The organism is Prosthecobacter sp. SYSU 5D2, from assembly GCF_039655865.1.
GTDB lineage: Bacteria > Verrucomicrobiota > Verrucomicrobiia > Verrucomicrobiales > Verrucomicrobiaceae > Prosthecobacter.
Window position 1 is genome coordinate 1 of record NZ_JBBYXL010000015.1, and the last position, 115,343, is coordinate 115,343.

91 protein-coding genes and 1 pseudogene (1 of these 92 running past the window's edge) are annotated in these 115,343 nt (G+C 60.2%); 39 read left to right on the forward strand and 53 right to left on the reverse strand.

From position 1 onward, the window contains the following. The 3 genes from WJU23_RS21675 to rnr form a co-directional block, all read right to left on the reverse strand. Window positions 1-5,595 (reverse strand): filamentous hemagglutinin N-terminal domain-containing protein (locus WJU23_RS21675; protein WP_346334725.1); only part of this gene is annotated, 5,595 nt, incomplete at its 3' end. A gap of 553 nt (window positions 5,596-6,148) precedes the next feature. Further along, the gene (locus WJU23_RS21680; RefSeq protein WP_346334726.1) at window positions 6,149-6,724 is read right to left on the reverse strand and encodes a transcription termination/antitermination NusG family protein; all 576 of its coding nucleotides are present in this window, start codon (window positions 6,722-6,724) and stop codon (window positions 6,149-6,151) included. 57 nt (window positions 6,725-6,781) lie between these two features. Then, window positions 6,782-9,358 carry a ribonuclease R gene (rnr, locus tag WJU23_RS21685; protein ID WP_346334727.1) on the reverse strand — a complete coding sequence of 859 codons (2,577 nt, stop codon included), beginning with the start codon at window positions 9,356-9,358 and terminating at the stop codon, window positions 6,782-6,784. 115 nt (window positions 9,359-9,473) lie between these two features. Here rnr and WJU23_RS21690 point away from each other — a divergent pair, with 115 nt between their 5' ends. Further along, complete coding sequence (locus tag WJU23_RS21690; protein WP_346334728.1) at window positions 9,474-9,776, forward strand: hypothetical protein; 303 nt, start codon at window positions 9,474-9,476, stop codon at window positions 9,774-9,776. A gap of 36 nt (window positions 9,777-9,812) precedes the next feature. Here WJU23_RS21690 and WJU23_RS21695 read toward each other — a convergent pair whose 3' ends face one another. The 12 genes from WJU23_RS21695 to dnaK form a co-directional block, all read right to left on the reverse strand. After that, window positions 9,813-10,454, reverse strand: coding sequence for a DedA family protein (locus tag WJU23_RS21695; protein ID WP_346334729.1), 642 nt, complete (start codon window positions 10,452-10,454; stop codon window positions 9,813-9,815). Between the two features lie 124 nt (window positions 10,455-10,578). After that, window positions 10,579-11,121, reverse strand: coding sequence for a GNAT family N-acetyltransferase (locus tag WJU23_RS21700; RefSeq protein ID WP_346334730.1), 543 nt, complete (start codon window positions 11,119-11,121; stop codon window positions 10,579-10,581). A 59-nt stretch (window positions 11,122-11,180) separates the two neighbouring features. Continuing rightward, on the reverse strand, window positions 11,181-11,516 hold the full coding sequence (locus tag WJU23_RS21705) for a hypothetical protein (RefSeq protein WP_346334731.1): 336 nt from the start codon (window positions 11,514-11,516) through the stop codon (window positions 11,181-11,183). Window positions 11,517-11,536: 20 nt separating this feature from the next. Further along, window positions 11,537-12,118 carry a hypothetical protein gene (locus WJU23_RS21710; RefSeq protein ID WP_346334732.1) on the reverse strand — a complete coding sequence of 194 codons (582 nt, stop codon included), beginning with the start codon at window positions 12,116-12,118 and terminating at the stop codon, window positions 11,537-11,539. Window positions 12,119-12,303: 185 nt separating this feature from the next. Then, complete coding sequence (locus tag WJU23_RS21715) at window positions 12,304-13,902, reverse strand: FAD-dependent oxidoreductase (protein ID WP_346334733.1); 1,599 nt, start codon at window positions 13,900-13,902, stop codon at window positions 12,304-12,306. 76 nt (window positions 13,903-13,978) lie between these two features. Then, on the reverse strand, window positions 13,979-15,250 hold the full coding sequence (locus tag WJU23_RS21720; RefSeq protein WP_346334734.1) for a hypothetical protein: 1,272 nt from the start codon (window positions 15,248-15,250) through the stop codon (window positions 13,979-13,981). Window positions 15,251-15,302: 52 nt separating this feature from the next. Then, the gene (locus tag WJU23_RS21725; protein ID WP_346334735.1) at window positions 15,303-15,983 is read right to left on the reverse strand and encodes a family 16 glycoside hydrolase; all 681 of its coding nucleotides are present in this window, start codon (window positions 15,981-15,983) and stop codon (window positions 15,303-15,305) included. Window positions 15,984-16,027: 44 nt separating this feature from the next. Continuing rightward, window positions 16,028-18,337: an exo-alpha-sialidase gene (locus WJU23_RS21730; RefSeq protein ID WP_346334736.1), complete on the reverse strand. Its 2,310-nt coding sequence runs from the start codon at window positions 18,335-18,337 to the stop codon at window positions 16,028-16,030. A gap of 351 nt (window positions 18,338-18,688) precedes the next feature. After that, window positions 18,689-20,311 carry a chaperonin GroEL gene (gene groL, locus WJU23_RS21735; protein WP_346334737.1) on the reverse strand — a complete coding sequence of 541 codons (1,623 nt, stop codon included), beginning with the start codon at window positions 20,309-20,311 and terminating at the stop codon, window positions 18,689-18,691. A 100-nt stretch (window positions 20,312-20,411) separates the two neighbouring features. Then, entirely contained in the window at window positions 20,412-20,708 is a 297-nt protein-coding gene (locus WJU23_RS21740; RefSeq protein ID WP_133795214.1) for a co-chaperone GroES, read from the reverse strand. Window positions 20,709-20,864: 156 nt separating this feature from the next. Further along, window positions 20,865-21,536, reverse strand: a complete 672-nt coding sequence (locus WJU23_RS21745; RefSeq protein ID WP_346334738.1) for a hypothetical protein — start codon at window positions 21,534-21,536, stop codon at window positions 20,865-20,867. Window positions 21,537-21,568: 32 nt separating this feature from the next. Beyond that, a complete protein-coding gene (gene dnaK / locus WJU23_RS21750) occupies window positions 21,569-23,521 on the reverse strand; it encodes a molecular chaperone DnaK (RefSeq protein WP_346334739.1) in 1,953 nt (650 codons plus the stop codon). Between the two features lie 275 nt (window positions 23,522-23,796). Here dnaK and WJU23_RS21755 point away from each other — a divergent pair, with 275 nt between their 5' ends. Then, entirely contained in the window at window positions 23,797-24,183 is a 387-nt protein-coding gene (locus WJU23_RS21755; RefSeq protein WP_346334740.1) for a hypothetical protein, read from the forward strand. Window positions 24,184-24,199: 16 nt separating this feature from the next. Here the strand turns inward: WJU23_RS21755 and WJU23_RS21760 are convergent, their stop codons facing one another. From WJU23_RS21760 to xylB, 4 genes are all read right to left on the reverse strand, one after another. After that, window positions 24,200-26,905: a hypothetical protein gene (locus tag WJU23_RS21760; protein WP_346334741.1), complete on the reverse strand. Its 2,706-nt coding sequence runs from the start codon at window positions 26,903-26,905 to the stop codon at window positions 24,200-24,202. A 16-nt stretch (window positions 26,906-26,921) separates the two neighbouring features. Continuing rightward, a complete protein-coding gene (locus tag WJU23_RS21765) occupies window positions 26,922-27,488 on the reverse strand; it encodes a hypothetical protein (protein WP_346334742.1) in 567 nt (188 codons plus the stop codon). A 167-nt stretch (window positions 27,489-27,655) separates the two neighbouring features. Continuing rightward, window positions 27,656-28,660, reverse strand: coding sequence for a hypothetical protein (locus tag WJU23_RS21770; protein WP_346334743.1), 1,005 nt, complete (start codon window positions 28,658-28,660; stop codon window positions 27,656-27,658). Window positions 28,661-28,715: 55 nt separating this feature from the next. Continuing rightward, window positions 28,716-30,215 (reverse strand): xylulokinase, encoded by a 1,500-nt coding sequence (xylB, locus tag WJU23_RS21775; RefSeq protein WP_346334744.1) that lies wholly within the window; start codon window positions 30,213-30,215, stop codon window positions 28,716-28,718. A 179-nt stretch (window positions 30,216-30,394) separates the two neighbouring features. Between xylB and WJU23_RS21780 the strand changes: the two genes are divergently transcribed. Genes WJU23_RS21780 through WJU23_RS21795 form a run of 4 tightly spaced genes read left to right on the forward strand, consistent with a single transcriptional unit; the run spans window position 30,395 to window position 31,920 of the window. Then, complete coding sequence (locus WJU23_RS21780) at window positions 30,395-30,772, forward strand: VOC family protein (RefSeq protein ID WP_346334745.1); 378 nt, start codon at window positions 30,395-30,397, stop codon at window positions 30,770-30,772. 52 nt (window positions 30,773-30,824) lie between these two features. Beyond that, window positions 30,825-31,103 (forward strand): BrnT family toxin, encoded by a 279-nt coding sequence (locus tag WJU23_RS21785; protein ID WP_346334746.1) that lies wholly within the window; start codon window positions 30,825-30,827, stop codon window positions 31,101-31,103. Between the two features lie 2 nt (window positions 31,104-31,105). Next, entirely contained in the window at window positions 31,106-31,432 is a 327-nt protein-coding gene (locus WJU23_RS21790) for a CopG family antitoxin (RefSeq protein ID WP_346334747.1), read from the forward strand. A gap of 53 nt (window positions 31,433-31,485) precedes the next feature. Next, window positions 31,486-31,920 (forward strand): VanZ family protein, encoded by a 435-nt coding sequence (locus WJU23_RS21795; RefSeq protein ID WP_346334748.1) that lies wholly within the window; start codon window positions 31,486-31,488, stop codon window positions 31,918-31,920. Here the strand turns inward: WJU23_RS21795 and WJU23_RS21800 are convergent. Continuing rightward, window positions 31,889-33,259, reverse strand: coding sequence for an O-antigen ligase family protein (locus tag WJU23_RS21800; protein WP_346334749.1), 1,371 nt, complete (start codon window positions 33,257-33,259; stop codon window positions 31,889-31,891). The two genes, WJU23_RS21795 and WJU23_RS21800, sit on opposite strands and share 32 nt — an antisense overlap. Window positions 33,260-33,443: 184 nt before the next feature. Between WJU23_RS21800 and recA the strand changes: the two genes are divergently transcribed. Further along, a complete protein-coding gene (gene recA, locus WJU23_RS21805; protein WP_346334750.1) occupies window positions 33,444-34,535 on the forward strand; it encodes a recombinase RecA in 1,092 nt (363 codons plus the stop codon). Window positions 34,536-34,549: 14 nt separating this feature from the next. Here the strand turns inward: recA and WJU23_RS21810 are convergent, their stop codons facing one another. Genes WJU23_RS21810 through WJU23_RS21820 form a run of 3 tightly spaced genes read right to left on the reverse strand, consistent with a single transcriptional unit; the run spans window position 34,550 to window position 42,036 of the window. Further along, complete coding sequence (locus WJU23_RS21810; protein ID WP_346334751.1) at window positions 34,550-35,188, reverse strand: thermonuclease family protein; 639 nt, start codon at window positions 35,186-35,188, stop codon at window positions 34,550-34,552. Window positions 35,189-35,230: 42 nt separating this feature from the next. Further along, window positions 35,231-35,821, reverse strand: coding sequence for a hypothetical protein (locus WJU23_RS21815; protein WP_346334752.1), 591 nt, complete (start codon window positions 35,819-35,821; stop codon window positions 35,231-35,233). Then, a complete protein-coding gene (locus tag WJU23_RS21820) occupies window positions 35,818-42,036 on the reverse strand; it encodes a hypothetical protein (protein WP_346334753.1) in 6,219 nt (2,072 codons plus the stop codon). The genes WJU23_RS21815 and WJU23_RS21820 overlap by 4 nt, the downstream gene beginning before the upstream one ends. Window positions 42,037-42,319: 283 nt before the next feature. Between WJU23_RS21820 and WJU23_RS21825 the strand changes: the two genes are divergently transcribed. The 6 genes from WJU23_RS21825 to WJU23_RS21850 all read left to right on the forward strand — a co-directional run bounded on the left by WJU23_RS21825 (window position 42,320) and on the right by WJU23_RS21850 (window position 47,169). After that, entirely contained in the window at window positions 42,320-42,748 is a 429-nt protein-coding gene (locus tag WJU23_RS21825; protein ID WP_346334754.1) for a type II secretion system protein, read from the forward strand. Between the two features lie 66 nt (window positions 42,749-42,814). Beyond that, window positions 42,815-44,101, forward strand: coding sequence for an ABC transporter permease (locus WJU23_RS21830; protein ID WP_346334755.1), 1,287 nt, complete (start codon window positions 42,815-42,817; stop codon window positions 44,099-44,101). 55 nt (window positions 44,102-44,156) lie between these two features. Continuing rightward, on the forward strand, window positions 44,157-44,432 hold the full coding sequence (locus tag WJU23_RS21835; protein ID WP_346334756.1) for a hypothetical protein: 276 nt from the start codon (window positions 44,157-44,159) through the stop codon (window positions 44,430-44,432). After that, the gene (locus WJU23_RS21840) at window positions 44,429-44,863 is read left to right on the forward strand and encodes a PIN domain-containing protein (RefSeq protein WP_346334757.1); all 435 of its coding nucleotides are present in this window, start codon (window positions 44,429-44,431) and stop codon (window positions 44,861-44,863) included. Before WJU23_RS21835 ends, WJU23_RS21840 begins: the two co-directional genes overlap by 4 nt. Then, window positions 44,860-46,188, forward strand: a complete 1,329-nt coding sequence (locus WJU23_RS21845; RefSeq protein WP_346334758.1) for an ABC transporter permease — start codon at window positions 44,860-44,862, stop codon at window positions 46,186-46,188. Before WJU23_RS21840 ends, WJU23_RS21845 begins: the two co-directional genes overlap by 4 nt. A gap of 54 nt (window positions 46,189-46,242) precedes the next feature. Continuing rightward, entirely contained in the window at window positions 46,243-47,169 is a 927-nt protein-coding gene (locus tag WJU23_RS21850; protein ID WP_346334759.1) for a hypothetical protein, read from the forward strand. A 379-nt stretch (window positions 47,170-47,548) separates the two neighbouring features. Here WJU23_RS21850 and secD read toward each other — a convergent pair whose 3' ends face one another. The 4 genes from secD to WJU23_RS21870 form a co-directional block, all read right to left on the reverse strand. After that, window positions 47,549-49,951: a protein translocase subunit SecD gene (secD, locus tag WJU23_RS21855; protein WP_346334760.1), complete on the reverse strand. Its 2,403-nt coding sequence runs from the start codon at window positions 49,949-49,951 to the stop codon at window positions 47,549-47,551. 63 nt (window positions 49,952-50,014) lie between these two features. After that, a complete protein-coding gene (yajC, locus tag WJU23_RS21860; protein ID WP_346334761.1) occupies window positions 50,015-50,368 on the reverse strand; it encodes a preprotein translocase subunit YajC in 354 nt (117 codons plus the stop codon). Beyond that, window positions 50,365-51,504 (reverse strand): tRNA guanosine(34) transglycosylase Tgt, encoded by a 1,140-nt coding sequence (gene tgt / locus WJU23_RS21865; RefSeq protein ID WP_346334762.1) that lies wholly within the window; start codon window positions 51,502-51,504, stop codon window positions 50,365-50,367. The genes yajC and tgt overlap by 4 nt, the downstream gene beginning before the upstream one ends. Window positions 51,505-51,738: 234 nt before the next feature. Beyond that, window positions 51,739-52,848, reverse strand: a complete 1,110-nt coding sequence (locus WJU23_RS21870; protein WP_346334763.1) for a hypothetical protein — start codon at window positions 52,846-52,848, stop codon at window positions 51,739-51,741. A gap of 204 nt (window positions 52,849-53,052) precedes the next feature. On the opposite strand from WJU23_RS21870, the gene WJU23_RS21875 reads away from it, so the two are divergent. The 4 genes from WJU23_RS21875 (at window position 53,053) to WJU23_RS21890 (ending at window position 60,025) form a co-directional block, all read left to right on the forward strand. Continuing rightward, window positions 53,053-53,913, forward strand: a complete 861-nt coding sequence (locus WJU23_RS21875) for an alpha/beta hydrolase (RefSeq protein WP_346334764.1) — start codon at window positions 53,053-53,055, stop codon at window positions 53,911-53,913. Window positions 53,914-54,076: 163 nt separating this feature from the next. Further along, window positions 54,077-54,754, forward strand: coding sequence for a hypothetical protein (locus WJU23_RS21880; RefSeq protein WP_346334765.1), 678 nt, complete (start codon window positions 54,077-54,079; stop codon window positions 54,752-54,754). Between the two features lie 153 nt (window positions 54,755-54,907). Further along, window positions 54,908-57,826, forward strand: a complete 2,919-nt coding sequence (locus WJU23_RS21885) for an alanine--tRNA ligase (protein WP_346334766.1) — start codon at window positions 54,908-54,910, stop codon at window positions 57,824-57,826. 78 nt (window positions 57,827-57,904) lie between these two features. Further along, window positions 57,905-60,025 (forward strand): beta-galactosidase, encoded by a 2,121-nt coding sequence (locus WJU23_RS21890; protein ID WP_346334767.1) that lies wholly within the window; start codon window positions 57,905-57,907, stop codon window positions 60,023-60,025. A 10-nt stretch (window positions 60,026-60,035) separates the two neighbouring features. Here WJU23_RS21890 and WJU23_RS21895 read toward each other — a convergent pair whose 3' ends face one another. From WJU23_RS21895 to WJU23_RS21905, 3 genes are read right to left on the reverse strand one after another with little or no spacing between them, the layout of a single operon-like run. Beyond that, on the reverse strand, window positions 60,036-61,640 hold the full coding sequence (locus tag WJU23_RS21895; protein ID WP_346334768.1) for a PrsW family glutamic-type intramembrane protease: 1,605 nt from the start codon (window positions 61,638-61,640) through the stop codon (window positions 60,036-60,038). Then, the gene (gene mtnA, locus WJU23_RS21900) at window positions 61,637-62,749 is read right to left on the reverse strand and encodes an S-methyl-5-thioribose-1-phosphate isomerase (RefSeq protein WP_346334769.1); all 1,113 of its coding nucleotides are present in this window, start codon (window positions 62,747-62,749) and stop codon (window positions 61,637-61,639) included. Before mtnA ends, WJU23_RS21895 begins: the two co-directional genes overlap by 4 nt. A 59-nt stretch (window positions 62,750-62,808) precedes the next feature. Continuing rightward, window positions 62,809-66,501 (reverse strand): c-type cytochrome domain-containing protein, encoded by a 3,693-nt coding sequence (locus tag WJU23_RS21905; RefSeq protein ID WP_346334770.1) that lies wholly within the window; start codon window positions 66,499-66,501, stop codon window positions 62,809-62,811. Between WJU23_RS21905 and WJU23_RS21910 the strand changes: the two genes are divergently transcribed. After that, window positions 66,500-66,718, forward strand: a complete 219-nt coding sequence (locus tag WJU23_RS21910; RefSeq protein ID WP_346334771.1) for an addiction module protein — start codon at window positions 66,500-66,502, stop codon at window positions 66,716-66,718. The genes WJU23_RS21905 and WJU23_RS21910 overlap by 2 nt on opposite strands. A gap of 39 nt (window positions 66,719-66,757) precedes the next feature. Here the strand turns inward: WJU23_RS21910 and WJU23_RS21915 are convergent, their stop codons facing one another. Together WJU23_RS21915 and WJU23_RS21920 are read right to left on the reverse strand one after the other, a co-directional pair. Then, complete coding sequence (locus WJU23_RS21915) at window positions 66,758-68,956, reverse strand: DUF1553 domain-containing protein (RefSeq protein WP_346334772.1); 2,199 nt, start codon at window positions 68,954-68,956, stop codon at window positions 66,758-66,760. 124 nt (window positions 68,957-69,080) lie between these two features. After that, window positions 69,081-70,460, reverse strand: coding sequence for a DUF1501 domain-containing protein (locus WJU23_RS21920; RefSeq protein ID WP_346334773.1), 1,380 nt, complete (start codon window positions 70,458-70,460; stop codon window positions 69,081-69,083). Between the two features lie 213 nt (window positions 70,461-70,673). Between WJU23_RS21920 and WJU23_RS21925 the strand changes: the two genes are divergently transcribed. After that, window positions 70,674-71,189, forward strand: a complete 516-nt coding sequence (locus WJU23_RS21925) for a hypothetical protein (protein WP_346334774.1) — start codon at window positions 70,674-70,676, stop codon at window positions 71,187-71,189. A gap of 17 nt (window positions 71,190-71,206) precedes the next feature. Here the strand turns inward: WJU23_RS21925 and WJU23_RS21930 are convergent, their stop codons facing one another. Further along, window positions 71,207-71,743 (reverse strand): NAD(P)H-dependent oxidoreductase, encoded by a 537-nt coding sequence (locus tag WJU23_RS21930; protein ID WP_346334775.1) that lies wholly within the window; start codon window positions 71,741-71,743, stop codon window positions 71,207-71,209. Window positions 71,744-71,885: 142 nt separating this feature from the next. Here WJU23_RS21930 and WJU23_RS21935 point away from each other — a divergent pair, with 142 nt between their 5' ends. Continuing rightward, window positions 71,886-72,332: a hypothetical protein gene (locus tag WJU23_RS21935; RefSeq protein ID WP_346334776.1), complete on the forward strand. Its 447-nt coding sequence runs from the start codon at window positions 71,886-71,888 to the stop codon at window positions 72,330-72,332. A 206-nt stretch (window positions 72,333-72,538) separates the two neighbouring features. Here the strand turns inward: WJU23_RS21935 and WJU23_RS21940 are convergent, their stop codons facing one another. Continuing rightward, window positions 72,539-73,432, reverse strand: a complete 894-nt coding sequence (locus WJU23_RS21940; RefSeq protein ID WP_346334777.1) for a tyrosine recombinase — start codon at window positions 73,430-73,432, stop codon at window positions 72,539-72,541. 80 nt (window positions 73,433-73,512) lie between these two features. Here WJU23_RS21940 and WJU23_RS21945 point away from each other — a divergent pair, with 80 nt between their 5' ends. From WJU23_RS21945 to WJU23_RS21970, 6 genes are all read left to right on the forward strand, one after another. Continuing rightward, entirely contained in the window at window positions 73,513-74,070 is a 558-nt protein-coding gene (locus WJU23_RS21945; RefSeq protein ID WP_346334778.1) for a c-type cytochrome domain-containing protein, read from the forward strand. A gap of 86 nt (window positions 74,071-74,156) precedes the next feature. Beyond that, window positions 74,157-75,596 (forward strand): PLP-dependent aminotransferase family protein, encoded by a 1,440-nt coding sequence (locus WJU23_RS21950; protein ID WP_346334779.1) that lies wholly within the window; start codon window positions 74,157-74,159, stop codon window positions 75,594-75,596. Window positions 75,597-75,673: 77 nt separating this feature from the next. Then, entirely contained in the window at window positions 75,674-75,928 is a 255-nt protein-coding gene (locus WJU23_RS21955; protein WP_346334780.1) for a hypothetical protein, read from the forward strand. Window positions 75,929-76,142: 214 nt separating this feature from the next. Next, window positions 76,143-76,955: an amino acid racemase gene (locus tag WJU23_RS21960; protein WP_346334781.1), complete on the forward strand. Its 813-nt coding sequence runs from the start codon at window positions 76,143-76,145 to the stop codon at window positions 76,953-76,955. Window positions 76,956-76,975: 20 nt separating this feature from the next. Continuing rightward, window positions 76,976-78,514 carry a M81 family metallopeptidase gene (locus WJU23_RS21965; protein WP_346334782.1) on the forward strand — a complete coding sequence of 513 codons (1,539 nt, stop codon included), beginning with the start codon at window positions 76,976-76,978 and terminating at the stop codon, window positions 78,512-78,514. A 35-nt stretch (window positions 78,515-78,549) separates the two neighbouring features. Continuing rightward, on the forward strand, window positions 78,550-78,927 hold the full coding sequence (locus WJU23_RS21970; protein ID WP_346334783.1) for a hypothetical protein: 378 nt from the start codon (window positions 78,550-78,552) through the stop codon (window positions 78,925-78,927). Between the two features lie 30 nt (window positions 78,928-78,957). On the opposite strand, the gene WJU23_RS21975 is transcribed toward WJU23_RS21970, so the two are convergent. Further along, a complete protein-coding gene (locus WJU23_RS21975; RefSeq protein ID WP_346334784.1) occupies window positions 78,958-79,599 on the reverse strand; it encodes a glutamine cyclotransferase in 642 nt (213 codons plus the stop codon). Between the two features lie 10 nt (window positions 79,600-79,609). Beyond that, a complete protein-coding gene (locus WJU23_RS21980) occupies window positions 79,610-80,830 on the reverse strand; it encodes an HTH domain-containing protein (RefSeq protein WP_346334785.1) in 1,221 nt (406 codons plus the stop codon). Between the two features lie 123 nt (window positions 80,831-80,953). On the opposite strand from WJU23_RS21980, the gene WJU23_RS21985 reads away from it, so the two are divergent. Beyond that, entirely contained in the window at window positions 80,954-81,778 is an 825-nt protein-coding gene (locus tag WJU23_RS21985) for a DUF899 domain-containing protein (RefSeq protein WP_346334786.1), read from the forward strand. 292 nt (window positions 81,779-82,070) lie between these two features. Here WJU23_RS21985 and WJU23_RS21990 read toward each other — a convergent pair whose 3' ends face one another. The 4 genes from WJU23_RS21990 to WJU23_RS22005 form a co-directional block, all read right to left on the reverse strand. Continuing rightward, on the reverse strand, window positions 82,071-82,640 hold the full coding sequence (locus WJU23_RS21990; protein ID WP_346334787.1) for an NADH-quinone oxidoreductase subunit C: 570 nt from the start codon (window positions 82,638-82,640) through the stop codon (window positions 82,071-82,073). 53 nt (window positions 82,641-82,693) lie between these two features. Next, a complete protein-coding gene (gene nuoB / locus WJU23_RS21995; protein WP_346334788.1) occupies window positions 82,694-83,224 on the reverse strand; it encodes an NADH-quinone oxidoreductase subunit NuoB in 531 nt (176 codons plus the stop codon). 108 nt (window positions 83,225-83,332) lie between these two features. Continuing rightward, the gene (locus WJU23_RS22000) at window positions 83,333-83,902 is read right to left on the reverse strand and encodes a septal ring lytic transglycosylase RlpA family protein (protein ID WP_346334789.1); all 570 of its coding nucleotides are present in this window, start codon (window positions 83,900-83,902) and stop codon (window positions 83,333-83,335) included. A gap of 102 nt (window positions 83,903-84,004) precedes the next feature. Next, window positions 84,005-84,709 carry an alpha/beta hydrolase gene (locus WJU23_RS22005; protein WP_346334790.1) on the reverse strand — a complete coding sequence of 235 codons (705 nt, stop codon included), beginning with the start codon at window positions 84,707-84,709 and terminating at the stop codon, window positions 84,005-84,007. Window positions 84,710-84,856: 147 nt separating this feature from the next. Here WJU23_RS22005 and WJU23_RS22010 point away from each other — a divergent pair, with 147 nt between their 5' ends. Together WJU23_RS22010 and WJU23_RS22015 are read left to right on the forward strand one after the other, a co-directional pair. Continuing rightward, entirely contained in the window at window positions 84,857-86,461 is a 1,605-nt protein-coding gene (locus WJU23_RS22010) for a fucose isomerase (protein WP_346334791.1), read from the forward strand. Between the two features lie 135 nt (window positions 86,462-86,596). Continuing rightward, on the forward strand, window positions 86,597-87,937 hold the full coding sequence (locus WJU23_RS22015; protein ID WP_346334792.1) for a sulfatase-like hydrolase/transferase: 1,341 nt from the start codon (window positions 86,597-86,599) through the stop codon (window positions 87,935-87,937). Window positions 87,938-88,067: 130 nt separating this feature from the next. Here WJU23_RS22015 and WJU23_RS22020 read toward each other — a convergent pair whose 3' ends face one another. Beyond that, window positions 88,068-89,114: an agmatine deiminase family protein gene (locus WJU23_RS22020; RefSeq protein WP_346334793.1), complete on the reverse strand. Its 1,047-nt coding sequence runs from the start codon at window positions 89,112-89,114 to the stop codon at window positions 88,068-88,070. Then, window positions 89,107-89,973, reverse strand: a complete 867-nt coding sequence (locus WJU23_RS22025; RefSeq protein ID WP_346334794.1) for a carbon-nitrogen hydrolase — start codon at window positions 89,971-89,973, stop codon at window positions 89,107-89,109. The genes WJU23_RS22020 and WJU23_RS22025 overlap by 8 nt, the downstream gene beginning before the upstream one ends. Window positions 89,974-90,166: 193 nt before the next feature. Here WJU23_RS22025 and WJU23_RS22030 point away from each other — a divergent pair, with 193 nt between their 5' ends. From WJU23_RS22030 to WJU23_RS22045, 4 genes and pseudogenes are all read left to right on the forward strand, one after another. Further along, window positions 90,167-90,598: a helix-hairpin-helix domain-containing protein gene (locus WJU23_RS22030; RefSeq protein ID WP_346334795.1), complete on the forward strand. Its 432-nt coding sequence runs from the start codon at window positions 90,167-90,169 to the stop codon at window positions 90,596-90,598. Between the two features lie 100 nt (window positions 90,599-90,698). Then, window positions 90,699-90,830: pseudogene (locus tag WJU23_RS22035) on the forward strand (DUF4339 domain-containing protein); the annotation flags it as partial. Window positions 90,831-90,926: 96 nt separating this feature from the next. Continuing rightward, window positions 90,927-91,721 (forward strand): TIGR00266 family protein, encoded by a 795-nt coding sequence (locus WJU23_RS22040; protein WP_346334816.1) that lies wholly within the window; start codon window positions 90,927-90,929, stop codon window positions 91,719-91,721. A gap of 136 nt (window positions 91,722-91,857) precedes the next feature. Next, window positions 91,858-92,706: a LamG domain-containing protein gene (locus tag WJU23_RS22045; RefSeq protein WP_346334796.1), complete on the forward strand. Its 849-nt coding sequence runs from the start codon at window positions 91,858-91,860 to the stop codon at window positions 92,704-92,706. A 13-nt stretch (window positions 92,707-92,719) separates the two neighbouring features. Here the strand turns inward: WJU23_RS22045 and WJU23_RS22050 are convergent, their stop codons facing one another. The 3 genes from WJU23_RS22050 to WJU23_RS22060 all read right to left on the reverse strand — a co-directional run bounded on the left by WJU23_RS22050 (window position 92,720) and on the right by WJU23_RS22060 (window position 96,306). Then, the gene (locus WJU23_RS22050) at window positions 92,720-93,412 is read right to left on the reverse strand and encodes a DUF2238 domain-containing protein (protein ID WP_346334797.1); all 693 of its coding nucleotides are present in this window, start codon (window positions 93,410-93,412) and stop codon (window positions 92,720-92,722) included. A gap of 77 nt (window positions 93,413-93,489) precedes the next feature. Further along, on the reverse strand, window positions 93,490-95,235 hold the full coding sequence (locus WJU23_RS22055; RefSeq protein WP_346334798.1) for a sialate O-acetylesterase: 1,746 nt from the start codon (window positions 95,233-95,235) through the stop codon (window positions 93,490-93,492). Between the two features lie 72 nt (window positions 95,236-95,307). Beyond that, window positions 95,308-96,306 carry a membrane dipeptidase gene (locus WJU23_RS22060; protein ID WP_346334799.1) on the reverse strand — a complete coding sequence of 333 codons (999 nt, stop codon included), beginning with the start codon at window positions 96,304-96,306 and terminating at the stop codon, window positions 95,308-95,310. 295 nt (window positions 96,307-96,601) lie between these two features. Here WJU23_RS22060 and WJU23_RS22065 point away from each other — a divergent pair, with 295 nt between their 5' ends. Continuing rightward, window positions 96,602-98,731: a PEP-CTERM sorting domain-containing protein gene (locus WJU23_RS22065; RefSeq protein ID WP_346334800.1), complete on the forward strand. Its 2,130-nt coding sequence runs from the start codon at window positions 96,602-96,604 to the stop codon at window positions 98,729-98,731. Window positions 98,732-98,835: 104 nt separating this feature from the next. On the opposite strand, the gene WJU23_RS22070 is transcribed toward WJU23_RS22065, so the two are convergent. From WJU23_RS22070 to WJU23_RS22100, 7 genes are all read right to left on the reverse strand, one after another. Next, window positions 98,836-100,293 (reverse strand): PhoPQ-activated protein PqaA family protein, encoded by a 1,458-nt coding sequence (locus WJU23_RS22070; protein ID WP_346334801.1) that lies wholly within the window; start codon window positions 100,291-100,293, stop codon window positions 98,836-98,838. An 82-nt stretch (window positions 100,294-100,375) separates the two neighbouring features. Beyond that, complete coding sequence (locus WJU23_RS22075; RefSeq protein WP_346334802.1) at window positions 100,376-101,359, reverse strand: c-type cytochrome; 984 nt, start codon at window positions 101,357-101,359, stop codon at window positions 100,376-100,378. Window positions 101,360-101,445: 86 nt separating this feature from the next. Continuing rightward, window positions 101,446-102,318 (reverse strand): aminoglycoside phosphotransferase family protein, encoded by an 873-nt coding sequence (locus tag WJU23_RS22080; protein WP_346334803.1) that lies wholly within the window; start codon window positions 102,316-102,318, stop codon window positions 101,446-101,448. Between the two features lie 28 nt (window positions 102,319-102,346). Further along, window positions 102,347-103,459 (reverse strand): SGNH/GDSL hydrolase family protein, encoded by a 1,113-nt coding sequence (locus WJU23_RS22085; protein ID WP_346334804.1) that lies wholly within the window; start codon window positions 103,457-103,459, stop codon window positions 102,347-102,349. Between the two features lie 60 nt (window positions 103,460-103,519). After that, window positions 103,520-104,509 carry an alpha/beta hydrolase-fold protein gene (locus tag WJU23_RS22090; RefSeq protein ID WP_346334817.1) on the reverse strand — a complete coding sequence of 330 codons (990 nt, stop codon included), beginning with the start codon at window positions 104,507-104,509 and terminating at the stop codon, window positions 103,520-103,522. Between the two features lie 101 nt (window positions 104,510-104,610). Then, window positions 104,611-105,705, reverse strand: coding sequence for a dihydroorotase (locus tag WJU23_RS22095; RefSeq protein WP_346334805.1), 1,095 nt, complete (start codon window positions 105,703-105,705; stop codon window positions 104,611-104,613). A 56-nt stretch (window positions 105,706-105,761) separates the two neighbouring features. After that, window positions 105,762-106,670 (reverse strand): LysR family transcriptional regulator, encoded by a 909-nt coding sequence (locus tag WJU23_RS22100; RefSeq protein ID WP_346334806.1) that lies wholly within the window; start codon window positions 106,668-106,670, stop codon window positions 105,762-105,764. A 193-nt stretch (window positions 106,671-106,863) separates the two neighbouring features. Between WJU23_RS22100 and katG the strand changes: the two genes are divergently transcribed. The 3 genes from katG (at window position 106,864) to WJU23_RS22115 (ending at window position 112,128) form a co-directional block, all read left to right on the forward strand. Then, window positions 106,864-109,122 (forward strand): catalase/peroxidase HPI, encoded by a 2,259-nt coding sequence (gene katG / locus WJU23_RS22105; RefSeq protein WP_346334818.1) that lies wholly within the window; start codon window positions 106,864-106,866, stop codon window positions 109,120-109,122. A 190-nt stretch (window positions 109,123-109,312) separates the two neighbouring features. Continuing rightward, on the forward strand, window positions 109,313-110,866 hold the full coding sequence (locus tag WJU23_RS22110) for a sialate O-acetylesterase (protein WP_346334807.1): 1,554 nt from the start codon (window positions 109,313-109,315) through the stop codon (window positions 110,864-110,866). Between the two features lie 71 nt (window positions 110,867-110,937). Further along, window positions 110,938-112,128, forward strand: coding sequence for a sialidase family protein (locus tag WJU23_RS22115; protein WP_346334808.1), 1,191 nt, complete (start codon window positions 110,938-110,940; stop codon window positions 112,126-112,128). A gap of 8 nt (window positions 112,129-112,136) precedes the next feature. Here WJU23_RS22115 and WJU23_RS22120 read toward each other — a convergent pair whose 3' ends face one another. Next, entirely contained in the window at window positions 112,137-113,837 is a 1,701-nt protein-coding gene (locus WJU23_RS22120) for an amidohydrolase (protein ID WP_346334809.1), read from the reverse strand. Between the two features lie 88 nt (window positions 113,838-113,925). Between WJU23_RS22120 and WJU23_RS22125 the strand changes: the two genes are divergently transcribed. Then, the gene (locus WJU23_RS22125; protein WP_346334810.1) at window positions 113,926-114,900 is read left to right on the forward strand and encodes an SMP-30/gluconolactonase/LRE family protein; all 975 of its coding nucleotides are present in this window, start codon (window positions 113,926-113,928) and stop codon (window positions 114,898-114,900) included. 148 nt (window positions 114,901-115,048) lie between these two features. Further along, window positions 115,049-115,343, forward strand: the 5' end (the start) of a protein-coding gene (locus tag WJU23_RS22130; RefSeq protein ID WP_346334811.1) for a PSD1 and planctomycete cytochrome C domain-containing protein. It continues 2,300 nt past the right edge of the window; the window shows 295 of its 2,595 coding nt (coding positions 1-295); it begins with the start codon at window positions 115,049-115,051; its stop codon lies off the right edge, out of view.

The following is a 115,343-nucleotide window of genomic DNA, read 5'->3' on the forward strand; positions in this document are numbered from 1 at the left end:
TGTCTGGGCTCCAGCAGTTGTCACTGAGGTCCCGCCCAGGATGTTGAACACCGTGCTGCCTGCGGCATCGGTGGTCAGGCTGGCCAGCGCGCGGTTGCCTCCCACATTGTCAGCTCCACCATTGCCAAACTGGGTCGCTCCACCCGTGTTCACCGTCAATGAGCGCACTGCTGCAGCCAGCGCATCCGTGTCCACCGTCGAATTGAAGCTGATGTTCCCCGCTGTGCTGCTCGACAGCACCGTGTCCATCATCAGGGTCACCGCGTCGTTGTATGTCTGGGTCGTGCTGGTGGTCACTGAAGTGCCGCCCAGGATGTTGAACACCGTGCTGCCTCCGGCATCGGTGGTCAGGCTCAGCAGAGCGCGGGTTGCGCCCACGTTATCAGCTCCGCCATTGCCAAACTGGGTCGCTCCTCCGGTGTTCACTGTCAGCGAACGGAATGCCAGGGCTGCTGCATCCGTGTCCACTGTCGAGTTAAAGCTGATGTTCCCAGCCGTGGTGCTCGCCAGCGCCGTGTCCAGCATCAGTGCCACCGAATCATTGTAAGTCTGTGCACCACTCGTTGTGATAGAAGTGCCGCCCAGGATGTTGAATACCGTGCTGCCGGCTGCATCCGTGGTCAGGCTCAGCAGAGCGCGGGTTGCGCCCACGTTGTCTGCTCCGCCATTGCCAAATCCGGTTATTCCGCCGGTGTTCACTGTCAGCGAGCGGAATGCCAGGGCCGCTGCATCCGTGTCCACTGTCGAGTTGAAGCTGATGTTCCCAGACGTGGTGCTGGCCAGCACCGTGTCGAGCATCAGTGTCACAGCGTCATTGTAAGTCTGGGTGGTGCTGGTTGTCACTGAAGTGCCGCCCAGGATGTTAAACACCGTGCTGCCGGCTGCATCCGTGGTCAGGCTTGCCAGAGCGCGGGTTGCACCCACGTTGTCTGCGCCGCCATTGCCAAACTGTGTGGTCCCGCCGGTGTTTACTGTCAGCGCGCGGAATGCCAGGGCCGCTGCATCGGTATCCACTGTCGAGTTGAAGCTGACGTTTCCAGACGTGGTGCTGGCCAGCACCGTGTCGAGCATCAGTGTCACAGCGTCATTGTAAGTCTGGGTGGTGCTGGTCGTCACTGAAGTGCCACCCAGGATGTTGAACACCGTGCTGCCGGCTGCATCCGTGGTCAGGCTTGCCAGAGCGCGGGTTGCTCCCACGTTGTCGGCTCCGCCATTACCGAACTGGGTCGCTCCGCCGGTGTTCACCGTCAGCGAGCGAAGCGCCAAGGCCGCTGCGTTAGTATCCACCGTTGAGTTGAAACTGATGTTACCGGCTGTGGTGCTGGTCAGCACTGCATCCAGCATCAATGTCACCGCACCACCATAAGTCTGGGTGGAAGCGGATGTGATGGCACTTGTGTTGATCAGGGTGGTTCCGGTGACCTGTAACGTGCCCAGGCCGGTGACGGTGTCCGCTGCCTCATTGCCAAAAACGGCATTGCCGGTGACCAGGAGGTTGTTGTTTCCACCAACAACCGTACCTTCGGTGGTGATGGTGCTGCCCGCCAGTTCAGAATTGCCAGCCAGCGTCAGAGTGCCTTTATAAAGCTGCGTGCCAGCGGTGGTGAAAAGACCGTTCACATTGATGGCTTTTTCGGAAGTGAAGTTATCCACGCCGGTGATGCCGCCTGCCAGGGTGAAGGCGGTGCTGAAGTCGAGGGTCAGGTCGTTGGTGCCGCCTGTCAGGCCGGAGGCAAGGGTGAGGGTGGTGCCGGTGAGGGTGGAATCGCCCGTCAGAGTAACGGCCGCATTGTAGGTCTGGGAGCCGGTGGTGGTGAAGGAACCGTTGATGTTGATGGCCTTCTGGGAGATGAAGTTCTGCACGCCAGTGATGCTGCCGGGAAGCGTGAATGCGGTGCTGAAATCCAACGTCAGATTGTTGCCGCCGCCTGTCAGGCCGGAGGCCAGAGTCAGAGAGGTGCCAGTGAGGGTGGAGTTGCCCGTCAGCGTGGCTGCGGCGTTGTAGGTTTGGGAGCCGGTAGTTGTAAAAGCGCCATTGATGTTGATGGCCTTCTGGGAGATGAAATTCTGCACTCCAGTGATGTTGCCGGGCAGGGTAAAGGCGGTGCTGAAATCCAACGTCAGATTGTTGCCGCCGCCTGTCAGGCCGGAGGCCAGAGTCAGAGAGGTGCCAGTCAGGGTGGAGTTGCCCGTCAGGGTGGCTGCGGCGTTGTAGGTCTGGGAGCCGGTGGTGGTAAAAGCGCCATTGATGTTGATGGCCTTCTGGGAGATGAAATTCTGCACGCCGGTGATGTTGCCGGGAAGCGTGAAAGCAGTGCTGAAATCCAAAGTCAGGTTGTTGCCGCCGCCCACCAGGCCGGAAGCCAGGGTCAGGGAGGTGCCCGTCAGGGTGGAATTGCCCGTCAGGGTGGCTGCGGCGTTGTAGGTCTGGGAGCCGGTGGTGGTGAAGGCGCCGTTGATGTTGATGGCTTTTTCGGAAGTGAAGTTATCCACACCAGTGATGCCGCCGGCCAGGGTGAAGGCGGTACTGAAATCGAGGGTCAGGTCGTTGGAGCCGCCGGCCAGGCCGGAGGCCAGGGTGAGGGTGGTGCCGGTGAGGACCGTATCGCCAGCCAAGGTGACTGCTGAATTGTAGGTTTGGGTGCCGGTCGTGGTCACGGAACCTGCATTGAGGGAGATGCCGCTGCCGCCCGTGGCATTGAGGGAGGCGAGGTTGAGGGCACCGCCGAGAGTGAGGTTGGTGCCAGCGTTAAGAGTGAGCGCAGACCCTGCCACTTTGGCAACGGTGGACAGGATGATGGAGGCATCATCGGACTGAAGCGTGTAGGTGGCCGGGACCGTGCCGCCAAACTGGGCCGCTGCGGCGATATTGGCATCGGCAATGGCTGCATCCTGGCGGTGGGTAAAGGAGACGGGTGCTGCCGCACCGGCGGTATTCCGGAAAGCGGGATTGTTGGTCACTAGATTGGCGACTGCTGCGGTACCGCCGCCTGCGCCGTTGCCAGCCCGATAGCTCTGAGTATTCGCCTGCACAGTCACGCCAGCTCCAAAGGAGAGGTCGCCTGTGCCATCGGTGCCGGAATGAACAGAGAGGGAGGAAGCAGTCAGGTTGTTGTTGATGCCGATATTACCGGTGGCGGCCAGGGACATGCTGCCCAGGGTGGTCAAATCAGCGGTGGTGGCCAGAGAACCTCCGCCATTGGTGATGCTGATGCCGCCATTGGCCGTCATGGCACCCACTGAGAGAGCTGCAACATTGTCCACCAGAGTGAAACTACCAGCGCCCAGGTTGATGGTTCCGAGGCCGGCGATGTTGTTGTTGACACTGTTTAGGGTGACCGATCCGTTATCGGTCGTCACATTCAAAGTGAGAGTTTCAATGCGGCCATTGGCACCTGCGCTTTGGGAGATGGTTGCTGCGGCGTTTAAAACGGTCAGCGTCGTGCTTCCGATGCCTGTCAGGATGCCCTGGGTGGCATTCACCAGCCCGACGGTGAAGCCGGAGGAATTGGTGAATGAAAGGCTGTCATTGGCAAAGCCAGCAAAAGTGGCGATGGTGTTGACGTCAGCAACCGCAAGGCCAGTGGGGTTGAGGAAGACACTTCCTGAACTGGACTGGCCACGCAAAGAATCAGCGGTGATGCCAGCTCCGGTATTGGCCTGGGTGACGCCCAGTGAACCAATCAAAGCTACCTGCGCCCCGCCTGCATTGATCTGGTTATTTACCTGAACCGTGCCAGAGGAATTCAGCGTAATATTTGAATTAGTAGCCGTGATGCCGCCTGTGACCGTGACATTGCCACCGAAGTTATTGATCGCCACATTGCCCGCAGAAATGATCGGGCCTACATTCATTCCACCGGGGCGTGTCTGCCCAAAACCCAACCCGCCGCTGCCCACCCCTGCACCGCCCGTCTGAAGGGCCCCGATGTTGTGGGCTACTGTTTGAATGCTGACACCGCCTGTGGCCCCGGTTGCAACCGTGAGGGAGTCGGTGGTAATGGCACCTCCCGTGGCGGTAATGCCGCCATTGCCGGACGTCAGGGAAATATTGTTATATGTTACAGGGGCATTAATCGTCACCGCTCCCCCGGCATTGACGATAAGCCCACCGGTCAAGGTGTTGGTGATGGCAGCGTCAGCGATGAAGTCTCCGGCCGCATTGAAGGTCAGGGAGTTGGCCGAGTTCAAATCCGGGCTGGCATCGGTGACGGTGATGTTGCCTGGATCTGCCCCCAGTGCAGAAGTAGTGACAACCAAAACCCCAAGTCCCAACTGAGTTTGAATGTGGGCCCAGCTCACGTTGTTGACTCCATCATGAGCGGCATTGCTGATGGTCATGTTCGTGGGATCCAGCAGGAGCGTGCCAGCCTGCCCGGCTGGGGCGCGCAGGTCCGCCAAGCCGCGATAAAGCAGGTTGCTTTTCCCGGAGACTTCAGCAAAGCCGCCATTGCCGCCAGCCACGCCGCCGCGTGCAGAGATGTCGCCGTGGTAAACGGTATCCTGGTCTGCCCAGACGATGACTTTGCCGCCGTTGCCTTTTTCAGTGGCATCGGCCTTGATGGAGGCTCCGGCTTCAACGGTTGTGGTGTCTGCTGTGGGGACGGTGCCCTGACCCTGGTAATCCCCGCCAACGAGGACGGTGCCGCCGCCGAGAGCGCCGCTGGCGTCCAGCTTGGAGCCGGAGGCGATTTTGACGTCTTTGCCAGTGACCTGGATGTCCCCGCCCTTGGTGCCTTTGCTGGCGGTGAGGCTACCGCTGTTGGTCACCTTGCCGCCGCCGGCGCTGAGGAAGATCTTGCCGCCTTTCATGACAGCGCCTGTGGCCTTGACGGTGCCGGAGTTGTTCACGGCGAGGGCGTAGATATTGCCACCATTGGCCTTCAGCTCGGCCTGGACGGCTTCGATGTTGCCGGAGTTATCCACGCCAGTGCCGCCGACATTGCCTGCGCTGGCGGGCTTGACCTGGATGCGCTCTTCACCGGTGCGGACGAGGGTGATCTCCTGCCCGGCAGCCAGGCCGACGTCACCATTGGGAGCGATGATCTCGCCCTTATTGTCCACATGCCGTGCAAACAGCATGACGTCACCTTCGGAGGCATTCACCTTACCGAGGTTCTGGACGGCAGCTCCGGAATTACCGGAGAAGTTGACGCTTTCGGAAAGGCCGTTGGCGTAGTTCAGGAACTCACCGTTGGAGACATCCAGCGTGGAGGCGAGGAAGCTGCCGGTCTGAATGATGCCGGTGTTGCCGATCAGGGTGCCATTGGGGTTGATGAGCCAGATGGTGCCATTGGCTTTCAGGGTGCCCTCGATCATTGAGGGAGTGATGCCGGTGACCCGGTTCAGGGCGGCCCCGCCGGCCGGCTGATTGAAAATGGTGCTTTCCCCCAGGGCGATGGAGAAGGACGACCAGTTGATGATGGCCGCCTTGCTGGCCTGGTTAATGATCATCTGGTTCCCGTTAATAATAGGGGGCGCGACCACACCTGCCTGCAAATTGAAACCCGTCGGATTGGCAAACGCGTAGGGACCCGGGATAAGGCTGATGGCAGCCGTGAAGAGCATGAGGGTGTCGCGGAAAAGACGATTCATAGCAGCTTTCTGGAGTTAAATTAATCCTTTAACCTTAGCGGGCTGAGCGTGGCGAGCCGTGCATGGTTTGTCTAGGCCAAAATGTTCAAAAAAAGTCAGCTGTTTTTTAATGCTTTCATCCTCAACGAAAAACTATATGTCAGAAAGTTGATTCAGTGGATGAAATGGTGTTTTTCTATAATTATGATATCTGCCGGGTTCTTTTTCTGAAGAACGTAGTCCTGCAAGAAGTCATGTCTTTTCATTTTCCACGAAAATATCAGGGCTACCGACGTATTTATTTAACTCATATTTATCGTTTATTCATAAGAAGAAAATTCCCAAGCGCAGTGCGGAGAGAGGGGGGGGAAGACACACGCGCGGCTGGATTTAGTGCGGTATCCGAGCAGAAGGAGCTCATGGAGGTGCATGGCCTTTCCATGCACCGCATCAACCGGAATCGGCGATGGATCTCACCACCGGCGGCAAATCCGGTCTCATTCAGCCAGATGACAGCAGGTCCAGCCTTCATCCATGTGCGGATTCCGGGCTTTAATGGAGAAGACAGAGGAATTCAGGCTTTTTTGCGCCGGATCCCGGCATCTTCTTTTGAAGAACCTGCTAGCACATCGCGGGGTGTGTGCTCAGCGAGGAGATTGGACGTGCTGACTTCGACCAGGCTTTCCCTTCCCAGAAAATCCATCAGGATTTTCACACGCTCCTGGCCGTCCTGGATGCTGTTGACGATGCCTTTGAGCCCGCGCATAGGCCCGTCGGTCAGTTCCACCGTATCGCCTACGTTCACGCCCACGTGGACAACTTTGACATCCTGGCCTTCCATCTCCTCGCGCAGCAGGCGGATGATGTCATCGGAAACGGAGACCATTTGCTCCCCGAAATCCACAATGCGGATAACGTTTTGAGAGTGGCGGACCGCACGGACCGAAAGGGCGGGGACAAAGCGCGCAAACATGTATCCCGGGAAGAGCGCCTCCATGAACCAGACCTTGCCGCGCCGGGTGTTCTTTTGGAAACGGATGCGCGGGCAGTAGGTCTCCACCTCCGGCAGGGTCTGCATCACGGCGGCGGCCAGGTGCTCACACTTGGGCCTGGTGTGGATGACATACCAGGCGGGTTGATCGGAGAACATGTTCACGTTCACGCAAGGTGCAGGGTGCGGGCCAGAATGAAAGCGCCTGCCTGATGGTCATGACTTTTTCTTTTTGGCTGCGGGTGCAGGGGCGGCGGCCTTCTTTTTGCCAAAGCCGAGGCGGTGGTACCATTTTTTGGCGGCCTCGGGAGGGGCCTCGACAGGTTCCTCCTTGCGGCTGGCACCCCGGGCACGGCGCGGGCGCTCTTCCCGAGGTTCGTCATTCTTGGAGGGACGGGGTTTTCCCTGGCGGGAGCGTGGATTTTCCTGGCCACGGTCCTGGTCGGCGACTTTGGCGGCTTTTTTTGGGGTGGATCTGCCACGGCGGGGTTCTTCCTGGCGATGCTCGGGCATGGGTTCAGGCTGGCGATCTGTATCCCGGCGGCTGCGGCCACGGTCTGATGAGCTTCTAGAGGAGGTGCGGCCACGGCCGGGCTCGGCCGGGCGGGAGCGGTCGCCGCTACGGGGGCGGTCGGAGCGGCTTTCCTCACTGCGTGAGCGCTCGGGACGGGCGGTGGCGGTGCCATCGGTGACGAGCTGGAAGTCCACCATCTTTTTAAAGCGGTCCAGCTTGTAGATCTGCACGGTGACTTTGTCGCCAAGCTTGATGACGCGGCGGCTGTGGCGGCCGATGAGGTGGTTGCGGGTGGGTTCGAGGATGAAAAAATCATCCTTGATGGAGGACAGCGGCACGACGCCGCTCATGCCCAGGTCGGGCACGTCCACAAAGAAGCCGAAGTTACGCGTATCGGTGACGAGTGCGGGGTAGGGCGTCGGTTCACCGGAGGTGAGCTGCGCTTCCAGGTAGGCATACAGCTTCACTTCCTTGCTGTCGCGCTCGGCATCGGCGGAGTTCTTTTCAGTCTCCGTGATGTGCTCGGCGATCTGTTTCATCACCGGGATGGGGGCCTCCACTTTGTCAAACAACACGCGATGCACGACGAGGTCGGCGTAACGGCGGATGGGGGAGGTGAAGTGGGTGTATTTGGTTTTGGCCAGGCCGTAATGGCCCAGCGGCTCCACGGCATAACGGGCGCGCATGAGCGAGCGGAGGAAGCCGATTTTCAGCGCCTGGCCGATGGGCAGGGTGCCGAGCTTGGCGAGGAGCTTTTGGACTTCTGGGCGGTGGGTGAGGTCGCCACACTGGATGCGGTGGCTGAGGACGTCCTCGCGGTAGTCCTGGAGCTTTTTGTCCTTCGGCGCTTCGTGGATGCGGTAAACCGCCGGGCGGTTGCGCTTCATGAGGTCGGCAGCCACGGCTTCGTTGGCCAGCAGCATGTATTCTTCGATGAGCTGGTGTGATTCGTCGTTCTCGATGCGCTCTATGCGAAGGACTTTCCCCTGGGCATCTAGGCGGATTTTGTTTTCCGGGAAGTCGAGGTCGAGCGAGCCGTTGTCGAACCGGGCCTTGCGGATGCGCTGGGCCATGTCGTGGGCATCGTGCAGCATGGATTCGATGTCGCCCACGGGCCGGCGCTGGATGACGGCATACGCTTCTTTATAGGTGAAGCGCTTTTTGGAGCGGATCACGGCGGAGTAAAACTTCGTGGAGATGACCTCGCCGGTTTTCGACAGGAGAAACTCAGCACATTTGGTTAGACGGTCCACGTCCGGCTTCAGGGAGCACAGCTCATTGCTGAGCGCCTCAGGCAGCATGGGGATGACGCGGTCCACCAGGTAGGTGGAGTTGCCACGCTTTTTTGCCTCGACATCCAGGGGGCTGCCAGGGCGGACATAATGGGAAACATCCGCGATGTGAACCCACACCTTCCATTTGTCCCCTGGGACGGACTGAATGCAGATGGCATCATCAAAGTCGCGTGCATCATCCGGGTCAATGGTGATGACGTTGTGGCTGCGGCAGTCCACACGCCCTTCGCATTCCTCTTCCGCGGGCTGGTTGTCCGGCCGGGATTTGGCGATGGTGTTGGCCTCAGCCAGCACTTCTTTGGGAAAGTGCAGCGGCAGGGCGTAGTGACGCAGCACGGAGAGCATGTCCACGCCTTCGGCATCGGGTGCGCCGAGGACTTCCACCACTTCGCCTTCGGGCGGAGTATGGCGGTTTTCCCAGGCGGTGATTTCCACCACCACTTTGTCGCCGGGATTCGCCGGGCGGCCGACATCCTTCGGCTCCGGCACATAAATGTTGTGCGGGATGCGCGGATCATCCGGGATGACGTAGAGGAGTTTTTTGCTCGTCTGCAGCGTGCCGACGAACTGCTTGCGCTTGCGCTCCAAAACGCGCACGACGGAGCCCGCATTGGTCTCCGGCACGCCTTTGCGCAGGCCGGTGGGTTTGACCTCCCGGCGCACCAAGACACGGTCGCCATGCAGGGCGGTGGAGGTGGCGCTTTCGGCGATGCTGAGCTCGCCGATGCCGGACTCGTCCGGCTGTACGAAACCGCGGCCGCCGCGGGTGATCTGGATGACGCCGGGGATGAGATCGGCCTCGCGGGACTGGATGTAGCGGTTGCCCTTGGTGCGTACGATGACGCCTTTTTGTACCAGATCTGCCAGGACCTCTTGCAGCTCCTGCTGCTGGCCGCGTTTGAGCCGCAGGTGGCTGATGAGCTCAGGAACATTCGAAGGCGTGTAGTCCGCCTGCCCGAGCAGTTTGAGAATTTTCGATTCCATAGAAAGAAAGCTGCACAGAATCCGCCCGAAATGTCACCCTTGTTTTTGTGGATGACGCACGTCCAGAGCGGAAAACTCTGCGTTATTAATAATGTGTGTTACGTTTGATGATCGCATGAATCGCCGAGGTTTCCATTTCCAGCTTCAGGGTGTGCGCGGCTTCCGGGCCGTGCTGACCGTGGTCTTGATGGGGGCTGTCGCCCTCGGGGTCCTTGCATTGTTTTTGTTTGTCGGCCTTGCCGTAGCAATGGTTGGCCTGGGTCTGTCTGCCTGCGCGGCGCTTTATTTTGCCGTACGTCGCAAGCTCACAGGCAGCACCTATCGCTCATCTCCCCTGCAAGATCAAGCCCATCGTGAAAATCCCCCCGCTGACGTCAAGGTCATTGAGGTGGATGCGGTGAAGGTGGAGAGGGAGTGAGGAGGCCTCACAAGGCTGGAAAACTCGCCAGGTTCATCACTCTCCACTCTGCTTCAGTGCAGCCAGCTTGTGTTTGATCACCTCAATCACGATGGGCAGCACGGAGACAAAGATGATGAGCACGAAAACCAGCTTCAGGTTGTTTTTGATGAAGGGAATGCTGCCGAGGAAATAGCCAGCCAGGGTGAAGCTGATGACCCAGATGAAACCGCCACCGAGGCTGTAGCCCAGGAACCGCGTGTAATGCATCTGCCCGAATCCTGCGGTGAAGGGGGCAAAGGTGCGCACGATGGGGACGAAGCGGGCGAGGATGATGGCCTTGCCGCCGTGCTTCACAAAGAACGACTCGGTCTTGGACAGATAGTCCCGTTTGAACCACCTCTGCGTCACCATCCATGACCCAGCCTTGCGGCCGATCCAGTAGTTCAGATTGTCCCCGATAATGGCTGCAACGATCAGCAACGGGATAATGTACTCCAGCCGCACAAAGCCCTGGACGGAAAGCGCCCCCACCGCGAACAGCAGCGAATCTCCGGGCAAAAAGGGCGTCACCACCAGACCCGTCTCACAAAACACGATGGCAAACAGCAGCACGTAAATGAGCGTGCCGTAGTTTTGCGCAAACGTGAGCAGATGCTTGTCCACATGCAGGATGAGATCGAGAAAGTCGCCAATCATGAGGCGCAGACTTTCCAGCCCTCAGCGCCATGGGGCAAACGAAATGTCAGGCAGATACGATGGCGGGGTAGGATGGCCGTACTGCCGAGCCTGCCGCTGGGCCTTCACAGATTTCCCAGGCCGGTCAGATCTTCGAATTGGGATTCAGCAAAACGAGCAGATCTTCGGAAATCCACCGGCCATGCTTTTGAAAGCCCTGGGGAATGTGCTCAATGAACTGAAATCCGGCTTTTTCGAGCACCCGGCGGCTGCCCAGGTTCCAGTCGGCGTGGAGTGCCCGGATCCGGGTGGCCCCGAGGCGGTCAAAGGCGAAACGGGTCAGGGCAATGACGGCCTCCGTCATGTATCCATGGCGCTGATGGTCCGGGTGCATCCAGAAGCCCAGGTTCCATGTGCCCGCCTCCACCCATCGCAGGCTGATGCGCCCCAGGCGGATGGAGCCGTCGCGGGTTTCAATGGTGAAGGCACATCCCGTGCCTGCCTCCCATTCAGCCTGGTTTTTTGCCTGGACGGCCCGCAAGACATCTTCCGTCTCCGGCGCATCCCACGGCATGCCATCGCAGAAACCGGGATGATGCGTGGAGGAGAAGGCAAAAGGAATGTCCGCCTCGGTGATCCTGCGCAGGCGGCAGCGCGGTGTTTCGATGACAGTGGCGGAGGGGAGCATTTGGGGGAGGTGCTACCGATATCGGGATGAGCAGGCGTCTGTAAAAGCGGCAAACGACATCATCTTGAATAGTTGCTCGAAAGGTAGTCCAGATGCGCCAGCAGTTGGACCGCCAAAAGGAAGCCATTGGCGGCCAGAAGGATAAAACTGCCAAGAGGGTTGGCATGACCGCTCACCAAGCCGCGATAGCCGATGAGACCCAGAAGGGTAACAACGCCTGCCATCAAACACTGGGTCACAGGGTGGGTGTAGGTGCTTGATGAAACGTCAATTAACCACCAGCCCATGACCACCCACTGCAACAGTGCCAGAAATTTCGCGCACCTGGCGAACACCGAGTTCCAGGGATCATGCCGGGAGGGCCAAAGCCAGCGGTGTCTGGGAAGGGGTGGCATGGGTTATCGCACTGCGCGAATCAACGTCTGTATGCCGCTGAAAATGCCTCAGAGGAAAATTCTTTGACGGCTTCCTGCTTGGCTTCATCAATGGATTGCCTCATGACTTTGGTGAACTCTTCATTGAGGCCTAGCCAGAGTACATTGGTCTCAGTACCGTTGACTTTCCTCTGCCAGGCAACCGCTCCCGAAGGCTTGCGAAGGGTGAGCTCGACACCGACGTTATGCCAGGTCGTGGTGAACAGATCCATCCAGAATTCATACACATCTCCCTCCAGCACAGGCATGCCTGCACTGGCAGTCCCCTGGCCTTCGATTATGGGCTGGTAACCGGATGCCCGAAGAGCATCGGCCACGGCCTCGGTCATGAAACCTGAGACGCCTTCACTGTTTCTGATTGCCAAAGTCCCCAGCACCATGCCAAAGCCATTGCGCTTGTTGCCGATCGTCACCTTGCTGTCCACTTTGCGGGAGTCTGTGAACTGTTTCACATAGATGGTGCCGCGCTGCTGAGCGGAGCCTTGAAGCGGGGTATGAACAGCTTTGATTTTGGTGGTCCCAAGAGCGCACTGGGAAAGGGAAATTGTGGTGGTGGCCAGCAAGAGGAGACGGATTATTTTAAGCATGGGCAGGAAGATTCTACAGAACAGCAAGAGTGGCAATATTAATTCACATTCTTCAGTGAAGGCTGTGTTTTGACACTCCTATCCCATGGATTTGAGTGCATCCATACCGGCTGAATCCGGGACTGTCTAACGCTATAGGGTCATGCCGTTTGATGCCTCTGCTACCTGCCCACATGCCTGATCACCTGACCCTGCCTAACCAGAAGTTCTTGCATCTCTGGGACGGGCACTTTTCTGGGTGGGACCTTGTGCTGGATGGCGAGGTGGGCGGCGATGCCGGCGGCCTGGCCGAGGGCCATCCAGGTGGGCTCCATGCGGATGGAGGAGAAGGCGACGTGGGTGGTGCTGGCGGCGACGGGGACGATGAGGCCGTCCACGGTCTCGGGGATCATGATGCGGTAGGGGATCTCATAGGGCCGGGTGATGTAATCCAGCATGCCGAGGTAACCTTCCAGGACGATGGTATCCCCGGGCTGGCGCTTGCTGGCGGGGAAGCTATCAATGGGGAACTCGCCGACGGCGATGCTGTCGGCGTGGTGCTTGGGCTGCTGGCCTTTGCCGGTGATGTCGTGCTGGGTGAGGGTGTATTCGCCGATGAGGCGGCGGCCTTCGCGGACGTAGAGCTGCCAGGGGAAGCCGTCGTTGTCGGTGAACTCGTCCTTAGGCAGGTGCAGTTCATTGGCGATCTTGCGATGGGCCTCGGGGACTTCGGGGTCGTTTTGCAGGAACCAAAGGAGGCCGAGGGTGAGGCTGCGGTGCTTTGCCGCGATGCGCTGGCGGGTGGCGTCGTCGCCTTCAATGTAGCCTTTGTTTTCCTCCGGGAAGGGAAAACCGAGAGGGCGGGGGTTGATGTTGACGTCGGTCTTTTGATTCGGGATGTCGGTGACGGAAAGGGCGCGGACGAGGGTATCGAAGTGGGCGGGATTGTAGCCACGACCGGGCTTAAAGACCTTGGGCCCGGCAAGGCGGCCGGCCTTGAGGTCATCGAAGTAACCCAGGTAGGCGCTGCGGTCATAACCGGGCGGCGGGGCGGTCATGGGATGGGCGTTGGCGGTATCCTTGGTTAGGCAGAGGCGGTAGGTGTAGGCAGGCAGGCGGTCATCGGCGGCACCGGTGCTGCCGGGGAGGAACTCATGGGTCTGGTAGTCAAAATAGATGACGCCGGCGTGGGGTTCATCGAACTCCTGGCGGGACTCGCGACCCAGGCGGAAACGGGCCCCGGCGGCGGCGTAGAGGTCGCCCTCATAGGTGGCATCCACAAAGACGGGGGCGGCGAGGGTGCGGACGGCGGCATCCTGACGATTTAGTATATCAATACTGGTTAGGCGGCGATCTTTGACCTCGGTGGATTTTAAGCGCCAGCCTTTGAGGACGGTAATGCCGGGCTCTTTGGCAAGCATGGCCTCAAATACTTTTTCGGCGACGGAGGGCTCGGCATAATAACCTTCGTTGCAGAGCTTGGTGGATTCGTGGCCCGGGCCGTAGGTGGTGAGATAGTGATCGTAAACGCCGGTGATGAACTCTTTGAAAATGCCGCCGATCATGGCGCGGTTTTCAATGTCGCTCTTGCCGAGGCCGCTGGTGGTCATGCCGCCGATGTGGCGATGATATTCCACCAGGGCGACGCGGCGGCCCTGGCGGGCGGCACTGATGGCGGTGGCGATGCCCCCGGGAGTGCCGCCATAGATGACGACATCCGCAGCCGGAGCGGTGAAGGCGGCGGTGAGGAAGAGCAGCAGGGCGGCAGCCGGCGATTTCATGGTTTTGGCAGGACCTCGTATGGCAGGGGGACGGGTTGGGAAGTGGCGGTGATCAGCATGCTCTTCAAGCCATGCGTTAAGGTGCAGCGGAGAGCACTCCGTGACGGCGGGCCTTCCAGTGAGCGGCGAGATGATAGATGATGCCGCAGCTGGAATTGTGCAGGTAGTCAAAGCTGCCTAGCATTTCGCGGAGAGAACTGCGCACTGATTCGCCGCACGTCGTGGGATCTGCCATGAGCAGAACGAGGGCGGATTCACCCGCCTCGCGGGTGAGGTGCCAGATTTCACGATAGGGTCCCCACTGAGGATTGGGGTAGCCTTTTTGGTCCTTCCATACGGCGACATGGCGCCAGTCAGGACCCAGCATCTGCATTTGCTCAGGCGTCTTTTTGGCGAGGCTTCCCAGCACACTGGTGAAGCGCCGGGCGGCGAGGTCGCGGACGTGCAGCATCCTGGTGTGAATGGTGGCTTTTAACGCCGGGTCGGGTTCCAGATGATGGAGAAGCTCCAGTGAGCACTGCATCTGCAGGAGGGCATAGGCGGGCTTGTGCTCACCGGGATGGGCGGATTGTGCGATGGCTTCCGTCACATACTTTCGCCATTGCGCATGAAAGCGGTCTTCACGCGTGACGTCCCAGGCGGCGGCATAGATCATGGGGAGGCGGGCGGCCTCGTGGGCCTGGACATTCCACATGCGGCAGATGCCCAGCGGACAGCGGGCGCCATCGGCACGGCAGAAGTCATAGTCGTTTTCAGGCGTGACAAAAGCGATCATCCGCCCGGCGACATCGGCGAGTATTTTGCGGATCTGCATGCGCTTTGATTCATCGGCCAAAGGGCTGTGGTAATACTGCCAGAGACCGTGGACAAAATGAGTGACCTGATCCCGAGATGAATTGATGTACACACTTTTGCCATCCTCCGGGCAGACATTCCGGGCGACGAAACCCGGCACTCCGTGCACGGTGGCGCAAAGGCGCAGGCCGGTGAAAACCTGGGCGGCCTGAGCACGCAGCGCCTCCTCCCCGGTGACGGCAAACCGGTCACATAAGACACTGAGCATGGCCCCGCCGAGAATGGCCCCATCCTCCATGCCGGTGCTGTAGCCGCAGGGATTCGGATACTGCCGCCTCACCTCGTCTGCGGTGGGCAGGTGGGCCTGCTCCTTGCCCTTTTCGTAACTGCTCAGGTAGTCCGCAAAGGTATGCACCTGGGGCAGATAAAAGCGGGTCCAGGTGACGTCCCAGGCCTGGTCCATTTGCCTGGACAATGCTGGCTCTGCCGGTGCGGCCAGCGCGAATGAAGGAGCCATCAGGAGAAAGGCTGGCAGAGGGGAAAACTTGGGCATGGAGATAGGGATGCGGTCTCTCTTATTACTCGTCAACGCGTCCGCCTGGGACTCAGGATTTGGGTTTGGCGCTCCAGAGAGCCAGGTTGCGAAACTGGGCTCCTTCACCTCTGGCCACCATGCCGATGCGGCCTTTGCGGTCTTTAAAGCGCTCATGATGCCCCTCAATGGTCTGGTCATCGATCCGCGCAAACCAGTGGTCGCCAATGACCTCGATGGTGACTTTATGCCAGGTGTTGGGGTCGATCTTGATCTCGATCCTCTTCAGCTCCTCACGCCGGGTTTCCTTGGCAATGCCGCTCATCTTTTGCAGCCAGATGGCCTCCGGGGTGATGAGGATGCGGCCTTGGTGCAGGTTGGGCTTGTTGATGTCGCGACAGACAAAACCGACCTGGGGTGAAGTGCCCATTTTGAATTCGGCCTGAAAAACATAGTCGCCCAAGTCCACGATGTGTTCGCACACGGCTTCGTGACCATTGGGCCGGTTTTTGCTCGGGCCTTCCTGGATGGCATAGGCAGCGCCGTCCTGGATGCTCCACTTGCCAATGCCACCGCGCCAGCCGCCGGTGCCGGGTTGCTTGGGGTTTGTGAAGGATTCAGGGCGATCAAACTTGTCTGCTGCGACGAGTTCAACGACTTCGGAAATCTGCGTTTTAGGAGGTACCGGAGTCTCGGCGGCGAGGGCCTGGTGAGAGACCAGCAGGGCAAGGAGCAAGAGGCAGGCGGGTTTCATAAAAGGGAGTGTGGTCGCAGTGAAATCGAAACGCAGATGACGGATCATTTTTGAGGGGTGTTTGTGATCTTGTCCAGGTCTGCCAGCTCCACCTTCAGTACTTCGCAGGATTGTTTCACTGTATTAAAGGCTATGTAGAGGGAGCCGTCATGCTCGATGACATGCGGATAGTCAATGTGGCGACCACCGACAAGCAGACCGAGGGTGTGGAAGACGAGGCCGTCATCGCTGATGGCGAGGGTGAGGGGATCGCGCTTTTTGGGCTTGGGATTGGAGACGAGGACGTAACGGCCGTCCTGAAGGCGGAGGGCGCTGAACTTGGACTTGGCATCCGGGAAGTTGGTGCGCACGGGTTTGCTCCAGGTACGGCCTTCATCGGTGGAAAAGGCGCGGAAGAGGTAGCCGGAGTTGAGGTTATCGCGGAAGAGGGCGCAAAGGTTTCCATCGGGCAGCACCCACCAGTCAGGCTCCTCGGCGGCCATGCCGGCCTCCTTATATTTCACCATCGGGGTGGACTGCCAGTCGTTAAAGGCTTTTACCCCGCCGCGCAGGAAATGCACGGCCTTATTGCCATCGCGACGGTTCATCATCCACTCGCCGCCTGGCATCAAAATGGGGGCGAAGTTGTTGAGGGCATCATCAAAGACGAGGCCGAGATGGCTCCAGCTGGCGGACTCGGCGGACTCCAGTTCAAAGGCATGCAGAGAGAGTCCAGGTCCGGAATAACCGGTATCTTTGTACCGACTGGCCAGGGCGAGCAGCTTTCCCTCCCGCTCCCAGAAGCCGCGTGCGATCCAACCGTAACCTTCATCCGGCATGCCGGTGAGGTTACCGGGTGGGCTCCAGGTGAGGCCATCCTCACTGGTGGCGAAGCCGACGTGCTGGCCGGGCTGGTCATGACCGGGCACTTTGTTTGGCCCTTTGGAGATGCCAGGGCCATCGCTCCACATGGCCCAGAAACGGCCTGCATGGCGAACGAGGTAGTTGTGCTGGTTAACCCGATGACCATTCAAAGGGCGGGCATCATGGACGATGGCATGCTGCGAGGGGATCTTGGGCAGGTGGTCAAAGTCAATCTGATGCGTGTCCTTTGGCACCCAGTCAGCGGCCAGCATCACGGGGGAGGAAGGATTGGTGACGGGATGCGGCGGGGCGGGCGGCTCAATGGCAGCGGAAGCGGTGCTTTGACGGAGGCGTTCAATTTCATCCAGGGAGATCTTCACGACTTCGATGGTCTGCTTACGCCGGGAGTAGGCGATGAGCAGGTGGCCGTCCTGCTCGATGAAATGAGGGTATTGATAGGTCTCGGCAGGCCCGATGCGCAGAGGCGCGGTGATGCCGGGATCTGCCGGGAGATGCTGCGGGATGGGCAGGGCGGCCATGCGGGTGAAGGTGACGCCATCCTCCGAAGTGGAGAGGCATAGGGGATCCCGCCCTTTGGGATTGGCGTTGGAGACAAGGACGTAATAGCCCCGGCTGGTGCGAAGGCCGAAGAACTTGCTGGTGGCATCGGGAAAGTTCGTCTTTTCCGGGGCGGTCCAGGTGCGGCCATTGTCGGAAGAGACCGCCCGGTAAAAACGGAAAGAGCCGCTGTTGTCGCGGAAGAGGCCCAAGAGGCGGCCGTCCGGCAGGGTCCACCAGTCCGGCTCCTCGGGGCGGAAGCCGTCATCAGCCTGATAGGCGACGAGCGGCACGGCCTTCCAGTCCAACGGGGAGGTCACGCCGCCGAACATCATGGACACCTTGCGCTCGTGATCCCGTCGCAGCATGCCATACTCTCCGTTAGGCATCTTTTGCGGGGGAAAGTTATTGATGGCATCGTCCATCATGACGCCGAGCTTTTTCCATGTCTGGCTTTCCGGCTGCCATTCCCAGGCAAGGAGTTGCAGGCTTTTGCCGAAAAAATGGACCCGGCCCTTTTCATTAAAAGCCTCGTCATGACTGGCGATGGCGAGCAGCTTTCCATCCCGCACCCACAGGCCACGGGCGATGTAGCGGAAGCCTTTTTTAGGGGAGGGCGGCATCAGTTCCTTATCCTCACTCCAGGTTAGGCCGTCCGGGCTGGTGGCATAACGGACATGCTGGGTGGGATTGTCCTCAATGACCGGGCCGTGGCTCCAGATGCACCAGTATTTGCCCTCATGGTAGGCCAGGTAATTGTGCAGGCGGAATTTCCACTGGGGATCGCCATGGGTGACGAGGGCGTGCTGGCCCTTCAGTACCTGCATGTTGGCGAAGTTTATTTTTGTAGCGTCCTGGCCGGTGCCGGGCAGGTCCAGCATGGGAGGGAGGTCTGTAGCAGGGCAGGACAGGGCTACAAAACAGCCCAGCAGGGTGAGAAGACGGGATTTCATGGCAGGTTGGGACCAGAGTGAACGGTCTAAATGCCAAGGAGAAGACAAAAGAGCGCCCGGTTTCCGATGCCTATTTGAGACATGTGGTGAGCATTCTTGACCAGGAATTCTGCGAAATAAGGGAGTGCACCAACTCACAGAAACAGAAACCCCACAAAAACGGACCGGAAGTTGCCTTCCGGTCCGTCGTTGGGGGTTTGGGTTTTTTTATCGTAAGGTCTGCCGGCGCAAGCTCCCGGTATGCGAAGACAAACGTCTCAAGACAAAAAAGTTTTGAAGAGCAAACCTGCCCTACATGAAGTAAGACAGGCTGCTCCGTTATGAGTTCAAAAAGAACTCATTTATTCCAAATTACATCATGCCGCCGTGGTCATGAGCGTGGCCGGCGTCGGCCTTCTCTTCCTTCGGGATGTCAGCAATGAGGCACTCGGTGGTCAGAAGCAGACCGGAGATGGAGGCGGCGTTCTGGAGAGCGCTGCGGGTCACCTTGGCCGGGTCAACGACGCCAGCCTTGATGAGGTCTTCATACTTGCCAGTGGCGACGTTGTAACCTTCGTTGCCTTTGCCTTTCTTGACTTCAGCGACGACGAGCGCGCCTTCGACGCCGGCATTGGCTGCGAGCTGACGGAGAGGAGCTTCGATGGCGCGGGCCACGATTTCAGCACCTGTTTTTTCGTCACCCGTCAGACCCAGGTCTCCGAGGAGGCCCTGAGCGCGGATGAGGGCGACGCCGCCGCCAGGAACGATACCTTCTTCCACCGCTGCGCGGGTGGCGTGAAGGGCGTCTTCCACACGAGCTTTCTTTTCCTTCATCTCCGTTTCGGTGGCAGCACCGACGTTGATGACGGCCACACCGCCGGCGAGCTTGGCAAGGCGCTCCTGGAGCTTCTCGCGGTCATAATCGCTGGTGGTTTCTTCGATCTGGCGCTTGATCTGGCTGACGCGGCCGGAGATGGCATCGCTGCCGCCTTCGCCTTCGACGATGACGGTGGACTCTTTGCCGATGGTGATGCGCTTGGCCTGGCCGAGGTCGGAAAGCTCGATGTTCTCAAGCTTGATGCCGAGGTCTTCGGTGATGCAGCGGCCACCGGTGAGGATGGCGATGTCTTCCAGCATGGCCTTGCGGCGGTCGCCGAAACCAGGGGCCTTGACAGCCACGATGTTGAGCGTGCCACGGAGCTTGTTCACGACCAGGGTCGCCAGGGCTTCGCCTTCCACGTCTTCAGCGATGATGAGGAGAGGCTTGCCAGAGCGGGCCACTTTCTCAAGCAGAGGCAGCATGTCTTTCAGGCTGCTGATCTTCTTCTCGTGGATGAGGATGTAAGCGGACTCAAGGTTCGCTTCCATGGACTCAGCGTCGGTGACGAAGTAGGGGGAGAGGTAGCCTTTGTCGAACTGCATGCCTTCGACGACGTCGAGGGTGGTTTCGATGGACTTGGCTTCTTCAACCGTGATCGTGCCTTCCTTGCCCACTTTGTCCATGGCTTCGGCGATGATGTTACCGATAGCGGTGTCCCAGTTGGCGGAGACGGTTGCGACCTGGGCCACTTCCTTGCTGTCCTTCACCGGGGTGGAGATCTCCTTCAGCTTGGCGACGATGGCCTCAGTGGCCTTCAGGATGCCGCGCTGCAGAGAAGTCGGGTTGGCACCGGCGGTCACGTTGCGGAGACCTTCGGAATAGATGGCTTCAGCCAGGACGGTAGCTGTCGTGGTGCCGTCACCGGCGATGTCGGAGGTCTTGGAGGAGACTTCCTTGATGAGCTGGGCACCCATGTTTTCATAGGGATCCGGAAGCTCGATTTCCTTGGCCACGGTGACACCGTCTTTGGTGATCGTAGGGGAGCCGAATTTCTTCTCGAGGATGACGTTGCGGCCAGCAGGGCCAAGGGTGGCTTTGACGGCTTTCGCCAGTTTGGTGACGCCGCGCAGGAGGGCCTGACGTGCGGATTCGTCGAAGTGGAGTTGTTTTGCCATAGTGTGTTAGCTTGTAGGTGTGGGTTGTGAATTGGGATTGGGGCCGCCCGGGTTTCAGTCTTCCGGCTTGTGGCCGGGAGGGGAGGGCGGCCTGTCCGGATCAGGCGATGATGCCGAGGATGTCAGTTTCGTTGACGATGAGGAGGTCCTCGCCGTTGACCTTGACTTCCGTGCCGCCGTATTTGGAGATGAGGACTTTGTCGCCAGCCTTCACAGTGAAAAGGGTGCTGACGTCTTTGCCTTCGTCGTCTTTGCCAGTGCCCAGGGCGAGCACTTCAGCTTCCTGTGGCTTTTCTTTGGCGGTGTCGGGGAGGAAGATCCCACCGGCGGTTTTTTCTTCGCTGATGGAGCGCTTGAGGAGGACGCGGCGTCCAAGCGGGGTGATTGCGGTAGCCATAGTTGGTCTATTTTCTGCTAGCGTTTAGTTGTTCTGTTTGGTTTGGTTCATCTGCCCGGCTCGCAGTCACCCATGGGATGTGTGGCGGCCAGCCGGGCGGAAATTTTTTTGGGGAAATTAAAAGAAAAGGAAAAGGAAGCCGGACAGGAGGCGGTGTTATTTCGCCGGAGGTTTGTTTTCCTTGATAGCGACGCCGTTGCTGGCGCGGTCCAGGCCGCCGAGGCTCAGCTCAGGGGTAGCTTCGCCGATTTCACCGACGACGAAATCAACCAGCCGCTTGGGGTCTTCGGACAGGACCGCCTGAAGCAGGCGCGACTTTTGCTCGCGGTTGTAGTTCTTGGTGTCGAGATCCAGGCCGACTGAGCCGGGGGTGCCTTCCAGGCCTTTCATCTGGGCGGCCAGCTCCACGGAGGAGTTGATTTTCTTTTGGAGGCTTTTGTCCTCCACCAGTCCGGCGATGGCAATTTTCAGGCTGGGATTAACCTCGGGGACATTGAGCAGGTCAGTGACGTTTTTATTCGGATACTGGTCCAGGATGTCTTCGGCTTCGTCAGCGAGGGCGTCGCGATCAGAGCCAGTGCCGGTGTCTGCCATTCTGGGCGCAGGCTCTTCCGCAAAAGCGCGGTTAAGCTCGGCCTCGATCTGGGCTTCAGAGACAGCGGCGGACTTTGGAGAAACCTCAGGCGTTGGGGCCTGAGCGGTCTCTTTTTGGCCGCAAGAGACGAGAAGCGTGATGACGAGCGCGGCAGCGACGCCTGGGATGAACCGATTTTTCGTCGGTCCTCCAAAGGTCTCGCGGCTGTGGCAACCTTCCGGTTGCGATGTCATCACGCTTCGCATGTTCAGGTCAGCGGGGGGTGTTACTTATCCTTGTCCACGACTTCGAAATCGGCGTCCACGACCTTGCCTTTGTCCTGGGACTTGGTCTCGGTGTTGCCTGCAGGCGGCTCGGGTATGTCGCCCATGCCACCCATGTCGGGCATGCCGCCGGGGGCTCCGGCTGCGCCGGCCTGGGCAGCGGCCTGATAGGCGGCGGCGAAGAGTTTTTCCAGTTCTTCAGTCTGGGACTTCATCTTGTCGGTATCACCGGCTTCGATGGCGGACTTCAGGCTGGCGAGCTTGTCGGTGATCGGGGAGAGCTGTTCGGCAGGGACCTTGCCTTCCCATTCCTTGACATTCTTCTCGATTTCAAAGGACAGGCCTTCAGCCTTGTTCTTCACTTCCACGGCTTCTTTGCGCTTGAGGTCTTCCTCGGCGTGCTCTTCAGCATCGCGCTTGGCTTTTTCGATTTCTTCCTGGCTGAGGCCGGAGCTGCCCTGGATGGAGATGCGCTGTTCCTTGCCGGTGGTTTTTTCCTTGGCGGAGACGTGAAGGATGCCGTTGGCGTCAATGTCGAAGGTCACTTCGATCTGGGGCTGGCCGCGTGGCAGCGGCGGGATGCCATCCAGCTTGAAGGTGCCCAGCGTCTTGTTGTCGCGGGACATGGGGCGCTCACCCTGAAGAATGACGATTTCCACACCGGGCTGATTGTCCGCATAGGTGGAGAAGATCTGGCTGTGCTTCTTGGGGATGGTCGTGTTACGCGGGATCATCGGGGTGGCGACGCCACCGGCGGTCTCGATGGAGAGCGTCAGCGGGGTCACGTCCAGGAGGAGCACGTCCTTCACATCGCCTTTGAGCACACCGCCCTGAATGGCCGCGCCGATGGCGACAACTTCATCCGGGTTCACGCCCTGGTGCGGGTCTTTGCCGGCCAGTTTCTTGGCGGTTTCCACCACCTTGGGCATGCGGGTCATGCCGCCGACGAGAACGAGTTCGTCAATCTTGCTGGCATCCAGCTTGGCGGCGGCCAGGCAGTCCTTCACAGGCTTGATGGTGCGCTCAAACAGGCTGTCCGTGAGCTGCTCCATCTTGGCGCGGGTGAGGGTCTTCATGATGTGCTTCGGCCCGGTGGCGTCAGCAGTGATGAAGGGCAGGTTCAGGTCGTAGCTCTGGCTGGAGCTGAGGGCGATCTTGGCTTTCTCCGCCTCCTCCTTGATGCGCTGAATCGCATCCGGCTGGCTGCTGAGGTCAATGCCGCTGTCGGTTTTGAATTCGTTGACGATCCAGGTGATGAGGGTGTTGTCCCAGTCGTCACCGCCCAGATGGGTGTCGCCATCGGTGGCCAAAACTTCGAAGACGCCGTCGCCGATTTCCAGGACGGAGATGTCAAAGGTACCGCCGCCAAGGTCATACACCGCCACTTTTTCGTCAGACTTGCTGTCCAGGCCGTAGGCCAGGGCGGCTGCGGTTGGCTCGTTGATAATGCGGCGGACGTTCAGACCGGCGATCTCTCCAGCGGCCTTGGTGGCGTTACGCTGGCTGTCATTGAAGTAAGCAGGCACTGTGATGACGGCTTCCGTGATCGTTTCGCCCAGCTTGGCTTCGGCGTCGGCTTTCAGCTTGGCCAGGATCATGGCGCTGACTTCCTGGGGGGAATAGGTTTTGGTTTCACCGCCGACGTCCACCTGGACATGAGCATCACCATTGGCGGCGGCGACGATCTTGTATGGCAGGCGCTTGTCGGCCTCAGTCAGTTCAGCGAACTTGCGGCCCATGAGGCGCTTCACGGAGAAAACGGTGTTGCGCGGGTTGGTCACGGCCTGGCGCTTGGCAGCCTGACCGACGACGCGTTCGCCGCTTTTGGTGAAAGCGACGACGGAAGGCGTGGTGCGTGCGCCTTCAGAGTTTTCGAGCACCGTGGCCTTGCCGCCTTCAAGGACGGCCATGCAGGAGTTGGTGGTGCCGAGGTCAATGCCGAGGATTTTGCTCATGATGTATGGTTAAGGGGAAAGTTGGAAAAAGGTTGGGTTTTGGTGCTTCTACTTTGGCAGATCACGTGCCAGGGCGGGCAATTAGGATGTAAAGCGTTGAAAGTGAACTATTTAGGATTTAGGATTTATGATTTATGATTTGCTAAGAGGTGGGCAAATGGGACCTTTTGGCACATTTGGCGTGTCACTTGGCACTCTAAACACGATGATTGGCACTTTGGCCTGTTCACGATCTGCCGGAGGAAGTAGATGCGTACTCAGGCTATAAAAACTCCATGAGTGGCTCTGCACAACCTCCTTCCCTTCTTTGGCGGGCGATGACACTGCTGGGGCTATGGGTGGTCCTCTTTGGGATCGTGACAGTCTTGACGCCATGGCACCTGGAAGGAGGCCTGGACGTTGTTCAGGAGAAAGGGAAGGCCATCCTTTGGGCTCCTGTCCTCGGCGGCTTAGGGCTGGCGGCACTCTTTGACTGGCCCCGGCCAACCGTTTTTTCAAGCATCCTTTCATTTGGGATCCTTCTGCTGTTTTCAGCCTGGATCCTGTTTCGTTGCCGCACCCGCCGGGCTTACTGGATGCTGACGGCCTGCCACTTCGTCATCATCCTGACCGCCAGTATAGGATTCAGCCGAATGATCCGCTACTGGAGCGACAATCCCTGAGCCTCATTCTGTCACCTCACTCCTTCGTAAACTCCCGGTCAAGCGCGTCCAGATATTTGGAGATGGGGTCGGTGCGGGCGGGCAGCTCGTTTTCGATGGTCTCAGGGAGCTTCAGATAGTCGTCGAAAAGGCCGGACATGGCGGGGGAATCGTTGGCTTCATGGACGTCCAACAGATCGCGGACGGCATCGCTCTGGGCGCGGGCCTGCTGGGTGCGGGCGCGCAGCTCGCGCAGACGGGTGTCCAGGCCTTTGGTACGGCCCTGCTGGATGTCCTCCATGGCTTTCATGTAATCGGTGGCAATGGGGCGGAAGAGCACGGCACCGCGATTTTGCAGGGCGGAGAGAATGTTAATGTTCCGCTCCAGAATCTTGGCGAGGTCTTTTCGCTTCAGGATGGCGGCATAATCTTCAATGGGGATGGCAGCAGCCACGGCGGTTTCGTCTTTGGCAGGCTCCTGCTTTTTGGCGGCAGGTTTTGGCTGTGGGCGGGGGGCGGTGCGTGCAGGGGCGGGGGAGGGAGATGGCACAGAGGCAGTCTCAGCAGGCATGGACTCTGGCTCAGGAGCGTCAGGTTCGGGTGGGGCATCGTCCTTTTTGTCGCCAAAGAGGCGCAGCCGCAGGGGCTGGCGGGTGGTTTTTTCCTTTTCAGCTTCAGGTTCGGCTGGAGCTTCCTCCACAGCCGGAGCAGGAGCCGGGGTCTCAGGCTTGGAAGCAGGCGGGGAACTCTTTTTGGGCTCGCTCGCGGGCTTTTGGGGGGCTTCCGGTTCAGCGGGGTCAGCCTCGGGTTTCTTTTTCCCGAAAAGACCGAAAAAACGTTTCTTTTCACCGCCGTCTTCTTCAACGGCCACTTCCTGCATCACCAGCGCAGTGATGGGTCTGCCGGTGAGGATGTGGGCGACGAGCGGATCTGCCGTAGGTGCCAGGTAGGCCTTTTCATCCTTGGCATTCTTTTTGGGAGCCTGCGTTTCCTCTGGCGACGGCGCGTCTTGGTCTTTTTTGCCGCCCTTGAACCAGTTCAGCGGATTGAGGCCGGAGGGCTTGTCCTCCGCTGGGGCAGCAGGCGCTTCGGCAGGAAGGGCTTCCACTGGTCGTTTGGGTGCCGGAGGTTTTGCGACAGGTGGTTTTTCCGCTTTTTTGTCTTCGTCAAAGAAACGGTTCAGAAGCGGCGTGCGTCCTGATGCGGTGGTTGTCGCCGCCGCAGGAGCCGCTGCGGGTTCCGGTGTGACCCTTTCCGCAGGCGGCAGGTCCGGGGCATTTTCGGCTTCGGCGCGGGCCGCTTCTTCCATGGCAGCGGCGATTTCATCATCAGTGGTTTTCCGCCGGGAAAAGGGATTTAGTCGGCTCATGAAGCCCGGTTTATCCGCTTCTTCGCCCCCGGCTTCGGGTTCCGTGCCGGCAGTTTCCACGGCTGGCGGCGTGGAGGAGGAGATGGCAGGACGGGAAGTGCGGACAGGGCTAGCGGGGCTGGGCTTGACCGGGGCCGTGACGAGGCGGGAGGAACGCGGGATCTCGCTTGGCTTCGCCTCAAAGCGGAGGGTCAGGGCGTCTTCAAGCGCGGAGATGGTATCCAGCGGACTCAGCGGTTCCCCCATGCCGGGGCTGGCCAGGGTGGCGAGCTGCAGCGCCCACCATTTGTTGAGGCTGGCCTCACTGGAGGCAAAATTAGGGAACCATTGGTTGAGCAGCTCACGTTCGCTGCGGGGATCGCTGGCCAGGGAGGTGAGGAACCTGCCCATGCGCAGGCCGCTGTCCGGCTGGTCCAGCAGGGCCAGGACCAGGGCACAGCAGGAGGTCTGGTAAATGGTCCGGGAAAGCGAGTCGTCAATGTCGGAGGCGGAAGCCTCGATGATCTCTTCAATGCCAAAGATTTTGCCACTTTTGAAGATGGCGGCAAAGAGGGCGCTGGGACGGGCGCGCTGGCGGTAGTCCGTGGCCTCCAAGATGCCCAGGTAGAGCCAGTCTGGCAGCAGCAGCTTGCGCTGGGTGGTGATTTGCTTCTGGTTACGCAGGATGCGCTCCGCCAGCAGGGCGCGGATGAGTTCCTTACGCACATCCCCGGGGCGCAGGTCCGGGCGCATGTTCACATTCACCTGGAGGTGAAATCCGCCATGGGTAAGCTGGGAGATGACGGTGGTGGCCGCTTTGTCCGCCTTGCGGGCCGCCTCCCCTGAATTGAGCAGGACGACGATGGGCACCGACCAGCTGTCTTTGTCATGCAGCAGGGTGCGCAGCTCCTTGGAAATGTCTTCGCACTTGGCGGAGAGGGTGTTGCGCAGCGTCATGTCATCCCCATGCACAATGAACTGGCCGCTGGCGCTGGTGGAGGCACCCACTTTGGGCCGGCCAGGACCGGTGGGGGGGCCGGCCAGGGACATGGGGGGAGGCGTGCCGAGGCCGGGAGGCAGCGCTGCTGGTGCGGGGCCAGAAAGGGGAGGCAGGCCGGACAAAGGATCCGGTGCAGGAACGGGCGCAGGGCCGGGGAGCGGAGACAAAGCGGCCGGAGCGGGGGCCTGGATCGGAATCGGCGAGGCAGGTGGCGACAGAGCCGGGGGGGGCACGGGCACTGCCTCCAACTGCCCCGGCAGCGGCGGTGCCACCGGGATGACCTCCGCAGTGCCTCCTGGCACGGGGGGCGGGGGCATGCCCAAAGAAGGAACAGGCTCCTGACCGCAGAGGCTGGAGACGGCAAAGGTAAAGACGAGGGCGGCTGCGCGTGACATCGGCGAACGAAAAAAGTTACGGAAAGCGCGGATCCAGAACGAGCTTGTCCTGGGCGAGCTGGATCTGGTTCATCTGAAACAGGGCCTGGATTTCATCCTTCAAAACGGCCGCCAGTTTTTCCAAAGCCGGGGCCAGGGGGCGCAGCATTCCGTGGGGAACCTCCAGGTGCCCGTAGCTGCCGCCCACCACCTCCACACGAAAAGTCTTCTCCAGGCGCAGCACACGGAAATCCACCGTCGCCGTGCTGCGGTGCTCATGCAGCTTCCACACCAGGGTGGCACGGGCCAGATCCGGCTCCAGCTCCACGGCCAGGCGCTCAAACTGCACCCAATCACCCACCGGCGCAGGCAGGCTGGCGGTCAGCACACGGGCCAGATGGCGGTTCAGCTCCGCCTCAGACACCTCAAACAGGGCGGAGCGCTTGATGGCGGCCTGCTTCAAATCATCCACCAGTTCCCGCTGCCGCGCGCCCGGCTTCGGGGCCTCCACAGGGGCCACCGGCACCGGCCGGTGCGCCACCCAGGCAGCGCCCGCCAGCGCACTCAAAGCGGTGAGCAGCAGAAGATGGAAAAGAAATTTCACAGTCAGCCCGATGATGCATCAGGAACCCGGCATCCGGCAAGCTCCAAACGCGGTGCATTGCGCTGGCCGTGGATTCCCGTTTGGAAAAGGTGTCCAGTACCAGATTGGGAGGCGTGGAGTGCAGTTCCCCTATTCACCTGCCTGAGAAAGAATCACCATGCCAGTCTTTATGGCAGCGGTTGCGTCAGCATATACAGCCACACTCCCCGAAAGACATCTGCGCTTGTATTGGCAATCACGGAGGTATGCGCCGGGCTGGATTCCAGCTTGCCACCGGGGTAGTTGGTGGAGAGGATGCGGGTATTATTGAATGGCGTTTTGGATTCTTCCACACGGACACGGGGACCGAAGGCTTCCAGACCGAACGCCCGCAGGATGGCCCACTGCTCATCGGGGGTCGCACCCTGGTGATCCTGCTCATGGTTAAACGTGAAAAACCGGTCCTTGGGTGTGGCGGATTCGGCGAGCAACCAGGGGGCGGGACCGGGGATTTTGGGTGCCCAGTCCTTAGGCGCACCCGTGGCGATGACCCGCGCCACTTTGTGCTTCATGGCCATCAGGAAGGCATGGCCGCCACCCTGGGACTGGCCGGCGAGGACCATCTTTTCCCACTTGAGGCTGCCGTCATCGTTTAAAAACTGGCTCCATTGCTCACGGGCACGGCTTTTGGAGAGAATCTGCAAAAGCTTGATCACGCGGTTCTCGATGCTGTCCGCGCGGGTGACGGTGATGTGCTTGTGGTTGCCGCCCTGGATGATGCTGAGGCGGAAGTCCTCGAAGGAACGGGCGTCCGCATCCCGCTTGCAGATGGTGGCGGGAATGTCCGTGGGGTAGGTGAGGTTGATCACATGGTATCCCTGGCTGACGGCGAGATTGCAAAACTCCCTCGCGCCCCGGCTGCGGCCACCGGTGCCGGTCATCCAGAGCAGCAGTTCGTTTCGTGCGGTCGGCTTTTCCTTTGCCTGCCGGACCACGATGTCGCGGTCCACAAAGACGTGGTGCGGAAAATCAAAGGTCTTGATCTCCGCATCGGTCTTGCTGGGCAGAATGGCGATGCCTGCCAGTGCCCGCGCCTGCTCCGGGTCGGCGGCCTGCTGGGCACTGCAGAATCCGGTCAGCCAGAAAAGGGCCGCCAGCACAGCGGACTGGGAAAGAGATAATGCGTAAGCCATGAATCTGTAAACTTTCACGACTGCCCGATGTTTCATCCAACACGCCCCCAGGTCATCACAGCCAGCCCGTCTGGTTCAGCCTGCCGGTCAACTCCATCTGGCGCTCAAGCTGCCTGACATAAAGCGCGGCATTTTCGGCATTGGGTTTGCAGCGGGTGGATTCATCCAGGGTGACGAGTTTTGCGCACAGGTCATCGTAGCTCACCGTCTCCCCATGCTCATTGGCCTGGGCATAGGCGGCCTGGATGGCGGCCCCCAGGGCGGCGCCTTCGCTGGTATCCAGGGTGACGACTTCGGCATTAAAACAGTCCGCTGCAATCTGCCGCCAGGTGCTGCTTTTGCTGCCGCCACCGGTAAGGCGGATTTCTGTGGGGTTCATGCCGAGGTCACGGAAGCGTTTCAGGCCGTAGGCCAGGCCCAGGGTCGCGCCTTCCACTGCTGCCCGGGCGATGTTTTGCGGCTTCATATTGCTTGGGCGGAGACCGTGGATGACGCCGCTGCCCGCAGGCAGGTTGGGCGTCCGCTCGCCGTTCAGATAGGGCAGGAAAAGGATGCCTTCCGCTCCGGCAGGTGCGGCCTGCACCGCCTCCTCCAGCTGCTGAAGGGTCCAGCCATACATCTCGCGCACTTCTTCGGTCACGACGGTGACGTTCATCGTGCAGACGAGGGGCAGCCACTGGTCGGTGCTGTCGCAAAAAGCCGCCACTTCTCCCTGGCCGTCCACCACTGGGCTGCCTGCCACGCCATAGAGTGTGCCACTGGTACCGAAGCTGGCCGTGATGACTCCGGGGCGGATATTCCCCGTGCCGATGGCCCCCATCATGTTATCTCCGCCACCCGCGCTGATGATGACGTTTTCCCCCAGGCCCCAGCCCTGGGCCAGCTCCGGGCGAAGGCGGCCATGAACACTGCGGCTGGATCCCAGCGGCGGCAGCATGGAGCGCACACGCGGGTCAATATAATCGCACAGCTCATCGCACCACTCGCGGGTGTTCACATTCAGGATGCCCATGCCGGAGGCATCCCCGTATTCCATGCGCTTCACGCCGCTGAGCCAAAAATTGATATAATCATGCGGCAGCAGGATGGAGGTGGTTTTGGCAAAGTTCTCCGGCTCGTTCTGCTTCATCCACAGCAGCTTCGGGATGGTATATCCCGGCAGCATGGCATTGCCCGCCAGGGCGATGATGCCCGGCTGCCCGCCGAATTCATGGGCCAGCTCCGCACATTGTTCCTGGGTGGAGGTATCGCACCACAGCTTGGCCGGCCGCACCGGCAGGTCATCGGCCCCCAGGGCCACCAGGCCGTGCTGCTGACCGCTCACACCGATGCCGGCAATTTTAGCCCGGTCCGCCCCCAGCTTTTCCACGCACTGCTTCACACAATCATCCACCGCCTTCAACCAGTCCTGCGGATGCTGCTCCAGATGCCCCGGCGGCAGGCCGCTAATGAGCTCATAACTGCTGTGGCCCGAGGCCAGGATCTTTCCTGTCTCAAGGTCCAGCACGATCGCCTTCGTGCTCTGGGTGCCGCTGTCAATGCCGAGAAAATACATGGTGCTAGGGTGGTGAGGATTCGCCGCCATCATTGGCGGTAGCCCATCAAGGGGCAATCTCCAAAATGCAGCACCAGTGGTTTTTGAAAACCAGGATCCAATGCCAGTGCACAGAAAGCAAAGTCAGCCATGTGCACGTCAGCCTTGCCTCCCCCCCCGTCCTGTGGCAATGCTGGTACATGGTCACCAAACTCCTTCACACACGCTACCGCGTGAACGATCTGGACAAGACCGTTGCGTTTTACAAAGACGTTCTCGGTCTGGAAGAAATCAAACGGCACAAGTCTCCGCGCGGCTCGGAGCTGGTCTTCCTGAAAACCCCGAACAGCGATGAGCTGATCGAAATCTGCTCTTTTCCGGCCAGCGGCCCGGTCACGCTGGGGCCGGATGTCACGCACCTGGCCTTTGAGGTGGAGGACCTGGAGGCCTTCGCCAAACATGCTGAGGCGAAAGGCTACCCTTTTTCTGACGGGCCGACGGAAAGCTCCAGCGGCACCTTTGCCTTCATTGATGCGCCGGAAGGATATGAGATTGAATTGATCCAATATCGAAAGTAGGACACAAAACCGGGTGACCGGCGGCGTTGATACCCAATAGAGAGAACTTATTATGGACTTCGACTGGATAGGCGTTGCCTTCGATCTGACGAAACTGCCTCCCAAGGATATTGAGGAGTCATTCGAAGATCCATTCTCCCTGAAGCTGCTGCCGGATGAAAATGGCGACGGCACCAATGCCCGCTATTACAACCTGGGCAAGGCCCTCAGCGGGCGTGCCGTTTTCAGCGCTTTTTGGACTGATGGCAAACGTTACCGGATCATCTACGCCCGGGACATGACGCATACCGAGGCAGATTTTTTTGAGCGCAAAAAAGCGGAGGAAATGTAACCATGGAACCCCATCATCGCAAACCCGAGACCACGCAGATCCCCAGGTTCAGTGATGAGCTGCCTGCCATCCAATCCTGGAAGGAGGTGCCCTCCTTCGATACTGGGGAAGAAGAGGCCCGCTTCTGGGAGGCCCACCAGGTGGACCCCCGCCTGATGCAGATGTCCATCCACCGGTCGGACGTCCGTGAATCCACCACCATCACCCTGCGTTTTGACCCGCGCATGCTCAGCCGCATCAAGCGCATCGCCCGCCGCCGCTACCTGAATTATCAAAGCATGATCAAGCAGTGGCTCAGTGAGCGCATGGAGCAGGAAATGCGGGATTGAGCACCGTTGACCCTTAGCAGTTGAGTGTGGGAGGAGATGGACTAAATGCCACCATGACCTCCTCGCTTCGCGCACTTGTCTCCTGGTTCATCACCCGGCGCTGGCTGTGCTGGCTGGGGGTCGTCATTTGGGGCGCAGTGCTCTTCAGCCTCTCCTCCCAGAGCACGCTGCCACCCGGCCCCAAAATTCCTCACCAGGACAAGGTCGTACATTTTCTTTATTTCAGCAGCGGTGCTTTTTGCTTCACCCTCGCCCTCTACGCCAGGCAGACACCCTTGAGCGCCGGCTGGCTGTGGACCGTCACCGGCATGGCCTTTGGACTCATCATCGGGGCACTGGATGAATATCACCAGACTTTCACCCCGGGCCGCAGCGGCAACGATCCAGGCGATTTGCTGGCAGACCTCACCGGTGCGGGCATGGGCGGATGGGCTGCATGGATGATTCTCGCCTGGATCAGGCGGAAGCACGGGCCGAAAGCTGCGTGAACCGGGCCGAGGCGATCACCAGCGGCGTCCAGAAGAGCAGCGGTTCAAAACGGGCCACCGTGATGAGCGCCCACACGCTGTCCCCGTCAAAAAGCAGGCCTGAAAACCCAAAGCCAGCCAGCATGATCCAGACGGGTTCACCATTCTGGGCCAGGAACCAGGCGCGTTTCATCCCCCATAAAACCAGCCCCAACAGCCCCAGCACCCCTGGCAGGCCGCTGTGCACAAACGTATCCCAAAACACTCCGTGCAGATGCTCCGGATACCAGTGCAGCGAGCAGGACCAGCAGTCATCATCCGCCCACATCCCCTTCCCCACCAGCCAGTCCTGCCATGTTGTCATGCTGCCCACGGCGGCATGGTAAATCAAAAACCGTCCGTTGTCTGACCGCGTCAGCGCCGTCTGCATCGGATTGGATGAAACCACCGCGTCGCCGAATTTCTCCACCGCCACGGACGCGTTCGGAATGCCCAGCCGCTTGGAGGCATCCTTCGCCGCCAGATGCGAGATCAGCGGCGCAGACACCTGAAACAAAAGCAGGCAGCCAAACATCAGTGACACCGGTTTCCAGGACCGCCTCCAGCCCACTGCCACCAGCAGCGTGAGATGTCCGCAGACCAGGGCCAGCAGCGCCCCGCGGCTCAGCGTCAAAAGCGTGGCGATATACAATGGGAACAATGCCAGCATCCACCGTCGGCGGTTGGACTTGCCAGCCGCTGCATTCCAGCCTGCTGCCGCCCAGCACGCCGCGAAGCCAAAGGTCAGGCCCGAATTCACCGAATTCCATCCCCCATAGACAAACCAGTTGCGCAGCCGGGCACCAAAGACCCCCTCCGGATGAACCGTGTAAAACACCATCAGGCTCACACACGCGGCCACCGTCGCCATCGCCACCAGCGGTTTTCCCACAGATGAGACCACCTGGGGCCGCAACGCCGCCTGCCAGAGCGTGAGCAGAAAACCCATCAGCAGCAGACTGTTGCCCCAGCCCTGCCACAGGCCAGAAAGAGTCGCCCCTGGTGAATCCATGATGGAACTGCGCACCAGCATCAGCGCCCACAGCCCCGCCACCGCCTGCATCCATCGGTCACTTTTCAGCGCCCCTGCCAGGTCTGCATGCCCCCCGGCAATCATCCATAGAACCGCCAGCACCAGGCCCCAGCCCAGTTGCAGCCATTGATTGTGCAGCACATAATAACCGCCCAAAAATCCCGCCATATTGGCCAGCAACAAGGACTGCTTCAGCGGAAAGGCCCCTTCATCCACGAGTGCGGAAGGCGAATCAGTCAACCGCCAGGTCGTAGCACCGACGGCGGAGGATGGCGGACGTTGAGGCATCAAAAAATCGAGCACCACCCTACCCCTGTTTTTGTATTCGCCAAGGCCTTCCTGCAATCCCGTCTCTGCAGACTTGCTACATTCTCACCCTGCTGCTTTAAATTCATCCAGTCAGGAAAAGTGCTTTACCAAAAGGCTTTTATGCTCAAACTGTTCGCCAGAACATCTAATTTACCTCCTTATCATGGCCAAATCTCCTGCAAAAGAATCCTCCGCCGAACCGACCAACAAGGTTGCCGAAGCACGCGCCCGCAATCTCGACATCGCCCTCCAGCAAATCCACAAGGACTTTGGTGAAGGCTCCATCCTGCGCATGGCTGGCAATGAAAAAGTGGATGTCGCCGTCATCCCCACCGGCAACATCCTCATTGACCAGGCACTCGGCGTCGGCGGCTTCGCCCGCGGCCGTGTCGTGGAGGTCTATGGCCCGGAATCCTCCGGTAAAACCACCCTGACCCTCACCGTCATCGCCCAGGCCCAAAAGGCAGGCGGCATCGCCGCTTTCATTGATGTGGAGCACGCCTTGGACCCTAACTACGCACGCCGTCTAGGCGTCAAGATGGATGAGCTGCTCGTCTCCCAGCCCAGTTCCGGTGAGGAAGCTCTGCGCATTTGTGAAACCCTCGTCCGCTCCAACGCGCTCGATGTCATCGTCATTGACTCCGTCGCCGCCCTCGTCACCCGCCAGGAGCTGGAAGGTGACATTGGAGACTCCACCGTCGGTGCACAGGCCCGCCTCATGAGCGCCGCCCTGCGCAAGCTCACCGCCATCATCTCCAAGGCCCGCACCTGCTGCATCTTCACCAACCAGATCCGTGAAAAGATCGGCGTGATGTTTGGCAACCCGGAGACCACCCCTGGCGGAAAGGCCCTGAAATTCTACGCCAGCGTCCGTGTGGACATCCGCCGCATCGGGGCCATCAAAAGCAGCGACGGTACCGTCACCGGCAACCGGACCAAGTGCAAGATCGTCAAAAACAAGCTCGCCCCTCCTTACACCGAAGCTGAGTTCGACATCATGTACAACGAGGGCATCTCCAACGTCGGGTCCATGCTGGACCTGGCCATGGAGCATGACATCCTGCAGAAACGCGGCTCCTGGATCAGCTACAAAGGCAGCCAGCTCGCCCAGGGCCGCGATGCCGCCAAAGAAGCCCTCAAGGCGGACACCAAGCTCTACGAAGAGATCGAGCTCGCTGTGAAGACCAAGCTCGCCGAGAAAAATGGCACCGCCGCTCCGGTGCCTTCCGCTTCCCCTGCCCTGGCGGACGAATAACCCTTGCTCCCCTGCTACGGGGCCCAGCCGCCTCTTCGGGCGGTGCGGGCCTCCTCCTCCAGCAGCCGTAATTCTCCCTCATACCGGTCAGCAGACCGGCCGTCCGGCAGCGTCGTCCCGGTGGTGTGGATGCGCGCCAATCCTTCCCGCACCAGTTTGGCGGAGAGATCCTCACCGTCAGGAAAGACGATAAAGGCATAGTGCCGTCCGCTGTCGAAAACGCCCTGCCACTTCGTGTAAACCGTGAAGGGGCGCTGGGTCAGCCACTGGTGGGCAAAAGCATGCGCCTGCTGCCCCACGGCCAGTGTTCGGGGCTCACTGAGACCGCCAAAATACCGGCCCTGCTCCTTCAGACGTTCCTCATTGTAGGCATTCCGCTGCTTCTCAGGGCAGTCGGCAAAGTACAGCCTCAGCACATGCACCTTGCCTTGATGCTCCACCCGGAAGCTGTCGCCATCATTGTTGTGGTCATCCACCACCCGGGCACCATACATCACCTCAAAGACCTTCGTTGCCTTGCCCGTACGCGGCTCGGGCAGCGGCAGATTTTTTTGCACCTCCCGCAAGCCCTGCACGCCTGCGGCCACCAGCAGGAAAAAAGCCAGCCAGGACCAGGCCTTGAAACGTGGACGGCGGCGGCGGCGACGGCTCATGCGGCGGCGGTTGGACGGGACCCGTTGAATACACAGCGCCTCTTATTTACGGCCTAACAGACGGCGCACCTGGTCCTCCGTATAAGCAGGCGTCCGCTCATTATCCTCCAGCCGGATGAACTGCGGCCGGTCGTTCTTGATCTGGCTGCGCAGGGCATCCCGTTGAGCCCCCGTTTTGAAAACTGTATCCGCGCCGTCATAACTCTGGCTGCCTTCGCTGGCTGTCTGACTGCCAAAGCCGCTGGCTTTAGTCTCAAAGGTTCCTGTCATCCCGTCGGGGGATTTTTCCGCCTCACCAAAGCTCTGGCCGGCCAGGCTGCTCTTGTTGCCGGCACCGGTGAAAGTGCTGGTCTGAAAATCCTTCCTGGTCGCAAAGCTTTTGGTCCCTGCATACTCATTGGACTTGTAACTCTTCTTTCCCAACCAGCCGGAGGTGGTCTTGCCCTTGTCAAAGCTGGATCTCATCCCTTTGTCGAAAACGCTCCGGTCATTCATATCGCCCATCCGTTTGCGGGAAGCCGCGATCCGGTCCGACATTTTCTGAGACATCACGGGAGGCGCCTTCGACTGCTCCTTGGAGGAACAGGCTCCCAGCAGAAGCGGCAGAAGCAAAAGAATACGGGGTGAAATCATGGACGGCTGGCGGGGGGTGGAAGACCCTGCGCACGACGGCTGAGAAAGAGCGTCTCCTTCAGCACCCCGGCGGGCAGGTGAAACTTGGGCAGTTCCGCCTCCATAGATGCCAGCTTACCCCAGGCCTGGTAAAGCTCAAAAATCAAACTGGCCGAATCATTCACCAGCGCCCAGCTGTTTTGCATCAGATAGATCTCCGCTTTCTCATAGTCCTGATGGCGTATGAGAAAGCGTATCCAGCCCGCGCACAGGTCCGGCTGCAGGCTTTGGGTGGATTCCAGCTTCTCCAGCGCCTGCTGGTAAAGCTCCCGTGCCAGACCGGGTTCTCCTACGTCTTCAAAAGCCTGCGCCCACTCCATCGGCTGCACGCCGCCGGGCACACTGCGGCGGATGACCTCCGCGAAATACTCCTGCACAATGACGCGCTCCCCCAGGGCATGGGCCACGCGCACCATCATCGGCAGTTTGCGACCATCCAGCCGCAGTGTTGGCAGCTCTTGCAGCATCAGGCAGGCATCCCAGGCCCAACGGGCACGTCCGGCCCGCAGCAGCATCTCAGCCCCCAGCTCCAGACAAATCCGGTCCCCTTCCCTGGCAGCGGCCCAGCCCAGGGCGATGTCATCTCCAGCCTTTTCCGGCAGCCCCTTCGCCAATGCACAGAGGGCCAGGGCGGCCAGCGGCCTGTCCAGCCCGGCCCGCGTCTCCGCACGTAAAAAGGCAGCCCAGGCGGCATGATTCGCCCTCCCTGCCTGCTCCGTCATCCATTCCACAAACGGCTTTAGCACGTCCCGGTCGCGATTGCGTACGCGAAAAAGTGAAGCCAGCTGGGACCGCCCCCTCTCTGGGGTCCAGGACGGCTCCTGCACCATCAGTTTCAACAGTTCCAGCCTCAGAGAAAAGCGGTCCGCATCTGTCTGCACGCTGCGCTCTCCCTGCGTCAGCAGGTTCAGTGCATCGGTAGCCCGGTCATGCTTGCGCAGCAGCCCGGCCAGGTGGGCCATGGCATCCAGTGACTTTCTTTCCACGGCCACGGCCATCAGCTCACGGAATTCCTCCCACCCGCCTGCAGCCGCGACGATCTCCGCCCGCAATTTCAGAACTTCCCGGCCAGCCGCGCCGGAGGCCTCCGTCAATGCCACTGCCCGCAGGGATTGCAGGGCCTCTTCATTGCGGCCCATCTCCTGCAGAAGCCTGCCCCGGTGCAGGCAGGTCTCCGCATCTGGCAGGATGCCTGTTTCCGCATGGCTGGTATAGGCCAGATAAAGACGGTCCCAGGTCTCCAGCGCTTCCTTCTTCCGGTCCATCCGCTCATACAGCAGTGCCAGCTCCCGTAGATACGGCACGACGGGCGGGATCCGCCCCTGCAGGGCACGCCAGGAGGCGGGCAGGGCGGCCCCCCTTCGCGTCAGCTCCGCCAGGTCATAATCCTGCGCCAGGAAATAAGCATGTTTTTCATGCAGCACCTCATCTCCCGGCAGCGGCGGTTTCATCGGTGGCTCGGCCAGCAGCAGTTGCAGGGTGAATTTCAACCCCATCTGGGTTTCCCGGGCGGTCTCGCTGGCCCGGATCAGCCACTGCGCATACTCCGGATTTGCTGGTGCGCGCTCAGGCAGCAGGCGGTACACATCAATCGCCTCCCGCGCCATCCCCTGGGATTCCAGCCGCCCCCCCAGCTCGCTGAGCGTCTCCACGGAGACCTCCAGGCTCATGTCCACACTGGCCAGGTAATCCCGGATCAGGCGCAGGCGTGTGGGATAGTTCACCTGCCGCAACTGGCGGGTCAGATGGCCCAGACGCCATTCTGTAAATTCCTGGCCGCTGCGGGAGCTCAGCCCCACGGCCCCCCACTTGGCGGTCAGCCCCTCGTTGGCCTGGTGCACCACCCCGGACAGCCCCTGCTGCACAAAGCTGGCCTGGATCTCCCGTGTCTCCTCCCACAGCCCGCGCAGGTGCAGAGCCTCCTCGTGCCGGGTGGATCCCTGGGGCATCAGCAGGCCCGGCGGTTCTCCCATGCGCCGTGCGCCGAGGAAGTCTCCGGCGATGAATGAGCGTAACTCCTCAGCAGCGGTATCCTGGGCACCGGCCAGCCCGGCCACGGCCGATTTTCTCAGCCGCGTCAGTGCGGAATCCGGGGTGCTTTGCAGCCGCTTCCACGCTGCCCGCAAGGTTTCCTCCCGCTCCTGCTCCGATGTGGCCAGCCGGTTGGCCGTGCTCAGGCTGTAGAGATAAGGATCATAGGTGCCCCGGTAAGCCCCCGGCCTGACCGGACCCCGCACCACCTGGCCCAGATACTGCCGCGCCAGATCCCAGCGCTCCGCCGATTCTGCGATCCGGGAAAGGAAAAAGGCATAGTCATCTGCCATCCCAGGCGAATTCCGCCGCAGGCTTTCACCCAGCTCCAGCGCCTCAGGATACCGCTGCTGATCCTGCAAATCACGGGTGATTCCCAAAATCGCCGTGTTCGGAAGCAGCCGGGACTCGCCAAGCTGCGTCAGCTCTCCTTTGGCGAAGCGGAAGGTGTCCAAATCCGCCAGCATGGCCACCACTGCCTGCAGGATCTGTTTGCGCTCCTCTAAAATTCCGTTCTCCAGCCCCGCCTGCCGGGTCCAGGCCATGGCTTCAGACAGGCCGTGGGAGCGCACCATCAGCCAAAGGAGTGAAAAGCGTGTCTCCAGCGTCGGCGTCTCCTTGAGTGTCTGCCTCAACAGCCGGCGGAACTCCGCCCCCGCCCCGGCATAATAAAGCGCCCACAGCCGCTCCACCGCCGGCTTCTCCGCGCCGCTCCAGTCTGCCAGCCACTGCTGCTGCGCAGCCTCATCCTGCTGCACCACCAGCCGGGCCAGCTCCTCGATCACGCGCAGCCGTACCAGTTCCACCGGTTCTGGCAATTCGGTAAATTCCGGCCGCTGCAGATTCAAAAAGGCTCTCAAGCGGCTCGTCGCCGCATTGTCCAGCCCGGGGACCGTATCCAGCAGACCGGTAATCTCCGTCACCGGCCCAGGAGAGCCCGTTTTGCGCAGATCCGTGAGTGGCAGCGGCAGCCGTTCCGTGCCTTTGGCAGGCACCTCATAGGCCTGGTCCTCCGTGCGTTCCAGGATCTCCCGCAAATGAGCTTCTGCCGCCTCATCGTCCGCCAGGCGCAGGCTTTTTAGCGCGATGCGCAATTGTGACCGCGCATCCCAGGGGCGGACACGGGCCACCTGCTCATAGACCCTCCGCTCCGCCTCGTCCTGGCCCGTCGTCCGGTAATGTTCCGCCAGGTTTTCCAGCGCCGCCACATCCTGGGAAAACCGGCTCTCCAGCCGCCGGCGCACCCTGTCCGCCTCAGCGATCTGGAAAGTCTGCTCCAGCAACTCCACCAAGCGCCGGGATTCTGCCGCCAGCTCTGCGGGCGGGGCCGTGGCGGTGATCTGCTTCTGAAAATAAATGGCCGCCTTCAGGTCCGCCACTTTCAGGGCAGCCTCGCGGAGCTGGCCTAACGAAAAGGGTGTTTCCGGCGACGTGTAATATGCCTGCTTCATGGACTGGAAAGCCCGCGCATTGTCCCCGCCTTTCTCAAAGACCAGCGCCAGCGCCTCATGATAAAAACCGTCAAAGGGATGTCGTCGTGTCTGTTCCGTCAGCGCTTTCTCGATCAGCTTCAACCGCTCCTGGGTGATCTCCTCCGGCAGCTCGCCCCCTTCAGCAGACCACAGCAGCCGGTCCGCAAAACGGCGGAAGGCTTCACGGCGGCGCTTCACATCCGCCTCCCGTTCCACAATGTCCATCTGCACCTGCACGTACTCCTCCAGCTTTTTCATCCTCAGTAGCAGGTCCGCATAACGCTCCAGCAGAGGTACCGCCGCACTGCCCGTGACTTTTTTCACTGCCTCCTTCCAGAGCCTGAGCGCATCCTCCGTCCGGCGCTGAAGCGTGTAAGCCTGGGTAAGGGCTGACAGAAGCTGGTCAGATTCCGGCATCTGCCGGTAAGCCTGTTCCAACAATCGCGTGGCCTCCACCACTGGCAGCGGGGAGGGAGCCTCACGCATCCAGCGCGGATTTTGTACTGAGCTCACTGCCGACTGCTCGGATTCCATCATCAGTTCGCTCAGGCGCAGGGTATAGCGGATCCGGTTGCCCGGGTCCCGCTGCATCAGCCTGCGCAGCACCCGCATGGCCAGGCCCTGGTTTTTATCCGTCATGGCCAGGTCCAGCAGCAGCTTTTCCGCCTCCAGCGGCAGCTCGCGCATCTGGCCCGTAGCCGGGTCCGTCTGCAGATGATTTAACAGCTCATACGCCTCCGGCAGCAGCTCTGTGCGCAGTGCCCACCAGGCTGCCCGCTGGATCGCGTTCACATTGCCCGCCAGTTCCGGTTTCAATTGGAGCCGGCCGATTTTCTCCATTGCCTTCCTGCCCATGCCGGGTGCTGGGGCGTCCTGACTTTCGGGATTCGACAACGGCAGTCCGAAAAAGGATTTCGCCTGTTTGATCACCGCCTCCGGCAGTGGACTGGCGTCCTTATCAACAGTCTGCCCGCTGGCAAACCCCTTTCCGGTGAAAGCATCCGGCAGCTTAAAATCACCCGCCGTGCCGCTGCTGGTCCGCACCTCCGACCTCTGCTCGCCCATGAGGACGGAGAACAGCCGTTCATCCGCATCCAGCCGGTCTTCATCCGTGGTGCTGGCCTGCCAGGCTTTCTCGAGCAGCGTGGCGGCTTCTTCCGTGTCCCCATGCTCGGCCAGCAGATCCGCCAGCCGCATCCATTCCTCTCTCCCGGCAGCGGGTTTCCCTGCGGCCTCACGGGCCAGTACGATGGCACTGTCCAGATCACTGCCGCTGGCCAGGAACGCCGCTGCATCATTGAGACGCCGCTGCTTTTCCCCCTCTGTGGCCGCCTGCGCGGTGAACTGCTGCAGCAGTTTCTCTGCCCGGGGCGCAGCACTTCGCGCCCGGTAGAATCCCGCCAGCTCAAAAACGGCCTCTGTTTTGCCGGGCTCCCGTTCCACGCGCCGGGTCAGAATCATTTCAATCACCGCATCCAGCGCCCGCGTCTGGGCAAAGTTCAGCGCCTGTTTTTCTACCTCCAGGCTCTGGCCCTGGGCTGTCAGGAGCTTTTTCAGGCGCGCGGCCGCCTCCTCCGGACGGCCCTGCCGCAGATCCGCCTCGCATCGCAAAAACACTATCGCCGGCAGGTCACTTCCATCCCCCTTCATGCGCTCGTCCAGCAGTTTGGCCGCCTCTTCCGCCCCGTCATGATCCAGCAGCGCCCTGACCAGCTCCCAGCGGTAGTCATCCGTTTGCGGCACTTCTTGCACCAGCCTGCGCAGGGCGCTCAAATGCTCATCCAGATCCACCGTGATCTCATTGAAGCGGCCCCAGTCCCGCCAGGCTTGCTCATTGAACGGCCCGTCAACCGCCGCACTCAGTTGCTCCCGCAACTCATCCAGATTTCCGAACCTCTCATTCAGCCTTACCCGGCGGAGAAAGAAATCTGCATAGCGGCCATCCCGGAAGTCGAGCAGCGCCAGACCCTTCAATAACGCATTTTCCGCTTTGGCAAATTCATCCGCATGCTCCTGGATGCGCGCCAGATCATACAACGCGTCCAAACGTTTTTGCGGATCGCTCTGCTCAGCCAGCGCACTGTAAAAAGCGGCCGCGCGAGCCGGAAAACCGGCGCGCAGCAGCAGGTCGGCCACCTGCCGGGACATCTCCATGTCACCCGGCCGCAGACGGGCCGCAGCCTCCCAGGCCGCCACCGCTGCCTCTCCATTGTCCGTAGCATGAGCCAGTGTGCCCAGCTCTATACAGGCCTGCGGTTTGGCGGGGTCCGCATCTTGCAGGCCATCCACCCAGCGCCTGATCAGCGTGTAGGCCAGGGCGGGATCTGCCAGTTCACGTGCCACATCGGCACGGCTGCGTAAGGCAAGGGTATTTTTCGGCTCCGTTTTCAGCACCTCATCATATAAATCTGCCGCCTTTGCCAGATCCCCGGCACGGCGGTAAAGATGCCCCTGCACCAGCAGCACGGTGGGATGCCGGGTGGCTGCGGCCTGGGCGGAGATGTTTTCCAGCAGCAGCGGGGTGGACCCATGCTTCTCATATAAACCCCACAGCAGGTCCACCACCCGGCCATAGTCCGGCTGGCTGACCAGCAAGGAAAGGTATTCATTGGCCAGGCGGGTTTCCCTTTCTGTCCAGGACTTCGGCGGCTCCTGGGCTGTCAGAGAAGCCATCAGGCATGCCGTGAGTACCACCGCCAACGAAAGGCGCTGCTTGGGAGCGAAAGATCTCAACGGGTGGTGCATTAGCGTATGGAGATACGAGCATACCACGCTCCAAGTTCGGGCAGAAGGTAAAAGCAGAATGCTCGGGCTGGCTACCTCTTCCATCAATCTTAATTCCTCTGCAAATTCTCATTATCGAGAATTGAAAACACTAGTGAATCTCATTTTTATGAAAAAGCCGTTGCGTTAAAGTTTGGTTTTCCATAAATTCATCTTATCACCCCGGCACCTCATGAAATCTGCGTCCTTCACCCAAGCTCCTTCGGCTGGCTTTAGCTTGATCGAAATGGTCATGACCATCGCGATCCTTGGCGTCATGATCAGCATTGCCCTGCCATGGTATGGGAAGAGCGGAGACGAGGCGCGCCAAGCCCGGGATCAGCGGAACGCTCAAAACATCTGCTCCCTGTGCCAGGCGGTGGAAGCTGCCGGACTGGAGCTGGTGGCTGACCATACCTCCACGCTGGACATTGCCCGCCAGATCGCAGAAGGCATCACCATTGAAAAAGGGGTGTTTAAAGGCCGCACCTTCCGCATCCCCAACCTAGGCCAGGAAGAGCTCGAAGGGGCCGCACGCTTCCTCAACATCCATGACGGCCAAGTGCGCTACGACATGGACGCAGCCCAACATGGACTGACCCCGCAGAGCAGCCAGAGCTAAAGCCGGTGCGCCGGGTGAACGAGACCCTTTGACCTTTCTGCTCGCGCCTCCAATGTAGCGGTGCCCATGGTGAACCGCGCCTCCCTCTTCCTAGCCCTGCGCTACCTGCGCCCGAAACGCTCCTTCGTTTCGGTCATCACCACTATTTCCATTCTCGGAGTCGCCGTCGGGGTGCTGATGATGGTCGTGGTGCGGGCGGTCATGCTGGGGTTTGAAGTGGATTTTCGCGATACCCTCATGGGGGCCGAGCCACATGTCCTGGTGGCCAAGGACACCGCCGCCCAGAATGCCCCGCCCTGGCAGGAGGCCCTCAAGCTGGCCCGGGCACAACCGGGCGTTGTCTCCGCTGCACCCTATGCAGGCGGCATCCTTTACCTGGCCCGAGAGGACTATCAGACCGCCGCGCCTGCTCTGGGCCTGTCCCAGACCGAAGGGGCATCCAACCTGGCCAAGCTGACACCTCACATCCTGGATGGCAGCCTGGACCTGCCGGAGGGCACCGTCGTCATCAGCGATCACCATGCCCACCAGCTCGGCGTGCGGGTGGGGGATGAAATCACCGTTTATGCCTCGCAGAACGTCAACTTGGCCGTCCGGCAGTTCAATGCGGTCAATGAAGAAGACTCCGAAGAGAAAAAGAAAGCCCTGCGCGCACAGATCAAACTGCATCCCCAAGCCCTGCGCATCTCCGGGGTGCTGCGCGGCGAGACCGCCGGTCCTACGGCTTACGTCTCCTTGCAGACCGGCCAGCAGCTCTTCCAGTTAGGCCTGGAGGTGAGCGGCATCGCCATTGAAATTCATGAGCCGCAGCAGGCCAAAGACTTTGCCAGCGGCCTCGGGTCCCGGCTTCCAGGCTACAAGTTCACCCTCTGGACCGATGCAGGGGAATCCCGCCTCGCGGCCATGCAAAACGAACAGACGATGATGCAGTTCGTCCTGTCCATCATCGCTCTGGTGGCAGCCTTTTCTGTGATGAACACCACCATCACTGTCACCACACAGAAGCGCCGGGAGATCGGAGTCCTGGCTGCACTGGGCAGCCAGCCACGGCAGATCGTCAGCGTCTTTCTGTTGCAGGCCGTTGTCGTCGGCGTTGTCGGCACCGGCATCGGTCTGGCAGGCAGCCTGCTGGTGCTCTGGCTGCGCAACGACATTCGCGAGATCATGACTCTGCTCACTGGCGGCCAGGTACATGCGGTGGAAGGTGTCTTCCTTTCCACCATTCCCGCCTACATTCAGCCCTGGGATGTCGCCCTCACCTGCCTCATCTCCATCGCCCTGTGCATCCTCGCTGGCCTCATCCCCGCCTGGTTCGCCGCCCGCATGGACCCCGCTGAAGCCTTGAGAGACTGAACCTTGTCGAAGCTGTAAATTTGACGGGAATATGGATTTATGGGAATATGGACCTATGAAAACGACGCTAGAAATTGACGATGTTCTTTATCGAGAGGCAAAAGCGGTTGCTGCCTTGACAGGGCGCAAGATGAAGGATCTGGTTGCTGATGGATTGCGGCGAGTGATCCGGCCTACAGCCACAACAAATGCGCCAGCTCTCCAAGCAGATGCTGCCGCCAGGCTGGTGGAATGTTTTGCCCTCGCTGACAAGGTCATGAAAAAGGCACCCCGGAACATCAGCGGGCGCGACCTTCTGGCTGAAGATCGCAACCGTCATCTGTCCGAATGAACCCTGTGACCATTGACGCCAGTGTCTGGATCGCTGCCCAGGATACTGCTGATGTTTTCTGTCAGCAGAGCAGGGAGTTTCTGACTGCCTGCCTGACGCAAGGGCTTTCCCTTCACGTCCCTGCCTATGCCAGGGTGGAAGTGGCCTGTGCTCTCGCCAGAAAACTTCGCGACCCGGACCAGGGGCAGGAGCTCACCCGATCTGTCTTTTTAGCCGCCGGAGTTCAGGAGTGGGAGATGAATGCGTGGCTGCTGACGGCATCCTTGACCTTGGGCACCTCCCAGTTTCTGCGAGGGGCCGATGCGCTGTATGCCGGAACCGCTTCGTTATCTGGCAGCACCCTGGTATCTTGGGACAAAGAACACCTGCTCCGTGCCGGGGGCATTTCCCCTGCTGACTGGATGACTGCCAACCGCCAACCCGCCCCATGATTTCCAACGCTCCTTTTTTCCTTGCCCTGCGCTACCTGCGGCCCAAGCGGTCTCTGGTCTCCATCATCTCGCTCATCTCAGTGCTGGGGGTCATGCTGGGGGTGGGGGTGCTGGTGGTGGTGATGTCGGTCTTCAAGGGCTGGCAGGTGGAGTTCAAGGAACTGCTGCTGGGATTTGAACCGCATGTGGTGCTGGTCCAGGATGCGCGCTATACGGGGGAGTTGCCGGAAGGTGTGCCGGAACCGGAGCGCAGCAACTGGCGTGAAGTTCTCAAACAGATGAAGGCGATGCCGGGCGTGCTTTCCGCCACCCCGATGGCGGAGAATACGATCGCCGCCCGCACAGCCGACTCCGATCCAGAAGGGGTGGAGCTCTTCGGCCTTCAGGACAGCCCGGACAATGGTCTCATGCAAAAGCTCTCCAAACACATTGTGGAAGGGAGCTTCGATCTGAAGCAGGACAACATCATCATCACCGATAAACTGGCGAAAAAGCTCGGTGTGAAACTCGGGGATCCTTTGTCCATCCTGGCTTCTGACACCATCCGCCAGATGATCAAGGACCTGCGGACTGCGGAGGAATCCGCCGATCCCCAGGCAGCCCAGGCCGCGAAGGATGAAATCGTGGTGCTGCCGCGTGACCTGACCATCGTGGGCATCCTGCGGGCCGACACGGCCGGGGAGCGGTGTTATGCGCCCTTGTTTGTGGCGCAGGAACTTTTCAATTTGGATGACGACGTCAGTGGTATCGAAGTGGAACTGGCAGATCCCTCGCAGGCGGACGCCTTTGCGGAAGCCCTATACGATGGGGATACGCTGCCCTTGGACTGGAATGTGCGAACCTGGACGATGGAGCATGGTTCCCGCCTGCAGTCGGTGGAGAACCAGCAGTCCCTGATGTACTTCCTGCTGTTCTTCATCATGCTGGTGGCCGCCATCTGTGTGATGAACACGACGATCACGGTGACGGTGCAAAAGCGGCGGGAGATTGGCATCCTCACGGCCCTGGGCAGCCGGGCGCAGCAGATTGTGGCCATCTTCCTGGCCCAGGCCGGCATTGTGGCGCTGGTGGGCATCGTGCTCGGCCTGGCGGGTGGCATGACGGTGCTGCATTTCCGCAATGATTTGCGTGACTTCATCTCCGAGGCGACGGGGCGCGACTTCTTCCCGCAGGACATCTATTTCCTCAGCGAGATCCCCTCCCAGGTGCAGATGGTGGACCTGAGTTTTATCTGCGGACTCGCCATTGTGCTCTGCCTCCTGGCCGCACTCATCCCGGCTTTCTTTGCCGCCCGGGTGGACCCGGCGGTGGCGCTGCGGGATTAGCAAAGTGCGCAACCTGCTGAAATCCTGCCCCATCTCCACCGTTCCCCTTTGTACATGATCCGTCTCCCGCTTTCCGCCTGCACTGCCGCCCTGCTTCTGACCTCCTGTGGAGAAGAACCCAAAGCCACCACGACCACCTCAGCCACAGCTCCCGCCACTGTCGCAAAAGAAGTCCCGGCACCCACACCCACGCCTGCCGCGCCCGCAACAGCTCCGGCACCCGCTGCTGAAACGACTTATTGGACAGCGGAGAAGCTGCACACCGAGATCAAGTATCACAACCACGAATACGCCGGCAATGGCGAGTTCAGCATTGAGGACGGCAAGCCCATCGCCCTGAATCTGCGAGAGGCCAAAGTGACGAACCTGGTGTTCCTGGAGAAGCTCAAGCCCCTGGCCCTGGATCTCAGCGGCACCCCCATCAAGGACATCCGCCCGTTGAAAGGCATGAAGCTCATTGAGCTCTACCTCGAAGACAGCCCGGTCACAGACCTGTCTCCGCTGCGGGGCATGCCGCTGGAAAAGCTGTACCTGAGCCGCACGCCGGTCTCCGACCTCAGCGCGCTGGAAGGTGCGCCGCTGGTGGAGTTCAATGCCGTGGACACGAAGGTCACGGACGTGAGCCCGCTTTCCAAAAGTCCCATTCAGATGCTGTGGCTGACCGGCACACCGGTGGAAAGCATCGCAGGACTGAAGGGCGTGCCGTTGGTGTCGCTGACTCTGCATCGCACCAAGGTGATGGACCTTTCGCCGCTGAGCGGCAGCGCACTGCAGCGCCTGCACATTGGTGAGACACCGGTCACCGACCTTTCACCGCTGGCGGGGATGCGGCTAACGCGCCTGGTGTTTACGCCGGCTACCGTGAAAGCAGGACTGGAGGCGGCCAAAGCGCTACCGTTGAAAGAGATCGGCACCCGCTTTGATGAAACTGGCAGTGACCTGCTGCCGCCGGAAGCCTTCTGGGCGCAACAGGGGCAGTGAGGCGGTGATTGGATCTGCGCAGGCGCGAAGCGTCCTGGAGTGCGGTGCAAGCGCTCAAGCGCATCACCGCTTTTCTTTCCGGGTGAATCATGGCCTAACAGAATGGGTGGTCAAAGGAGGCCGTTCGCCAGGGCTTACAAGCAGGTGCGGCGATTACGAGATGATCCGCGGCTCCGGCGAAAGCGGCGATGCCGAGGCAAGAGATTTGCGTCTTGCCTCTCTTCGCCGCACTCCAGGACGCTGCCGCGTTTTGCGATGGGATCTGCGATGGCGCGAAGGACTAACCATAAGTTATTCAACGCGGATGACTTTATAAAAAGCAAACGGGTGAGGTCTGGCAACCTCACCCGTTTGAAGAAGGAATTTAATCCTGCAAAGATCAGCCCTGGGCGGCTTTGGCGGCGGCGATGGCGGCCTCGGCTTTGTCGGCTTCGAGCTTGGCATCCAGAACCTGGCGCTTGAGGCTGGTGCCGGTCTTCTTCGCATACCACAGCACCAGCGGGCTGGCGATGAAGATGGAGGAATAGGTGCCCAGAAGCACACCAATGGTGATCGGCACGGCGAATTCCAGCATGGCCGGATTCCCCAGGAAGAGGAGGGCAATCATCGGAGCCAGAGCCGTCGGACCCGTGAGGATGGTACGGCTGAGGGTCTTGCAGATGGCGTCATTCATGAGGTCGCGGGTGCTGCCACCGACGCCCTTCTGGATGTTTTCGCGGATACGGTCGAAGACGACGATGGTATCGTTGATGGAATAACCGGCGACGGTCAGCATGGCACCGATGTGGATGAGGCTGAGCTCCTGGCCGAAGAGGACGCAGAGACCGGGAACCATGAGCACGTCATGGAAGAGGGCGACGATGGCACCGACGGCAAAGGCGAACTCAAAGCGGAAGATGAGGTAGGCGAAGATGGCGATGAGGGCGATGCTCAAGGCGATGAGGGAGATCTTGGCGGCTTCATCTCCAATGACGGCACCCACACGGCTGCCTTCGGTGCCGGAGATCTGGTCGGCAAACTTCACCTTCACGGCGTCCTCAATGACCGGACCGGCTGCGAACTCGCTGCGGATGGCGATGACGTCACCGCCAGTGGCATTGCCTTTGCGCTGGAGGTAGAAGCTGCCAATGCCGCTGCCATCTTCCAGTTTGAGGTCTTTGAGCACGGTCTCCAGCTCACCATCGGTAAGGGTCTTGCCTTCCTTGAGTTCGACGTGGGTGAGGGAACCGCCGCGGAAGTCAATGCCGAGGCTGGCCGTACCCTTCATGGCGAGGGTGCCAAAGGAAATGGCGGTGATGATCAGAGAGGCAAAGATGAAGCCCTTGGCCTTGGAAAGGATGTCAAAGACACCGTCCGGAATCAGCTTGGTGGTTTTGAGGCTGGTCAGGATGCCTTTGTCAATCACCCACATGAAGATGACGCGGGTGACAATGAGGGCGCCGACCATGGAGGACAGCAGACCAAGCATGAGGGTAATCGCGAAACCCTTCACCAGACCGCCGGCGACACTGAAGAGGATGATGGCGGAGATGAGGGTGGTGATGTTGGAATCCGCAATGGCCGAGAAGGCCTTTTCATAAGCGGCTTCCAGCGCACCAGCGAGGGTTTTGCCAGCCTCCATTTCCTCGCGAAGACGTTCATAGATCAGCACGTTGGCATCCACAGCCATGCCGATGGTGAGGACGATACCGGCGATACCGGGCATCGTCAGCGTGAAGCCGAAGAGCGACATGCCGCCAAAGAGGATGGTGAGATTGATGACCAGACCGACGATGGCGATGAGGCCAGCCATGCGGTAAACGAAGAGCATGAACAGTGTGGTGAAAGCCAGGCCGCCAATACCGACCCACTTGCCCTGGTTGATGGAGGACTCACCATAAGCGGAAGAGACGGCGCTCTCTGAAAGGATGGTCATGGGGTTTTCCAGCGGGTTCTCCAGGAGGCTGGCGAGGGTGCGGGCTTCCAGTTCCTTGAAGCGGCCGCTGATGACGGCGGTGCCGCCGAAGCTGGCCGCCTGAAGGACGGGAGCGGAGATGATTTCTTTGTCCACCACGATGGCCATCTGGCGGCCCTGATTGGAGGCCGCGACTTCATCGAAGAGCCTGGAGCCGGTACTATCGAAATTCAGGATGACCTTCCAGCCTTCGGCATCAAAGGTGGCGAAGGCTTCCTTGACATACTTGCCTTCCATGTCGGCGCGGTTGCGGACGAGCTCGCTGCCACGGCTGGGAAGCTCATTGCCCTCGGCGTCTTTTTCAGCCTTGTAGGGCAGTTCATCCCAGCCGGGTTCCTTGACACCACCGTTGGCCTGGATTTCAGCCAGCTTGGAAGCGCTCTGCTGGTGGACGATGCGGAATTCCAGGAAGGCGACCTGCTGGATTTTTTCGCGGACGTTGGCGAATTCCTCCGCCTTCACACCGGGCATCTGGATGAGGATGCGGTCATCCCCCTGAGGCTGCATGGAAAGGTCGAGCACGCCTTCCGGGTTGAGGCGCTTTTCCAGGATGGCCATGGCCTGCTGGACGGAGTCTGCAGTAACGGGCTTGCTGCTGCCATCATCGAGCTTTCCTGGCTCGAGCTGCACGACGAACTCGCTGCCGCCCTGAAGGTCAATGCCCTTCTTGATGCCCATGTTGTTCACCGTGATCACCGCGAAGATGGTAGCAATGAAGATGAGCAGGGTGCCGTAGAGGCGCTTGCTGTCATGCCGGACGGTGCCGATGTAAAAGAGGAGCAGCAGAAGGATCGAGGATCCAACGAGGAAGGTTAAGATGGGGGCCATGGTGGGGTTGTTTTTCTAAAAGTGCTCAGTGCGCGGTGCTCAGTAAGCACGGGCGGCAGCAGGTCATGCAGCAGTGGTGGTGGCTTCGACGACGTCGGACTTTTTGCTGATGGTGGCGATGGCGCTGCGCTCGTATTCGACCTTCACATTGTCGGCCAGTTTGACCATGACGGTCTTGTCCTTGACGCTGGTGATGATGCCGTGCTCGCCGCCGTTGAGGATGACATGGTCACCGACCTTGACGCTGTTGATGAGCTTTTCCAGTTCCTTCTGGCGCATGCGCTGGGGGCGGATGAGCAGGAAGTACATCATGATGAACATGAGCACCATGAACACCATGGGATTGCCAAAGAGGCCGCCGGGAGCAGCGCCTCCAGCAGGGGCTTGGGCGAGGATGGTGAGGAAGGATGCGGTCATGAATCGGTATTTTCGGGGCGGGTTTGGTAACGGGCAACGACCTCGGCGCGGAAGTCCGCAAAGCAACCTTGTTCGATGGCTGAGCGGGCCCTGGACGCGAGGGACAGGTAGAAATGCAGATTGTGCAGGGAAATCAACCGTAAACCCAGCACCTCCTGGGTATTGATCAAATGGCGGATGTAGGCTCTGGAAAAGCCCTGGCAGAGCGGATGGGTGTCCTCCGCGAGGGGGCGGAAGTCTTTGGCGAACTTGTTGTTTCGCAGGTTCAGGGTGCCCTCGTGGGTATAGGCGGTGCCATTGCGGGCCAGGCGGGTGGGCAGCACGCAGTCAAACATGTCAATGCCGCGGGCGATGAGCTCCACCATCTGCGGCGGGGTGCCGAGGCCCATGGCATAACGGGCTTTGTTTTCCGGCAGGAGGGGGCAGGTCCACTCAGCAATGCGCATCATGTCCTCCTCCGGCTCGCCAACGCTGAGGCCGCCGATGGCGTATCCGCTGAAGCCCATGGCCACAAGTTCCCGTGCGGAGTGCTGGCGCAGATCTTCATAAGTGCTGCCCTGGACGATGCCGAAATGAAGCTGCGCACCACCACCGGTCTGCGGCTGGTGTTTGTCAATCCAGTCCCGGCAGCGGCGTGCCCAGCGCAGGGTCAGCTCCAGGCTTTCCTTGGCCGGTTTGTGCTCGCAGGGCCAGGGCGTGCATTCATCAAACAGCATGGCGATGTCGCTGCCCAGCGTGGCCTGGATCTCCATGGCGGTCTCCGGCCCCAGGAACATAGGGGTTCCGTCCACATGATTGTTAAAGTAACAGCCTTCCTCCTTGAGCTTGCGCAGCTTGGCCAAAGAAAAGACTTGGTATCCGCCGCTGTCGGTGAGGATGGGGCGGTCCCAGTTCATAAACTTGTGCAGACCACCGGCGGCACCGATGATTTCCATTCCGGGGCGCACCCAGAGGTGATAAGTGTTCCCCAGGATGATCTGCGCCTCCAGGGAGCGCAGCTCCTCCGGATGCACGGCCTTGACGGTAGCCTGGGTACCGACGGGCATGAAGATGGGCGTCTCGATCACGCCATGAGGCGTCGTCAGCCTGCCGCGACGAGCGGAGGAGCCGGGATCGGTGGCCAGAAGTTCAAACATGGTACGGGAACTAAACAGGGAAAAGGGCGCGGAGTGTGGCGGACGATGGGCCGGGTGTCAAAGGCGGTGTTGGGGGAGGGAGGGTAGAAAGATGGGGGGATAAAAAGATTTTTTCTGAGAATTGAATGAGAACGGCTGGAATGCAGGAGAGGTGGGTTCCAAATTTATACACCATAAAATATCATATATTTATGTTTATAACCAGCGAAACGGGGATTTGCTTGAGGCTGGGGCTCAGGAATTGCGCAGAACCGGAGGCGGGGGGAGACGGTAGTCGAGCCAGTCGGCGGGGCTCCCGGTTTTACCGTCTTCGGCAGCGTGGATGAGGTTTACCATCTCCCGGGCGGTGACGAAATGGTGATGAAAGCCGGGGAGGCTGCGGCCCAGTTCGTTCAGGCCCTGGTAAAAACGGCGGGCGGGATCGCCGAGCAGGGCGCGGTAGTTTTTGGGAATGCCGGCGTGTGTGTGCAGCTTGATGAACACCCACGGAGCACCGTTTTTCACCCGGGGGCAGAGCTCCAGCCAGAGGCGGGCACGCTGGACCGTGGGCGGGTTGTTGCCGGTCAGGTCGCCATTTTCCAGGCGGGGCAGGAGTCCAAATTTGCGGCCGGACCAGTTCAGGCCCAGCGGCCCCTGGATGAGAAGCAGGTGGTCGTCTTTATCCCGCAGGGGAGCGGTTTTACCCGCCTGGACGGGAATGCCGCGATCGTGGGATTTGGCGCAGCCGTCCTCCTGGGCATAATAGATGGCATTGACAGTGCGGGTCTGGCAGGGGTCTGGCGCGCTGGGCATCGTCAGGTCTGCATAACATCCAGTGCGCTTCAGGACGGCCAGTTCATTGGAAACACCGCACCAGCGGCCGTCCGGGCGGGAATTGTCCAGCGCCCAGTTGCCATGGATAAAGGCATATCGCGGCGTGCCATCGGCACTGCGGGTCAGCAGGCCGTGGCTCGCGAGGTCGCGCGCACCATCCAGGAGCAGCTTGGACACGCTTTCCTCGGTGTCGTTGTCGTGATGGAGGTGGATTTCCACTTCGCTGCCGGTCTGCGCGCAGAGGCTGGCCACACGGGCGATGAGGTCCGCATCATACTGCTCCACCGGGAAGAAAAAGGTGTGCCGGGGGCCGCGTCCGCCGCTGTCGGGGTGGTTTTTCACCAGGTCCGGCCAGGCAGCCTGCCAGTCGCCGATGGCCTTCAGGGCACCAGCTTTGTCCGTGTGATGGAGGGGCTCAAAGTGGTCGCACACGGCGATGCAAGCGTGCAGCGGCTGCTCCGGCGTGATGCGTCTGGAGTGCCGCTCACGTGTGAGGTAGGAAAAAAGCCATTGTTCAGCGCCACGAAGCATGGGGAAAGCTGATGCCTGCGGATGGGATGGGGTGCAAGGGGGGACGAATGCAAAATGACGAATGACTGCTGCAGAAAGTCGAGAACCAATGATCTGATGAAGGAGGGAGAATGGCGTCACACTGACTGAGTTGAGATCTGGGGAAAGCGTTTTGTGAATCCGTGGGGAGAGCGGGGGCGAATCAACTGGCCTGACTTACCTGCTATGATGAAAGCTTTTTTCCTGCTGCCCCTCCTGCTTGCGAGTCTGTCCTGCACCACCCGTGTGGGCGCTCCCACGGGTGAAAAAGTGCCGCCGGTGCGGGTGGGGGGCTTCACGGTGCAGAAGGATGTGATCTATACTCCGCCCGGCTGGCCGCAGGCGCTGCCAGCGGATGTATATGTGCCCGATGGCCCAGGGCCCTGGCCGGGCATCCTGATGATTCATGGCGGAAGCTGGACGGGCAAGGAACGCCGCAGCGACATGGCGGGCCTGTCCGAGCACCTGGCCAGGCGGGGCTATGTGGTGATGAACACGACGTACCGTCTGGCCCCGGAGCATCTCTACCCCGCTCAAGTGGAGGACCTGCGCCAGGCCACGCGCTGGATGGTGGCGAATGCAGAGACACTCCGCTTGCAAAAGGACCGCCTGGGCGTCTTCGGCTACTCCGCCGGCGGGCAACTCGCCGCTATGATGGGAGCGCTGGATTCAGCCAAGGGGCTGCGCTTCAAAGCCGTGGTGGCCGGGGGTGCGCCGACGGATCTGCGCAAATTTGACCGCAGCCCTATTGTCTCCGTTTACCTCGGCGGCAGCCTGCGGGAAAAACCCGCCCTGTATGCCGAAGCCTCCCCGGTGACGCACATCAGCGCGGGAGATCCGCCTGTTTTCATCTACCATGGCTCCAAGGATACCCTCGTCCCCCCAGACCATGCCTCCGACTACGCTGCCGCACTGCAAAAAGCGGGCGTGCCGCATGAACTCGTCTGGCAGAACGGCCGCGACCACATCGCCGCTTTCCTGACGTACGGGGACATTTTGGGACCGGCGGTTGGATTTTTAGACCGGCATTTGAGGAAGGGGCAATGACGGGGAGATGGGGTAAAAAGATTTGGGGCAGAAAGATTTTTCTTTGAAGGTTGAGATGGTTCTTTTGCGGTTGCCAGGGAGCGGTGAGAGAGTACTTTATTTTTATGGCTGACGATTCATTCCATCCACCATCTCCTCTCAGCCTGGAGGATGCGCAGCGCCTATGGACCTTGCAGAAGCAGAAAGCGCCGCTCTCTTCGGCCGACCAAAAGCTCATGGATCAAGCCTGGGAGTGGCAGATGTGGGAAAGCCACGGGATCCGGTTACCGAGTGGGAAGACCACGTTGCCGCCCAGTTCGCCGCCCTCAAAAGATTCGCGTCAAGTCGCGGCTGTACTTTAAAGAAAGAGCATCTGCCCCCTTTCATGACGAGCGCTACACCTGGGCGCGAAGTCACTGTTTATTACGACGCTAAGGGAAATCGTGTCTGGAAAGCCACCTTCCCCGGGCAGTCGGGATTTGGCCATTTTGGCTTTTTTACTCCTGCGGGTTACCTGCGCCGTCTGCGCTTGAGCAATCTGATTTTTGACGATGATGTTACCTTTGAAGGTATCTGGAACCGGCAGGGCGGCCCTAGCATCATCACCTCCCAGGCATACATTCAGCCCCACCCGCACCGGTTCATTCCGACGGAGGATGAGATCAGCGCCTTTCTCCATGGGCTGGGCTTTGTCATGAATGAAACCACAGGTTTATGGGAGCGGGACGATGGAATCGAGCTGGCAGATACGCATGACCGAAACTTCATCCGGGCTCCAGACGAAAATCTGTATGCCATTGATGTACAACCCCGACTTTTGCCTAGTTATGAGTGGGGGAAGGTGCGGAGTTTGAAAAGTTGAGCTTTTACAGGCTGGAGGACGGGAAGATGAAGGTTAGGAACAGGGCGAGGATGAAGAGCGAAGGAAGAGATTTTGAGAGGGCTTGGAGCGTGGGGAAAAACTGAGCACTTTACCAGGCGCGTCCTCAGGCCATAGTGCGCGCCCTTTTCTGCCATGTCCGCTGTCCCTACCGCCGCCCAGATCCGCCAGACCTTCCTCGACTTCTTCAAGTCCAAGGACCACACCATCGTCCCCAGTGACAACGTCGGCTACACCAGCCGCGACGGCGCGCGTATTTTTACCAATGCGGGCATGAACCAGTTTGTGCCCATCTTCCTGGGCGAGCGCAGTGCGGATGTGGACACCTGGCCGGGCGTACTGAGCAAAGGCCTGCCTACTCGTGCTGCCGATACGCAGAAGTGCATCCGCGCCGGCGGCAAGCACAATGACCTGGAAGACGTGGGCCTGGATACCTACCACCACACCTTCTTTGAGATGCTGGGCAACTGGTCCTTTGGCGACTACTTTAAAAAGGAGGCCATCTCCTGGAGCTGGGAACTCATCGTCGAGCGCTTCAAATTCCCGCCCAGCCGCGTCTTCGCCACCATCTATCAGCCGGATAAATCCAAGGGCGACCCCGCCGACCGCGACGAAGAAAGCTGGAACCTTTGGGCCGAAAAATTCCGCTCCGTCGGCCTCGATCCTGAGATCCACATCGTCAACGGTAACAAAAAGGATAACTTCTGGATGATGGCCGATACCGGCCCCTGCGGCCCGTGTACGGAGATCCACATTGACCTCACCCCCGGCCCCATTGAGCTCAGCGAAGAGCGCCAGCGCGCCGGTGCCAAGCTCGTTAATGGCAGCGATGCGAGCTGCATCGAGATCTGGAACAACGTCTTCATCCAGTACAACGCCAACCCCGACGGCACCTTCACTCCCCTGCCCGCGCAGCATGTGGATACCGGCATGGGTTTTGAGCGCCTGACCTCCATCATCCAGGGCACCAAGAACTTCACGGATTTCGAGACCGCCAAGATCAGCAACTACGACACCGATGTCTTCAAGCCCATCTTTGATGAACTGACCCGCCTCAGCAGCAAGACCTACCAGAGCACCCTGCCCCTGCCGAATGAGCAGGGCCACGTCATCCCCGTGACCGAGCAGGAAAAAGTGGACGTCGCCTTCCGCGTCATCGCCGACCACCTCCGCACCCTCAGCTTCTCCATCGCCGACGGCATCCAGCCCGGCAACAGTGACCGCAACTACACCCTCCGCCGCATCCTGCGCCGCGCCGTGAAGTATGGCCGCACCCTGGAATTCAAAGAACCCTTCTTCTACAAACTCGTGGATGTCCTCGCCCTCCACATGGGCGAAGTTTTCCCGGAACTGCGCGCCCGCAAAGAGCAGATCAAGGCCGTGCTGAAGGTGGAAGAGGAAGCGTTTAACCGGACTCTGGATCGGGGAATGGAGAAGTTTGATGGCTACGTTGCTTACCTAGCAGGCCGGAGCATGAATCCAAGAGACGACTCATTTGAGGGTGACTTGACTCGGTCAGTTGCATTGGAGCAAGGCGCTAATGTGCGGGATTGGCAATCTGTGGTTTCCTTTATCAAGGCAGTTTCTCCCGGCTGGACCGCTTCCCAAGTTCCTCCTCTTAGTGGAGACTTCGCTTTCCAGCTGTACGACACCTTCGGCTTCCCCCTCGATCTCACCGAACTCCTCGCTCGTGAGCGCGGCTTAACTGTTGATACGGAAGGTTTCGAAAAGCTCATGGACGAGCAGAAGAAGCGCGCTCGTGAAGCTGGCCAGAAGAACAAGCAGATCGTCTCCGTCAGCGAGATCGAAACGAAAGAGCCGACGAAGTTCATCGGTTACGACGCTCTCGAAACCGAAGCCAAGGTCCTCGAAGTCGTCGCCATGAAGGACAAGACGGCGATCGTTCTTGATAGCAGTGTTTGTTATGCCGAGATGGGCGGTCAGATCGGTGACAGCGGGCAGATCATTCTGGGCGCGAACACTTACCCCATCAGCAGTACGACGAAGGTGGGCAATACCTGGCTGCATTTCATCGAAGGCGAAGACGCTCCAGCCGCAGGGGCTGACGTCAAAGTCGCGGTGGATACGGTACGCCGTCACGCCATCGAGCGGCATCACACGGCCACGCATTTGCTCCACTGGGCGCTGCATGAAGTCGTGAACCAGGAAGCCACGCAGAAGGGCTCCAATGTGACGGCGGAGAAGCTGACCTTTGACTTTAACAATGCTGCCCTGACGTCGGGACAGCTTGCGGATATCGAGAAGCTGGTGAATGAGCGCATCGTCGCCAATGACCCGGTTTCCTGGAATGAGATCCCGTATGCGGAGGCCAAGAACAACGCGGGCATCATGCAGCTCTTTGGCGAGAAGTATCCCGAGAACGTCCGCGTGGTGCAGATCGGCGGCAAGCCGCTGGCCCTGGATGGCTACAGCATGGAGCTTTGCGGTGGTACGCATACCCGCTATACCGGGGAGATCGGCCTGTTCCGCCTCGTCGCTGAAGGCGCTGTGGCGGCCGGGGTGCGCCGCATTGAGGCCATCGCCGGACTCGAAGCTTACAATGCCGCGCGTGCGGATGCTGACCTGCTGAAGCTCCTGGCTGGCAAGGTGAGCGCCCAGGGTGTGAGTGATCTGGAAAAGAAGATTGATAACCTTCTGGCCCAACAAAAAGAGCTGGAAAAAGCCCTCAAAGCCGCCCAGCAGCGCGAAGCCTCCGGCCGCGCCAAGGAACTGCTGGCCACGGCTGAAAACAACCTGCTCATCGCCAATCTGGGTGATGTGGATGGCGACTACGCCATGGCGGTGAATGATGCCCTCAAAGGTGTGTTTAATGGCGTCATCGTGCTGGCCTCCACGGGCAACGGTAATGTAACCCTCATGGCCACCGTTTCCAAAGACCATCAGGCCAAGGTTCAGGCCGGAAAGATCATCCAGGCCATCGCGCCCATCGTCGGCGGCAAAGGCGGCGGCAAGCCGGACTTCGCCCGTGGCGGCGGCAAAGACGTCAGCCAGGTGGACGCGGCGCTGGCCGAGGCGCGGAAGCTGGTGGGGTGAGTCGCAGCGGGGCGTGATTTTGTGACCAAATTTTGAGGCTGGCCAGATAATCTGGCCGGCCTCAGGCGTATGAAGGGCGTGAAATTCTCCCTTTCTCTATACGCTGTGTTGGGTGCGATGATGGCGGGTCATAGTGGTCTGCGGGCACAGGAGCTGCGACCCTGGACGGAGTATCGGACCGTCCTGTGGATGGGCGAGAAGGGGCAAAAGAATCTGGAAAATCCGAAGCTGCCGGAGCGGCTGCGGGAGCTGGGCATGAATACGGGGATGGTCAGCCCCGGCGGCAAGACGGATTTTTATGAGGCGAACGGGTTCGGCTTTTACATCGAAAACACGGTGAATGAGGGGCTGTGCCTGAAGTTCCGCTCCAACGTGACCAACTGGGGGAAGTTCATCAATGAGTGGATGGAAAGCCGCGACCCGGGGGCGCTGGTGCGGGCGCAGCCGCTGGAGGATGAGGACTGGCTGCGGCGGATGAGCGAGCGGGTGACGAAGACGGCAAAAGGTCATGCGGCAGCGCAGCCGCTGATGCATGATCTGCGGGATGAGCTGTCCACGACGATCTCGGCAAACCCCTTTGACTATGATTTTTCGGAGACGTCGCTGAAGGCATTCCGTGAATGGCTGAAGACGCAGTATGCGGACCTGGCGGCGCTGAACCGGCAATGGCAAACATCGTTTAGCACTTGGGAGGAGGTGAAGCCCTTCACAACGGACCAGATGAAGCAGCGGATAGCCAGCGGGAAGCCGGGACCGGAGGAACCGAAGGACTGGGCAGCGGTGCGGGCGGTGAAGCTTAACCCGGCAACGGCGCGGCAGGAGCGGACACGGTGGAACCTGGCCCCATGGGTGGACCATCGTACCTACATGGATGTGGCGCTGGCGCGCGCGCTGGAGACCTTCCGCCAGGCGGCACGGGCAGCGGACCCGGCGACGCCGGTGGGAGTGGAGGGAACGCAGATGCCGCATGCCTTTGGCGGGTATGACTTATGGCGGCTGGCGCAGGTGCTGGACTGGGTGGAGCCGTATGACATCTGCAACTCGCGGGAGATTCTGGGCTCCTTCATGCCGGGCAAGACGATCCTGGCCACAGTGTTTGAAAAGGAGACTCTGGCGGCGCAGAGGCGGCTGTGGCATCTGCTGCTGGAGGGGGACAAAGGCTGCATTGTGTGGTGGAGCGAGGACGTGATCGACTGGAGCCAGCCGGACCTGCCGCTGACGGAAAAAGGGCGGGCGCTGGCCCCGGTGATGAAGTCCCTGACGACCCCGCTGGCACAACTTTTTCTGCGGGCGGAGCGTGAGCGGGATCCCATCGCCATCCATTATTCACAGGCCAGTGTTCAGGCGGCGTGGATGCTGGAGACATTGGCAGATGGGAAGACCTGGGTGAAGCGGTTCAGCAGCTATGAGGCGGATCACAACAACCATGCGGTGATGAGGAATGCGTGGCTGAAAGTGTTTCAGGACCACGGGTTCAGCCCGGTGTTCGTCTCGTCGGAGGAGATCGAAAAAGGGGCGCTGGAAAAGCGCGGCATCCGCATGCTGGCGCTGCCGGGCAGCCGGGCGATGAGTGACGCGGAAGTGGCAGCGGTGACGGCCTTTGCCAAGCGCCCGGAGAACATGTTGTGCGGACACGGCCTGGCGGGTTTCTTTGATCAACACGGCACGGTGCGTGACCAGGTGCCGGAGGTGCTGGCGGGCTTTGCGGAGAGCGGAGAGGTGGGGATGATCGCTATCAGCGAGAACGGTGCCTCCCTCCGTATCCGGGACAGTTTCAGCAGCTATGCGGGCGAGCGGCTGAAGGCCAAGGGCGATTCCTATATGCTAAAGGTCGCGGAGGAATTGCGCAAAATCCTGGTGGTGAAAGCACCGGTCAGTGTGCCGGTGGAGGAGCGGGTGCGGGTGCACCGCTACCGCGCCGGCTCGCAGGCACGGCTGGTGGCCTTTGAAAGGAACATCGAATACAAGATGCGTGAGGAACTGGCACAAGCGGGCGGCAATGAGGCGCTTGAAAAGGAAACGGAATTCACCGCAACGCTGGCAGAACCAGGGCATGTGGTGAACCTGCGCACGGGGGAACAGATGGGCCTAACCCAATCTTTTACTGTGAAGCTGGATCCGTGGCAGCCAGCGCTGTTCGCCATCCTGCCTGAGGCGGCGGAAGGGGATGTGGTGGAGAAGCTGCTGAAGGCGTTTTGATTTGCCCTCCTCAGACTCCGAGCCGCCGCCAGTAGATGAAGACGGCGGGGAAGAGGGAGACAGCCTGGGTGGCGGCGAGGACGAGCTCCTCCATGCTCTGGGTGCGGATGGCGATGGAGAGAAAGACGACGGCCATAAGCAGGGCGGTGCCGACGAGGAAGACGGAGGCGGGTGACAGCCACTGGCGGCCGGGCTGGCATTCATGATCCACGAGGTCGAAAAAATGCCAGGCGACCAAGGCCAGGATGACGATGGGAAGGTAGGCCTCGAGTCCGGCCAGAGAGGCTGAATTGCCGAAGTTATACGAGCCATGGGCGACGGCGACGCCAATGAAGGTGACGATGAAGCGGTCCGCCGTGCCGAAGCGGCTGCGCAGGAGCAGGTAGAGGGCGTGGGTGGAGATGCCGGTGAGAGCAGCATGGAAAAAATTGGCCGTGAAGAAGCGAGTGAGTGGAATGCCTGCATCATACTGCAAGTAGTAGTTGATGTTTTCCTCCAGGGCGAAACCGAGGCCAACGAAGGCTCCCACCATGAGGGCACCACCGGGGGGGCGTTTGAGGAGAAGCCAGGGCAAGAAAAGGGAGGCGAGGAGCAATTTGCAAAACTCCTCGCGCATGCCGACGCCGCCGATCTGATACCAGAGATCCCGGTGCAAGGAGCCGTCCTCCTTCATGCCCAGAGCAAACTCCTGCCACGCATCAATGAAGAACACAGGCCAGACACTAAGGATGCCCGCCAGGAGGGGCAGCAAGGGGATGACCCAGCGCCAGGAGCCGCGCACGCCATGCAGCACCAGAATGGCATACCAGATGAAAGCGGCCAGCAATGCCATGGCCAGGGTGCCCCAGGGCGCGCCAAACAAGAAGCGATAGCCAAGCATGGTCTGCCACTGGAGACGGAAGTCCCCCAGGTCCCGGGCGGCACTGCGGCGAAGGCTGTCTGGCATGGCCTCCCACCAGTCCGGCTGGCTGGCGATGAGGCGCATGGCGGGGCCGTCTTTCAACCGGATGGCGGTGTGGAGCGCAGCCTCCCGCACCAGGGGGGAGGGATGATGGGTGGCCTCACGAAGCAGAAACGAAAGGGACTGTGATGGGGCGGTCTCAATCAACAGGTAGGTCTGGATGAGATTGGCCGTGATGGGCGGTGGCTCCTGGGCGGCGAGCTGGGCCAGACGGCGGGCGATGTCTGCATCCCGTGTGAGGGTGGCGTGGATGTAGTCTTCCCAAAGCTGGATGATGGCAGGATCTGGGGCGTGCTGCGCCAGCAAGGGACGCACTTCGTGACCGGCCAGGCGGCCGTCGGTTTCATAGTCGCTCCAGGTGGTGGTCTTGATCTCACGCACTGAACTGAGGCGGTGGATGTTATCCGTGACGTGATGTAGCCAGCGAACCATTTCGTGAGGTCGTGGCTCGCTGGCCCGATGCAGCTCCTGCCAGCCGGTGCGGATTTTTTCCTCCATCGGATCCCGGGTGGCATAACGGCTGTCATCCGGAGCCAGGCTAACGATGAGCAGGGCGGTGGAAAAACTCAGAGCGACGATGGCAACTGCCAGCCGTTTGAGAAAGGGGCCGTTATGACTCCAGTAATGGGTTTGTGCGCGCCAGCCGTGGATCATGAAATGCTTGGTGTTAGGTGCTGCGCTGTTTCCTGACCATGCAGGCCGCAGATGGCCGGCTCCTCTGCCGGGCAGGCGCCACGTTCGGTGATGAGGCCGGTGATGAGGCGGGCGGGGGTGACATCGAAGGCGTAATTGGCCGCAGGCGAGCCGGGTGAAACGATGCGCAATGTTTCCACCGTTCCACCTGTGGTGATGCCTTCCATGTGGGTGACTTCATCATCGCCACGCTGCTCGATGGGAATGCCCTGGACTCCGTCACGGAGGGTCCAGTCGAATGTGGAACTGGGCAGGGCGACGTAAAAGGGGACGCCATTGTCGCGGGCGGCGAGGGCTTTTAAATAGGTGCCGATTTTGTTGGCGACATCGCCCGAACGGGTGACGCGGTCGGCCCCGGTGATGACAAGATCCACCTGGCCATGCTGCATGAGGTGGCCGCCGGTATTGTCCGCAATGACGGTGTGCGGCACGCCCTGCTGCGCCAGCTCCCAGGCGGTGAGGCGGGCCCCCTGGTTGCGCGGGCGGGTTTCATCAACCCAGACATGCACGGGGATGCCGGCGGCGTGGGCGGCATAGATGGGGGCGGTGGCAGAGCCGTGATCCACAAAGGCCAGCCAACCGGCATTGCAATGGGTGAGGATATTGACGGTCTGGCCCGGCTTGCGTGCGGCGATGTCGCGAATGATGGCCAGGCCATGGCGACCAATGGCGGCACAGGCGGCGGCGTCTTCATCTGCGATTGCCTGCGCGGTGGCGAGGGCGGTGGCGACACGGTTTTCAAAACCGGCGGCCTGGATGGCGGCAAGCTGGCGGTGGACGGCCCAGCTCAAGTTCACGGCGGTGGGCCGGGTGCGGATGAGGCTGTCGGCGAGGCTTTGTAATTCGTCAGGAGATGTGGCTTCCTGGGCGGCCAGCCACATGCCGTAACCGGCGGTGGCCCCGATCAAACCCGCCCCGCGCACGGCCATATCGCGAATGGCTTCGGCGACCTCAGCGGTGGTGTGCAGGTCCAGCAGATCAAAGGTCCAGGGAAGCCGCCGCTGATCTATGATGCGGACGGCTTTATCATGAAGCCAGATGGTGCGGTAGGGGGTCCCGGAAACAAGCATGCCCTGACTGACGGGAGAGGCGGCGGCTGCGCAAGGGGGATGTTGTGCCGGAGGCGTTCTCAGCGGGTGGCTACGCCGGGCGCTTTGCGGATTTTTAGCAAAACGGGGAAGCTGGTGGCGAGGCCCGAGCTGTCCTGTTCGGCACGGGCTGAGGCCATGGTGGCGTGGCAGAGGCGGTCCTGGTCCTGCACCCAGGAGGAGCAGCGGAAGAAGATGGGGCGCTCGTTTTCACCCGCGCGCACCTGCACGCCATTGAGGCCGATGTCGTCAATGATGACACCATGGGGCAGATTATGAACATCGAAGTTGATGAGATCATCAAATTTGTTGTTCCGCTCCACCCGGATCCAGGCCTTGACGGTCTGGCCGGGGACCAGCGTCAGCTCCAGCGGACTGGCTTCCTGGGTATCCTGGCGCATGACCGGTTTGCCATCGGCATCTGGCTCGAGATAGACGATAAATTTGGGGGCGGGACCGAGAGTCATTTTCCCAAAGTTAGCGGCGGTGTGTGTCACGGTTTTGCCTGTGATTTCGGCGGTGGCGGTGACGGTGACTTTGCTCCAATCCGCATCCGGTTTGGCTGTGGGCAGCGCATGAATGCTGCCGGTGGCGAGAGTATGCCCGGCCTCAATGAGGATGGGCGAGGAGGCATAAAAACCCTCCGGCACATGGGCAATGTCCACACGGATGGGGCCTTCGAATCCGTCCTTGCGGTCCGCCTTGACGGCGAAGCCGATGGAGGAGCGGGCGGGGATGGCGGTGAGGTTGTTGGTATCCACCGCGAGGGTGAAATCCGGCGCGGGCTGACGGACGGTAAGTGAATACACAAAGCGCTCCCCAGAGAGGCCGCGAGTATCCGTGACGCGGATGATGAAACGGCCATCGGCCGGGGCGGTGAAGGTGAGGCGGGAATCGCGGCCGAGCTTGCGGGTGCCTTCGTCATCATTGGCATAATGGAGGGTGAAGACAGGCAGGCCGTTGGGAACCAGGGGCGTGCCTAACGGATGAGGGATGACCGTGTAGCAGGCCTCATCCAGCGCGTGGCTGGTGGTACTGGTGTCAAAATAGGAGCGGCGTTTGCCATAGGTGGAATAGAAGAGAAAGCCACTGTCCGGGCCACGCGGCATGCGGAAGGTCTTCATGATGTCGCCATTAAAATAGACGTATTCATTGAGCTCCATCTCCTCCCAGTTTTGCAGGCGGATGTCGGGGTTGTTGGCATCCACGCTGCGGAAGTTGTTGTAGCTGTCGCGCACGGACTGGAGCAGCAGGCGCGGCACGGGCTGGCCTTTTGCATCCAGGATTTCCAGCTTGGTATCGGCGGGAGAGCCGGCCATGGCGGCGAGGGTTTCGATGATCCAGGAGTCGCCCTTTTTCGCCTCGAACACATAAAGGTCTGCATCGCCATGCGGATTGTCTGAAAAGAGACGCCCCTGGACAGTGCCGGGCACGGGAATGGCCTGGGTGTTGTTGACTTCATTGTTAGGCTCGACCTCGGCACAATGCGGCAAATTGCTGACATGCTGGCTGGGATTGACGCGGTAGCGGATGTTTCCCGCAGGGAGCGGGACGGGCAGGAGGCCGGTGCTGCCGGGCTTGACCACGATGGGGGCGATGCCCTCCAGATGATGGCCGATGAGGGTGACGGTGGATTCGACCTCAGCCGTGGATGAGAGGGGCTGCCAGCCGGTGACGTAGGGCAGTGCGCCCAGGGTGAGGCGGTAGAGGTGAGTGGCGCTGCCATCCAGCGTGGTGTTGCTGACACGTACGAGGTAGCTGCCGTCGGCAGGTGCTTTCCAGGCGATGAAGGGATCGCTGCCGGGATCCAGGCCGCGATTGAGAGCAAGCACATTCAACGCAGTGTCGAGGATCTCCAGTCGGGGGGATAGCGCGGTGCTGCCGACCTGCTTGACAGCGAGGTCAAAGACAAGTTCCTCGCCTGCCTTGACGGTGATCTGATAAACATCCTGCTGGCCGGTCTCCACCAGCTTTCCCCAGAGGCTGGCGGGAAGTTGTGTGATGGCAAAGGGGCCGTCTTTAAAATGCGCTGGCGTGCTGACCGTGGCGGGCAGGTCATCGGCGTGCACCTTCATGCGGGCCGTCTCACCGTGATCCGTGGTGAGCCATACGTCATAAGCGCCGCGAGGCAGGCTGGTCGGGGCGGTGGTCTTGATGCGCAGTTGGTTAGGCTCGACGGAGGACTTGACGACAATGCCCTGGATCTCCGGGTGGCTGAAGTGGACTTTGGGATTCGCCTCCAGATTTTTCCCCTGGAGGGCAAGTGTGACGCTGCCGCCGCTGTGCAGCACAGGTGTGACGATGCGGGTGAGCTCTGGTTTCGGCGACGCCTTCGGCTTGGCGGCGACCACCATCTTGGTCTTCGGAGCCGGAGCGGCCATGGCGACGGGTTTGCCGGTCACGCTGTCATAGACGCCCAAGCTGCCATCGGCGCGGCCGCTAAAGAGCTGGCCTTTTTCGGCAAAGGCCAGCGCCGGGGTCCAGTCGGACTGTTTTTCGAGCACGGTTTTTTCCGTCAGACTGGCCGCATCCCAGATCTTCATGGAACGGTCGGAGGCGCTGGAGGCGAGCAGGCTACCATCGCGGGAAAGCGTAAGTCCGAGGATGCCGCCCTCATGAGCAAAACGGGAGGTACTGATGCTGTTGCTGCCTTCCTTGGCCGTGGCGCTGATCTGCCAGACGCGGATGCGGCTGTCCATGCCGGCACCAAAAAGCTGATTGCCATCGGCACTGAAGACCACGGCGTTTTGCTCCTTGAGCGGCTGGGCCAGCGTGTCCAGCCGCGCGCCCTCCGGCATGGCCCACAATTTCACGGTGCGGTCCGCACTGGCACTGGCCAGCACTTTCCCGTCAGTCCGGAAGGCAAGGCCATTGACGCTGCCATTGTGGCCGGTGAGCAGTTTGAGTTCTGTTCCCTTGGAGGCATCCCAAAGGCGGATCTTTTGATCATATCCACCCGTGGCGAGAATCTGGCCATCAGGAGACAGTGCGAGCGCGTAACAGGCATCGGTATGCCCGGCAAAGGATTGCAAGGCGCTGCCATCGGCGGTTTTCCAGGAGCGCACTTCGCCGATGATGCCTGCTTCACCTCCCGCTGCATAAACGGTCGCGCCATCGGCTGAAAAGGCGAGGGCATTGACGCGGCCTTTGAATCCGCCGAGCTTTCGTATAACCGAACGTGTGATAGGATTCAGCAATTCCACCTCGCCATATCGGCCGATGGCGATGAGCTTGGCTGCCTCGGAATAAGCCATAGCCTGGATGGATCGTTTCGGGGCGACTTTGGGAGCGATCTTGGGCGTGATGACTTCGCGAGGAGCGGGGGGTTTGTCCGCCATGACGGGTCCCAGGGCTCCGGCATTGATCCAGGCTTTGATGAGCGCAATCTCCTCCGCCTTCAACTTGTCGCGTTTGCCTGGCGGCATGAATTCGTTTTTCCCGCCCCTGCCCGAACGGCCTTCGAGAAACTTCACCAGCAAGCTGTCATCCGCCTTGCCCGCGATGATGGAGACGCCTTCCTCCCCGCCTTTCATGAGGGCCGCAAAGGTGTCCAAAGCGAGGCCCCCGTCTGCATCATTCGCACCATGGCAGTCCATGCAGTGGGCATCCCAGAGCGGCAGGATTTGTTTCTCGTAGGAGATGGATTCTTGGGCGCTGGCGGCTCCAAGTGATATTAAAAGCGATGCAGAAAGCGCCAGTTGATAGCTGCTGAATAAAAGAGATGATGATTTCATGACTCTGGCTGATTTCCCACAATTGCGCGCCTTGCCGGTGCGTGAGAAGCTTTTGATCGTAGATGAGATTTGGGCCTCAATGGCTGGAGCTGAACTGGCGGTCTCTGAGCAGGAGAAATACGAACTCGACGAACGTTGGGCACAATTTGAAAGCGATCCATCATGGGCACTGACGTTGGAAGAATTCCAGTCATGCATAAATGCCAGACGTGCATGAGGACTGATTCCCTGAGGTGTTTTACATTTGTTAGGCATCCTAGTGGTTAAACAAAAACTCCTTCGAACTCATGAGGGCCCAGAAAAGATCTTCGAGGGTGGTGCGGCGGTCTGCGGCGGGGGCGGTGGCGAGGAGCTCGGTGGCTTTGGTTTTCTCCGCCGGGGTGGGGGAGCGGGCGAGGGCGATGAGGTAGGCGTCCTCGACGAGTTTTTCGTCAGGCTGATCTGAATTCAGGAGCTGGTCCACTCGGTTGTCCTTGGTGGCAAGCTTGTCATTCATGGTATCGCCATTGGCGATATGCAGGGCCTGGGCCATGCTGGGTTCGTTGGTGCGCTCGCACTCGCAGGTGGCGATGCGGTCGGCGCGGCCGAAGCTTTTCAGGAAGTAGCTGGCGATGTTGGAATCGGGAAGCTGCAAGGCGCGGAAGCCCATGGGATAGGAGGTCTTGGTGCCTTTGTTGGCATTGCGGCGGTCTATGTTAAACGTGGTGGGCACCGCGGTGACCTGGGCGACGGAATCCAGCAGGATTTCAGCCTTGAGGCGACGCGGGTAAAAATGGCTGTAGTAACGGGTGTCTTTTTCGTTTTGGTAGATTGTCTCACTGCTGCGCTGGTAGGTCTCGCTTTGCAAGATGACGCGCATCAGGGATTTGAGGTCGAACTTGTGGTTAACCAGGTGATCACAGGCGGCATCGAGGAGCTTCTCATTGCTGGCGGGGTTGGTGATGCGGATATCATCCACGGACTCCACCAGACCGACGCCGAAGAAGTTGGCCCAGACGCGGTTGGTGATGGTGCGTTTGAAAAGGCGGTTGTCCGGCGAGGTGAGCCAGGCGGCCATGGGGATGCGGCGGTCCTCGGGTGCGGTGATGGAAACGGGCTCGGTCACTTCGAGCGGGCGTGGAGCTTGAGGCTTGCCGGTGAGGGGCTGCACGAGATCACCCTCGGTGGCGCTGAAGACGACGCGCTCATCGGCAGTGGCACCGTTCTTGGTGCGGACGCGGGAGAAGAGATTGGCGAAGGCATAGTATTCATCATTGGTCCACTTTTCCAGCGGGTGGTTGTGGCACTTGGCGCAGTTCATGGCGGTGCCGAGAAAGGCCACGGAGACGGTTTCTGAAAGGCGGGCCGGCTCGTCATGCAGCAGGAAGAAATTTCCCGCGCCATTTTCCAGCGTGCTGCCAGTGGCGGTGAGCAGGTCACGCACCATGACATCCCATGGTGTGTTGGCCGCGACGCGGCTGCGGATCCAGTGGTAATAAGCCCACATGCCCTCGGGCGTGAGCTTGTCACTGTTGACCAAAAGGAGGTCGCTCCAGCGATGGGACCAGTAGTCCACAAACTCAGGCCGCGAGAGCAGCGATTCGATGAGGCGGTCGCGTTTGTCAGGCGCGGCATCGGCCAGGAAGGCGCGGGTTTCTTCAGCGGTGGGCAGCACGCCGATGGTATCCAGATGAGCGCGGCGGATGAAGTCACCATCACTGCATTGCGCGGAAGGCGGGATGTTCAGCGCGCGCAGTTTTTCCAGCACGAGGTCATCCACAAAGTTGCGCGGCTTGAGCTGGGCAAAGAGGGTTTCGTCAGTTGCGCCTTCCTGGGGAACGCTGACGATGGCGATGTCCAGGCGACTGAGGTACCAGGCACTGACGGTACCCTCGCCTGCCCCAGTGACTTTGATAAGGCCGTGGTCATCCACGGTGGCGACGCTGGCATTCACGGCATTGAATTTGGCCCAGCGAGTGACGTCTTCCGTGCGGCCATCGCTGAACTTGGCCAAGACCTTGAGCTGCTGCTCGCTGCCCGGCTTGCTAACCAATTGTTTAGGCGTGACCTCCAGGGAAACGAGACGCGCATCTTCCGCCCTCGGCCCAGGCGTGCCATGGGCGATCCAGTCCACCAAAGTTTGGTAGGCTTCGGAGTCCATCTCAAAGCGCTTGTCGCCCTTGTGAGGCACAGTTTTCACCGCCTTCAAAAGCAGCAGGCTGCGGGCAGGATCATCGCCATTGATCCGGCGGCCCATGGCAGAGCGGGTGATGGAAAGGTAGTCCCCCTCGTCATCAAACCCGCGCAGTGAAAGCCGGAATCCCCCCTGCCCTGCTGCTGCCCCATGACAGGCGCCCATGTTGCAGCCGTAACGGGTCATGATTGGTTGGATGTCGTTGCGGAAACTGGGGGCTTCAGCGGCATGGAGGGCGGCACTGAAGAGGCTGAGGAGCAGACACTGACGGAGAAATTTCATCGTGAAGAAATTGGTTATGCTTCTCGCATGGGAACGGTTTCGGAACTTGCCCAAGCCGCAGCGAAGCTCTGATCTCGCATGATCGGATTATACTTTTGTAGGGTACGCCGTTTTGTTGGTGATCTCACCCAAACAGCTCCTTGATGCCGTGCTTGCCAAAGTCCACGACAGGATAAGGTCGGCCTTGGGGGCCGGGGAGTTCGGTGTGGAGGTCGATGCCGAGGCTTTCGTAGATGGTGGCGACGATCTCGCCTGGGTCCACGGGACGCTCGGCGGGGTAGGCTCCGATCTCGTCGCTCTTGCCGACGGCCTGGCCGCCTTTGACCCCGCCGCCGGCGAAGTTGACGGTCCAGCAGTTCGGCCAGTGGTCGCGGCCGCCGGCGGGATTGACCTTGGGTGTGCGGCCAAATTCGGCCAGGGAGGTGACCATGGTATCCTCCAGCATGCCGCGCTGGAAGAGGTCCTCAATGAGGGCGGTGTAACCCTGGTCATACATGGGGGCGACGATGTCCCGCATACCCTCAATACTGGTAAATGGCTTGCTGCCGTGGATGTCCCAGGTGATCTCGCCAAAGACGGTGATGAAGGTATTCACCGTGACCATGCGCACGCCGCGCTCCACCAGACGGCGGGCGAGCAGGCAGCTCTGGCCAAAACGGTTCATGCCGTAGCGCTCGCGCACTTTCAGCGGTTCCTTGGTCAGGTCAAAGGCCTCGCGTGCCTGGGTGCTGGTCATCACGCGGTAGGCGGATTCAAAGTTGGAATCCATCAGCTTGGCCTGCTCGCTGGCCTCGAAGTTTTTCACGGAGCTGTCCACCAGCTCGCGCATCTGGCGGCGGCGCTCCAGGCGCACCTCGCCGATCTCTTTGGGCGGCAGCAGGTCTGGCACCTTGAAGCCTTCCGTGGAGGGATCGGAATTGAGGACAAAAGGATCATAGGCCTTGCCCAGAAAACCGGCGTCCTGACCATGCGGCATGTTGCCACCGGTGGGACCCATCGTTTCCGGCAGGATGACGTGGGCAGGCAGGTCTGAGCGACGGCCTAACAAAAACTCCGCTGCGCAGCCGACGTGCGGTGTATTCACCCCGCCAGTGAAAAGGCGACCCGTCTGCATCATCTGATGGCCGGTGTCATGCACGGCGGCGGCATTGTGATAGCAGGAGCGCACGAGGCTGAACTTGTCTGCGATCTTGGCATGCAGCGGCAGGATCTCCGAGACCTGGAAGGCATCGTTGTTCGTGCGGATGGGCTTGAAGGGGCCGCGGATCTCGCTGGGCGCGTCCGGCTTCATGTCCCAGAGATCGAGCTGGCTGGGCGCACCGAGGTTGAAGATCATGATGCAAGCGCGCTGACTCTTTTTGGAGTCCACCTTGCCTGCGGCTTTCAGCGCCTGAAAGCCCGGCAGCGTCAGGCCCAATGCGCCAAGCATGCCGACCTGGAGGAAGTCGCGTCGTGTCACCCCGTCGCAGGTGGTGATGGAGCCATCGCCGGAAAATTTAAACATATGGTTAGGGAAAAGTGAACTTGAATACTATACGCGATGCGCGGCCAAAACTGAATGGACTATCCCGCTAAGGTTTGGCAGCATCTGGCCCCCATCAGGACTGGATTTCTCCACCAGAGATGGAGAAATGCGTCATACCGGCCCGGAGTCTTTGGGCTACCTTTGCGGCGGATGTTTACTTTTACGTGAATTCATCGCAGACTTTTGCGGATTATGAAAATCGCTCTCGTCGCCCTCCTTTCCCTGCTCGGAACCATTGCCTCCATAGCCCAGGCCCCAGCGCCCTTACCGCAGGAAAATATCCGGAGGCCCGAGTTGTGGGCCGGGCAGTTCAATGGTGGGAGCTACCTGGTGCGCTGCACGCAAATCCAGGCGCTGTCCAAGCATGAGTATGTGGCGGATGCAGCGGCCCGGGTGGTGGAGGTGAACCTGACGATGAACTCCAACATGACGGTGCGTTTCTATTATCTGGAGCCTGTGCGGCTGGAAGGCGGAGGCATGCTGGGAGCCGGGCAGCAGGCGCTGGACAAGGCGCGAGAGGCGATGCAAAACGCGGCCAGCCGCATCTCTCCCACAATAACGGTGGCAAAGGTGGTTAAAAGTTATCCGCAGACCACCCATGCACACACAGTGGAGTTTGTGCTGTCCAGCGAGGAGCGGCTGAACTCTCTGTACGAAAGCCTGGAGCAATCTCTCCGCACGGGCCAGGGGCGGACGTGGAAGGAATAAGGGAGACCTCTGCGAGGTCAGGCTTTCAAGCTGGCCACAAAAGAGGCAAAGCCGGTGGCCTGGTCTTGCAGGCGCTGGAGCAGGGCGGGGTCCTGAATCTGGCCGTCTTTCAGAACCTTGTTGACGCCGGGGATGAAGACGCGGGCCGGGAAGACATGGGCATTCCGGTAACCCAGGATGACCTGAAGCTGCTCCACGGACCGCAGCGCGCCCCACATCCCGGCAGCGAGGCCTACCAGGCAGACGGGCCGGTTTTCAAAACTCTCCGGGAAGGGCAGCATATCCACGAAGTACTTCAGCACACCTGGGAAGCTGCCATTGTATTCCGGCGTCACGATAACCACCCCATCGCTGGCCAGGATGGTTTCCGCAAAGGGGGCAAAGGAGGCCGGTTTTTCCGCATAGGAAGCGGGGCTGAAAATCTCAGCCGGAAGGTCCGCAAGATCCAGCACCTGGCAGGGGATGCCGGCTTTGGTGTAGAGACTTTCAAGAATGCCCGTGATGAGCCGGGTGTTGCTGCCGGGACGGTTGGTGCCACTGAGGAGGGTAATCATGGAATGAAGAAGAATTGTCAGATGTGATGTTTTAGCAGCCGGTCTGCCAAAGGGACATTTTTGAATAGGTTGGACCGGTGTGTTAGTCACTGGGTTTATTTGTCCTGGCCCTGGGTCCAGTCGCGCTTTATGCATGTGCACCATGACACCGCCGCCTCTGCCGTCCAAAGACAGGTCACACCTGCGCACGCTGGTGATCTGCCATTACGTCGCTGCGGGGCTGAGTGTTTTCGGTCTGGCGTTTCTGGGGCTGCACTATGCCTTCGTGAAGCATTTTTTCGCCAATCCCAAGCTGTGGGAAAAGGCGAAGGAGCAGCCACCTTTTGATCCGGCGGAGTTCTTTGGATTCATCCAATGGTTTTACCTGGCCATGGGCCTGATCATGGTGGCCGGCGGAGTGCTGACAGTGATCTCCAGCCGTTGCATTCAGAGGCGGGTATCCAGGACCTTTTCCATCGTGGTCGCGGCCTTAAACTGCTTGCAGTTTCCACTGGGCACCCTGCTTGGGGTTTTTACGCTGATCGTTCTGAGCCGGGATTCTGTGGCGCAGCTTTACCTGACTGAGGGAAAGGCGAAAGAGGAAGGCTGAACCTTTTTTCCTGAACCGCTCCTGCACCACCGCCTGTAAAATCGACCAAGACCAGACGGGGTGCAGTTGCAGTATCGTAGGAAGAGTGGCGCTCAATCGATCAGGCAGCACGATGCCTGGAGGCCGAGAGTCAACAAACCATTGGAGCGTTTGATTCCTAGTTTTTAAATGTGTTCAAAACTTTTTGAAAATTTTGGGAATATTTTTCAGGCTCTCGGATGGAACTGGCGGTGGACCTGTTTCAGGCGCTTCTGATCCACGTGAGTGTAGATCTGGGTGGTGGCAATATCCGCATGGCCGAGCATCTCCTGGATGACCCGGAGGTCGGCCCCGTTATTGAGAAGGTGGGTGGCGAAGGAATGGCGCAAAAGGTGGGGATGTACGTGGTCCCCCAGACCGGCGAGCTGGGCGCGCTTTTTGACGATCTGCCAGACGCGCTCGCGGGTGAGGGAACCGCCAAGTTGGGAGAGGAAAAGGTGGCTCTGGGTCTTTTTTCGCTTCACCAGGGAGGGCCGGGCGTGCTGAAGGTAGGCCTCGATAGCCTCCTTGGCGGCACCACCGACGGGGCAGAGGCGGGTTTTGGCCCCCTTCCCCGTGACGCGGATCCAGCCTTCCTCCAGGCTGAGGTTTTCCAGCCGGGCACCGATCAGCTCGGACAGGCGCAGGCCGCTGGCGTAAAAGAGCTCCAGGATGGCGCGGTCGCGGCGGTCCAGGGGATCATTGCCGGTGATGGATTCCACGAGCTTGCGGGCATCCCCTTCATTCATAGTGCCGGGCAGGTGCTTTTCCAGGCGAGGCGGGAGGATGGCTTCGGCGGGATCGCCAACGCGTTTGCCCCGCGCGGCCAGCCAGCGGAAGAAGATCTTCACGGCCACCAACTCCACGCGGGCACTGGAGGCGGCGATGCCATCCTTTTTCCGCCGCGCCAGGTAGTCTCCGAGATGCTGCTGGGTGACGGCATCCGCCGTTTCCACCTGACGGTCCTGTTTCAGCCAGGAAGCCAGCGCCTCCAGCACGCGGCGGACGAGGAGCTGGTAGTTGGTGGACAGCCCGCGCTCGGTGGCGAGGTGGAGGATGAAGCTGTCAATGGCATCGAGCATGGGCAGGAGAATGTCATCCAGAGCTAAGGACCTGTCACCTGCTGCGTTTGTTGCTTACACCCCTTTTTCGCCAAGCCTGAATGAAATTCCTTTCCGCCCTTCTTCTCACCGCCACCGCAGCAGCCGCCGCCGACTTCAAAAAGGACATTGCACCCATTTTTGAAAAGCACTGCTACGAGTGCCACAGCGACAAGACGGGGAAGAAAAAGGCGGGGTATGTCTTCGATGATCTGGAGACGCTGCAAAAGGACATCAACCCGAAGGGGGGCATCGTCCCCGGCAATCCGGCGGAAAGCCACATCTTCAAGGTCGTGGCAGACCCGGAACACGAGGCGCACATGCCGCCCAAGGACAACCTTTCCGACAAGGAGATCGAGACGCTCAGAGCCTGGATCACCGAAGGGGCGATGCTGGATAAAAACGCCCCCAAGCCCGAGATGGCACCGGTGAAAAAGAGCCTGCCGCCCATCCTGAGCTGGACGAATTTTGAGGGCAAGACCATCCGCGCCGGCTTTGTGAAGCTGGAAGGAGACACCGTTTACCTGCGCATGCCGGCGAATGCACAGGAGGTGCCTTATCCGATGAGCAAGCTGGACGCGGCAAGCCAGGAACTGGCCCGCGAATGTGCGGCGCCGTGACCCCTGGATTTCTTGAGGTCTTTTGAAGGGGGGCGTTTCACAAACAGGGGTTGGGTGATAGATAATCCTATCCTTCTATGCGCCCTATGTCCGCGAATCTCCCGCCATCCCCGGCAGCGCCTCTTTACCAGGAGGTGGCGGACAAGATCGCGCGGCTGATCCAGGAGGGGGTACTGCGGCCGGGAGAAAGGGTGTCCTCACTTCGAAAGGTGAGCGAGCAGTATGGGGTGAGCCTCACCACGGCGATTCAGGCGTTTATCCTTTTGGAGGACCGGGGTCTGGTGGAGGCGAGACCTAAATCGGGGTTCTTTGTGCGGGTGCCGCGACCCGTAGTCAAGGAACCGCTGATGGCCAAGCGACCGCGCGCCATCACGGCAGTGACGGTGGGGGCGCTGCAGTCCCGGTTGTTTGAGGCGGCCATGTTGCCGAATCTGCTGCCCCTGGGCGGCGCGGTGCCCAGCCCGGAGCTGCTGCCGACGGTGAAGCTGAACCGCATCCTGGCTGCGGTGGCGCGGCGGGCGGGAAAAAGCGGCATCTCCTATGACATGCCGCCAGGATCCGAGACGCTGAGGCGGGAGATCACCAAACGGGTGATGAATGCCGGGGCGACGCTGCTGCCGCAGGAGATCATCACGACCAGCGGGGCCACGGAGGCGCTGATGCTGTGCCTGCGGGCGGTGACCACGCCCGGCAGCGTGGTGGCGGTGGAATCCCCCACGTATTTTGGCGTGTTGCATGCGCTGGAGGAGCTGGGCCTGAAGGCCATCGAGATCCCCACGCATCCGCGGGATGGCATGGACCTGGAGGCGCTGGCCAGGGTACTGAAGACAAGAAACATCGCCGCGTGCCTGGCGGTGCCCACTTTCAGCAACCCGCTGGGGGCGCTGATGCCGGATGCAGCCAAACAAAGGCTGGTGGAGATGCTGGCGGAGCGGCAGGTGCCGTTGATCGAGGACGATGTCTTTGGCGAACTGCACCACGGTCCACACCGGCCCCGGATGGCCAAGGCCTATGATGAAAGCGGCAATGTGCTGCTGTGCAGCTCCTTTTCCAAATCGCTGGCGCCGGGCTACCGCGTGGGCTGGGTGGCCCCAGGACGCTATTATGAGCGGGTGAAGACGCTGAAGCTGACGAGCACCCTGGCCACGGCCACGCTGCCGGAGCTGGCCATCGCAGAGTTTTTGGCCAATGGCGGTTATGATCATTACCTGCGTTCAGCGCGGGCCTTTTATTCGGCCAATGTGCAGCGTGTGGGGCAGGCGGTGGCGGCGGCTTTTCCAGCGGGGACGAAGGTTACCCAGCCGCAGGGGGGCTTTGTTCTGTGGGTGGAAATGCCTGCAGGGGTGGATGCGTTGCGTCTTCAGGACGATGCGCTGGCCCATGAGATCAACATCGCCCCCGGCCCCATGTTTTCGCCCACGCAGGGATATCCGAACTGCATCCGCCTGTCGTGTGGTGTGCTCTGGACGCCCCGCCTGCAGCAGGCCATCACGACGCTGGGCAGGCTGGCCCAAAAACAGCTCTGAGCTTTTGTCGTCTGTGCATGACGGGATAGCGACGAACTGTATCTGGTGCGAAGCCCGGCGGATGGAAGATTGCAGGCATGAACCTCAACCTTGAACTCCTGGCGGCCATGAACCGTGAAGATCTGTATGCCTTTAAGATTCTGGCCTTTGTCGGCATCGCCGCCACTCTGGGGCTAGGAGTCTATTTCTTCAAGCATCAGACCCGTCTCTTTGGTTTTGACGAGGAGATCCCCAGTGATACCAGCGGCGGGCGTGACTATGGCCGCATGCAGACATGGGTGCTCTGGTGGGGGATGCTGATCGTCTTCTGCTTTTTTGCTTTTGCGCTGTGAAGGTGGCGGAAGCAGGGGGATAAGCTCCTGGCGGACGCCTGTTCCAAAGGGTTCTTCCAGTGAGTATGAAGTGATGTAAACGAGTTACATTTGGATTTGGTAATTCATTCGTCATTGAATGAACATGGGCGAATAACATGAAGTTATGTCCAGTTGGAATCAGGAAATTGATGCTTGATAATCCTGCTCGGGCTTCCACTTCTGAATGTTATTTATGAGCCGATTTCCATCTCGTCTGTTCCTCAAACGGTGGACAGCCTGCCTGTTCGTACTGAACCTGCTGACCAGCTGCGGCCATTTTGACGGGTCAAGCCGGGTGGCCCCAGACCGTATGGTGGGCATTTTCGGCGGCATGGGGCCGGAGGCGACGGCGAACCTTTACTCGGAAATTGTACGCCTCACACCGGCCAAGGAAGACCAGGATCATCTGCCCACATTGATTTACAGCCGCCCGCAGGTGCCGGACCGCAGCGCCTGCATCAAATCCGGCAGCCGCGAGATTGTGCCCTATCTGGTGGAGGCGGTGAGGCGGCTGGAGCGGGGCGGAGCGTCCTTCATCGCCATCCCATGCAATACGGTGCATTATTATCATGCAGATATGCAGAAGGCCGTGCGCATCCCGGTGCTGAACATGATCGAGGAAACGGTGGAGACCGTGGCACGGGAGCATCCGAAGGCACGCACGGTGGGCTTGCTGGCTTCCAACGGCACGGTGCAGAGCCGGCTTTACGAGGAGGCATTTGCCAAACGGGGACTGAAGGTGATCCTGCCGCCGGGGGAGGTGCAGCAGTGCTGCGTGATGGACGCGGTGTACAGCATCAAGGCAGGCGGATCCAAGGCAGAGCAGGCGCGGCTGCTGGCGCAGGCCGGAGATGGCCTGTCGGCTCGCGGTGCAGACGTGCTGGTGCTGGGCTGCACAGAAATCCCCCTGGCCTTCGACAGCAAACGCGCTCGCGTACCTGTGGTCAATGCCACGGAGGTGCTGGCGCGGGCGGCGATCCGTGAATACAAAAAGCCGGGCCGCTGAATCCCCCTTCCCTGCCCGTCATGAGAACGCTGCTATTCCTCCTCCTCGCCACCGGCCTGTCCGCGGCAGACGCACCGCGCATCGCCGTGATGCAGCTCCGGCATGAGACGGTGACGTTTTTGCCGAACGAGACCACCCGGGAGGATTTCATTTATCCAGGATCACCCGCGGCGGGAGAGGCGCTGCTCAAGACGGAACCGAAGGGGGACATGGGCGGTTTCGTGAAAGTGGCGCGCGAGTATGGCGCGGAGCTGGTGGGCATCGAGTCGCCCGGCATGCCGGAGACCGGCATTGGCTCAGGCTGGGTGACCCGGGACGCCTATGAGCACTTCGTGGGCCGCATGATTGAGGAACTGAAGACACAGGGTCCCTTTGACGGCGTCTATCTGGCGCTGCACGGTGCGATGGCGGTGCACGGCATCGCCCGCCCGGAGGCGGAGCTGGCACGGCGAGTGCGGGAGGTGGTTGGCGGGAAAGCCGTCATCGCGGGCACCTTTGATCCGCACGGCAACGAAGACGAAACCTTCCTCAAACATGCGGACCTGGCCTTCGCCTACAAGTACTACCCGCATTACGACGCGCACCTGCAAGGAGAGCGTGCCGCGCGCATGCTGGTCCGGGCGATCCGTGGTGACTACAAGCCGGCCCACTCGGTACGCACGGTGCCGATTCTGAGCGCCACCGTTGTTCAATGGACCGGCCAGCCACCGTGGAGCACGCTGGTGCAGCGCTGCCTGACCTGGGAGGCGCGCGAGCCGGATGTGTACGTCAATTTTTTCTATGGCTTCCCCTGGGCGGATGTGCCGGACGTGGGCATGTGCTTCCAGGTCATCACCAATGGCGATCCCGAGCTCGCACAAACGGTCGTAGATGATCTGGCGGAAACGGCCTGGCGGCTGCGGGCGGAGATGTTTTCGGCAACGCCTATCGTGCAAGTGGACGAGGCGGTCCGGCAGACGGCGGCAGCGCTGACCGCAGGCCGCCAGCCGGTCGTGCTGGCGGATTACAGCGACCGCTCGGGTAATGCCACCTGGGTGCTGCAGGAGGTGATCGAACAGGATCTCGGCGGGGTGGTTATCGCCACCCTGCGTGATGATCGGGCCCTGACGGCTTTGGGGAAATCTGGGGCCAAAGCGGGCGATGCTTTCGACATGGAGGTTGGCGGATTCATGGACGAGTCAGCCGGCAAGCCGGTGCGCGTGCGCGGGGTGCTGGCCCAGGTGAAAAGCGGCAGCGACGGCATTGTGCAGTCGGCCCAGGTCCGCTTCGGCCGGGACAATCTGCTCATGCTCAGCCCGCAGCTTGTGCAATACGTGGATCCCGAAAGCATCCGCGCGGAAGGGGTGGACATCGGTAAGTTCCAGGTCTTTGCCATCAAATCGCGCGTGCATTTTCGGCGCGGTTTTGATGACAACGGCTTCGCCAAAACCATCCTGCTGGTGGAGCCACCCGGTCCGTTCATGGGCACGGTGCATCTCGATGCGCTGAAGTATGAAAACCTCCGCGTCCAGGACTACTACCCCTTCAACCTGAAGCACAAGTCTCCATCCGCCGAATGACAGGCTGAACTTTCCCCGGCCGGATTATCAACACGATGAATGACCATCCCCTTCCCGAACTTCGCAATCAGCTTCTCAGCCTGCACAAGTTGCTCATGAATGCCGAGCGCGCGGCCTATGAAAAAGCTGAGAACGTAACCCTGTCGCCGTTGAAGCTTCTGCAGTTGCTGACGGAGGATGAGCAGTTCTCCTGGCTGAGACAGCTTTCGCAACTGGTGGTGATGATGGATGAGGCGATGGAAGAAAAGCCGCCAATCACCCACGAACGGAAGGATGCCCTGCTCGCCGAGGCGCGGCATTTGCTCACAGGCTCAGACGAGCCCGGAAGCTTTGCCGTTCGTTATGCGGCAGCAAGGGAAGGTCTGGCGGCCGTGGCTGCTGCACATGCGGAGATCAGCAAAAGCTTCGATTAGCCGGAGGGGTTTTGCCCGCCTGGGTTTGGCTCAACACTTCTTCTTGGGCCTCTTCACCACACGGAGCTTTCCCGTGCCGCCACCACCGCAGAAGAAGCGGTCTTTACCATCAGACTCCAGGCCGGAGATCCCAATGCCGGGAGGCATGCTGAGGCTTTCCAGGACTTCGCCGGACTGGGGATCAATGCGGAGGAGTTCGCTATCATCCTCCCAGGTGCCATGCCACAGGTCCCCATCCACCCAGGTCACGCCAGTGACGACGCGGTTGGAGGAGATGGTGCGGAGGATGGCACCGGTTTGAGGATCTAGCTGATGGATCTTCCGGCCTTCATACTGTCCGATCCACAGGCTGCCCTCCGCCCAGGCCAGGCCGCTGCTATCGTCGGCACTGGGGGCCGGGATGGTTGTCAGGATGTCCCCCGTTTCGGGATCTACCTTCTGAATGATGCCCTCGGAGATCTGGTAGAGGTGTTTGCCGTCATAGGCGGTGCCCGCATGGGCGGGAAGATCAAGGAAGCGGAGAATCTCACCGCTGGCGGGATCCATGGCGTTCAGTTTTTTGTCCGAGGCCCACCAGATGACGTCTCCGTCATAGGTGACTCCGTTCACTTGGGCGTTGCCTGGATAAGGGCCAAATTCACAAACTATATCGGCTGGGGATGTTGGGTTCATGGAAAGGATTCTAACCGTCGTGCAGCAGGGTGGGGAGTAACATTATCGTCGTGAATCCAGGAACGACAGAAGTGGTCCAGCGTCTGGCACGGGCACGGCCGAACCATTGCACTTTTCCATCCGCAGCCAGCACATCGAGAGCGCGTTGCACGGTGCGCTGGCTGACACCCAGGGCCAGAGCGAGGGCCGAGCTGGACCAGGCCTCGCCATCGGAAAGAAAGGCAAGGATGGAACCATGCTCCTCCTCCACCGGCCACGCCAGCACCGTCACTTCCGCCCCCTGGCGGAGCTGGAGAGCGAACCCACTCCGGGTGGCCTGCACATCGGCGAGTGGACGCAGCAACTGACGCAAGCGGCCGATCTCCACCCGCAAACGGGCGCGGTGGGATTCATCCACCCGCTTCGCCTGAAACCCGGCCCGCAGCAAATCCGTACGGCAAACGTCGTTAGGCCAGGCTTCGGCGAGGGATCGCACCAGTGCAAACAGAACCGGACGCGTGGCCATGGGGATTCCCATCCTGCCTCTGCGCACCACACGGCGGCAGGCATCCACCACCAAGGCCCCGGAGGTGAACAGCGCCTCCACGTCCTCAAGGAGCACCGGGCGTTCCTGCTGGCCCGTGATGCAACGCGCCGAAGGTGTATCCAGACGACGGGCAGCGGCTTCCACTTCCGCTTGAAGCGCGGGGATGCAGGAGAGACGGGCCGCCTCCCGGGCCCGCGAAAATGCTGCACGTGCAGGAGCAATGCGCAGCCGCTGCATGGCCATGCCGGCCAGGATCATTTCATGAGCGGCCCGTCGTGCGGGAGGCAGGGAGACCGCATCGGCATCCTTCATCACCCGTTCCGCCTCGTCCAGCCGGCCGAGCAAAAGCGCACGCCGGGCCTGGAGATGGCGGGCATGAATGGCATTGATGACATCCCCATTCTGCTCCAGAGCGGCCTGCGCTGCGGCGAGCGCTTTCACCGGCCAGCCCAAGTCACGCGATACCAGGGCGATCTCAGCCTGGGCAACCATGCAGCGGGCGTGGGCGATGGCCTGCTGAGGGCCAAAGGCGCGCGCGGCCCATTTTAAAAGAATTTGAGCCTGGGCCAGATCCCCCAGCTGCGCCATGGCAATGCCCCTCAGGGCTAGGGCCGCTGCATCCTCCCGCAGCGCCACCCAGTTGAGCGCGCGCAAAGGATCACCCGCAGCGAGGGCGGAGGCAGCCGCAGAGATGAGCGAGTCCATGAAGAAATCGCGCCACCGTTGTCACTCACACACGCTTCTGCCAAGCGATAACTTGATCCCGGCAGCCCGGCTGGCGGCTGCTTCCAACATCGAACAAACATCCCAACTCACGGAGGAATCAACATGACCACCCATCGAACCGGAACCCATGCCGAATGGCTCAAAGAACGACTTGAACTGCTCAAAGCGGAAAAGGAACTCACCAGGCGCAGTGACGAACTGGCCCGGCAGCGCCAGCAACTGCCCTGGGTGCCGGTTTCCAAAGACTACCGATTTATGACCGAAGCCGGTGAAGCCAGGCTGGCGGATCTCTTCCAGGACCGCTCACAGCTCCTGGTTTATCACTTTATGTTTGGCCCGGACTACACGGCGGGCTGTCCTTCCTGCTCGGCCATCGCCGATGGATTCAACGGTATTGCCATCCATTTGGCCAATCACGATGTCCTGCTGACAGCCGTGTCGCTGGCCCCGTTGGAAAAACTGCTGGCCTTCAGAAAACGGATGGGCTGGAGCTTTCCGTGGGCTTCGTCCCTGGGCGGTGATTTCAATTTTGACTACTGCGCCTCATTCACGGAAGAGCAGCAGCGGGAAGGCCTCGAATACAACTTCACCCGCGAGCCGCAGCAGCCGTCGCGTAATGGCGAGCCAGACGGAGGCGAAGGCGCAGAGTTCGCATTCGCCACGATGTGCGGCGTCAACACGCCCACGTATGCGAGGCAGAGGCCAGGCATGAGCGCTTTCATCCAGGAGGGGGGCGTGGTTTACCACACCTACTCCACCTATTCGCGCGGCGTGGACAGCTTATGGGGCATGTATCCCTGGCTGGACCGGGCACCGCTGGGCCGCAATGAAGAGGCAGGGGTCTGGTGGCGTCACCATGACCAATACACCATGGCCAGCCCGTCAGCAGCTTCCTGCTGGCAGCACCAAATCGGAGGCGAGCCATGAACAAGCTCCCCTGTTGCCGTGGCGGACACCCGTCGGGTGGGCCTAACCAACCGGGTTCAGGAACGCGACGAGGCACCAAAATCACGAGCGCTCTGCTTTCCGGTACTGCTCTCCTGCTGATGCCCAAGTGTCCGGTCTGCATGGCTGCCTATGTTGCGCTCATCACCGGGATGAGCGTATCCACCGCAGCCGCCGGTTACCTGCAAACGGGCCTCGTCACCGTTTGCGCCGGCATATTGCTCTGCCTCATGCTGCCAGGGCTGGGCAGGCTTTTGGGAAGAGGTTGGAAAGTTTACTTCGCCCGCTTGGCCCGCGGCTCACGGGCCACCGTATCCGGGGCACCGGCGGTGGTGACGAAGGGGCCGTCAGCCATGGGGGCGATATTGGTGAAGCCGACCTCCGGCATGTCGCTGGGCTTGCCGGCGAGCGGGAAGTCTTTGCGCAGCGGGAAGTAGGGATAGCCTTCCCACATGAGGATGCGGCGCAGGTCCGGGTGACCGGCAAATTTGATGCCCATCATGTCCCACACTTCACGCTCATGCCAGTCGGCAGTAGGCCAGATGTCGCTGACGGTGGCAGGCTCTTCGCCATCGGGGATCAGGGCTTTGATGCGCAGGTGCTGGTGGTGGCCATAGCCATACACCTCATAGACCATTTCGAAACGCGGCTCCTGTCCCATGTGATCCAGGCTGGAAATGTCCACCAGGTAGTCGAAATCCAACTCGTCGCGGCAATATTTGAGCAGCGGCTTGGCAGCGGCCAGGGTGACTTGCAGGGTGTGCTCGCCCCGGAACTCGATGGTGCTAAGTACGGCATCACCGAATTTTTCCTTCAGGGCGGTGACCATTTGCGCGGCATTCATGATTCGGTGCGTTTCGGCTGAGGCTGATTTTTAACGGTGGCTGCGGAGACGGATCAGGAATGCTCGTTGATGAGTTCCCGCTTCTGCTCGGAGACTGAATGCTCGCCGTCAATCTTCCGCTGCAGGCGCATGAGGCCTTCCATCAGGGCTTCCGGGCGTGGAGGGCAGCCGGAGATGTAAATGTCCACCGGGATGAGGTGGTCAATGCCTTGAAGGACGGCGTAGCTGCGATACATGCCGCCGCTGGAGGCGCAGGCGCCCATGGCGATGCACCACTTCGGCTCGGGCATCTGGTCCCAGATCCGTTTCACGGCCAGGGCCATTTTATAAGTGACTGTGCCGGCAACGATCATTACATCCGCCTGGCGTGGGGAGAAACGCATGACCTCCATGCCGAAACGGCTGAGGTCATAGCGGCTGCAGGCGGAAGCCATCATCTCGATGGCGCAGCAGGCCAGGCCCATGGGCATGGGCCAGAGGGAGTTCTTTCGCATCCAGTTGACCGCCGAATCCAGCTTGGTGAAGACGACATTGCCCTCGATTTTGGAATCGTAGGCGGCGTGGGTTTCAGCAGGGGCGACCATAACTTTGGAAAAATGGGGGTGAACAGCGAAGAAATACGCCCCGCCTCTCCCCCCGGCAACCCGTTTGTGAAAGTTTTCACAAGCTCCCAAGCCGCGCCGAGCCAGGTTTTAGAAGGTTCTCAGACCTGGAGGAGTGGCACTGGCCCCGTTAAAAGCAGGGGCGCTCGGGGCGGAGGCTGGCGGCTGCGCCTGATAGCTAGGTGCATACGGAGGATAACTTGGGTAGGCCGCAGGCTGCTGGGGTGTATAGGCTCCGGAGGACTGCACGGGGGGGTAGGCTGCGGTCTGCTGATAGCCGCCATACGCGGGGGCTGGAGCCGGCTGCTGCTGGCCATAACTGCCACTCCCGACACTATGCGCCGTCACCTCCACCTGCCCCATTTGCATGTAGGGAATGCCGATCTCCTGGGCTGCCGCGCTGGAGAGATTGATGACCCTGCCTGGGTAAAAGGGAAACCGGTCATTGATGGTTACATTCACCGTGCGGCCGTTCAGGGTGTTCTTCACCTTCACCACGGTGCCAAAGGGAAGCGAGGTATGCGCTGCGGTATAAGCCTGCGGGTAATAGATCTCGCCGGAGGACGTGGGACGGCCGGTGTATTGATCTGCCACATACGATGCCCAGCCCTGCTCCTGGTAGGCGGGCGGACGGGAGGCACAACTGACAAGGGCCAGCATGATGAGATAGAAAATCCAGCGACAAGACATGCTAAGTCTTGTCATACACAAAGAAGATTCATTCGTCACCCTTGGAAATTAAGAAATCTTTCCCTCAACCTGCTAAGACGATACTGGAGCCAGTCTGTCATCCATCTCCCACTGCTTGTGAGTGATAAAGGAGCCGTGCTTCAAAAATCGTTCCACCGCCTGCAACACCAACGGCCGCCACATGATGAAAGTGTGATCCGCAGGCGTCACCATGAAATCCGCCTGCCCCTCCACCCAGCCGCCTGCGACACTGACGATGCCGTCGGATTCCGGCCCCAGCAGCTTGCGGAAAAAGGGGATCATGGCCCGGTTCCCCATGATGATGCCCGTGCCCGGCGGCACGGCCCCTAGCTTGCGCGGGACGCTATTTTCGTCCTCCCCGAGCTCCGGTACCACCGGCCCCAGCAGACGCCGGACCCAGGGTCTGCTGCCGAGCTGCCTCAGCACTTCACTGCCCTGATTTGGCGGGCCGAGCATCACCGTCCGGCCCAGAGGAAAACCGGGATCACGTGTCACTGCCCATGCGCGAAAAAGGATGCCGCCGAGCGAATGCGTCACAAAATGCACACGCGCTCCAGAAGCCGGCTTCAGCTTCTCCAGCGCCGGTTTGAGGTAATTCTCCACAGCAATCTGGACCGTCACACGTCTTGAGGGATAACCCACAGTGACCACCTGATATCCCGCCCGCCACAGCCAGAAACGCACTGCCAGCAGACTGCGCGGGCTGCGCCCGAGGCCATGGATCAAAACCACGATGTCCCGAGTGTGTGACTTCATGCCTGACCAGTCCATCCGGTTTGTGCCATCGTCAACCGCTGGCTTGCCGCTGCTGCCACGGTCAAGAATCGTCAAACACCCAGCAAGAATGAGCAGCAGCGTTGCATTGCCTCGCACCGGGGCCTTGGAAGAAGCTGTACATTGATCATGCCCAACCAACGTACCATTCAGCTCGTCGCCAGCGGTGACCTCCGCCTTTCCGCCAACCAAACCTGCTGGCCTGCCCAAAAGGCCATGGAAGACGCCCTGGCCAAGGCCCTCAAAGCCGAAGGTTACGAGGTAAAAAGGGCGCACCCTTACGATGCCAAAAAGAAGCACGGCTTCATCGCCAGCCAGCGCGAGGGCATCGAGGTCTTTCGCAGCATTGATCCGGATGCGCCGCTCATCGTGGCCGAGGCTGTGTGGCAGTATTCCCACCATGTTCTCGCCGGCCTGACCACCCATCGCGGACCCATCCTCACCGTCGCCAACTGGAGCGGCCAGTGGCCCGGTCTTGTCGGCCTGCTGAACCTGAATGCCTCCCTGACAAAAGCCGGAGTGAACTACTCCACGCTCTGGAGCGAGACTTTCACGGATGCGTTCTTTAAAAACGGCCTTCGTGAATGGCTGGATACTGGCAGCGTCACCCATGACCAGTCGCATGTCCGCGATTTATCTCTGCTGAAAATCCCGGGCGATGATGACACCTTTGGCCGCGACTTTGGCCGCCGGTTCCGACATCACAAGGCCATCCTGGGGGTCTTCGATGAGGGCTGCATGGGCATGTACAATGCCATCATCCCGGACAACCTTTTTCATGCCACCGGCTGCTTCAAGGAACGCCTCAGCCAGTCCACCCTCTATGCGGCCATGCAGACCGTCAGCGATGACGATGCTGCCGCCACTTATGCCTGGCTGAAGAAAAAAGGATTGCAAATGCAGTTAGGCCAGGACGAGGCCACCGAGCTCACTGAGCCGCAGATTCTCCTGCAGTGTAAAATGTATATCGCTGCTGTCCGCATCGCCGACGAGTTCGGTTGTGATGCCATCGGCATCCAGTACCAGCAGGGGCTCAAAGACCTCACGCCAGCCAGCGACCTGGTGGAAGGCATGCTTAACAATGCCGACAGGCCGCCCGTCCACAGTGCTGACGGTAAGCGCATCCTCTTTGAGGGCGAAGCGCTGCCGCATTTCAATGAAGTGGACGAATGCGCCGGACTGGACGGCCTGCTCACTTACCGCCTATGGCGTGAACTGGGCTTTGCGCCCGAGAACACCCTGCACGACCTGCGCTGGGGCCAGAAGTATGACAAGGAATACGTCTGGGTGCTGCTCATCAGCGGTGCGGCCCCGCCGGCCCATTTCATCGGCGGGTGGAAAGGTGCCAGCACCGAGCGCCAGCCCAGCATGTACTTCCGCCTCGGCGGCGGCACCATGAAGGGCATCAGCAAACCCGGCCACATCGTCTGGAGCCGCGTCTTCGTCATGGACGGAGCGCTGCATTGCGACATCGGCGTGGCGGAGGTCGTCAAGCTGCCGGCGGAGGAAACCGAGCGCCGCTGGCAGGAAACCACCCCGCAATGGCCGATCATGCACGCCGTGTTTAAAGGTGTGTCGCGTGACCAGATGATGGCCCGCCACAAGTCCAATCACATCCAGGTCGTCTATGCGCCTAACGAAAAGCAGGCCCACCGCGCCGCCCGCATCAAGGCCGCCGCCATGAGCGAGCTGGGCATCCACACCTCACTTTGTGGAGATGTGAGACTGGCCTGATTAACTTCCTACGCGTTTTCTTCCCCCCTTATGGTTCTCTTTTGCAGAGTGGCCTTGAGGGGGGTTTTTGCATCTTTGACGATCTGTTGAATCTACCCGCAAGGCTTCCGGATTCCCGGCGTTCATTCCTCTGTCATGCGCCGTCTTCTTGCCTTCCTTTTCTTCTCCGCCGGTCTTCTTCAGGCCGCCCCTCAGCCTAACATGGTGTTCATCATGATTGATGACCTCGGCTGGGCTGATGTGGGTTTTCATGGCGGCAATGCCCCCACGCCAAATCTCGACAAACTGGCCGCTGAAAGCCTGGAGCTGACGCAGCATTATGTGGCCCCGGTTTGCAGCCCTACGCGCACCGGGTTGATGAGCGGACGTTACTGGAGCCGTTTCGGCATCACCAGCCCCCACTCCGGACAGGCAATGCCCTTTGATACCGTCACCCTGCCAAGTGCCCTGAAGAGCGTCGGTTATGAGACTTGCCTCACTGGCAAGTGGCACCTCGGCTCCAAGCCGGCATGGGGTCCCAATCATTTCGGTTTCGACCACAGCTACGGCTCACTGGGTGGCGGAGTCGGCCCCTATGACCACCGTTATAAAGAGGGCGAATACACCCATACCTGGCATCGCAATGGCGAGCTGATCACCGAAGAAGGCCACGTCACCGATCTAGTGGCCAAGGAGGCCGTGCAGTGGATCGGCAAACGCAGCGACAAGCCATTCTTCCTTTACGTCCCCTTCACTGCCGTGCATCTGCCCGTGAAGGAGCCGGAGGCCTGGGTGGCCAAAGTGCCCGCTGCCATCACCGGCGATGTCCCCCGCCACTACGCCGCCTGCATCATGCACATGGATGATGCCGTGGGTCAGATCATCGCCGCCCTGGAAAAGGCAGGCAAGCGGGATAACACGCTGCTCGTCTTCACCAGCGACAACGGTGGCAGCACTTCTGAAAACAATGACCGCAAATACCCGGACGACAACTACCCCACCGGCAAAATCACCGCCAGCAATGCCCCCCTGCGCGGCATCAAAGGCGATCTTTATGAAGGCGGCATCCGTGTGCCCACCCTCGCCAACTGGCCCGGCACTTTGAAAGCGGGCAAGTTTGAATCCCCCGCCATCATCAGCGACTGGATGCCCACCCTCTGCGCCATCGCTGGCTATGAACCCGCCACGGACCTGAAATGGGACGGTATCAGCCTCTGGCCTGCGCTGAAAGACGGGTCCGAGCTGCCAGAAAGGCTCCTCTACCTCACCGGACCCGGCTTCCGCGGCAGCGCTGTACGTGAAGGCCCTTGGAAACTCATCGTCACCCAGGCCAAAGGGCAGCCGCAGTCCGCAGGCCCGGCCCAGCTTTTTAACCTCGCACAGGACCCCAACGAGACGACTGACCTGGCCGGTAAGGAGGCTGATAAGGTACAGCACCTGCGCACGAAACTCGCCAAGGTGGCCAAGGCCGACAAAGATGCGCAGGTGAAGAAGTGAGGTGACTCTGAGTTCTGGAGTTCGGAGTACCGCATTCATGCGGTCTGTGACGTGTGCACTCCCCCCTCCCAAAAAAGAAAGCCGGACAGCGATGTCCGGCTTTCAAATTCAATGCTCAGTCAATAAGACCTCACTTCGGCTCATGCATGGCGATGCAGTGCAGGGCACCGCCTTCCATAACGAGGTCCTTGGAGGTCACGGAGATGATCTCGCGGCCAGGGAAGCATTCGGCGATCTTGTCTTCCGCAATCGCGTCCTTCTTCTTCTGGCCGAAGATGGGGACCATGACGGCGTTGTTCAGGATCATGAAGTTGGCGTAGCTGGCCGGCAGGCGGCTCAGGCGCCAATCCTTGGCCTCGATGGCGTTGGGCATCTCAATCTCGATGATCTCCAGCTTGCTGCCGTCGGCGGTGCGCACATCATCGAGCTGCTCACGGATCTGCTTCAGCACTTTGAAGTTCGGATCGTTTTCTTTGGATTCCGTCATGCAGATGACGGCGTCTTCACGGACGAAGCGGACGATGTCATCAATGTGGCCATCGGTGTCATCGCCTTCGATGCCTTCCTTGAACCAGACGATGTTGGACACGCCCAGCATGCCCTTCAGCTCTTTCTCCATCTCGGCCTTGGTGCGGGCCTTGCCGTTGTTGCGGTTAGGGTTCAGCAACACGGCTTCTGTGGTGAGCAGGAGGCCTTTTCCATTGGTCTCGATGGCACCGCCTTCCAAGGTGAAGTCGGACGTGAAACGCTCCATCTTGAGTACCTCGGCCGCTTTCTCCGGGATGGTGTTATCCAGCTCATAGGGGAACTTGCCGCCCCAGGCGTTGAAGTTCCAGTCGGTGATGGCGATCTTGCCGGTTTCGTTATGCTTGATGAAGATGGGGCCATGGTCCCGGCACCACACATCATTGGTGGTGTGGTTGTACAGGTCCACCATGTTCAGAGCGCCTTCATTGTCGGCAATGCTCAGGCGGATGCTCATGTGCATCATCTCCGGGGCATTGATGCGCACGCGCTGATAGCGGGTCAGGTTCGCGGCGATCTCTCCAAACTTGTCCTGCAGTTTGAGATAGGTCTTCGGGCAGCTCTCCTTGTTGGAGGGCCATGAAAGCCAGACGGCTTCCTGCGTTTCAAATTCGGCAGGCAGGTGGTAGTTCTGCGGGTATCCTTTACTCATCGAGGTAGCGTTTGGTCAGAGGGGCGTAAGTGTCAATGCGACGATCACGGAAAAATGGCCAAATGCGACGAAAGTCTTCCACCGCCTGCAAATCGCAGGTCACAATGACGACTTCTTCGTGTTCGACTGAACCCTTGGCGACGATTTCGCCATAGGGGTTGGCCACAAAACTCTGGCCCCAAAATTCCGTGTCATCCTGGAAACCGGTGCGGTTCACAGCGGCGACGAAGCAGCCGTTGGCCACCGCATGGCCGCGCTGCACCGTCTCCCAGGCGCAATGCTGTGCGCTGCCCAACTCCGCCTTTTCACTGCTGAGCCAGCCGATGGCGGTGGGATAAAAGAGAATCTCCGCGCCGGCCAAGGCGGTCAGGCGCGCGGCCTCCGGGTACCACTGGTCCCAGCAGATGAGGACGCCGATGCGGCCAAACTTCGTGTCCCAGACTTTGTAGCCGAGGTCACCAGGCGTGAAATAAAACTTCTCCTCGAAGCCCGGGTCCTGCGGGATGTGCATCTTTCGGTACTTCCCCAGGTAGCTCCCGTCCGCATCCACCACGGCGACGGTGTTGTGATAAAGACCGGGGCCGCGTTTTTCAAAAAGCGGGACAATGATGACGACGCCCAGCTCCTTGGCCAGGACGGTCATGAGGTCAGTGGTGGGCCCTGGGATGGGCTCAGCCAGGTCAAACAGGGCCGTGTCCTGCCGTGTGCAGAAATACGGGATGTCGAAGATCTCCTGCAGGCAGATGATCTGCGCCCCTTTCGCCGCCGCCTCACGGATCAGCGCCTCATGCCGGGCATGGCTTTCGGCCTTGCTGGCATAAGTGGTGCCTTGGATCAGGCCGAGGGTGACGGTGGACATGGGGGCGCGGAGGATTGAGAGATCTTGGTGGGGTGCAAGTGAAGATATGCATTCCCTTGGAGATGAAGAATACGCCCCCACAGAGCTGCGTCAAAGAACATGAGCCGCTTCTTGCCATGTGAAGAAGCATTTAATGCTAGCCAAAGCAGGGGCAATCTCCTAGCTTGGCATGGCATTTATCCCCACACTCCCGATGAAATACCTGTTCGCCGCCTTGTTGCTGTTTGGCTGTTCCTTCTCCATTGAAGCCGCCGAGACCCCCGCGAAGAAAAAAGCTCCGGCCAAGGCCAAGGCTGAGACCAAGGTGGAAGTTCCTTCTGCGGAGGCTGTCGCCACGGCCAAAACTCTCACGCCGTCTCAAAAGACGAAGTTGATGGACATCATCAATAAAGGCGATGATGCCGCCCTGCAATCCCTGCCAGGCATCGGTCCTGCGAAGGCGCAGAACATCGTCAAGGCGCGCCCGGTGGCGACCCCGGCGGATCTGGTCCTCGTGGACGGCATTGGCGAGGCCACCCTGGCTGAAATCGTGGCCCATGCCAAAGCGGGTTTCCCTGTGGCAGAAGCCAAGACACCAGAGGCCAAGAAGAAATCGGCTGCGAAGAAAAAAGCCAAAAAAGAGTAATCGTCACGGCTGAAGGGCGAATCTTTGATGCACATGCGCCGGTCATGCCTGGGGGACATCGCCCTCCAGGGCCGGACTCAGATCATCCTCCATACATTCCATGAACCCTTGGTTTTACGTCGATTCAGAAGGTCAGCGGCATCAGGTCACTGAAGAACAGTTGCAGTCCCTGGCGGCAGCCGGTGCTGTGCGCCCGGAGAGCCTCGTCTGGACAGACGGCCAGGCCCAGTGGAGCCGGGCCGACCTGGTTCTCCCTGCTTTGTTTAAAGGCACGGGTTCCACCCCACCACCGCTTGCGGGTCCACCCCCGGTTCCGGGGGGCCGGGGCATGCGTGCGCATGATGTAGATTATGAGATCCATGGCAATGAAATGCAGATCGTCGAGGTAGAGCTGGATCCTGGCGAAACTGTCATCGCCGAGGCCGGCGGCATGAACTACATGGATGACGGCATCGTCTTTGAAACCAAGATGGGCGATGGCTCCTCCCCCACCAATGGCGGCCTGATGGGCATCCTGAAAACTGTCGGCAAGCGTGTGCTCACCGGCGAGTCCATTTTCATGACCCACTTCACCAACCGTGCTCCGGCCGGGAAAAAACGCGTCGCTTTTGCTGCGCCCTATCCGGGGAAGATCATTCCCCTGAAGCTCACGGATTACGGTGGTGAGATCCTCTGTGAGAAAGACGCCTTCCTCTGCGCCGCTTTCGGGACTGCTGTCGGCATCGCTTTTCAAAAGCGCTTCGGGGCCGGACTCTTCGGTGGTGAAGGATTCATTTTGCAGCGGCTTCAGGGCGATGGCATGGCCTTCATCCATGCCGGCGGTACCATCATCAAAAAGGAGATGCGCGGTGAAACTCTGCGGGTGGACACTGGCTGCCTCGTCGCTTTTACCAAAGGCATCAGCTATGACATTGAGCGCGCGGGCAATCTGAAGAGCATGTTCTTCGGCGGGGAAGGGCTCTTCCTCACCACCCTCACCGGTCATGGCACGGTCTGGCTGCAAAGCCTGCCCTTCTCCCGTCTGGCTGACCGCATCCTGGCCAACGCCCCTTCCGCCGGTGGCAAGGCCACGGGTGAAGGCTCTGTCCTTGGCGGCATCGGCCGCATGTTTGACGGGGAATAAGCTTTTATCAAGGTTGCAGCTACGGGGTTGGTGCAGAGTTCAATGCCCAGCCCCGCATTTTTCATCAGCTCCTGACGCGTCAAATAGTGATACCTTCGCACTTGTTTCCGTTAGAGGAGGGAGATTCAATACCGCCATGCTGACACGCCGTCGTCTCCTCTCCTCAGGCACAACCAGTCTGGTCAGCCTCGCCAGTTCCAGACTGGCTATTGCAGCTCCTCTTTCCACCTATGCACGTCGCGTGCTGGAGAAAAAACCCTGCGGCTACTGGCGGCTGGGTGAAAAGGCCGGACCCAATGTGGCGGATGCTTCCGGCCAGGAACACACTGGCACGGCTCATGGCGCAGTGACCTTTGGCCAGAAAGGCATGCTGGACCGCGATGCCGACACCGCCCTGGTCTTTGACGGCAAGACCTCCTATGTGGAGATCCCCAGCCATCCGTCCTTCAGCCAGCCCACCAGCGGTGCTGGCCTGACTGTGGAAGTCTGGATGCGGCCCGATGTGCTGGACTTCACCGGAGAAGGGGAGGAAAACTACATCCACTGGCTGGGCAAGGGGGAGTCTGGCAAGCATGAATGGGCCTTCCGTTTTTATCCCCGCCAGTCTTCCCGGCCTAACCGCATCTCGGCCTACATCTTCAGCCCGGGTCCGGGTCTCGGTTCCGGCGCTTACACAGAGGAAGAAATCAAACCTGGCAAATGGATCCACATCGTCGCCACCTATGATCCCGGTGATGCCACCAACCCCAAAGCTGGCGTGACCATGTATAAAGATGGCAAGATGACCGGCAGTCCCGCCACCGCGCCGGGTGCTCCGTATAAAAGCTATGATGTCATGCCTGTTGCAGGCACCGCCCCTTTGCGCATCGGCACCCGCGATACCAAAAACTTTTTCGTCGGCGCCCTGGATGAGCTGGCCATCTATCCCCGTGTGCTCACAGCCCGCGAGGTAGCGGATAACTACCGTGCCGGCAGGGCCGGATAATCCTCTCATTGATTCACGCCGCCACCTGTCCACTCGCCGGCCCCACCTTCAGGCTGTCTGACCACTCGCGGGCAAAGTCACGCTGGCAGCGGCCATTGATCATCGCGATGATGACCACGGCGATAAGCGCACCCAGGCCTGCCAGCGCCATGTCCTTGTGCGCATCCCACACATCTCCCTGGGTGCCAAGATACGCCGCCCCCAGATCCCCGCCAAAGACCGTCGCCGCCGCCCACTCGATGAGCTCAAAGAGGGCCGACGAGGACAGCATGACATCCAGCGGCAGGAAGTAGGACCAAAAGCCCCGCACCCGCGCCACCCTCAAAAAGATTTCCCGAAACGGATACGCACACAGCAGCCCGTAGAGAAAATGCAGCAGCCGGTCAAAGTGGTTGCGCTCCCAGCCCATCCTTTCATTAAAACTGTCTCCCGTCAGCGCCCGCCACCACTCATCATACGGCACCTTTTCATACGTGTAATGCGCACCGATTTCATGCAGGCAGAGGAACACAAAAATCAGTGTGTGCGATACCCGCGAAAACAGCCGCCGTTTCCAGCCCCAGATCAAAAGTGCAAACGCAGGTACCAGCAGCACGTTCTCCAACAGCCAGTCATGCCGGTAGGACGGGTTCACCGCCAGCACCGCCCACCACACGGCAAAGAGCACCAGAAGCGTGCAGGTGTACCTCTCGTAGCTCAGTTTCATGGGGGTCATGAAACGGGAGCGCGGAGAAGGTGCCGTGCAATCGGAAAACACGGTGGCGGTCTGACCTTACGAAACGATCACTTCCCGCCCGCCATCGCCTTCAGTTCCACCAGCAAGGCCTGGATCTTTTTGCGCAGGGCCAGGAACTCGGCGCTGCCTTTTTCCATCTTGCTGAGCTTCTCATTCAACTCGCGGATTTCGGCGGCTTTGGCGCGGCGGTCTTCCTGACCTTTGGCTGAGGCGGGGCCTTCTTTGGGCTCCACATCGTCCCAGTCATCGGTGCGGAAAACGGAGGCAGGCAGGTCCTCGCTGTTGACCAGATTCGCGCCTTCGGGATTGGAGGCCCAGGCGTAGCGGACGGCGGCGGGTTGCTTTACTTTCGGGCTGCTCACCAGGACGCTGTCCTTGCTTTCAATTTTTGCATCCGCCCAGTGCCACACGCGGTCGGCTCCGGCGATTTCAAAACGCTTCAGGTCACCATCTCCGCGCACGGCCAGTCCAGTGCCGACATGGTCAAAGGTGATCTTCATCGCTCCATCCTTGACCTCGCTGGATTTATAAAGAGGGCTGCTGTAAACGAGATCGCGGCCGTAGTCCTTGGCCAGCGCCCAGCGGGCCAGACGGTAGCCCGGGGTCATCTTGTCCTTGGGATGGATGTCTGCCACCTCACCGACATCATTGATGACGGCCATACCGGTCTTGGGGGTGGTTTCCAGGATGTGCCGCATGCGGTCCTGAAGCAGCGCCCAATAGTCCTGCGTTCCCGGCTCGGTGGACGGGGCGCGGTAGTTGGCCAGCTGCACAAAGTAAAAAGAGAAGTCATCGCCCCAGCGCTCGCGCCAGTCGCGGATCATCAGCGGCAGCGTCTGGTCATACGGCACCGCACCGGCCTTGGCATTGCCTTCCCCCTGATACCAGATGGCCCCGCGCATGGTGTAGCCGGCGAATGGGTTGATCATCGCATTGAACAGCACGCCTGGCTTGCCTTCGGTCAGAAGCGGAGGCTTGGGTGCTGCGGGTTTTTTCGGCAGGCGCTTCCGCTGTTCCGCAGATTTGCCCTTGGCCGCAGCCATGGTGGCCTTCCAGGTTTCCAGTTGCTTTTCATACTGCGCATCGGCAGTGGCCTGGTCATAGGCGGCCGCCTCCTGCATCAGCTTGTCCACCATCAGCTTCGTGCCTGGCAGCGTGTTCAGCGCCTCGCGGCTGGTGAAGGTTTCCACCGGCTTGCCGCCCCAGCAGGTCTTCAAAACCGCCACCGGAATGCCCAGATCCTGGTGCAATTTCAGCGCAAAGAAAAACGCCACTGCCGAATACCCCGGCACCGTCTCCGGACTGCACAGCGACCACTCGCCCTCGATGTCCTCCTGCGGTTCTTCCGCCGTCACCAGCGGGGCATTGAACATGCGCAGCGCCGGGTAGTCCGCCTTGGACATCAGCTCCTCATAAGCCGGCACCCGGTTCATGGTGAAATACATATTGGACTGACCTGATGCCAGCCACACCTCCCCCACCAGCACATCGGCCAGCGTCAGCGTTTTGTCCCCGGACGTCACTTTCATCTCGGCCCCTTGGGCATCGGCAGCACCTGTCTCAATCTCCGCCCGCCACTTGCCTTTGGCATCCGCCTTTGCCGTCGCCGTCTTGCCTTTGAAGGCAATTGTGACCTCTGCTTCCGGCTCCGCTTTTCCCCAGATGGCCGCTGCCCGCTCCCGCTGGAGCACCATGTAATCGCTGAAAAAATGTGGAAGCGAAAGCTGCGCCCAGGCGCCGGCAGGCAGCCCCAGGCAGATCACGGCGAATAAGGAACGGATGAGCATTTTCATGGCGGTGGTGCAGCCTGAAAACGCCGCGAATGTCCCGACCTATCGCCCATTTGCTTACCACCACGCCGCCCGTCACGGTTTCAGCACCTTGCGAAACAGGGTCACCAGGTTCAGCCCGAAGATCTTCTTCAGTTCCTCTTCCGTATAACCCCGGCGGTGCAGCTCTGCCGCCACGGTTTTCCAGTGCCCGATGTCAGACAGCTCCGGACTGGTACGATGCGGAGACAACCGGTCCCAGCCGCGCAAAGGGCTGTCCGTCGCGACGGAGAGGTGGTCCACTCCGATGACCTTTTTCATGTGGTCCAGGTGATCACAAAACTCCGGCACGCCGCGCCCTTTGGTCTTGTGGTTTTCAATGATCCAGCCCACGGCGGTCACGCCAACCACCCCACCCGTGGCCGCAATCGCTTTCAAAGCAGTGTCCGACTTGTTGCGGTCACGATCCGTCACGGCACGTGCCCCTGCATGGGTGCAAACGACAGGAAACTTGGACAGGCGGCAGGCATCCAGGGTGGTTTGCTCATTGCAGTGGGAGATGTCCACCAGCATGCCCAGGCGGTTGAGCTCGGCGATCACCTTTTCCCCAAGCGGTGTGACGCCGCCTTCCTGGTCATTGCCGTAGCCCATGACATCCTCCGGCGCCTGCTCGGTATGGGAGGCGCCATAGGCCAGTTGAAACACGCGCAGCCCGCGCTCATGGAATTTCTCCAGATTCTGGATCCCGCCTCCCATGGGGTAGGGAGACTGCACATACATCAGCACGCCGAACTCGCCCTTCTCGCGAATTTCCCGGATGTCCGCAAAGGTGCGGATGATGCGGGCATTTTTATACAGGCCCTCCTTGAACCGCTCCGACTGGTTGTCAAAGCTAGCCTGGGTGCTGTAGCTCATGATAACCATGTTGCACCCCGTTTCCTGCTTCAAGGGCTTGAAGTCCCAGGGGCCTTCCGGCGACGGATAGGGATGTCCCTTCCCGCGATGGGTGTCGTAGTACGTGCCCAGGCCGTCCACAATGAAGTTGCTGGCAAAGAAGGCTTCCACATCAAACGCTGCAGCTCCGCGAGGGAACATTGCGCAACATGCCAGCATTAAAATACCTAGCTTGAGAAAATGCATCATAGGTGAACCCTTCATATCCTGCATCCCTGCCTGCCCACAAGGATAATGACTGAAATGAGAACCATTTCAGGAGGCCGTTCTTACAGGCGACTGGACTCAGCGGCGGCGCGGCCACTGATGCAGCACCGGTGGACAGATCACAAAAGGGCGGAATCCGGTGAGAACGGAGGGGACTTGGGACAGGCGGGTGGCACGAAGAATGCGAAGCAGTGAAAGGAAGACCTTAAAAAAAGTCCCCCCGCTTTTCATGAATTGTTCCCCCTTGGCCTGCTGCCGCCGTACATTCTCCTTCTCTGCCGCCCTGTGCCTCGCCACTCTGGTATCCACGGCGGGGGCCCAGTCCGTCTGGACCGGGGCGGCGGACAATTCCTGGTCCAATGCGGGCAACTGGAACGGCGGGCTGCCCAGCACCATCTCCGGCAGCCCATCGGATGTCACCTTTGCCACCAATGATGCCAATGGCGACACGCTGACCCTGGACAGCCTCTTTTACCTGAACCGCCTGGTGGCCGGCCCCCTGAATTATGGAGTGACAGAAAAGGTACTGGCAGCGACGGGAGCAGAGGGATCCAGGCTGGTGTTCCAAAAACTGGGGGATGTGCTGCCGACGATCAACGTCACCCACTTGGCCAATACGGAGGTATCCTCTGGAAACCTGACCCGCGACCTGGCCTTCAGGACGGATATCGAAATCGCCGATGACCTGACGCTGACGCGGACAGGGGGCACCGGGAGCGTCAGCTCCGGTAACCAGCGGCTTTATCGCACGATCTTTTACGGGGTGATCAGCGGCAGCGGCAAGCTGACCATCAACAGCAATTCCAGCTCGAACTCAACACGCATCTGGTTTGACAACCACAACACCTTCACCGGTGACGTTGACATGCAGAGAGGTTATCTGTTTCAGAACTATGCGGACAGCCTGGGCGCTGCGGACAAGACCATCAGCTTCGGATCCGTCAGTTCAGTGACCTGGGACCTCAGCTCCTCGAACATCAATGCCACCCTGGGGGCGACCATTCCCTATGACCTGGTCACGCCAAGCCCGGCAGGTTCCAACGTGCTGATCAACGGTGGCTCGGTCAGCCGGCAACTGCTCTTTACCGGAGACATCACCGGCAGCGCCAGCCACACGGCCACCCAACGGTCGGTTCATCTGATCGCCCAGTCGAACCAGCAGATGGTCTTTGCCGGAGAGAACATGACCTTTGGCGGCCAGGTGTTTGCCCGTTACGGCAGCGAGGTGGCAATTGCCGCAGCCAATGCGGAAGGCAAGGCCTGGGAGAATGTGAAAAACATTTTGTTAGGCCAGGAGATCACCACCAGTGTTTCCACCACCACCAACAATTCCAGTCTCGTGCTGCGGGGCGGTTTTACCTTGGATGCGCCAGTGGAGGTGACCAAACGGACCACCGGATCAAGTGGTCGCGACAAAGTCAGCCTCGGCCAGATTAACCACCAGGGGTCGGCGTATCAGGCGGTTTTCAACGGGCGGGTCAATGTGCTGGAGTCCGATTATCGAAGCCTTAACCTGATCTCAGAAAGCGGCGGCAGCGCCACTTTTAACGGGGCTGTCACGGTGGCCGGAGAACAGGGGCTGCTGGTCAATGACATCGTCAATGCCACCACGAGCGGCGGCACTCTCAACTACTATGAGGCCGCCCCCTTAGGCACGGTCATTTTTTCCAGCACCTCCCGCCTGGGTGAGGCCACGACGGGCACGGGCTCGGCAGGAAGTGTCGATGTGATGCGTGGAGCCCTTCTTGTCAATACATCCACTTTTTATGCCGGAGTAAATGTGCTGAATACCGCCCAGCTCGGTGGCACTGGCAGCATCACGGGAAATGTGGTGGTGAGCGAGGGTGGCCGCTTGCAACCGGGGGCAGGGCTAACCTCACCCGCCTTCGCCAGCAGCCTGGGCAGTCTGACCCTCACCGGCAATCTCAGCCTCACGGGCGCGGCCAGCCTGGTTCTTCAGGTGGGCGGAGCCACGTTTAATGTCGGCAGCACGGAGGTCGAAGACATTCCCTCTATCTATGCCAGCAGTTTGGCTCTAGTGGGGGATCATGATTATCTGGACATCACCGGCAGCCTCACGGCCAATACGCCCGGCAGCATCCAGTTCAGTCCCGTTGGGGATTTCCAGCCCACGTGGGGGGATGCCTTTCACTTGCTGGATTTTGGCTCGCTGCTGACGGGCGTTTATACCACCAGGGAAGTCCTGGACCTGCCGGACCTGAGCCTGATCAATCCCGATTGGATGTGGAACACGGATCTCTTTGTCAGCCACGGCCTCCTGGTCGTCGTGCCGGAGCCCTCCCGCATGTCCTTCCTGCTCCTCGCTCTGGTGGGTGCTGTGACGAGGCGGCGGCGCTGAAATACCAATGGACAACGATGCGAAAGAGGTGCTGCCAAACTATTTGTTAGCTGAACATATAGCTGGTTCGCGGCTACGCATTCCAGATGAAGGAAGTCGCAGGATCAATCCAGCACGACGCGCAGGGAGGGGCTTGTCACGGTAAGGGTGGAACCGTCCTCGGCATGGGCATGCACGGTGATGAGGTCCAGCGTCTTGATACCCGGCTCAACAACCTGGCTGGCCTCGAAAGCGGTGGTGCCCTTGGCCGTCATGGGGATGGAGGTCCAGGCATCAAATTCCATCTGCATGGAGTAGTCCGGGTGGCGGTCGGCAGACATCCAGAGGCGGTTGTCCTGGGGGCGGCTGCCATCGGGGAAAGTGGCGGTGAGACGGAGCGTCCGGGCGGCCTTGTCCCACTGCGTGATGATCTCCGGCGTGGCCACCCGGCGGCGGGATTTGAAAAAGTGATGCAGGGCGAAGGCATGGAGATTTGCCTCTACCTCCGGCAGTGAGGACACCTGTTTGGTCATGCCAGTGTCCTTGGGCCCGCCATGCTGGCCGCCCGGGAAGATGCAGAGGGGAAAGGCAGGGAAACGGCGGCCCAGCTCCAGCAGGCCGGGGCTGACGTTGTCGTTGGAGCCCTGGTTGTAAAAGACCTCCAGGCCCCGGGCTTGCAGCGCGGGCCAGTGGTCCGTGATGCGGCAGACATCCCAGGCGGCAGTGCACATGGCTTTCATCTCTTCCTCGCTCCAGCCGGCGGCCCTGGCAGCGGCCTCATCGATGCGCTGCCCGGCCTGGGTCTTCGCGCGGGCGGCCAGCGGACCGCTAGCCGTGGCAGGCACAGCAGGAACTTTTCCAGCCGTGATGTCTGCGAGGAACTGGCGGTTCATCCGGGTGATCTCCTCCGGCAGCATGCCATGGACATACGGGCCGCCAGGGGAATCCAGAATGGGAGTGACCACCGGCATGATGGCCGTCACCCGGTCATCATGGATGCCAGCGGCAGCGGCAGCGACGCCGCGCTTGGACCCGCCGGTGACGAGGATCTGCTGCGGCTGAAAAACGTCTTTCTCCGCCACGGCAGCGGTAATGGCGCGCATGTCGCTCATGCCCCAGATCCAGGCGGGGGTGTAGCGGGTGTCCTTCGTGGCCAGCAGGTGCTCTTTCATGCCGCTGAGGAGAATGGGCGCAGGGGCCATGGCATCTATGGTGCCCATGCCGACGAGGACGATGCCGACGCCGTGCTCCTTCAGCAGGCGCAGCATGGTCCCGGTGGGGGCGGCGGCCTTGGGTGCCAACCCGGCATTGGCGATGACGAGGCGGGTGCAGGGGGGGGCATCTGCCGGGGCATTGAAGGTGACAGGCAGGCGAACCTTCTGTCCTGGCCACCATTCGCAGAGGGTGATCACGACCAGCTTCTGACGGATGGAAGGATCCTTGGCCAGGGGTTTCCAGTCCGAAAGAATCTCCGTTTCCAAAGTGGTCACATCCCGGACGGCCGCCATGTCAAATTGACTGCGGGTGATCCCAGCTTGGGCGACCGAAAGGGTGAGAAGGAGGAGACAGGTGAAAAGTTTCATGTCGGCATTGGGGTGCCGCCAAGAACGACCGGCATGGCCAAACCTGTCGTACAAACATCTACCTGGAGCGAGTTTCCAAAACTCAGCGGGCAGTCACCGTCCAGCGCTCCACGCTGTTTTCCACTGGCGGCAGGGTTTTCAGGTATTCATAAATTGCCCCCAGGTCTTCTTCCGTCATGCTGGCATACATGGTCCAGGGCATGACGGTCTGCATTTCACCTTTGGCAGAATCTACCGGTGGGGGTGTGAACTTGCCCGGCGCATAGGATTTAAAACGGTCCACAAACAATTGCTTGGTCCATGCGCCGATGCCGGTGACCGGGTGCGGGGTGATGTTGGGGGAGCGGACGGTGCCGCCCGGCATGGCAAACTCAAATCCGCCGGCATATGGCTCGCCAACGGGCTTGCCCTTTTCCATCTTCGTATGGCATTCCGTACAGCCAGCCGCATTGGCCAGGTAGCCGCCATACGCCACGGGATCCGACTTGGCAGGCAGCTCCACCGGGGCCGCAGGCTGCGGCATGAGGTGCATGATCACATTCACCGGCGGATCTGCCTTGGATGGCACTGGGCTGCTTTCCACAGCCGGCAGGCTGCGGATGTACGCCATGATGCTATAGACATCCTCGGTGGCCATTTTGCCATAAGACGGGTAAGGCATGATGGGAAACAGCGGATGGCCATCCTTGCTGACTCCGCTGGTGATGGCGCGGTAAAGCTCGCCATCGGTCCAGCCCTTCAGGGCATGCGGGGTGATGTTAGGCGCGATGAAGGCACCGGGGAAATTCATCTTCTGGTCAAAGCGCTCGCCGCCGATGCCCAGGGTGCCCGGTTTTAGTGGGCCGGAGAAAAGCGACCAGTCGCGGGTGCTGTGGCAGTCCATACAGACCGAAACACTGTTGGCCAGATATTCACCACGGGCGATACGCTCCGGTGTGGCCTCCACGCGCAGGCCTTCCTGCACGGGGATGTTGGGCAGAAAGTTCACTACATAGCCCACGGCAGCGATGACGAGCAACAGAACGATGGCCACCAGCGCCCCGAGGATTTTTAACAGCTTCTTCATAAACGGGCGGCTCTTTAGCTGATCCGTTATCACCCCGCAAGCACAGACCAGGGCCTGGCCTAATAAAACCTCCCGTCTGATGCGACTCACACAGATGCCAGCCAGTCCAGCCGTCGTTGCAGCTTGGACTGCCTCTCCGCATCCGGGCGCGGATAAAGAATGGGATACCAGGCCGAGATCACCGCCGCACGTGCAATGAGGCAGTGATGAAGCGCTTCCTCATTGATCACACCCCCTGCATCACGATAGGCAGCGAGAATCCTGTTCACCGTCTCATGATCATCCTCCAAAAGTTTTGCGTTCCAAATCACCGAAGCCACATCCCATTCCACTGGCCCTGCGAATGAATCTTCCCAGTCCGTCCACAGCAGGCCGGAGGTCGTGTTCATGAGGTTCCCCAGATGCGCATCCCCATGCAAGGGCTGATGAGGGAAACGGTCGAGCGCTTCCAAAGAGGTGGTCAGATGTCTGCGCAGAAGCTCCAGTGCCTCCGCCGGAAACAAGTCGCGCCTTTCCAGCGGCTCCAGCAGCGCCAGGCTCTCCGTCACGATGGCCAGCCTGGGCAGCGGCTGGTCAAAGCTGCGCAAAATGGCATGGCACTCTTGCAGCGTCCGGCCCACTTCTTCCGGCGAAGGCTCAGCCTCGATGGCAGTGACGTATAACCAAAAGTTCATTGGAAACCCGAAGTGTTCATGCGGCCCCGGAGGCAGGTCCGGATGCAGCGGGATGCTGGGCGCACCCTGCTGCGTGAGGTGCAGGGCAATGGCATTTTCCCGCGCAAACCACTCTGTCCCCTGACGCGGCCCGTCCACATCCTGCACCACGCGGGCGACCAGTGTCTCCGTGAGCCTGAGCACCAGCGTGCTGCTGTCTTGAAGGATGTCGCACCGGTCTGGCGTGATGCCATGGGCAAGCACAGTTTCCGTAGCGGCGCGGATGGGGAGATCGGGGCGGGACATGGGATTGCAAAGGAGCTCTTTTACCAGCTTACCTGCGAGGTGCTTCTGGCAGATTCAGCACCTTGCGCAGCATCGGCTCCAGCCCACGGGCATACAGAAACATGCCGTAGCTGTTGGCGTGGCGGGCATCGGACAGGCCGTCTGCATTGTCGGGGGAGATGAGCTCAAAGCCGTCCACATAATGGATGTTCTTGTCTCCGGATTTCTTCCGATCCTCCACCAGCTTTGGGATCATCTTACGCTTCTCAAGCTGGTATTCGCCCATGCGGCTGCCAATGATTTCGGACGGATTGTAATAAGGCCCGGTGACCACGATGGGTGTCTCAGGATGTTTGGCGCGAATGATGTCAATGAACTCAGGGAAGGTCTTTGCATAGACTTCCGGCGGAGGATTGGCCCAGTAATCAATGACATAGACAGCCGCCGGAATCTCCGCCACGGCGCGGGCCAGGGTTGGCTCACCCAGGCCATTGCCAGAGAAGCCCAGATTGATAAAATCCATGTCCAGCCAGCGGCCTAACAAACAGGGAAAAGCCACTCCCGGATTGGATGCGTGCCCGCCCTGAGTGATGCTGGAGCCGTAATAAACGACCGTCTTTTCTTGGGAGTAGGCCTTGGCAGGCTCCAGCGCAGCTCCGCTGTCCAGGGTGATTTCCTTCACCACGGGCGCCCCGCTGGTGGGCAGGTAGATTTCCACATCCCGCATCTGCTTTTCCGTGCCCAGCTCCCATTGTTTTTTCAGCAGCGCCTCCGCATCCGGCAGGCCGCTGCCCAGATAACGTCCGTCCACATAGACATCCACGCCAATCAGTGCGGTAGGCACGGATGGCCCTATCCGGTAAGTGCCCGTGGTCGCCAGGAGGCCCAGGGTGACAGAATCCGTGCGGAAGCGCAGCCTCACTCCGGCCGGGGCCCGCGCCAGGCTCCAGACCTTGGGCGGCATCACGTCCTTCAGCCGGTCCGGGAAGCGCTGCAGCTTTGTCTCCTCCTTCCACCAGCCCAGGCCGCACACGGTGATGCGAGGATCGGGGAAAGGGATGGTTTGCGTGGCCGGTTCTGCTGCTGAGCTTGCAGCCGCCAAACAGCCTAACAATAGGGATGTAACGAACAGTGTGGTGCGGATCAGGGAAGTCTTGTTCATTCGGTCAGAAGGGAGAAATGAAGAAACGTTGTACGAAAGGGTTTTCTGCATCTCCTGGACTCACTCAGCCTGATATCCCTGCCAGATCCACACCAGGGTATCTGCCAGGGTCTGCTCAAACACCCGTTTGTCACAATGGCCGGTGCCCTTGCTGAAGATGAACCGGTGGGGGTAGCCTTTCTTGGCCAGGGCAGCCTCCGTGCGCAGGCCGGCCATCACCCAGTTGTGATAGGTTTCTTCCGGGTCATTGGCGCGGTTGTCGTTTTCAGACACATGGGTGAAGATGCGCAGCGGCTTCACCTCGCTGGATTCAATGAGCTTCATGCCAGAATGATATTCCCAGGCTCCCAGCGGAAACTGCGCCTCTTCCGGTGCATCATCATCCTGCTGATCCACAAAGGTACCGGAATACGCAACGATGCGCCTGAACCATTCCGGGCGGAACCAGCCCATCGTCAGCGCCGCGGCACCACCGGAGCTGCAGCCCATCACTCCCCTTCCCCAGGGATTCTCCGTGAGGGCGAACTTCGGATAAGCGGCCTTGATCTCCGCGTTGGCGAGCACGGCTGGCAAAACCTCGTCATGAATGAAGCGGGCCAGCCGGTCGGACATGGTGTCATACTCCAGGCCGCGCTGGCTGCTTTTGCCATCATTGCCGCCATTCTCCACCGCGATGGCGATGAAGGCGGGCAGCCTGCGTTTGGCATCTTTGGAAACCGTCAGGTTGTCCAGTGCATGCGCCACCTGTTTGATCTTGCCCGGCCCGTCGTGGATGATGAGCAGCGGTGCCTGGGTGCCGTCCTGATAGGCAGCAGGCACATAAACCGTGATTCTGCGCTCCGTCCGCACCGGCTTTCTTTCCGGCTCCAACGTGGTGTCAGTACCCTGGAAAATCTGGCTGTCCGCCAGCGCCATCTTGAACATGAAGGTCCGGCCTTTCGGGTTGCCACGGTCCGTCAGATCCGGGTCTGTTTGGTAATCGGGACCGATGGTGAAATGCCCGTCGCCATCCGTGGCCGGATTCTGCGCATCAGCGGCTTCTGCATTCATGGTTAGGCCAATGAATCCGATGGCAACGGCGCTGCAGAGAAGGGTGGACCAGGAGGGCATAGGGAATCTGTCGTTCATGTTCGAAACGTGTTTGGATGACTTTAAGCGACGATCCTCCAGGTCAGCCCCACGCCCATGCCGGCAGGCAGCGGTGTCACCGGACCCGCAGATGTTTCCAGGATGGCCGTTTGTGCTGCCGCCTTTTCCATCTGGAAACGCTGCGTCGAAGCTGGAAAGCCATAGAAGGCGGGGCCATTCAGACTCAGAAAACGCTCAAACAAAACCTTCCCCTCCGCACTGCCCAGATCCACCCCAGCTTCCTCAAAAGCCATCGCATAAAGCTGTGGCGCACACCCTCCGGTGAAACATCCCGCTGCACAGCCGCAGGCCGTCGCCTTGGTCGTATGCGGAGCGCTGTCCGTGCCGGCAAAAAACTTGTTTTGACTGGCCTTTGTCACCTGCTGGCGCAAGGCTGCACGGTCATCTTGAAACTTCACAATGGGCAGGCAGTAGAGGTGGTATTTCAGCCCTTGGATCAGATGCCCCATGGTATAAAGCAGGTGCTGCGGCGTAATCGTCGCACCCACATGCTCCGGCGCAGCGGCCACAAACTCCGCTGCTGTGCGTGTGGTGATGTGCTCGCACACGATGCGCAGTTTTGGATGCGCTTCGATGAGGCGCGGCATCCTTTCCGTGTAGAAACGCGTTTCCGCATTCTGATGCGCATCCAGGTAATCCGGCCCGCTCAGTGCATGCTGCTCGCCATGGATGCAGAGGATGATTCCGTGCTCTTCCATCGCTCGGAAAACCTCTCCACCGATGAGGTCATCCATCGGCATGCCATGCTCCGAATTCGTCGTGCCATGGGGCGGGTAGTACTTGCAGGCCCGCAGCAGCCCGGAGGCCGCCCCTTCGCGGATCATTGCCGCCGTAGTATGCCGAGTCAGATAAAGCGGCACAATGAGCTGCTCAAAGGCATCCGCCCCCGCCGCTCTCAGCTCCGCCGAATAACTCTCAATGGACCAGCCATCCGCCTGGGCCGCTCCTGAGACCCTTGATACCGGCGGCTGCGTATTCGGCATCGCCAGCGCCCCCGCGCAGCCCATGTCTCGATGCGCTTTGATATAAGCTTCAACCGCCGGTCCCTGGCGGAAGTGAGTATGGAGGTCGAACCATTTCGGGAGATCAAGTGTCATGGGATTCTGTTAGCGTGGACTCCTCCCGGATCAATCAAGAGCTTATGCCGCCACCTTCAGGACTCCACGATTTCACCCGGCGCAGCCTGCTGGCGCACATGCTCCACAAGGGCTTTGAAGGCCTTGCCTTGGTAGCGATAGGAGTTCCACATCAGGGCCACGGTGCGCAGCGGTTTTTCACCGTTAAAGGAGCGATAAACACGACGGTTGCTGACGTCAATCCGGCGCGCCATTTCCGGGACGATGGAGACGCCGTGATCCAGCGCCACCAGTTCCTGCACAGTGGTGAGCTGGCTGGTGCGCTCCACCGTGACCGGCTGCACCGACTGCCGCCGGCAAAAGGAGGAGATGTTTTCCGCCAGGCAGTGCGCCTCGCTCAGCATCACAAAGGGGTAGCCATCCACCGCTGCCACACGGATGCTTTCCTCTTCCGCCAGTGGATGACCGGCAGGCAGCACCAGCAGCAGCTCTTCCGAAAACAGCGGCTCGACTTCCAAATACTTAGCGATGATCGGCAGCGCCACAATGGCCAGGTCAATTTCACCGTGACTGCAGCTTTTGATCAGTGCTTCCGTCGTGTCTTCATGAACGATCACCGAAATGTCCGGGTGTTTTTCCGCGAAGCTGCCCAGCAGACTGGGCAGAAAATAAGGCGCAATCGTCGGGATGGCCCCCAGCCGCACACGGCCCCGCCGGCTTGCCTCAGCCACCTCGGTAAAGGTGTCCTCCACGAGTTTCAGGATCTTCCTGGCCCGTTCCAAAAGGAGCTCCCCCAGGTCCGTCAGCACCACCTCGCGAGGCTTGCGCTCGAACAACGGCTGGCCGAGCTGGTCTTCCAGCTTCTGAATGGCCCGGCTCAGGGCTGATTGGGAGAGATTCAGTTCCTCTGCTGCCCGAGTGAAGTTCTTCGTCCGCGACAGGACGACGAATTGCTCAAGCGACTGGAAATCCAAGGTGTTTCTCATGGAATCATCTAGCAATGCGTTTTTCGCATAGCAAGCATTCTGATAATGCATTGGATGCATGATGCATTTCACGGCATAACATTCCCCTGTTCGGCCTCAACCGAGTCCGCGACGCACCCAACCCACCTACTACGCTATGAAACTACCAAAATTCAGGGCCCTGCTTTCCACTCTGATGCTGGCTCCGGTCATGATGGCATCAGCTCAGGACACTGCGGCCCCCGCCGCACCGGATAAACCAGCCGAAGACGCCAGCAAATGCCCCGTCATGGGCACACCCGCCGGTCCCATGCGCCACACCGCCGCCGGAGGAATGTCCAACAGCGACTGGTGGCCTGAGCAGCTCAATCTCAAAATTCTGCATCAAAACTCCCCCAAGGGTAACCCCATGGGAGGCGAGTTCGATTATGCCAAGGAGTTTCAAAAACTGGACCTGGAAGCCCTGCGGAAGGACCTGCGCGAGCTGATGACCACCTCGCAGAAATGGTGGCCTGCCGACTATGGCAACTACGGCCCGTTTTTCATCCGCATGGCCTGGCACAGTGCCGGAACCTATCGTCTGAGTGATGGCCGTGGCGGTGCCGGATACGGCACGCAGCGCTTTGCCCCGCTGAACAGCTGGCCGGACAATGCCAACCTGGACAAGGCGCGCCGCCTCCTTTGGCCCATCAAGCAAAAGTACGGTAACAAGATTTCCTGGGCAGACCTGATGGTGCTCACAGGTAATGTCGCCCTGGAGACGATGGGCTTTAAGACCTTTGGTTTCGGTGGCGGGCGTGAAGACGTCTGGGAACCGCAGGAAGACATCTACTGGGGTCCTGAAACTGAATGGCTGGGAGACAAACGCTACAGCGGCGACCGGGAGCTGGAAAAGCCTCTCGCTGCCGTCCAGATGGGCCTGATTTACGTCAATCCGGAAGGCCCCAATGGCAACCCTGATCCTCTGGCCGCCGCCAAGGATATCCGTGCCACCTTCGGCAACATGGCCATGAATGACGAAGAAACCGTCGCGCTCATCGCCGGTGGCCACACCTTCGGCAAGGCACACGGTGCAGCCAAGCCCGATGGAAACGTCGGACCTGAGCCAGAAGGTGCTCCTTTGGAAGAGCAGGGCCTCGGCTGGAAGAACAAGCATGGCAAAGGCAATGCCGAAGACACCATCACCAGCGGCCTGGAAGGTGCCTGGACCTCCACCCCTGCCGCCTGGTCCCACGGCTACTTCACCAACCTTTTTGCCTTTGAGTGGGAGAAAACCAAAAGCCCGGCCGGAGCCACCCAGTGGATCCCCAAAGGCGGCGCTGGCAAGGACATGGTACCTGATGCGCACGACCCGGCCAAGCGCCACGTGCCCATCATGTTCACCACGGACATTGCCCTCCGGGAAGACCCGGCCTATGCCAAAATCTCCAAGCGTTTCCTGGAAAACCCCGACCAGTTCGCCGAAGCCTTTGCCAAAGCCTGGTATAAGCTGACCCACCGCGACATGGGCCCGGCTGAGCGTTACCTTGGCCCCCTCGTTCCCAAAGAAAAACTCCTCTGGCAGGATCCCGTTCCTTCCGTGGACCATGAGCTTGTTGGCGAGCAGGACATCGCCGCACTGAAAAGCAAGATCCGCGAATCCGGCCTCACCATCCCACAGCTTGTCTCCACCGCCTGGGCCTCCGCCTCCACCTTCCGTGGCAGCGACAAGCGCGGCGGCGCCAATGGTGCCCGCATCCGCCTGGCTCCGCAGAAGGACTGGGAAGTCAACCAGCCAAAGCAGCTCGCCAAAGTCCTGGAGACGCTTGAGAAGATCCAAAAGGAATTCAACGAAGCCCAGTCGGGTAACAAGAAGGTCTCCCTCGCCGATCTCATCGTGCTCGGCGGCAGCGTCGGTGTGGAAGAGGCTGCCAAAAAGGCGGGCCACACCCTTGAGGTTCCTTTCCATCCGGGCCGCACAGACGCCACCCAGGAGATGACCGACGTCGAAGCCTTCGCCGTGCTGGAACCAAAGTCCGACGGTTTCCGCAACTTCCTCGGCCATGAGCTTGACCGCCCCGCGCCTGAGAACCTTGTTGACCGCGCCCAATTGCTGAAGCTCTCCGCTCCGGAAATGGCCGTCCTCGTCGGGGGTATGCGCGTGCTCGGCACCAACGTTGGCGACCCCAATCTGGGCGTCCTGACCAAGCGCCGCGAAGCCCTGACCAATGACTTCTTTGTGAACCTGCTGGCCATGGGGACGGACTGGAAAAAGTCCGATGTGTGCGAGCACTTCTATGAAGGCCGCGACGCGGAAACCGGCGATACCAAATGGACTGCCACCGCCGTTGATCTCGTCTTCGGTTCCAACTCCCAGCTCCGTGCCATTTCTGAAGTCTATGCCAGCGCAGACGCCGAGGTGAAGTTCGTCACCGACTTCGTCGCCGCCTGGACCAAGGTCATGGACGCCGACCGCTTTGATTTGAAGAAGTAATTATAGGCTGAGCGCTGCTCATCTGCCAGCCCATCCCGGCCTTCATCGGTCGGGGTGGGCTTTTGTTTGGGGCAGATAGCCGCCCCCCTTCTGGAGACAGTCTATGGGAGCTACCGCGCTGCATTATCCGCACATTCTTGATGGATGGGCGAAGGGTTCAGACTTCTCCCAACGTACTACTGCGCTCTATATGCGCACACTCGCACTCACTTCACTCCTTGCCAGCCTGGCCTTTTTGGCGAAGGCGGAAATCAAGCTCCCCGCCATCATTGGGGATAACATGGTCCTGCAGCAGAAGCAGGCCAACCCGCTCTGGGGCTGGGACACACCCGGCACGGAGGTGACGGTCAAGTTTGCCGGCCAGACAAAGACGGCCAAGGCAGGAGCAGATGGCAAATGGACGGTGAAGCTGGACGCTGTGCCAGCGAATGCCAAACCGGCCACGATCTCCATCCAGGGCACGACGAAGAAGGTGGTGAAAAACGTTCTGGTAGGCGAGGTGTGGGTCTGCTCCGGACAGTCGAACATGCAGTGGTCCGTGAACGGGTGCTGGGATGCGGATCTGGAAATCGCCACGGCGAAGTATCCGAACATCCGACTCATCTCCGTGCCACAGGTGGGCACGCAGGAGCCTCAACAGGATTTTAAAGGCGAGTGGAAGGAGTGCTCACCAGAGACGGTGGGACCCTTCAGTGCCGTGGGTTATTTTTACGGACGGGTGCTGCACCGAATGCTCGACGTGCCCGTGGGCCTGATTAACAATGCCTGGGGCGGCAGCGCAGCAGAGGCCTGGGTACGCCGGGACGTGCTGGAAAAGGATGCCCGGTTCAAAGGCCTGATGGCCGGCTGGGTTCAAAATGAAAAGAACCTGTCCACGGAGAAAGCGCTGGCAGATCATGAGAAAGCCATGGCTGCCTGGACAAAAAAGAAGAACGAAGCCGCCAAAGCCAAACAGCCCTTTGCAACCCGCGCTCCGCAAGGCCCTAAAGAGATCCTCGGCGGCAAATCCCGGCCCGGTAACATCTACAACGGCGTGCTGCTGCCCACCATCGGTTATGGCATCAAAGGCGCCATCTGGTACCAGGGCGAATCCAATGCCGGCCGCGCCTATGAATACGGCTATCTTTTCCCGCTCATGATCCAGCACTGGCGCCAGGAGTGGAAGCAGGGGGATTTCCCCTTCTACTGGGTGCAACTGGCTGACTTCATGCCGGAAGTCCCCACCCCCGGTGACAGCGCCTGGGCAGAGCTCCGCGAAAGCCAGACCAAGACCCAGTCCGTCATCAAAAACGGCGGCCAGGCCGTCATCATTGACCTGGGGGATGCCAATGATATCCACCCCAAAAACAAACGCGATGTGGCCGAGCGCCTGGCCCGTCTTGCCCTGGTGAATGATTATGGTCTCAAGCTGCGCCATCGCAGCCCGGAATATAAATCGGTGGCCTTCGATGGTGGCAAAGCGATCGTTACTATGGACAACTTCGGCTCCAGCCTGCGCACCGTGGATGTGAGCGAGGTGAAGGGCTTTGCCATCTGCGGAGAGGACCGCAAATGGGTGTGGGCCAATGCCAAGATCATGAGCCGTGACAAAGTGGAAGTCAGCTCCCCGGAGGTGGCCAAGCCTGTGGCCGTCCGTTATGCCTGGGCCAACAACCCGGTGTGCAATCTCTACAGCATTGACGGTCTGCCGGTGACGCCCTTCCGCACCGATGACTTCCCAATGACCACAAAGCCGAAGGAGTAACGCCAAGCTCAAAACCGTGGCGGATGAAGACAGCGGTGTGGCAACCATGAAACATCATTAATGGATTCCTCATGATCTCCTTTCCTCCCCGCCTGCTTTGGCTTCTTACACTGGCTCTCCTTGTACCACCCAATGCACCAGGAGATGAGAAAAAGGAGGCCCCCGCCATCCGGCACCAGGTGGTCTATCACAAAAAGGGCCGCTTCGGCGGCTGGCCTGCCAACCACGGCATCTGGAGCTGGGGAGATGAGATTCTCTTTGGCTTCAGTGCCGCCCATTTTAAAGACTACGAAGGCAGCACCCACGCAGTGGACCGCAAAAAACCGGAGCATCATCTCCTGGCGCGCAGCCTGGATGGCGGGGAGACCTGGACCGTCACCGACCCCTCTGAAAAAGGCGTCATGGTTCCGCGTGGTGCCATGCTCATGGGCAAGCCACTGCCCGGCGTGGATATTCCACCGCTGCGGCAGCTAAATGAAGCCATTGATTTCACGCACCCCGGCCTAGCCCTCACCTTCCGCATGGAAGACTATCGCGGCGGCGGCCAGTCCCGCTTTTACTTCTCCTATGACCGGGGGAAAAACTGGAACGGCCCCTTTGCTTTGCCGCTGTTTGGTACGCCGGGCATCGGTGCACGCACGGATTACATCGTCAATGGTCCGCACGATCTGATGGCCTTTTTATCCGCCGGGAAAACCGATGGCAAGACGGGCCGGACGTTGTGCGTGCAGACCAAGAATGGCGGTGTGAGCTGGGAGTTTGTCTCATGGATCGGCCCGGAGCCGGAGGGCTATCACGTGATGCCCTCCAGCGTTCGGCTCAATGAAAAGGAACTGCTCACCGTCATCCGCGTGAGCAGCAAGCCGCTGGCCGCCTATCACTCCCCCGACAATGGAAAAACCTGGGACCTCCGTTGCGATGCCGTCGCCATGACCGGCCTCCGCAGCCGCACCAATCCCCCCAGCCTGCTCAAGCTGCAAGACGGCCGCCTTGCCGTCGTCTATGGCTACCGCGCAAAACCCTACGGCCTCCGCGCCAGCTTCAGCAGCGATGACGGACGCACCTGGGGCGGCGAAGTCATCCTGCGCGATGACGGTGCAAGCTGGGACATCGGTTACCCGCGCTCTGTCCAGCGGCCGGATGGAAAAGTCGTCAGCGTCTATTATTATCACGACAAAGCACAAGGCCCGGAGCCCTACATTGCCGGGACCATCTGGGATCCCGCCCGCGTCACTGCGGAGAAAACGGCTCCGCAGCAATGAAGCGTTTCTCACTTCTCAAACACCACTTTGCCGCCTAACCAGGTTTTCAACACGACCGTTTGCGGCAGGTCATCAATGAGGCAGTTCAGCGGATCGCGGTCCACCAGGATCAGGTCTGCCAGCCTGCCCTTTTCGATGGAACCCGTATCCTTCTCCAGCTTCAGCAGATAGGCGTTGTTGGTGGTGTAAAGGCGCAGCGCTTCTTCACGGGTGATGGCGTTTTGAATGTGGACCGGCTGGTCCAGCTTGCGTGCCTGGCGGGTGATGGCGGTCCACATGCCTAACCAGGGATTGTATGGGTTCACGCTGCGGAAGGAGCCGATCTTTTGCATGTGGTCGCTGCCGCCACCCACGATGAGCTTCTGGTCAAAGCAGGCACGCAGAGGCTGGAACAGGGCCATGCGTTTCTCGCCAAAGTGCCGGGTCAAGGTGCGTCCGTCCATGTGCAGCCAGATGGGCTGAAGGTCCACGCAGACGCCCAGCGCGGCGGCTTTGGCGATGGATTCCGGCTGCATGAAATTACAGTGCGTCACGCTGCTGCGGCTGTCGCGGATGGAGGTCTCCCGGTTCACGTCCTCATACACTCCCAGCAGCGTCGCCACCGCCGCATCGCCCACGGAATGTGCGGTGAACTGCAGCCCGGCGCCGGCAATTTTGGCCACCATCTGACGCAGCCGGTCCACGGGGATCTTCTGCTCGCCACGATAGGTGGGATCGCTGATGCCATAGGCCTCGCTGACTCCCCAGGGCTTGCTCATGAAGGAGCTGCCCGTCAGCATGCCGCCGTCCAGAAACACCTTGGTGCCGATGATCTGAAGCTCCGGATCCGGTTTCGTCAATGGATGTTTGATGATGTCCTCCATGGATTTCTCCATCGCCGGCCACAGGCTCATGGCGTTCAGCCCCATGGACACACGCACGCGGACCGGCAGTTCTTTTTTCTCCCGCATCTTCTCATAGAGCGCCAGCAGGCTGCTGCCGGAGTTTCGATCCGCAATCGTTGTTAGGCCGACAGAGGCGTAATCTCGAAACAGCTCCAGCGTGCGGTTATAAGTATCCTCCGTCGTGGCGCTTTTCGCTTTCTTGGCCGACTTGAGCCCCGGGCCAAAGCCGCGCAGCAGCCCGGTAGGTTCGCCGTTGGCATCCTTCTCCACCTTGCCCGGATGACCTTCCGGCAGTTTGAAATCCCGGTCAATCTTCCCCTGCTTCAGAGCCAGACTGTTGCACATGGAGTCCGGCCCGGTGGAAAAGACCACCGGGTTCTCCGGGGCCACCTCGTCCAGCTCGGCGCGTGTGGGGTATCGCCCCTCCTCCAGCCGCGTGATGAAGATCTGCCGCAGGCTGATGAGATCCCCCGGCTGCGAGGCCGCCACGCGGGTGCGGATGTAGGCCAGCACATCGGCGATGTTTTCCATCGTCGGAATCTCATGCTCAAACTCCGTCATCGCGGCGGAGGGATGCACATGGGAATCCATGAGCCCCGGCAGCAGTGTCTTCCCCTGCATGTCCAGCAGCTCCGTTCCTTCCCCCTTCAGCGCCAGCACCTCGTCATTGTCCCCGACTGCCACGATGCGTCCCGCCTCCACCGCCACCGCTTCCGCAAAGCTAAACCGTTCATCAACCGTGATGACACGCCCATGATGCAGGATGAGATCCGGGGCGGCTGCCAGCGGCAGGGTCAGGGCAAAAAACAGGGCAGGAATGCGCATGGGCTACCAACGCATCATCGCGCATTCTTCGTGCGGACAACTCAACACTTGCCCTTCCACAGTGCTGCACGTTAGGCTTCCGCTTTTTATGAAATACATTTTCCTACTTCTCCTCCTCAGCCTCACGGCTACCCTCGCCGCTGATCCCGCGCCTGAATTCAAAGGCGGCATCGAGCGGCTGGACCCGGCCTTTGACAAACTGATCGCCCCAGACTCCAAGGTCGAAGTTCTCGCCACCGGGTTCAACTGGTCCGAAGGCCCCGTCTGGAAGGACGGGCAGATCCTCTTTTCTGATGTGCCTGAGAACACCGTCTTTGCCTGGAAGGAAGGCGATACCAGCGCGGCGACGTTTTTAAAACCCAGCGGCAGCCTCAGCGGCAATGGCCAGGGGTCCAACGGCCTGGCGGTGGATGCCGCCGGCAGCCTCATCCTCTGCCAGCACGGAGAGCGCCGCATCGCGCGGCTGGAAAAAGACGGCAGCTTCACCTCCCTCGCGGACAAGTATGAGGGCAAACGCTTCAACAGCCCCAATGACCTCGTCATCGCCAAAAGCGGCGCGATCTTCTTCACCGATCCCCCTTACGGCATGAAGAAAGGCACCGAGCCGGATGCCCCTTACCATGGCGTCTATCGCCTGGACAAAGACGGCCATGTCAGCCTGATCATCGAGGACATCCTCTGGCCGAACGGCATCGCCCTCAGCCCGGATGAAAAGACGCTGTACATCGCCGTCTCCGACAAGGACAACGCCCGGCTCATGGCCTATGACCTCCAGGCCGATGGCAGCGTGAAAAACGGCCGCCTGTTCTTCCATGCGCAGCCGCTCAAGTCCGAGGCCCGCAAAGGCGGCTGCGATGGCATGAAGGTGGACGTGAAGGGAAACATCTGGACCACCGGCCCCGGCGGCGTGCTGGTCATCAGCCCGGAGGGCAAGCACCTCGGCTCCATCCTGACCGGTGTGCCCACCGGCAACTGCGCCTGGGGCGGGCCGGAAAAGGACACGATGTATGTCACAGCGGACATGTTTCTCCTGCGGGTGAAGACGCTGGTGAAAGGGTATTGATCCCCAAGGAGTGAGGCCATCCCGCCCTCATGCTGAGGCCAGGATGGCCTCACACCTTGTTATATTGTGACCTCTTTCCGTTCTAAAGGACCGCGATCACCGGCTTCTGCAAGCACGCGAGCGCAGAAACCGTAGGTTTGGGCTGCCTGTGAAGTTCACTTTTTCCATCCTCTGCCTGTTCATTGCCCCGGTCGCCTCCGCTGCTGTGGAGCTGTCTTTTGAGAAGGACATCCGTCCCATCCTCAAGGCGCACTGCTTCCACTGCCATGGTGAGGATGGCCACATGAAGGGCGACCTGGATGTGCGGCTGAAGCACTTCCTGGAAAAGGGCGGTGAATCCGGCCCTTCCATCGTTCCAGGAAAACCGCACGAAAGCCTGCTGCTGGAGGTCGTCAAAAACGGCGAGATGCCCAAGGCAGACAAGAAACTCAGTGCCGGAGAAA

Excerpts from the sequence above, each read along its gene's own strand:
- WJU23_RS21680 (WP_346334726.1), bottom strand. The coding sequence starts at position 6,724 with ATGTTCTCCGATCAACCCGCCTGGTATGTCATCCACACCAGGCCCAAG.
- rnr (WP_346334727.1), bottom strand. The coding sequence starts at position 9,358 with ATGGAATCGAAAATTCTCAAACTGCTCGGGCAGGCGGACTACACGCCT.
- WJU23_RS21690 (WP_346334728.1), top strand. The coding sequence starts at position 9,474 with ATGAATCGCCGAGGTTTCCATTTCCAGCTTCAGGGTGTGCGCGGCTTC.
- WJU23_RS21695 (WP_346334729.1), bottom strand. The coding sequence starts at position 10,454 with ATGATTGGCGACTTTCTCGATCTCATCCTGCATGTGGACAAGCATCTG.
- WJU23_RS21700 (WP_346334730.1), bottom strand. The coding sequence starts at position 11,121 with ATGCTCCCCTCCGCCACTGTCATCGAAACACCGCGCTGCCGCCTGCGC.
- WJU23_RS21705 (WP_346334731.1), bottom strand. The coding sequence starts at position 11,516 with ATGCCACCCCTTCCCAGACACCGCTGGCTTTGGCCCTCCCGGCATGAT.
- WJU23_RS21715 (WP_346334733.1), bottom strand. The coding sequence starts at position 13,902 with ATGAAATCGCCGGCTGCCGCCCTGCTGCTCTTCCTCACCGCCGCCTTC.
- WJU23_RS21720 (WP_346334734.1), bottom strand. The coding sequence starts at position 15,250 with ATGCCCAAGTTTTCCCCTCTGCCAGCCTTTCTCCTGATGGCTCCTTCA.
- WJU23_RS21725 (WP_346334735.1), bottom strand. The coding sequence starts at position 15,983 with ATGAAACCCGCCTGCCTCTTGCTCCTTGCCCTGCTGGTCTCTCACCAG.
- WJU23_RS21730 (WP_346334736.1), bottom strand. The coding sequence starts at position 18,337 with ATGAAATCCCGTCTTCTCACCCTGCTGGGCTGTTTTGTAGCCCTGTCC.
- groL (WP_346334737.1), bottom strand. The coding sequence starts at position 20,311 with ATGGCAAAACAACTCCACTTCGACGAATCCGCACGTCAGGCCCTCCTG.
- WJU23_RS21740 (WP_133795214.1), bottom strand. The coding sequence starts at position 20,708 with ATGGCTACCGCAATCACCCCGCTTGGACGCCGCGTCCTCCTCAAGCGC.
- WJU23_RS21745 (WP_346334738.1), bottom strand. The coding sequence starts at position 21,536 with ATGACATCGCAACCGGAAGGTTGCCACAGCCGCGAGACCTTTGGAGGA.
- dnaK (WP_346334739.1), bottom strand. The coding sequence starts at position 23,521 with ATGAGCAAAATCCTCGGCATTGACCTCGGCACCACCAACTCCTGCATG.
- WJU23_RS21755 (WP_346334740.1), top strand. The coding sequence starts at position 23,797 with ATGAGTGGCTCTGCACAACCTCCTTCCCTTCTTTGGCGGGCGATGACA.
- WJU23_RS21760 (WP_346334741.1), bottom strand. The coding sequence starts at position 26,905 with ATGTCACGCGCAGCCGCCCTCGTCTTTACCTTTGCCGTCTCCAGCCTC.
- WJU23_RS21770 (WP_346334743.1), bottom strand. The coding sequence starts at position 28,660 with ATGGCTTACGCATTATCTCTTTCCCAGTCCGCTGTGCTGGCGGCCCTT.
- xylB (WP_346334744.1), bottom strand. The coding sequence starts at position 30,215 with ATGTATTTTCTCGGCATTGACAGCGGCACCCAGAGCACGAAGGCGATC.
- WJU23_RS21780 (WP_346334745.1), top strand. The coding sequence starts at position 30,395 with ATGGTCACCAAACTCCTTCACACACGCTACCGCGTGAACGATCTGGAC.
- WJU23_RS21785 (WP_346334746.1), top strand. The coding sequence starts at position 30,825 with ATGGACTTCGACTGGATAGGCGTTGCCTTCGATCTGACGAAACTGCCT.
- WJU23_RS21790 (WP_346334747.1), top strand. The coding sequence starts at position 31,106 with ATGGAACCCCATCATCGCAAACCCGAGACCACGCAGATCCCCAGGTTC.
- WJU23_RS21795 (WP_346334748.1), top strand. The coding sequence starts at position 31,486 with ATGACCTCCTCGCTTCGCGCACTTGTCTCCTGGTTCATCACCCGGCGC.
- WJU23_RS21800 (WP_346334749.1), bottom strand. The coding sequence starts at position 33,259 with ATGCCTCAACGTCCGCCATCCTCCGCCGTCGGTGCTACGACCTGGCGG.
- recA (WP_346334750.1), top strand. The coding sequence starts at position 33,444 with ATGGCCAAATCTCCTGCAAAAGAATCCTCCGCCGAACCGACCAACAAG.
- WJU23_RS21810 (WP_346334751.1), bottom strand. The coding sequence starts at position 35,188 with ATGAGCCGTCGCCGCCGCCGCCGTCCACGTTTCAAGGCCTGGTCCTGG.
- WJU23_RS21815 (WP_346334752.1), bottom strand. The coding sequence starts at position 35,821 with ATGATTTCACCCCGTATTCTTTTGCTTCTGCCGCTTCTGCTGGGAGCC.
- WJU23_RS21820 (WP_346334753.1), bottom strand. The coding sequence starts at position 42,036 with ATGGCTTCTCTGACAGCCCAGGAGCCGCCGAAGTCCTGGACAGAAAGG.
- WJU23_RS21825 (WP_346334754.1), top strand. The coding sequence starts at position 42,320 with ATGAAATCTGCGTCCTTCACCCAAGCTCCTTCGGCTGGCTTTAGCTTG.
- WJU23_RS21830 (WP_346334755.1), top strand. The coding sequence starts at position 42,815 with ATGGTGAACCGCGCCTCCCTCTTCCTAGCCCTGCGCTACCTGCGCCCG.
- WJU23_RS21835 (WP_346334756.1), top strand. The coding sequence starts at position 44,157 with ATGAAAACGACGCTAGAAATTGACGATGTTCTTTATCGAGAGGCAAAA.
- WJU23_RS21840 (WP_346334757.1), top strand. The coding sequence starts at position 44,429 with ATGAACCCTGTGACCATTGACGCCAGTGTCTGGATCGCTGCCCAGGAT.
- WJU23_RS21845 (WP_346334758.1), top strand. The coding sequence starts at position 44,860 with ATGATTTCCAACGCTCCTTTTTTCCTTGCCCTGCGCTACCTGCGGCCC.
- WJU23_RS21850 (WP_346334759.1), top strand. The coding sequence starts at position 46,243 with ATGATCCGTCTCCCGCTTTCCGCCTGCACTGCCGCCCTGCTTCTGACC.
- secD (WP_346334760.1), bottom strand. The coding sequence starts at position 49,951 with ATGGCCCCCATCTTAACCTTCCTCGTTGGATCCTCGATCCTTCTGCTG.
- yajC (WP_346334761.1), bottom strand. The coding sequence starts at position 50,368 with ATGACCGCATCCTTCCTCACCATCCTCGCCCAAGCCCCTGCTGGAGGC.
- tgt (WP_346334762.1), bottom strand. The coding sequence starts at position 51,504 with ATGTTTGAACTTCTGGCCACCGATCCCGGCTCCTCCGCTCGTCGCGGC.
- WJU23_RS21870 (WP_346334763.1), bottom strand. The coding sequence starts at position 52,848 with ATGCTTCGTGGCGCTGAACAATGGCTTTTTTCCTACCTCACACGTGAG.
- WJU23_RS21875 (WP_346334764.1), top strand. The coding sequence starts at position 53,053 with ATGATGAAAGCTTTTTTCCTGCTGCCCCTCCTGCTTGCGAGTCTGTCC.
- WJU23_RS21880 (WP_346334765.1), top strand. The coding sequence starts at position 54,077 with ATGGACCTTGCAGAAGCAGAAAGCGCCGCTCTCTTCGGCCGACCAAAA.
- WJU23_RS21885 (WP_346334766.1), top strand. The coding sequence starts at position 54,908 with ATGTCCGCTGTCCCTACCGCCGCCCAGATCCGCCAGACCTTCCTCGAC.
- WJU23_RS21895 (WP_346334768.1), bottom strand. The coding sequence starts at position 61,640 with ATGATCCACGGCTGGCGCGCACAAACCCATTACTGGAGTCATAACGGC.
- mtnA (WP_346334769.1), bottom strand. The coding sequence starts at position 62,749 with ATGCTTGTTTCCGGGACCCCCTACCGCACCATCTGGCTTCATGATAAA.
- WJU23_RS21910 (WP_346334771.1), top strand. The coding sequence starts at position 66,500 with ATGACTCTGGCTGATTTCCCACAATTGCGCGCCTTGCCGGTGCGTGAG.
- WJU23_RS21905 (WP_346334770.1), bottom strand. The coding sequence starts at position 66,501 with ATGAAATCATCATCTCTTTTATTCAGCAGCTATCAACTGGCGCTTTCT.
- WJU23_RS21915 (WP_346334772.1), bottom strand. The coding sequence starts at position 68,956 with ATGAAATTTCTCCGTCAGTGTCTGCTCCTCAGCCTCTTCAGTGCCGCC.
- WJU23_RS21920 (WP_346334773.1), bottom strand. The coding sequence starts at position 70,460 with ATGTTTAAATTTTCCGGCGATGGCTCCATCACCACCTGCGACGGGGTG.
- WJU23_RS21925 (WP_346334774.1), top strand. The coding sequence starts at position 70,674 with ATGAAAATCGCTCTCGTCGCCCTCCTTTCCCTGCTCGGAACCATTGCC.
- WJU23_RS21930 (WP_346334775.1), bottom strand. The coding sequence starts at position 71,743 with ATGATTACCCTCCTCAGTGGCACCAACCGTCCCGGCAGCAACACCCGG.
- WJU23_RS21935 (WP_346334776.1), top strand. The coding sequence starts at position 71,886 with ATGACACCGCCGCCTCTGCCGTCCAAAGACAGGTCACACCTGCGCACG.
- WJU23_RS21940 (WP_346334777.1), bottom strand. The coding sequence starts at position 73,432 with ATGCTCGATGCCATTGACAGCTTCATCCTCCACCTCGCCACCGAGCGC.
- WJU23_RS21945 (WP_346334778.1), top strand. The coding sequence starts at position 73,513 with ATGAAATTCCTTTCCGCCCTTCTTCTCACCGCCACCGCAGCAGCCGCC.
- WJU23_RS21950 (WP_346334779.1), top strand. The coding sequence starts at position 74,157 with ATGTCCGCGAATCTCCCGCCATCCCCGGCAGCGCCTCTTTACCAGGAG.
- WJU23_RS21955 (WP_346334780.1), top strand. The coding sequence starts at position 75,674 with ATGAACCTCAACCTTGAACTCCTGGCGGCCATGAACCGTGAAGATCTG.
- WJU23_RS21960 (WP_346334781.1), top strand. The coding sequence starts at position 76,143 with ATGAGCCGATTTCCATCTCGTCTGTTCCTCAAACGGTGGACAGCCTGC.
- WJU23_RS21965 (WP_346334782.1), top strand. The coding sequence starts at position 76,976 with ATGAGAACGCTGCTATTCCTCCTCCTCGCCACCGGCCTGTCCGCGGCA.
- WJU23_RS21970 (WP_346334783.1), top strand. The coding sequence starts at position 78,550 with ATGAATGACCATCCCCTTCCCGAACTTCGCAATCAGCTTCTCAGCCTG.
- WJU23_RS21975 (WP_346334784.1), bottom strand. The coding sequence starts at position 79,599 with ATGAACCCAACATCCCCAGCCGATATAGTTTGTGAATTTGGCCCTTAT.
- WJU23_RS21980 (WP_346334785.1), bottom strand. The coding sequence starts at position 80,830 with ATGGACTCGCTCATCTCTGCGGCTGCCTCCGCCCTCGCTGCGGGTGAT.
- WJU23_RS21985 (WP_346334786.1), top strand. The coding sequence starts at position 80,954 with ATGACCACCCATCGAACCGGAACCCATGCCGAATGGCTCAAAGAACGA.
- WJU23_RS21990 (WP_346334787.1), bottom strand. The coding sequence starts at position 82,640 with ATGAATGCCGCGCAAATGGTCACCGCCCTGAAGGAAAAATTCGGTGAT.
- nuoB (WP_346334788.1), bottom strand. The coding sequence starts at position 83,224 with ATGGTCGCCCCTGCTGAAACCCACGCCGCCTACGATTCCAAAATCGAG.
- WJU23_RS22000 (WP_346334789.1), bottom strand. The coding sequence starts at position 83,902 with ATGCTGGCCCTTGTCAGTTGTGCCTCCCGTCCGCCCGCCTACCAGGAG.
- WJU23_RS22005 (WP_346334790.1), bottom strand. The coding sequence starts at position 84,709 with ATGAAGTCACACACTCGGGACATCGTGGTTTTGATCCATGGCCTCGGG.
- WJU23_RS22010 (WP_346334791.1), top strand. The coding sequence starts at position 84,857 with ATGCCCAACCAACGTACCATTCAGCTCGTCGCCAGCGGTGACCTCCGC.
- WJU23_RS22015 (WP_346334792.1), top strand. The coding sequence starts at position 86,597 with ATGCGCCGTCTTCTTGCCTTCCTTTTCTTCTCCGCCGGTCTTCTTCAG.
- WJU23_RS22020 (WP_346334793.1), bottom strand. The coding sequence starts at position 89,114 with ATGAGTAAAGGATACCCGCAGAACTACCACCTGCCTGCCGAATTTGAA.
- WJU23_RS22025 (WP_346334794.1), bottom strand. The coding sequence starts at position 89,973 with ATGTCCACCGTCACCCTCGGCCTGATCCAAGGCACCACTTATGCCAGC.
- WJU23_RS22030 (WP_346334795.1), top strand. The coding sequence starts at position 90,167 with ATGAAATACCTGTTCGCCGCCTTGTTGCTGTTTGGCTGTTCCTTCTCC.
- WJU23_RS22040 (WP_346334816.1), top strand. The coding sequence starts at position 90,927 with ATGCGTGCGCATGATGTAGATTATGAGATCCATGGCAATGAAATGCAG.
- WJU23_RS22045 (WP_346334796.1), top strand. The coding sequence starts at position 91,858 with ATGCTGACACGCCGTCGTCTCCTCTCCTCAGGCACAACCAGTCTGGTC.
- WJU23_RS22050 (WP_346334797.1), bottom strand. The coding sequence starts at position 93,412 with ATGAAACTGAGCTACGAGAGGTACACCTGCACGCTTCTGGTGCTCTTT.
- WJU23_RS22055 (WP_346334798.1), bottom strand. The coding sequence starts at position 95,235 with ATGAAAATGCTCATCCGTTCCTTATTCGCCGTGATCTGCCTGGGGCTG.
- WJU23_RS22060 (WP_346334799.1), bottom strand. The coding sequence starts at position 96,306 with ATGTTCCCTCGCGGAGCTGCAGCGTTTGATGTGGAAGCCTTCTTTGCC.
- WJU23_RS22065 (WP_346334800.1), top strand. The coding sequence starts at position 96,602 with ATGAATTGTTCCCCCTTGGCCTGCTGCCGCCGTACATTCTCCTTCTCT.
- WJU23_RS22070 (WP_346334801.1), bottom strand. The coding sequence starts at position 100,293 with ATGAAACTTTTCACCTGTCTCCTCCTTCTCACCCTTTCGGTCGCCCAA.
- WJU23_RS22075 (WP_346334802.1), bottom strand. The coding sequence starts at position 101,359 with ATGAAGAAGCTGTTAAAAATCCTCGGGGCGCTGGTGGCCATCGTTCTG.
- WJU23_RS22080 (WP_346334803.1), bottom strand. The coding sequence starts at position 102,318 with ATGTCCCGCCCCGATCTCCCCATCCGCGCCGCTACGGAAACTGTGCTT.
- WJU23_RS22085 (WP_346334804.1), bottom strand. The coding sequence starts at position 103,459 with ATGAACAAGACTTCCCTGATCCGCACCACACTGTTCGTTACATCCCTA.
- WJU23_RS22090 (WP_346334817.1), bottom strand. The coding sequence starts at position 104,509 with ATGAATGCAGAAGCCGCTGATGCGCAGAATCCGGCCACGGATGGCGAC.
- WJU23_RS22095 (WP_346334805.1), bottom strand. The coding sequence starts at position 105,705 with ATGACACTTGATCTCCCGAAATGGTTCGACCTCCATACTCACTTCCGC.
- WJU23_RS22100 (WP_346334806.1), bottom strand. The coding sequence starts at position 106,670 with ATGAGAAACACCTTGGATTTCCAGTCGCTTGAGCAATTCGTCGTCCTG.
- katG (WP_346334818.1), top strand. The coding sequence starts at position 106,864 with ATGGCATCAGCTCAGGACACTGCGGCCCCCGCCGCACCGGATAAACCA.
- WJU23_RS22110 (WP_346334807.1), top strand. The coding sequence starts at position 109,313 with ATGCGCACACTCGCACTCACTTCACTCCTTGCCAGCCTGGCCTTTTTG.
- WJU23_RS22115 (WP_346334808.1), top strand. The coding sequence starts at position 110,938 with ATGATCTCCTTTCCTCCCCGCCTGCTTTGGCTTCTTACACTGGCTCTC.
- WJU23_RS22120 (WP_346334809.1), bottom strand. The coding sequence starts at position 113,837 with ATGCGCATTCCTGCCCTGTTTTTTGCCCTGACCCTGCCGCTGGCAGCC.
- WJU23_RS22125 (WP_346334810.1), top strand. The coding sequence starts at position 113,926 with ATGAAATACATTTTCCTACTTCTCCTCCTCAGCCTCACGGCTACCCTC.